This window comes from Asticcacaulis benevestitus DSM 16100 = ATCC BAA-896 (genome assembly GCF_000376105.1).
Classification (GTDB): Bacteria; Pseudomonadota; Alphaproteobacteria; order Caulobacterales; family Caulobacteraceae; genus Asticcacaulis; species Asticcacaulis benevestitus.
Genome location: NZ_AQWM01000003.1, coordinates 224134 through 316508 on the forward strand (window position 1 = coordinate 224134; position 92375 = coordinate 316508).

Here is a 92375-nt window from a genome sequence, read left to right on the forward strand (position 1 = left end):
TGGACTGCACATAGCCGACGCCGGCGATACGGATGGTCTGGTCGGCGTGACGCGCGCCTTCGGGGCGCATGATGAAGCAGCCGATCTTGGAGGCGCCGAGATCGAGCGACGCGATTAACCCTTGCGAGGCCTGCGGGCGGTTGGCCGCCTCGCCGCTCGTGGTCGGTTGCGAACGCGCTGGCTTCGCCGCCGGCGCCGGATTCTGGGCGTGATTCTGGGCCTGTTGCTTGGCGTTCTGGCGGTCTTCAAATCGTGACATGAGTTTCTACTTTTGTCAGACTCAGTGAGCAGTACTGGTGGCGGGGTGAACGGCAGGGGCGGGATGGGCTTCGAGCGGGACCACGACAAGCGCATCGGGATCGAGCAGGTCGATGGAGGCAAAGCCCTGATCCAGCACGCGTTGCTGGGCCATCAGGGCGTCGAGCTTGGCCAGCGCCTGTTCCTGATTGAGCGCCGGCAGCTTGATGACCGCCGTGTTCTTGAGCAGGATATTCCAGCGCCGGGTATCGACGCGCTGGAGGGCATAGGTGCGCTGCAAAAGCTCAGGGCGCTGACGCATCAGTTCAATGATTTCCGGCGCGGCTTCATTGGCGCCCTCGCCCACCACATAGGGCAGGCCGGTGAACTTGGTCGAGATCGCCTCAGGGATGATATTGCCCTGATCGTCGATGACCGTGTTCTTGCCATTGTATTGCCAGACAGCGAGACGGGGACGCTCGACCACCTCGATGATCAGCACGCCTGGAAACTGACGGCGCACGGTGGCCGACTTGACCCAGCCGACATTCTCAACGCTCTTCTGCACGGCGGCGAGATCCATCAGGGCGAACGGCTGGTTCATCTCGAAATCGAGTGCCTTGCGCACATCCGGCGAGGCATCGGGGCTGACGCCAACGAGGGAGATTTTTTTGAGCTTCAATCCCATGGCGGCCACGCGGCCATCGGCGAAGCTGACCATGGCGCCGCCGAGCGCCTGGGCGCGGTGGCCGGTCAGGAGAACGACGCTGAGCAGGCCGGCAATGACGAGCACGGCCAGCCAGGCCGTCAGTTCGCCCGGCATATGGACCGAGCCGATGACGCGCGGCTTACCCGTGGGCGCAGCCGCCTTACGTCCCGCCGCACGCGGCTTCGCCCCGCCCTGAGACCGCGGCGTTTTCGACGCACCACGGACTTCCGGCTTTGCAGCGGTCGGGCTGGCTTGTCGTCTGCCACCACGAACGACAGCGGGCATGGGCACTCTCCAATTGCATCATGACCGGAAAAAGAGCGTTCCGCCGCGCACTTGCCCTGCAAGTCCACTCCGTCAAACGCTCCCGCCCGGCTGGTTAAGCGCCCATAAAGCCTCAAACGTCCTTAATAGAGTGATAACGTCCGGCGTTTTCGTAAGGAATTTGTAACGATATCCACCCGATTCTTCGCGTGCGGATTAACCGGCTTCGTCTTGCAAATGGCACCTGACCACGGCCGCCGTCTTTCGCGCCTCAGCGATCTGGTTGATGTAATTGTTGCAGGTCAGCATGTCATTTTCGAAATTGCTGCGGTTGACCGCATGAACCGTTATCAGCACGTAAGGCTGCTTGTCTTCAATCTGCCCGAACAGGCGGCTGTCGATGCCCTCCCCCGTCATCGCCATAGCGCGGATGCCTGCGGGAAAGGGGCTCAACTCATAACCAAGCTGGATGCGGTTCAATTCATCCGCATTGGCCGCCTTGGGCACAACCGCACGCCCATAATAGAAGGCGTGCACATTGAGATGATAGTCCTTCTCCTTCATACGCGCCCCCGCCGCCGGCGTCATATCGAGACGAAGGGTGTAGGCAAAGAGGCCCGGCGGCGCCTTTGCCGGCTTCAAGGCGGACATGACCTTGTCGCACTGACACAGGCTCAGAAGCAGGCAGGCTGACACAACGGCTTTTGCATAGGTCAAGATCAGCCCCCCGTGGCTTAAACAAAAGGCTGAGCATATCAGCTTACCAGCAATCTGACAATCTAGAGCCCATTCCAATCTGATTGGATCAGATCGGAATGGGCTCTATATTTTTTGCTTTTACGCGCTTTTTGATCCGAAAAGTGCGTCACACTTTTCGAAAAGCGCTCACATCTAGCTCAGGTCTTCGCTCTCGGCCGACACCTCGAAACAACCCCAGCCGTCATTGCGGCCGCCAAACGGCATGGCGATGCCGCTCAGCTCTTTCTCGAACTGGGTGATAGCGGCGTGGTCAGGCACCATATGCCGCGTCACCGTCACGTCCCACTTGCCGGTATTGGCATCGTCATCCGACTGCGCCTCCCAGGGGCCAAGCTCGACCTCATAGCCTTCGGCGTCCATCATGGCCGAAAAGGTTTCCGCCGTACCTTCATCGGGGAACAGCAGCGAGAAATCGATATCGCGCGGCTGGCTCAGGTCATCCCCCGCCGCCTGCATCCGCCGCAGCACGTCGCCGTTTTCGTCATTGGGAAAGTCGATCGTCATAGCAGGCTCCAAAAAGAAAGGCGGATGAGAGAGGCCCTCACCCGCCGCTTTTAACATAATGTGTAGGGTCGCATAGCTTTAAGCCACCACCGGCACAAGGGTAGGTGCGCTTTCATTGGCAGCTTCGGCTTCGGTTTCAGGCACCGCCGAATTGGACGACAGCTCGATCGCTACGCCGGTTTCCTCGTCACGGATGATCTCTTCACCGTTGAGGATCTTGGCGATTTCGTCACCGGTTAAGGTTTCGAGATCGAGCAAGGTGCGGGCGAGGCTGTGCAAGGCGTCAAGGTTTTCGGTCAGGATGCGCTTGGCATCATCGTAACCACCCTTGACCAGACGCTTCACTTCACGGTCGATCAGTTCGGCCGTGGCTTGCGAGGTATCGCGGCCGAGCGCGCCGTATTCGTCTTCGCCCTGCTTGTAATCGACGAAGCCCAGTTCATCCGAATAGCCCCAGCGCGTCACCATCGCTTTTGCAAGGCGGGTGGCCTGCTGGATATCCGACGATGCGCCCGACGTGACCTGATCCTTGCCGAAGATGATTTCTTCAGCGACGCGACCGGCCATCAGGATGGCGAGACGCGAGGTCATCTGGACGTAGTTCTGCGAATAGCGGTCACCTTCGGGCAACTGCATCACCATGCCGAGCGCACGGCCACGCGGGATGATGGTGGCCTTGTGCACCGGATCCGCTTCGGGCGCCTTGAGCGCCACGATGGCGTGGCCGCCTTCGTGATAGGCAGTGTTCTTCTTTTCCTGCTCGCTCATCGCCATGGACTTGCGTTCGGCCCCCATCAGCACCTTGTCCTTGGCGTCTTCGAAATCGCGCATAGTGACCAGCTTGCGATCCTTGCGGGCGGCCATCAGGGCGGCTTCGTTGACCAGGTTGGCGAGATCGGCGCCGGAGAAGCCCGGCGTGCCGCGCGCGATCACCTTGACATCGACATCGACGCCCAGCGGCACCGGCTTCATGTGGACGCGCAGGATGGCTTCGCGGCCGGTCAGATCGGGATTAGGCACCGTGACCTGGCGGTCGAAACGGCCGGGACGCAGCAGTGCCGAATCGAGGACGTCGGGACGGTTGGTGGCGGCGATCATGATGATGCCTTCATTGGCTTCGAAACCGTCCATCTCGACCAGCAACTGGTTGAGGGTCTGTTCGCGTTCGTCGTTACCGCCGCCATGACCGGCGCCGCGATGGCGACCGACGGCGTCGATTTCGTCGATGAAGATGATGCACGGCGCATTCTTCTTGGCCTGTTCGAACATGTCACGGACGCGCGAGGCGCCGACACCGACGAACATTTCAACGAAGTCAGAACCGGAGATCGAGAAGAAGGGCACGCCGGCTTCACCGGCCACGGCGCGGGCCAGCAGGGTCTTACCCGTACCCGGAGGGCCAACGAGCAGTGCGCCCTTGGGGATCTTGCCGCCCAGTTTTTGGAAACGCGACGGGTCTTTGAGGAAATCGACGACTTCCTGCAAATCTTCCTTGGCTTCCTCGACACCAGCCACTTCCGCGAAGGTGACGCGGTTCTTGTGCTCGGTCAGCAGGCGCGCTTTAGACTTGCCGAAGCCCATGGCACCACCGCGTCCGCCGCCCTGCATCTGGCGCATGAAGAAGATCCAGATGCCGATGATGAGGATGATCGGCAGCAAGGTGGTCAATACGCTGATCAGGAGCGACTGCTTGCTCGACTGGATGGTCGTCTTAACGTTCTTGGCGGCCAGCGCGTCGCTCAGCTTTTCGTGGTTGAAGACGTCAATCGTCGTGCGGAACTTGTTGCCATCGGCGAGGGTGCCGGTGGCGTCATCCTGATGGATGTTGACCTCCTTGACCTGACCATTGTTCACGCTGGTGAGAAGGTCGGAATAGGCCATTTCAACAGGCTTCTTGCCCTCGGGCATCAGCGTCGTGTGATTGGTGCTCACGAAAAAGTAGATGCCCATCAGGAAGGCCAGAACAACCCCGATAATCGCCATGGAACGCATGTTCATGCCAATGTCTATCCTCAATATGGCCCGAATCCGGAGCCACCCCTCCACGGGGTCTTCACTACGTCATTCACCCATATAGGATGTGAAACCGGGTTTCGCTACACGCCATTGCAAACCACAGGCCATGAATCGCTGTCAATATGGCTTTCCCGCGTGATCTGCCCCATGGCGGCGTAAAACCGCGGCGTCACCAGACAGGTAACACGGGTTTTGTTATAGGTAGCGGGTGTTAAAGAGGTGTTGGCCGCGGCGCTATGCATCAACAGTTTCTTTTGATGGTCTTTTTCACTGACCGGCAGACTGCCGCGCAAGACCGCCGGCAGGGCGTGCAGCGCCTTGCGGTCCGCCGTGTCAAGATCGGCGCGAACGCCTTGCGATGGCAGGATGCGCATAGCCTGCGCGGCCACAAGGGCAAAGCGGCCATCCCAGACGGCTTCGACGCCGGGCTCCAGTTCCACAATGGGCGAGGTTTGCCGCCCGATATCGCCGGTTTCACGGCTGATCGAGATGCGATTTTCCTGTCGCTGCAGACGCGCGCCGCACAGGGTCAGGGCCTTGCCGTCGGACAGGCGCGCATACAAATGTTCCAGACGCGCGCGCTTCGGCAGCCTGTCGCCGCCACCGGCGCAGACCGCCGCCGCCGACAGGAGTTTCAGCGCCGGCTCCAGCGGCAAACTATAAAACACATCGGCCCTGAAGGCGATCACGCCAAGCGCGGCGAAGGTGTCCGCGTGCAGAAGACCAGCCATATCCGGCGGCATGATGTTTTCCCGCGCCTCGATCGGCACGTCCTGCTCGCGCAACAGCCTCCGCGTCCGTGCCCGCAGCGATGCCGGATTGTCGTTCGACGGATCATCGATCCAACTCGCATCGATCTCACGCAGATAGTCGCGCAGGGCTTCGCGGCGGATATCGAGCAACGGCCGGTACAGAAACACGCCCCGCCCTTCCGGCCAGACCGGCGACGGTGACCACACCTGCGGCGTGCCGACATTGGAGCCTTGCCCGCGCATAGCCGCAGCCTCGGCAATATCATCGGCGGTATGGGCCAGGCACAGCACGGATGCGCTCTTTTGCCTCGCCGCCTGCGCCAACAGCGCATGACGCGCCAGACGCGCCGCTGCCGATAAGCCCGAGGCCGGCTTCTCGCCCTGCCAATACAGCGCGGTAAAGCCGGCGCCGACCCGCGCCGCATGATCCGCCACCGATTGCGTCCACTGGGGGCTTAAAGGATTGAGGCCATGATCGACGCAGAAGACCTCAAGCGGTCGGCGCTTTACATTTTTTTGGTTCCATTCGGCCAGAGCATAGAGCAGGGCTACGGAATCGCCTCCGCCGGAGACAGCGATCCCCAGCGGACCGTCGCCGTCGAGGCGTTCGGCAAAATGCGTGAAGTCAGAGCGCAGACGGGCGCGCTCTAAACCGCCCCGCACCTGTTCTTGTCCTTGAGCGTCTTGGCCTGACTGCGCGTCTCGCTGGTTGCGGACTTGGCGTAGACCTTGTCAAACTGCGTCAGGGCCGAACAGGCATCGGTCGGGCGATTGCTGTCGCTTAAGGATTGCGCCAGTTTCACGGTCGCTTCCGGCGCCCATGACGTCTTGGGCCAGCCTTTGAGCGAGGTGGCGTACGCCGCCACGGCGCCCGACGAATCGGACTTCATGGCGCGGATCTGGCCCAGACGGAACCAGGCTTCCGGCAGTTGCGTGGCTTGTGGCCAGGCCGTGGTGAAGGCTTCAAAGGCGCGACCGGCGTCATCGGTCTGGCCGGAACTCATCAGGTTAAACGCCTGCTCAAAATCGCCCTCGGCATTGCCGGTCGAGGCCGGCGGCGGCGGCGGCGGTGCGAGTTGCGCGTCGATGTCCTTGATGTGGGCGTCGGCCAGATCGGCGCGCTTGACCAGGGTGTCCATGCGGGCGTTCTGGTTGGTAAGCTGCTGGATCAGTTGCTGGTTCTGGTGCTGCAGTTCCTCGATCTGGCCGATCAGGGTGGTGATCGTGCCGGTCTGCTCATCCTGCTTGCGCGACATGTTATCGACCGTGGCCTGCAATGCCACCACTTCGGGATCGGGCTCGATCAGGATCGGCGGTGCGCCCTTCTTGTTCTCGACGCGCGATACGGCGCGTTCGAGCTTGCGCACATTACGATCGAGCTTCTGCAGCTTCTTGGCATCCCACACCGTATTGTCGGTGGGCTGCTGGCCGGGGATTTCCTTGTCGTCTTCGTCGTCGAAAATCTGGGCATGAGCGTCTGCGGGCGTAAAGGCGGTCAGGCTTACGACGCTGAGGGGCAGCGACAGGGCCATAAGGGACAGACCGGCCACAGCCTTGCCGCGAGCAACAAAACCCAGCCGCGTGTTTTTGAAAGACTTACCCATGATCAAATCCTGCCCGCCACAATACTCTGAAGAATGTGCCATATCGAAGCACACTTGCATTATAGTTAGCAATATAGTCTGGCTGAAATAAGACACAAAGCGTGATCAGCGCCTGAACGGGTGCGTCGGATCGCGAAACACCCGTTTTTGACGAAGCGGCTTTATTGCGAGGCCGAGAGGTTGTCGTTCTTCACCCAGCCGACATTGTCGTTATCGTCAGCCACTTCCCAATACATGCCGTCCTTGGTGCCGGTGGGGTAGACCACGAGGCCGACAGGCAGCGCGCGCAGCACCTTGCCAGTGGGCGATGGCGCCGAGCGCAGGGTGGTGGCGGTCTGGACCGTGTAGCTGCGGCTCGGCGCCGCGGCCTTGCCGCCCACGTCGATGCCGCCGAGATTATTGACCATCTCGGTGTAGGCCACCATGAAGGCCTGGGTCACGATCTTGCCGATATCGGTGTCTTCGTAACCGCCGCCAACGGCGCCGCCGAAGCCGACATAGCCACCTGCGCCCCAGCTCAGATCGCTTTTGGCGGCATGGCCTTCAAACGTATTGGATTCCGAGGTGCGCACATCGGTCAGGGACAGAAACACGTCGGATTCGAGCTTTTTGGTGCGCAGGCCGCCCCTGGAAACACCAGCACAAAACGCATCATGCCCCCTGACCTTACGATCAGGAGGCATGATTTTCAAATCAAAAAAAAGACTGTGAGGTCTTATTGCGCGCCCGAGGTAAGGCTGGTGTGGGCGTTACGGTTCTTTTCCCACGACGCTTCACCCGAACCATCGTCGATCGGGCTTTCCTTGCCATAGGAGATGGTCGAGATACGGCCGGGAACAACGCCCTTGCCGGTCAGGAAGTCAGACACGGCCTGCGCGCGGCGGGCGCCCAGAGCGAAGTTGTATTCGCGGGTGCCGCGTTCGTCGGCATTGCCTTCGATGCGGATATTGACGGCGGGATAGCGCACGAGCCAGGCGGCCTGGGCTGCCAGGATGCCTTGCGCGTCAGCGCGGATGCTGGAGGAATCTGTGTCGAAATAGACGCGATCACCCACATTCACGACGAAATCCTGTTGCGAACCCGGAACGATGCCCGGCAGCGGCGCGGTAGCGACAGGCTGTTGGGCAGGCGGTGGGGTCGGGGTGCTGGTAACCGGCGGAGGGGTCGGTGCCGGCGTGTCTACCACGGGCTCCTTCTTGGTACAGGCCGCGACGGAGGCCAGAATAAGGGCTGCCAAAGCAATCTTGGCGGCGGATTTGGTCGTTACCGTCATAAGAAGTCCTCTCATTTTTCAATAATAATCGCGGAAGTATCCCACTGTTTTGTGACCGGATTATGCACAAAACTCACAAAAGATACGATGATATGCCTATTAACTTTTGTCAAACCCTCGTCTGGAAATTTCCATATAAATGGACCGTTTTGATCCAACCGGGGGTTTGCGCTCAATAACGAACCGGATTTACCTCAAATTTCATAAATTTTCAGTTCGTCCTTATGGTTAGCTTTTCCTGACCTACTTCAGGCGAGGCGACCAGGCGGGGTCGGAGGCGCCGCCGGCATAGGTCACCGCGCGTTCCACGCGGCCCGACACCTCGACCGTCCACAAGGACGGCACACCGCTCTGGGTCTCGCGGAAGAACATGATGTAGCGACCGTTGGGCGCCCAGGTCGGGCCCTCTTCCAGATAGGACGAGGTCAGAAGCTTGGCGTTACCACCACCGGCATCCATGACGCCGATCGAGAAACGGCCGCCCGATTGCTTGGTGAAGGCGATCATATCGCCCTTGGGCGAGAAAACAGGTGTCGAATAGGAGCCGCCGCCAAAGGTGATGCGGCGCACATTGCCGCCTGAGGCGTTCATCAGGTAGATCTGCGGCGAGCCGCCACGATCCGACGTAAAGGCGATGGTGCCGCCATCGGCCGAGAACGACGGCGAGGTGTTGATGGCCGCGCCGCTGGTCAGCTTGGTCATGGCGCGGGTGCGCAGGTCCATGACGTAGATGTGGGTGGCGCCGCCCTGGCTGACCGAGAAGGCCAGCTTGGAGCCATCGGGTGAGAAACGCGGCGCGAACGCCATGCCCTTGATCTGGCCGACGGCTTCCTGACGGCCGGTTTCCAGATTGTAGATATAGATGCGGGCGCTGTCGGCGGTCAGGGCCATATAGGCGATTTCCTGACTGTCGGCCGAGAAGCGCGGCGTCATCACCTTGGTGTTGTTGCCGGCAACCGGCAGATAGGACGGATTGGCGCCATCCTGATCCATGATGGCCAGATGCTTGACGCGCGCCGTCTTGTAACCGCTCTCGGCCACGAAGACGATGCGGGTATCGAAATAGCCTTCCTGACCGGTCAGTTTTTCATAGATGGCGTCGGCGATCTTGTGAGCGATGCGGCGCCAGTTTTCCGGCGTGGCGGTCATCGACTGGCCCAGCATCTGCTTTTGCGAGAACACGTCCCACAGGCGGAAATCGACCTGCAAGCGGCCATCGGCATCGACAAATGCGCGACCATTGGCGAGGTATTGCGCGTTGATCGTCTTCCATGAGGCGAATTCGGGCTGGACCGCGACATCCATATTGGTCTGGATAAAGGCGGCCGGATTGATCGGCGCGAAATAGCCGGAGCCTTCGAGATCGCTGTTGATCACCTTGGAAATCTTGTTGCCGAGATCCCCGCCGGAAGCATCGTTGCCGCCGATGGCGACGGCGATCGGCAGGGGCTGGATATTGCCCTGATCGACGGTGCCAGTCAGTTCATCCTGCGCGCTGGCGAAGGCCGGCACGCACAACAGCAGAAGCGCGCCGGACACCGCCGCCAAAATCTTGTTCATCAGTCGCATCATGTAGCTCCTTTGGTCGGTCGGTCGCTGAACTAGCGGCCCTGGCAGGCCTTTTGGGCATCGAAAATAATCTTGAGCGGACGGTTATACAAACCGGACGGCAGGTCGAGATAGGCGTTGGGCTGGCCCTTGTTGACGGCCGCCAGCGCCAGATTGGCCCCGGCCTGCCAGATCGGATCGTTACGCTTGTTCACCCAGACAGGGCCATCAATAACACGGCCATTGGGCGAAAGTGTGAAGCGGATCTCCGGCGCCACGGCCTGGCTGCCCGGTACGTCGCAATTGAGCAGCCATAGCTTGTTGAGGCGCTGGGTCAGAGCCTTCATCTCGGTTGTCAGACCGGCATCGGCCGGACCGGAACCGACCGCCGACTGGCCCGTCGTCTTTTGCGTCGAGGCCGAGGCCTGACGCTTGCTCGGCGCCTGGGACGGCGTGGCGGCCAGACGGCTGAGGAAATCGTCCTGCGGCTTGGCCTTGGCTGGCGCAGGCTTGGCGGCCTGAGCGGGCGCCGGCTTCTTCACCGGTGTCGGATCGACCTTTTTCAGGCCGTTCTTATCCGGCGGCGCGGGCGTCGGTTTGGCGACAGGCTTGGGTGGCGCCGGCACAGGCTTCGGCGGTGCAGGCACGGGCTTTGGCTGAACCGGGGTCGGCACCGGCTGCGGCGTCGGGGACGGCTGCGGCGGCACAGGTTCCGGCTGTGGTATCGGTTCCGGCGTCTTGACCGCCAGTTCATCAACCGGCGCCTCGGCCATCTGGCGGCTCGGCACGTCGGATATGACCGTGACCGGCACTGACGACACCTTGAGCGGCGGCGGAGTCATTTGCCAGGTGATAAAGGCAAGCAGAGCCAGGCCGACATGCAGCAGGATCGAGAGCAGAAAGGACGGTCCGAACTTCTTCATGCGTTTATTGCGTCACCGCGACGGGTTCGCTGGCCGTCGTCTGGCCGCTTTTTGACATGGTGTCGGTGACAAGGCTGATCTTCGAGAACCCCGACGACGACAGTTTGCCCATCACCTTGGCGACCGAATCCCAGGTCGCCTCACCGGCACCGCGCACATAGATCTGGGTTTCGGTATCGCCACGGGTAATGGCCAGCAGACGCGGGGCCACCTGTTCGTAGGTCGCCGGATCGTCATTGACGTAGAACTGGCCGGCCTTGTCGATCGACACGGTGATGGGCTCGCCCTCGTCCTTGAGCGCGGCGGCTTCGGTCTTGGGCAGATTGATCTTAATGCCCGAATTGAGCAGCGGCGCCGAGATCATGAAGATAATCAGGAGCACGAGCATGACGTCGACCATCGGCGTGACGTTGATCTCCGACAGCGCGGCGCGGCGTCTGGTGCGTCGGTTGGAACGGCGTCCGCCGCCCGCCGATCCGGAACCTCCCATGGCCATGGCTCTAGCCCCCCAGCTTGTCGCCGAGACGGCGGGTCAGCGAGACCATCAGTTCGTCGGCGAAACCTTCCATGCGCGACGAGAAGCGCGCCACCTTGGCATTGAACAGATTGAAGGCGATATAGGCGGGAATGGCGGCGAAAAGCCCCATGGCGGTGGCGAACAGGGCTTCCGAAATGGCCGGTGCCACCGTGGTCAGGTTGGTGTCGCCCTGCGAAGCGATGGCCGAGAAGGCGTTCATGATGCCCCAGACCGTGCCGAAGAGGCCGACGAACGGCGACGCCGTGGCGATAACCGCAAGGATGCTCAGGCCGTCTTCGAGAGTATCGGCTTCGGTGGCGATGACATGGTTCAGTTCACGATCAACCTGGCCGACGAGCAGTTCGCCCTGCGCGGGGCTGATCGACTTGCCCTTGTAATCTTTCCAGCCGGCGGTGACCGTCACCAGCAGCTTCTGGAAGGCTTCCTTCGGTTGGGTGCCGAGCGTGGCGGCGATATCATCAAGAGCGCGCCCGGCATTCAGCGCGCCTTCAAAGCCATCGGCCTCCTTGTTGACGCGACCGAGCGCCATCGTCTTCTGGATGATGATGGCCCATGACCACAAAGACGCCAGCGCCAGGCCCACCATGATGGCTTGCACCACCAGATCGGCATGCAGGAAAAGATTGACGAAATTCAAGGCGCTTGGAGCAGTACCAGAGGCTGAGCTGGCGGCGGAACTGACGCTCATATCGCATCCCCCATAAGAGTTAATCGGAATAGTGAATCTGTAATGGCGCCACATTGCACGACAATTGGCGACATTTCTATGGCAGATGAGGTGTAAAAGTGCCTTTTACGCCGTCTTTAGGCTGGGCGCGGCCCGGCCTGGGCGGCCTTGATGCCCCTGTGAACGTGCGGGGGCATACGTTTCGGGTGGCCGTTCATGTCGATGCAAACCACCTGAACCTGGCCTTCGACCAGGATGACGCCATCGCGTTCGATCCACTGATCCAGCAGGAAACTGGCGCCGCGCACCTCGACAACGCGGGTCTTGACGCTGATCAGATCATCGATGCGCGCCGGCGTGCGGTATTTGACATTGACCGAGATGACGGCGAAGGCGATGGGATCCTCAAGCGCCGCCAGTTCGTGATGATGAACCCCGGCCAGACGCATATAGTCGGACCGGCCGCGTTCAAAAAACTTGAGATAGTTGGCGTAATAGACGATGCCGGAAAAATCGGTGTCTTCATAATAGATGCGCACGAGCAGGTGGTGTTCACCGTCGATGATCTGGCCGGAAATATGCGTGTCGGGGGCGTTCATACCCCCTGTATTAAAGCGAAATAAGTTTATATTCACCCTCAAAGACGTGGAAAAAACTCACCTTATGGCGGAAAGCGCTCTAAGGACGGTCGAGCACGGCGCAGATATCCTGGCGCATAGCGCTTTCGACCTTGCTGCCCTTGCGGCTAAACTCGATATAGCGCCCCTTGCGGCCATAGACCGGCCAGTCATCCAGCCCCTTGCGGTTCGGATCACCGGTCGTGGCGAACTGCACCCAATAGTCCATCAGGCGCGGCCAGCGATCCGCCTTGACGCCTTTGGGACGATCGTTGAACACAAAGCTCAGTTCGGAGCCGTGCTGCACACGCGCTTTCGGGTCCGCGTCGATATCGAGTTGATAGAGATAGGCCGTGCCGCCGGAAGCTGTGATCTGGCGCGCCATCCAGTCGGCCGGACAGCGCAGCATGATGTCGGTCGAGAGCTGGAGCGGCACGTCGCCCAGAAGGTCATCGGACTTGGGGTTCTTCTTCACATCGAGCTTGTAGAAACGCAGCACCTTGCCGCGTTGCTCGCCAAAACGCGTAGCGATAGCGCCGTAGAGCGAGGCCCTGACGTCCGCCAGTTCGAGCTCGCGCGCCGACACGCCGATGATCAGCGGCACCTTGGCCCCCTCGCCGGCCTTGAAAATCTCCGCAGGTGATTTCGGCAGCACGCGGCCATCAACCGTCGCCTGATCCCAGATGAAACCGGCATCCTCCATGGGCGGGACAAGCGTGTCGCCGGCCTGCTGCAGCACCATGGCCGGGGCGCGGCGCAGATCGGCCAGCGCTTTCGCGCCATCGGCCGGCGCGTTGCTGAACTGTTCGGCCAGTTGGATGCCCAGCGTTTCGTTCTGCGCCAGCGTGCGCGGGGCGAAGCCGAACTGCGGCGTGCCGCTTTGCGCGATCGCCTTGTGGAACAGGCCGCGCGCCAGCGGCGAGGCCATCAGCAGCCCGACATCCTGTCCGCCGGCGCTATGGCCGAAGATCGTCACATTGTCCGGATCGCCGCCAAAGCGCGCGATGTTGTCACGCAGCCATTGCAGCGCCTTGATCTGGTCCATCAGGGCGTAGTTGCCGGAAGCTGCGATTCCAGTTTCTTTGGCTTGCTCGGCCGTCAGCGCCGGATGCGACAGGAAGCCGAAGACGCCCAGCCGGCATTGCAGGCTGACGACCACCACATCACGCCGGCCAAGGCTTGAAGAGATCGTGCCCGCCCCCGCACCGGCGCGGTTGGCGCCGCCGTGGATAAACACCATGACCGGCTTTTTCGCGCCATTGTTCAGCGAAGGTGTGCGGATTTCGAGATATAGGCAATCTTCCGAGCTTCGCTTAGAGATATCGTCCTGCCAGCCATAGGCCGCCTGTAGACAACCCGGCGCGCTCTCCTTGCTGAAGCGCACGCCCGACCAGGCAGAGGCGTCCTGCGGCGCGGTCCAGCGAAGATCACCGACCGGCGGACGGGCGAACGGCACCGCCTTGAAGGCGAAGGTGCCATCGGAGAGGGCTTCGCCGCCCAACTGGCCGCCGCTCACATTGACGATGACGTCGGCCGGCGGCCCCGGAGGTGCGGCGGGTGGATCGTAGGGTTTGAGCGCCAATACCGCCCGCGTCACCGCCGGTGCGGCTTCCGGCGCAGCGGGCGGGGTCGTCTTCGCCTTACCTGTGCCCGGAAGCACAAGATAATAACGTCCGTCAGGGCCGCGCAGGGCTTGCTGCGCCATAACGGGCATCGCTGAACACAGTAAAACGGCCATCAGACAGGAAGTTTGCGCCAGCCGTTTCATCATCTTCGTCCCCGAATGCTTCTGTATTTAGTGCCCTTGCGCCCACAGATAGGCGGCGCCGCGCACACCCGACGAATCGCCCCACTTGGCCGGAACCAGCTTGGCCTGCCAACCATCGCTGAACACATAGGGCAGGATCTTGCCGGGCAGACGGTCATAGATTTCAGGCACATTGCTGAGCCCGCCGCCGAAGACGAACACGTCCGGATCGAGCGAATTGACGATCAGCGCCATGCCGCGGCCAAGGCGGTCCATCAGGCGGTCAAAGGCCGCTTCGGCCTGCGCATCACCGGCGCGCATGGCGTTGATAATCTCTTCGCCCTTGTGCGGACGCCCCGTGACGGCGTTGAAATCGCGCGCGAAACCGGTGCCCGACACCCACATTTCCAGACAGCCCTTGTGGCCGCACCAGCATTCCGGCCCGGGGAACTCCCCTTCTTTCATCCATGGCAGGGGAATGTGTCCCCATTCGCCGGCCAGGCCATTGGCGCCTTCTACGAGGTGTCCATTGACGACCACACCGCCGCCGCAACCTGTGCCGACGATGATGGCGAACACGTTTGGCGCGCCCTTGGCGGCGCCGTCGATGGCTTCAGACAGCGCCAGGCAGTTGGCGTCATTGGCCAGACGCACCGGACGCTGGAGCGCGGATTCGAGGTCTTCGCGGAAGGTCTTGCCATTCAGCCAGGTCGAGTTGGCATTGCGCATCACGCCGGTGCGCGGGCTGACGGAACCGGGGGCGCCGACGCCGATGGTGGCGATGCGATTGGCCAGCGAAGGGTCTTTTTCTTTGGCCTCGGCTTCAACGCGGGCGATCAGGTCGCAGACCACTTTCAGCGCGTCGGCATAGTTGCCAGGATTGGGATCGCGCTGGCGGGCCAGAAATTCACCCGAGCCCGAAAGGGCTGCCGCCTCGATCTTCGTTCCGCCAAAATCAACACCGACGTAAAGCATGCTGTATCCGAATTCTATTTCGTTTTTATTTAATCGTATAAAAACAGAAAACCCCCGGAAACGCCAGATTATGACGCTTCCAGGGGCTATCCGTTCAGGGTTTAGTGGCCGCCGGAGACGCCTTCTTCGATGGCATGGATCGGCGCCTTGCGACAGGCGAACGAGAACCACAGCACGTAGACGTAGCAGATCAGCGGGGCGATGAAGCCCATCGACATGGAGCCGGTCATTTCCTGGATCTTGGCGAAGGCCAGCGGCAGAACCGCGCCACCGGCGATAGCCATGCAGAGCAGACCGGACGTTGCCGAGGTCGGCGCGGTCGAACGCTCAAGCGTCAGGGTGAAGATGGTCGGGAACATGATCGAGTTGAACAGGCCGATCAGCAAGGCCGCGAAGGCCGGGATGAGGCCGGAGGTGACAGGCACCGAGGTCAGGATGACGTTGATCATGCCGGTAGGCTCGGTCGGCACCATATCCTTGGTGAAGATAACGACGAGCGCCAGGGCGATGGCGCCCACAGCCACCAGGGTCAGCATGACGTAGTCACGGACGAACTTCAGCAGGGCCGAACCGGCGAAACGGCCGATCATGGCGAACAGCATGTAGAAGGTGGTCAGGTGGCCGGCCGATTGCGCTTCGAGGTTCAGGATCTTGGATTGTTCGAGGAACAACAGCAGGTTCAGCGAAATGGCGACTTCGGCGCCGACGTAGAGGAAGATGCCGATCGAACCAAGGTTCGCCCACTTGGAGGTCAGGGCGGTGAACGGCGATACCAGATGGCCGGTCTTGGGAGCGGCGTCGGTGATCTTCTGACGGACGAGGAAGATCAGGAAGATAAAGAGGACGAGGGCAACGCCGATGGCGAGATAGACATTGGTCACGAAGCCCAGAGCCTGCTGCTTCATCTCTTCGGTGATGACGACGTCCTTCTTGAAGATGTCACCGTTCAGCAGGAAGGAAGCGCCGAAGAACAGGCCACAGGCAGCGCCCAGCGAGTTAAACGACTGCGACAGGTTGAGGCGGAAGGCCGAGCCTTCGGGCTTGCCCATCGAGGCGATCAAAGGGTTGGCCGCGACCTGCAGCAGGGTCACACCCGACGCCATGGTGAACAGGGCGATCAGGAACACCGTATAGATGTGGAGGTTGGCCGCCGCGATGGCGATGAAACAACCCGCGGCGATACCGCCCAGGCCGACCATGACCGACTTGGCGTAACCGACGCGCGACAGGAAGGCCGCCGACGGCAGGGACATGATGAAATAAGCGATGAAGAAGGCGAAGCCGGTCAGCATCGACTGAACCGGCGTCAGGGTGAAGACCGTCTTCATGGTCTTGACGAGCGGATCGAGAAGATTGGTGACCACGGCCCAGATAAAGAAGAGCACGGTCACATAGACCACGGCAAGGCCTAGGCCTCCGCCGCCGGATTTGGAAGAAGCTGAAGAGTCGGACATGTTACCTGCCTGTTAAGCGTTTATGGGTGAAGGTGGCCGCAAGCTGCCTCCCCGGATTAAATAAATCAAATTGCAAAAAACGTGTTTTTGCTGACTTGGCAAATGAAAAACATTGCGCAGTGCAGCAATTCTGCATTTGCCTGACGGTGAATGGGTAACGCGAAATTAATTGTCTGACAAGACTTTGCGCGCGCTCCCCCTGATGCAAAAGTCGCAAACACTGACACCGTCTCGATTATCGCCGTACATCTTTTTGTATAACACGCCATCAAAGGCCTTCCGAAGAATAAGTATGACAATAATTTAACGCAGAAATGCCAACAGGACCAATCAAGACAGCGCTGTCACACCTTGCAGCGCAGCATAAATTTGCACTTGACCCAACGGGAGAATAGAGGCTTTGTCGCACGCGAAAAATACCCCCTGTAAGACAGTGCGTGTCACGCAGCCGCCATGCTCCCGGCCCATGCTGTCGATCGCTTCCAATCCGTGAGATTCCCCTTGAAAATTCTTCGTCGCCGCAAAACCAAGATCGTCGCCACCTTAGGGCCCGCAAGCTCGAACGCCGAGATGCTGGCGCAGCTCTTCCAGGCCGGCGCCGACGTCTTCCGGCTGAACTTCTCGCACGGCAGCCACGAAGATCACGGCCGCAACATCGAACTGATCCGCGAACTGGAAGCCAAGTCGAAGCACCCGATCGGCATCCTGGCCGACGTTCAGGGACCGAAGCTGCGCGTTGGCCGTTTCATGGGCGGCGCCGTGGTGCTGACCAATGGCCAGGCCTTCCGTCTCGACCTCAACCCGACGCCGGGCGATTCGACCCGCGCCAACCTGCCCCACCCCGAAATCATCGCCGCCGCGCAGATCGGTTCGCACCTCCTGCTCGATGACGGCAAGCTGAAGCTGCGCGTCGTCCACGTCCGCGAAGACCATCTGGAAACTATCGTCGTCAATGGCGGCCGCCTGTCCGATCGCAAAGGCGTCAATGTTCCCGACGTCGTGCTGCCGATCCCGGCCCTGACGAAAAAGGACCGCGAAGACATGGCGTTTGCCCTGGAACGCGGCGTCGAATATATCGGCCTGTCGTTCGTGCAGCGTCCGGAAGACGTGCTCGAAGCCAAGGAAATCATCAAGGGCCGCGCCTGGGTGCTGTCCAAGCTGGAAAAGCCGCAAGCGCTCGATAATCTCGAAGAAATCATCCGCCTGTCCGATGCCGTCATGGTCGCCCGCGGCGATCTCGGTGTCGAACTACCGCCGGAAGAAGTGCCGCTAGCGCAAAAGCGTATCGTGCAGGCGTCACGCGCCGCCGGCAAGCCGGTGATCGTGGCCACGCAGATGCTGGAATCGATGATCTCTGCCCCGACGCCCACCCGCGCCGAAGCCTCCGACGTCGCCACCGCCGTCTTCGATGGCGCCGACGCCGTGATGCTGTCGGCCGAAACCGCCGCCGGTCAGTTCCCGATCGAAGCCGTCACCATCATGGACCGGATCGTCGCCCGCGTTGAACAAGACGACGGCTGGCGCACCATGACCGACCGTCGCCGTCCGGAGCCGGAAAAGACGACCTCGGGCGCCATCGCCGCCGCCGCCCGTTCGGTGGCCCAGACGATCAACGCCGTGGCCATCGCCGCCATGACCAACTCGGCCAACACCGTGCTGCGCGTCGCCCGCGAACGCCCGACCGCACCGATCATGGGCCTGACGCCCAATATGGAAACCGCCCGCCGCCTCGCCCTGACCTGGGGCGTGCATCCGGTGCTGACTCCGATCACCCACTCGATGACCGAGACCGTCGCCGTCGCCACCAAGCTGGCGCGCTCCGAAGGCATCGCCGAACCCGGTCAGGACATCGTCATCGTCGCCGGCATGCCGTTCGGCAAGTCGGGCTCGACCAACGCCCTGCGCGTGGCGCGCGTTTCGCGCACCAATGCCGAGGAAGCCGAGTTCGAGGACTAAATAGTGCTGATGTCAGACTGGAATATGATCATGGCAGCCCATGCCGATAGGGCTGTTGATATTGCTCAGCACTATTTCAGTCTGCCATTGGATTATTCACCTGAAATTATCACAAACCTTCAGCAACTAGCCAACAGCGCCGCCAGCGGCATGAGAGATCATTCGTCTGTAGAGCTCTTCAAGCAGGACGACGAGGAAACAGAAATTGATGCCGCCTGCAAGGTATTAGGCGCTTACCTTGGTGAGGTCATTCGCAAGTTAAAAGGCGGCAATTGGGCTATGAATGAGCAGATCAAGCGCGTTGGGCTTGAAATTAAGCCACAGAACTTCTTTTTCCCAGCAAGCGCGTTTTACGGCTGCTTTAATTACGGCGAGAACGAAGGCATCCTTCTGTTTTATAAGAATGCGATTAACCCACCCGTTAGAGGACCTGGAGATTAAGTCTAGGGCTACAATCCAGAAACAGAAAAGGCGCCGTTCGCATACGGCGCCTTTTCTCATAACAACAGGTGTCCGGCGCCTACTCAATATATTCCGGCGCCGCGATGCGCTTACCGAGCAGCATCGCGTCGGCGACGATGCGCAGCGGCGAGAAGTCGGCATCCGACTTGCCGGCGCGGATCAGATCGTGGAAGTGCGCGTAAAGGCCGGCGTATTCCGCTTCCTTCTGCTTGATCAGGGTGCGGCCGTCGATCTCCAGCTCGGTGCCGCCCATGGAGAGGGTCAGCTTCTCGTAGGCCGTCGACTCGACGAAGATGCTCCAGGTCTGGACGCCGGTCTGCAGGAAATCATATTCGGCGCGGATAGGGAAACCGACCTCGGTCATCATGTCCATCTCGACCTGGATCGGCGCGTCGCAATTGACCGGGATATGCAGGTCGGCCTTTTTCACCATGACGGCGTCGGCGAGAATGCGCGTCAGGATCGACAAAGAATTGATGCCCGGATCGAACACGCCGATGCCGCCGGCTTCAAAAATCCATGCCTGGCCGGGGTGCCACTGACGGACATTTTCCTTCCAGTGGATGGTGATGCTCTTGATCTCGCGCTCCGAAATCCACTTGCGCGTGGCCTCCACGGCGGGGGCGAAACGCGAATGCCACGAGGCCAGCAACGACACGCCCTTGGCCGCAGCCAGCGCCTTGATGGCTTCAGCTTCGCCAAGCGTGGCGGCGGGCGGCTTTTCAAGGAAGACGTGGCGGCCGATGGCGATGACCTCCTTGGCGATCTTGTGACGGATCTGCGGCGGGGTGCAGATGGCGATCGCCTCGATCTCAGGGTGCGCCGTCATCATGGCGTCCATATCGGGATAGGCCTTGACGCCTTCCGGACGGGTATGCGGCGAACAGCCGGCCACCAGTTCGAGATGCTTGTTGCCACGAATCGACGGGATATGCTGATCAACGGCGATCTTGCCGAGGCCGATCAGGCCGATTTTCAAAGGCTTCTTACCAAATAGTCCCATCGTCGCGTTTCCTTAAGCACTCTTTGCGGTGTCTTACCGTGACCGCATCATCTTGTAAATTGTAGTATAATTAGTTCTGCTCAGCCAGCGAATAAATCCGCTCCATCGGCAGCCATTTCTGGCCGGGGGCAGCAAACGGCAGGGCCTGCTGGAAATCCCACATCAGTTTTTCCCATGCCTGCACATCGGGGCTTTCGGCATCGGAGGTGGCCTTGGCGGCGGCGTCATAGTTCGGGCCGGGAGTCAGAATCATCATCATGCGGTTGCCGACCAGATAGATTTCCAGCGCCTCGATACCGGCGGCGTGCATGGAAGCATTGATCGCGGCGGGCACCTGTCCGGGTGCGTGCCATTGCTTGTAGCGTTCGATCAGGGCCGGATCATCTTTCAGATCAAGGGCAAAGACCTGCTTTTCAGGTTGGGTCGACATCAGCGTTTCCAGTTGTTCCAAATCGCCCTGACGGGCGGCAAGTGCTTGCCGTAGTCGCAAAATCCGGCAAAGGCAATCGGCCTCTTGAGGGCCATATGTCTGAGTATATAGCGGCGAATGTTTCGGGATGCAAACCCCTGGCACAATTTCATATTTGACGCCGCCATTCATATGTGATGCAAGTAGCGGCAACAAAGCGGTCGGTCAGGCCGCGCACAGGGAAATACTATAATGCCACTCTCCGAACCCGACGCCAAGACCGCCGCACCCGCCCGCGGATTCGCCGCCCTCTGGCCGATCGTGCTGATCACCGCCCTGTTTTTCTTCTGGGGCATGGCCAACAATCTCAACGACATTCTGATTCCGCAATTCAAGAAAGCGTTTACGCTCACCGATTTTGAATCGAGCCTTGTGCAGCAGTCCTTCTATCTTGGCTATTTCCTGATGGCTGTGCCCGCCGGCCTTCTGATGCGGCGCTTTGGCTACAAGGCTGCCGTGATCACCGGCCTGATCATCTTCGCCATCGGCGCCTTCTCCTTCTATCCGGGGGCTGAAATCCGCCAGTATCCCTGGCTGCTGGGCGCGCTGTTCGTTATCGCCGCCGGCCTCGCCTTCCTGGAAACCTCGGCCAACCCGCTGATGACCATTCTCGGTGATGAAAAAAGCGCCGCCTTCCGCCTGAACCTGGCGCAGGCCTTCAATCCGCTCGGCTCGCTGGTCGGCATCTGGGTCGGCAAAACCTTTATCCTGTCGGGCATCGAGCAGATGAACGACACGGCCGATTTTGTCCGCGAGGCCAAGGCTGTGCAGACACCTTATCTGGTCATCGGCTGCGTTATCCTGCTGTGGGCACTGCTCGTCGCCTTCAGCAAATTTCCGCAGGCCGCCACCAAGTCCACGGATGACGCCGACGAAGCCAGGATGACCATCGGCCAGACGCTCAGCGGCCTGCTCAAGCACAAGCATTTCCTCATGGGCGTCGTGGCGCAGTTCTTCTATGTCGGCGCGCAGGTTGGGGTGTGGAGCTTCACGATCAAATACGCCCAGTCCGAAATCGGCATCAGCGACAAGCTGGCGGCGGACTATGTGTTCGCCTCGCTCGTCCTGTTCGCCATCGGCCGCTTCATCGGTACCGCCCTATTGCGCTTCGTCTCAGCCACCAAGCTGCTCGGCGCCTTCGCCGTCATCAACGTGGCCCTGATGGCCTATGCCGCCAGCGTCGGCGGGCTTTACGGCCTCTATGCCATGGTCGGCAGTTCGCTGTTCATGTCGATCATGTTCCCGACCATCTTCGCCACCTCGGTGCGGGGTTTAGGACCGCTCACCAAGACCGGCGCGTCCTTCCTGGTCATGAGCATCATCGGCGGCGCCGTCCTGACCGCCGCCATGGGCCATATCTCCGACATCAGCCACATCAAGACGGCCATCTTCGTGCCGCTGGTCTGTTTCGTAGTCATCGCGCTCTATGGCCTCGGCTCGAAATCTGCCACGGTCGATATGTCGAAGGGGCATTAATGATCATCGATGCCCATCAGCATCTGTGGCAGATTGGCCAGAACGGTCATGAATGGCCCACGCCGGATCTCAGCGTTATTCATCAGGACTTCCTCCCTGAAGACCTGATGACCGCGACGCAAGGCCTCGGCATAACGGGAACGATTCTGGTGCAGTCCCAGCCTTCGGCGCACGATACGGCCTGGATGCTGGAAGTCGCCGCCGCCACGCCGCTGATCAAGGCCGTGGTCGGCTGGACCGACGTGACCGCACCCGATGCCGCCGATCAGATCGCCGCCCTGGCTCGCAAGCCGAAACTCAAGGGCCTGCGCCCGATGCTGCAAGGCCTTGAGGACGACTGGATCCTGCGGGATGCGGCGCAGGCCGGTGTGCAGGCCATGGTGACACACGGCCTGACCTTCGATGCACTGGTGTTCACACGCCATCTGCCGGCCATTGACTCTTTGGCGAAACGCTACCCGGATCTGCGCATCATCATCGATCACGGCGCCAAGCCGGCGATCGCCAGCGGCGACACCGCGCTGTGGTTTGACCGCATCGCCGCCGTGGCGCAGAATGGCAATGTCACCTGCAAGCTGTCCGGTCTTCTGACCGAGGCCGCGCCCGGCCAATCGCCTGATGACCTGACACCTTACGCCGATCATCTGCTGACGGCTTTCGGGTCTGAGCGCCTGATGTGGGGCTCGGACTGGCCGGTGATCCGGCTCAATGGCGATTACCGCCTGTGGTTCGACTGGACGAAGGCCTGGCTTGCCGGCAAACCCGATTCCACACATAACGCCATTATGGGCGAAACCGCCCGCAACCTGTACAGCCTGAATTAGGTCGACCTGATGTCCGATAAAGCCGCCAGCAAATATCGCGCCCCCGCTCTGGAAAAAGGTCTCGATGTTCTGGAACTGCTCGCCACCGCCAAGTCGCCCATGACCCTGTCGCAGATATCGACCCGCCTGGAACGTTCGGTCAGCGAACTATTTCGCATGGTGCAGGTGCTCGAGTCGCGCGGCTATGTCGGTCTGTCGGCGAATGGTGATGGCTTCGACCTGACCAACAAACTGTTTTCGCTCGGCATTTCACGCGGACCGAGCCAGAACCTGCTGGCCACCGCCCTGCCGATGATGCAGGCCTTGAGCGAAGAAACCCGTCAGGCCTGCCATATCGCCATCGCCTCGGATGATCGCATGGTCGTTATCGCTCGTATCGAAGCGCCGGGTGATCTCGGCTTTTCGGTGCGGGTCGGCTATCAGCGTCCGCTGGCGCAAACCACATCCGGGCTTGTGCTTTATGCCTTCCAGAAGGCCAAAATTCGCGATCAGTGGCGCAAGCTGCTGCGCCCCGGCCTGACAGATGAAGCGTGGGAAACCTTTGAGGCCCATGCCGAACAGGCGGTGGACCAAGGCCATTACACCGCTGCTTCCGGCTATATCGACGGCATCACCGATATTTCCTGCCCGGTCATCAACGATGTCGGCGTCATCGCTGCCCTGACCATGCCGTGGATACATGTCGAGGACGGGATCAGCCTTGAAGAGGCTCTTAGCCGTTTGAAAGACAGTGCCCGTGCCATCAGCAAAACGCTTGGCGGATAGCGCGATTGCCCTTGATTCCCGCGTGACCGAACGCTATCTATTTTATCTATAAGAACAGTTTCAAACTTGAACAACAGAGCAGAGGACGCTCCTTACGTGACATCAGCGCATCCTTTTCCCCATCGTCTTCTTGGTTCGACCTCGGTCGCGGTGAGCCGCCTCGGTTTCGGCGCTGCGGCGCTTGGCAACCTCTACCGCGTCATTTCGGACGAGTCGGCGCAATCCTCCCTCAGTGCGGCCCTTGCTGCCGGTATCGCCTATGTCGATACCGCGCCCCATTACGGACAAGGCCTTTCGGAACGCCGTGTCGGGGCAGGTCTGTCGGATGGCATTACCCTTTCCACGAAAGTCGGCCGCGTCCTGACACCAGTAACACCGCCGCCCGCGCCGGGGACCGAGCGTCACGGTTTCATCGACGGCGATCCCTTCGAGCCGAACTTTGATTACACCTATGATGGCGTCATGCGCTCATTCGAGGCCAGTCAGGCGCGCCTGAAACGCGAGCGCATCGACATTCTGCTGGCCCATGATCTTGGCGAGGTCACGCATGGTGACGACGCCAAGGGACACATGAAGGCCTTTCTTGATGGCGGCTACAAGGCGATGCGCGCCCTGAAGGATCAGGGTCTGGTCGGCGCCATCGGTCTTGGCGTCAACGAATCCGAGGTCTGCGAAGAGGTGATGGCGCAGGTCGAGATCGACGCCATCCTGCTGGCCGGCCGCTACACCCTGCTGGAGCAGACGACGCTGGATCGCTTCCTGCCGGCCTGTCAGGCCAAAAACATCAGCATCATACTGGGCGGCCCGTTCAATTCGGGCATCCTCGTCGAAGGTATCAAGGGGGATACTGTGCCGCACTACAATTACGAAGCGGCGCCGCCCCATATCATCCATCGCGTCAGAGCGCTGCAGAGCGTCTGCGCTTCCCACAGCGTGCCTTTGGCCGCCGCGGCCCTGCAATTCCCGCTGGCGCATCCGGCCGTGGCCTGCGTCATCCCCGGCATGGCCGATGCCGCTCAGGTCAAGGCCAATGTCGCCCTGTTCGAGACCGAGATTCCCGCCGCTCTCTGGGACGATCTCAAATCCGAAGGGCTGCTGCATGACGCGGCCCCCATTCCCAAGGCAAGGATTTTGTCATGAGCGATAACGCCACCTTCGTGAGCCCCTTCATCCTGCTGCATCCGGATGACAATGTGCTGGTCTGCCGGCAACACGCCTTTCGCGGACAGACCATCACGCTCGACGGCGAGACCGTCATCCTGGCCGATGAGATCACCGTAGGCCACAAGATCGCCCGCCGTGCTTTGAGCGCCGGCGACAAGATCATCAAGTACGGCGCCCCGATCGGCTCCATGAAACAAGACGTGCCGCGCGGCGCGCACGTTCACATGCACAATATGCAAAGCGACTATATCAAAAGCCATACACGTGAGGTCACCGGCCATGGTCACTAAAACTGGGGACACCACAACCTTCCCGTCCTTTCAGGCCTGGCTGCGTCCCGATGGCCGCAAGGGCATCCGCAACGTCATCTGCGTCGTCTATCTGGTCGAGTGTGCCCACCACGTGGCGCGCAAGATCGTCAACACCTGCAATGACGACGAAGTTCACCTGATCGGCTTCCCCGGCTGCTATCCGAACGATTACGCCTACAAGATGATGGAGGCCCTGTGCACCCACCCGAACGTCGGCGGCGCGGTTCTGGTATCGCTCGGTTGCGAGAGCTTTAACCGCGAAGCCCTCAAGCGTCATATCGAAGCCTCCGGCCGTCCGGTCGAGACCTATGTCATTCAGAACGAAGGCGGCACCCTGGCCACCATCGAAAAGGGCGTCGCGGCGGTCCGTCGCATTCAGACCATCGCCAACCAGACGCCACGCGGTGATATGGACGTCTCCGAACTGATCGTCGGCACCATCTGCGGCGGCTCGGACGGCACCTCCGGCATCACCGCCAATCCGGCGGTCGGTCGCGCCTTCGATACGCTGGGCGCCGCCGGTGCCACCTGCATCTTCGAGGAAACCGGCGAACTGGTCGGCTGCGAAAAGATCATGGCCTCGCGCGCCGTCACGCCCGAACTGGGCGCCGAACTGGAAGCCTCTGTCGTCAAGGCCGAGCACTATTACACCATCATGGGCTTCGGCTCTTTCGCACCCGGCAACGCCGAGGGCGGCCTGACGACGCAGGAAGAAAAGTCGATGGGCGCCTATTCGAAATCAGGCTCCGCGCCGATCTGCGGCATCATCAAGCCCGGCGATGTACCGCCTACCGGCGGCCTCTATCTGCTTGATGTCGTGCCCGATGGCGAGCCGCGCTTTGGCTTCCCGAACATTTCCGACAATGCCGAAATCGTCGAAATGATCGCCTGCGGCGCTCACGTAACGCTTTTCACCACCGGACGCGGCAGCGTGGTCGGATCGGCCATCTCGCCGGTCATCAAGGTGTGCGCCAATCCGGAAACCTACCGCAAGCTTTCCGGCGACATGGATATCGACGCCGGCAGCATCATGGAAGGCCGCGCCACGCTCGATCAGGTCGGCGAGGACATCACCGATCTGGTGCTGCGCGTCGCCGTCGGTGAGCGTTCGCTCTCCGAGGCCATGGGGCACCAGGAATTTATCCTGACCTACAAGGCGTTCGATCCCATAGGCCCGGCTTGCTTACCCCTGCGCCGCGCGTAAGCCCATGCGCATACATCATTTTTGAAGACCCTAGGAGTAACTCATGGGACGTTTAACCGGCAAGACCGCCCTCATCACCGCCGCCGGTCAGGGCATCGGCCGCGCCACGGCAGAGCTGTTCGTCAAGGAAGGTGCGACCGTCATCGCCACCGACATCAATGCCGACACCCTGGCGGATTTCGCCGGCGCCACCACCCGCGTGCTTGACGTCACCAACGCGGAGGCGGTCAAGGCCATCGCTGCCGAATTTCCACAAGTCAACGTACTCTATAATTGCGCGGGCTACGTCCATGCCGGCACCATTCTCGAATGCGACGAGGACTCCTGGCAGTTCGCGCTGAACCTCAACGTCACCGCCATGTACCGCATGATCCGCGCCTTCCTGCCCTCGATGCTGGAGGCCGGCGGCGCTTCGATCATCAACATGTCGTCCATCGCCTCATCGGTGAAGGGCATCCCCAACCGCTTTTCCTACTGCGCCACCAAGGCCGGCGTGATCGGCCTCACCAAGTCGGTGGCCGCCGATTTTGTCACCAAAGGTATCCGCTGCAACGCCATCTGCCCCGGCACGGTCGAAACCCCCTCCCTGCTCCAGCGCCTGCGTGACACCGGCGATTTCGACAAGGCCTATGGCGAATTCACCGCCCGTCAGGCCATGGGCCGCTTCGGCCGCGCCGAGGAGCTGGCCAATCTGGCGCTTTATCTCGCTTCCGACGAATCCAGCTTTACGACCGGCCAGGCGCATATCATTGATGGTGGCTGGATCAACTAGCAAGGGGCACAGCCCCTTGACCCGTAACTTGACAGCGTTTGCTGCTTCCTTATCCTCCCCTGCAAAGCGGGGGAGGTGTCACGGCGAAGTCCGTGACGGAGGGGGCGACTACACAGGAACCACATTATGAAACTTCTCCGCTTCGGCCCTTCGGGCTCTGAAAAACCCGGCCTGCTCGATTCTGACGGCCAGATCCGCGACCTTTCCGGCATTGTCGATGATATCGCCGGCGATGTGCTCTCCGAAGCCTCGCTGGCAAAGCTCGCCGCCATCGACCCAACGACGCTGCCCCTCGCCCCCGCCGGTTCGCGTTACGGCCCGTGCGTCGGCCGCGTCGGCAAGTTCATTTGTATCGGCCTCAACTATGCCGACCACGCCGCCGAGAGCAACCTGCCCGTCCCGTCAGAGCCGGTCATCTTCACCAAGGCGACCTCGGCCATCATCGGGCCGAACGATAACGTGCTGAAGCCGCGCGATTCCACCAAGCTCGACTGGGAAGTCGAACTCGGCATCATCATCGGCAAGACCTGCCGCTATATCGACGCTGCCGATGCGCTCAGTCATGTCGCCGGCTACGTGCTTGTCAATGACGTGTCCGAGCGCGCCTTCCAGAAGGAACGCGGCACCCAATGGGTCAAGGGCAAGGGCTGCGATACCTTCGGTCCGATCGGTCCCTGGCTGGTGACGAAGGACGAGGCCGGCGACTTCAACAATCTGCATATGTGGCTTGAGGTCAACGGCAAGCGTTATCAGAACGGCTCGTCCTCGACCATGGTCTTCAAGGTGCCCCAGATCGTGGCCTACCTGTCGCGCTTCATGTCGCTGCAGCCAGGCGACGTCATCTCGACCGGCACCCCGCCGGGCGTCGGCATGGGCGTAAAGCCGAAGCCGGTGTGGCTCAATCCGGGCGATGTCATGGAACTCGGCATCGAGGGTCTTGGCACACAAAAACAGACGGTTGGCGCGGCTTAAATGAAAGGCCTCTGAGGAAACTCAGAGGCCTTTTTCTGACTTGGGCTCAGACTAAACGCGAGGAGTTTTTTTCATGTGAGCAGAAGGTTAGCGCCGCAGGTACACTGCCTACCTGCAAGCGACGCCGACGCACGCACAGGGAAAAGAACCGCGTTTAGAAAGCGATATCCATCCAGACGATGGACGTCTCGCCCGCTTTCAGGCACTTGAGGCCGGAATTCGGCTGGTTGAACGGATCGGGCATGTGGTTGACCGGCTCGATGCAGAAATAGTCTTCGCCCAGCGGCACGAACACATGCAGCCAGTGACAATCCGGCGAGGCGCGCAGGGTATGGGTCAGGTGATCGCCGTCATAGATTTCGGCGCGACCGTTGAAGCCGGTATAGGCGTTATCGATGGTGATATCGTGCGCCACCGTATCGGTATGGGTCCAGTCTTTTTTCAACGGCCCGCCATGCCAGTTGCGCGGCAGGATTTCGTCGTCGGAAATCCACACGCCATCGACCGCAGCCTTGAGGCGTGAGTTCGGCGTGCGGTTGAAATAGGGGTGAAAACCGAGCCCCGCCGGCATGGTGCTGCGTGACAGGTTCTTGACGCTGAGAAAGGCGCGCAGGCCCGCCGGGCGCAGTTCATAGATCAGCGTCGCTTCGTATTCCCACGGCCAGCTATCCGGCGCGTGGCGATAGCTCAGCACGGCACGGCTCGCAGTGGCCTCGACCACCTTCCAGCGGTTTTGCCAGCCATGGCCGTGCAAGGTGTGCGGGCTGCCCTCGTGGTTCGACGGCAGCTTGACCTTGTGGCCCTCCACCATGAACTCGCCGTTACGGATGCGATTGCAGAACGGCACGAGCGGAAAACAAGCGGTGAAAAGCACGCGCTGCTCGCCGTCCAAGGTCGGACGGAGGACATCTGCGCCCTTGTGGATCAGGCGCGAAACGCTGCCGCCCACATCGGGGTTGATATCAAGACTTGTGTCGGCGGAGCTTAAGCGCAGCATTTTATGGTCTCTTTTTTTTTGCGCTATCGCTATCGCTGCTTGAGCGCATTATCGCTTAAAGGCAGAAAGGCGGAACCCCTGTAAGATTCCGCCCCTTTTGATATCGTAAACTCTACGACTTCTTCCACAGGCCTTCAATGGCCTCCAGAGTCTTGCCCTTGGTTTCCGGCACGAACTTCCACACGAACAGCGCTGCCAGAACCGAGCAGGCGGCGTAAACGTAGTAGTTCAGGCCGTGATTGAAGACGGCATTGATCGCCGTATCGCCGTCGACCACCTTGAAGGAGGCGGTGACGATATAGTTGGAGATCCATTGCGCCGCGACCGCGACGGCCATGGCCGGTCCCTTGATCGAGTTCGGGAACATTTCCGACAGCAGCACCCATACGACCGGCCCCCAAGACAGGGCGAAACCGGCGATGTAGAAGATGGCGGCGAACAACAGCGCATTGCCTTCGGTGTGGTTCTGGAACATCCAGCCCAGAGCGGCCATCGAGGCCGCCATCATCAGCGCGCCGAGGATGAGCAGCGGCTTGCGGCCCCAGCGATCGACGGTGGCGGTGGCGACCAGGGTGAACAGCACATTGGCCGCGCCGACGATGACGGTTTGCAGCAAGGCTGTATCAGTGCCGGAGCCCATGTTCTTGAACATCAGCGGCGCGTAATAGAGCACGGCGTTGATGCCGACGAACTGCTGGAAGACCGAGAGCAGCACGCCGATGACGATAACGCCCACGCCGAACGAGAACAGCTTGCCGGAGTTGGCCTTCAGGCTGTCCTTGATTTCGACCATGGTGTTTTCGGCTTCTTCAGGGCCGTCAAGCTGGGTCAGCAGGGCGCGCGCCTTGTCTTCCTTGCCCTTCATCATATACCAGCGCGGGGTATCGGGCATGAAGAAGGCGGCCAGGAAGAACAGGCCGGCGGGGATGGCGCAGGAGGCCAGCATGTGGCGCCAGCCGGTGGACAGCACCCAGGCGTCATCACCCATTTCGCCGATCTTGAGATTGACGAAATAGACCAGCAACATACCGCCGACGATGGCGATCTGCTGGAACGTGACCAGCAGGCCGCGATGCTTGGCGGGCGCGATTTCCGCGATGTACATCGGCGAAATCAACGAGGCCATGCCGATGGCAACGCCACCGAGGAAGCGGTAAATCTGGAAGGGGGTAAGCGCATCGACGCCCATGCCACCGATCGGGGCCAAACCGAACTCAGGATAACCGGCGAGGATCGACGAGATGAAAAAGATAACGGCGGCAATCATCATGCCGGTGCGGCGACCGATCGACGTAGCCAGAGGGCCGGCGATCAGTGAGCCGAGGAAACAGCCCCACAGGGCGATGCCGACGGCGTTGCCGGTCATGGCGTTGCGTGCCATTTCCGACAGTTCGGTACGTGGCTGGACAAAATTGTGATCGATGGCTTCGACCGCGCCGGATATGACGGCGGTGTCGTAGCCGAACAGCAAACCGCCCAGCGCCGCGCCAATGGCGAGCCCCATGACCAGTCCCATGTTCACGGACTTCGTTGTTGAGGACATCCCTCTACTCCCTTGTAAACGGACACATGGTCCGTATTCCCTTGACCTTTAAGCGCGCTTTTCATGCGGATCTTATAAAGGCGTCCGTCTTCCCCACGCTTGGCGAAAAGCATTAGGCAAAGGATGGGCCATGCGCAAGCATATCCCACCAAAACAGCGAGATGTTTTAATTAGTTAGATGAAAATTCGCGTGATTTTATCGCAAGTTTGTTATCGCTAACAAGCGCACACGGATGGTGCATTGCACCATCTTTGCGCCGGTTTGGACGAGGTGCAGCATGGCCCAAAAGATAACCTTACGGAAAGATCAAACGGAGACTTACGTCATCCGTCTGATTTGTCTCGGGTCTTAGTGATTGTGGCGCGGCATCTTCTCGGCGAGGCGGGTATATTTCAAGGCCGGTTCCATCACCGCGCCGGTGTGCAGTTGCGATACCGTGGCGCGGTAGATCTCCTGCCACGGCGTCATGCTTTCCGGCACCGGTGGCAAACCGTCTCTTTTGCGTGTTTCGATAACATCAGGCTCCACCAGCATGTCGCAGGTGCCCTTATTGAGATCGATGCGGATCATATCGCCGGTGCGCAACCAGGCTAGACCACCGCCGACTGCCGATTCCGGCGAGGCGTTGAGAATGGACGGGCTGTCAGACGTGCCGGACTGGCGGCCATCGCCCAGCGTCGGCAGCGAGGTGATGCCACGCTTCAGCAGCGCGTCGGGCGGCTGCATATTGACCACCTCGGCCGAGCCCGGCCACCCCACCGGGCCGGAGCCGCGGATAACCAGAATGGTGCGCTCATCGATGCCCAGCGCCGGATCATTGAGGCGGTTGTGATAATCGGTCGAACCGTCGAAGACCACAGCCTTGCACTCGAAGACGTTCTCATTGCCGGGCTCGCTGAGATAGCGGTCGCGGAACTCCTTCGAGATCACCGAGGTCTTCATGATGGCGTAATCGAACAAATTACCCTTGAGCACCATGAAGCCAGCGCGTTCCATCATCGGCTCGGCGATGGTGCGGATCATCTCGCGGTCTTTACTGTTCTTGCCGGTGTTGTTCTCAGCAATCGTCTTGCCGGTGATGGTGGCGGCTGAGCCATCGATCAGGTCGGCGTCAAGCAGTTCGGCCAGGATGGCGGGCACGCCGCCGGCGCGGTGGAAGCGCTCGCCGAGATACTTGCCCGAAGGCTGCATGTTGAGGATCAGCGGAATATCGTGGGCGTGCATCCAGTCAGCGTCACTGATATCGACACCGGCGTGGCGCGCCATGGCGACGATGTGCGGCTGGGCGTTGGTAGAACCACCGATGGCCGCCACCGCCGCGATGGCGTTGGTGAAGCAGGCCTTGGTCAGGATCTTCGAGGGCTTGAGGTCTTCATAGGCCATCTCGACGATGCGCACGCCGGTCTCATAGGCCATCTGACCGCGCTCACGGTAAGGCGCCGGAATGGCCGAACAGCCGGGCAGCGAAAGGCCCATGACTTCGGCGACCGCGTTCATGGTCGAGGCCGTGCCCATGGTGTTGCAGTGACCGGCCGAGGGTGCCGAGGCGCAGGCCATGTCGATGAACTCTTCTTCGGTGATCTCACCGGCGCCGAGCTTGCGGCGGGCGCGCCAGATGACCGTGCCGGAACCGACCAGATCGCCTTCGTGGTAACCGTCGAGCATAGGGCCGCCCGACAAGACGATGGCGGGAATATCGACCATGGTCGCCGCCATGATGCCAGCCGGCGTGGTCTTGTCGCAGCCGGTGGTCAGGACCACGGCGTCGATCGGGTAGCCGTGCAGGATCTCGACCAGGGTCATCATCGACAGGTTGCGGTCGATGGCGGCGGTCGGACGGCGGCAGTTCTCGAAGATCGGATGAACCGGGAACTCGATGCAGATGCCGCCGGCGTCGCGGATTCCATCGCGCGTGCGCTTGGCCAGTTCCATATGGATGCGGTTGCAGGGGCTCAGGTCCGAGCCCGACTGCGCGATGCCGATGATCGGACGGCCCGAGCGCAGTTCCTGCGGCGTGATGCCGTAGTTCATGAAGCGCTCCAGATAGAGCGCCGCCATGTCGATATGGCCGGGGGCCTCGAACCATTCCTGCGAGCGGAAACGGCCATTGGGTGTGGCTGGAATTCTTTTAGACATGAGTGATCTCATTCTGGGCTTGGCCGGGGATATCGACCTCGAAACGGAACAGACCGCCGGCGAGCGGCTGCTGTTTTATGTCGTCGGCGCTCAGGCCCTTGGCGGCCGTGGTGGCGTAGACGGTTTTCAGATCATGACCGCCAAAGGCGATCTTGGTGACATTGGAGACGGGCAGTCTGACCGTGCGGATCAGCCTGCCATCCGGGGCATAACAGTTGACGCCCCAGCCGAAGAACAGCGCGTTCCACACATTGCCGGCGCTATCGACCACCGGGCCATCCATATAGCCTTCGCCATGCGGCGGCGTGTGGCCTTGCGCATCGAGTTGTGCGAACAGGCGCTTGTTGGACAGGTGGCCATCGGCGTCGAGATCGAAGGCGTAGATGTGCTTCTTCAGCGTGTCGTTATGATAGAGCGTCTTGCCGTCCGGGCTGACGGCCGGGCCGTTGGTGATGACGTAATCGTCGTCCATCACCTTCAGGCCGCGCGCATCATAGCGATAGAGCTTGCCGGTGGGGCTGTTCTCGTCGTCATCCATCGAGCCGAACCACAGGCGGCCCTGATGATCAACATAGCCGTCGTTGAGGCGGTTGTTCGGTAAACCGGGCTCGACATGGGTAAGGAAGGTGAAGTCGCCTGTTTTGGGGTCGAAATCATACAGGCCGGTCTTGCAGCCGACGATGAAACCGCCACGCTTTTTCGGCGCGATAAAGCCGCAGGGGCTGGGCGCGTGCCAGGTCTGTTTCGAGCCGATATTCACATCGTAGCGGTGGATATGCTGCTTCTTGATATCGACGAACCACAGGGCGTGGTCCTTCGCCGACCAGATCGGCCCTTCGCCCAAGGTGGCCTTGAGGTCCCAGACGCAGGTGGGTTGGAAAAGAGTAGTCATGCGCGCCTCTGTGAAAGCAAGAAAACCCACCACCACATCTCACCGCTTCGCGGCTCGTGCGGTCCCCCTCCCCATCACAGATGGGGAGGTATAAGAAACTACCGCCAGCCGGCGTCGATCCAGTAGCCGTGGCCGGTGCAGAGTTCGGCATCGTCCGAGGCCAGGAACATGGCCAGCGACGCAACGTGATCCGGCACGATACGGCCCGGCAGGCACTGCGACCGCACGATCTCGGCCTCGCCTTCCGGCGTATACCACTTCTCCTGGCGCTTGGTTTTCACATTGCCGGGAATGATGGTGGTGACGCGAATATTGTCGGGGCCCAGTTCGCGGGCCAGGGCGCGCGTGAAGCCTTCGATGGCCGCCTTGGCGGTTTCGTAGAGCACCAGATCAGGCAGGCCGAGGTGCCACGAGATCGAACCGAAATTGATGATGGCGCCGCCGCCGGCCGCCTTCATGCCCGGCGCGATGGCGCGGGTGCACATGGCCATGTGCTTGAGGTTGACGGCGATGTTCTTGTCGAAAAATTCCGACGTCACTTCCGCCAGCGAATGACGATCGTCGCGCGCGGCGTTGTTGAGCAGGATTTGCACCGGACCGTCGGCCAGGATGGTGGCGAGGGTCTTTTCCAGCAGGGGCGTATCCGTAAGATCGCACTTGTGGAAGACGGGCGGCACGCCAAGCACGCCGGTATCGAGCGTGGCCGACACGTCATCGACCAGATCGATGAAATGCACCTTCGCGCCCTGGCGGACGAAGCCGGTGACGAGGCCAGCGCCTATGCCGGAGCCGCCGCCGGTGATCAACACCTTGCGGCCCTTAAGACTGGGATAGATGGCAGACGACATAAACGTAACTCACTCTCTGTAGATCTTACGGCTCTTTACGAAGCCAGTTTTTTGCCCTGAGCCGTATTGCGCGGCTTCAGGAGGCCGCGATCGGCCAGGTTTTGCATCAGATCGGCGATGCCGAAGTTCCAGTGGCGGGCGTCTTTGGAATAGGTGACGCGGTTTTCCAGGCAGCCGAGCTTGGGCGAGGACACCTTCACGACGTCGCCGACCTTGTGGGTAAAGCCGCGGCCCGGCGTGTCACGGTCCTGCGTCGGGGCGAACAGCGTGCCGAGCATCAGCACGAAACCGTCGGGATAATGATGCTCGCTCATCGCCTGCTCGATCAGGTCGAGCGGATCGCGGCTGATATCGGCCATGGTCGAACGGCCAACCAGTTCATAGCCTTCGGGGCCATCGATCTTGAGATCGAGCACGGCGGAGCGCACGTCATCAAGGGTGAAGCTTTCGCCGTCGAACATGCGGATGAATGGACCAAGCGCGCAGGAAGCGTTGTTGTCCTTCGCCTTGCCGAGCAGCAGGGCCGAACGGCCTTCAAAGCAGCGCAGGTTGACGTCGTTGCCGAGCGTGGCGCCGACCGCACGGCCTTCCGGCGTGACGACCATAACGACTTCGGGCTCCGGGTTATTCCAGGTCGAATCCGAACGGACGCCAACCTCATCGCCCCAGCCGACCGACGACAGGACCGGCGACTTGGTGAAGACCTCGGCATCGGGGCCGATGGCGACTTCGAGATATTGCGACCACAGGCCATCGGCGATCAGGGCGGCTTTCAGCTTGGCGGAGGCTTCCGAACCCGGCTTCACCGAACGGATATCGCCACCGACGCGCTCGGCCAGATCGTTGCGGATAGACTGCGCCTTGTCGGCATCGCCGCGCGCGCGTTCTTCGATAACACGCTCAACGGCCGAAACGGCGAAGGTGACACCGGCTGCCTTGACGCATTGCAGATCGATCGGCGACAGAAGCTGGTTGCCGGTGCGGTGCGCAGCCGTGCCATCCTTCGCCCACAGCTTGGAAAATTCGAAATCCTCAAAACCGCCGAACGGCAGACCGCCTTCGGGCACACCCTGCTCAGGCCAGACCTTCAGCAGTTGCGACACGGTGGGGGCGATCGGGCTCATATCGAACACTTCGCCGTTTTTGATCATGATGGGCGTGGGGCCCTCGGCGGTTTCGATACGGCCGATCAGGGTGGCGCTGCGCCAGTCGCCCGGCAGCATGGCCGTAGGCAGGGAATCAGACATTTTCAATCTCGTCCTTAAGTGCATTGGGCAGGTGACCTCACCCGCATCTTCTCTACCCGTTTATAGTCCTGTTTCGCCATAAGGGCTGCCCCTTGCCGGCTACGGACACCTTATAGCTTGTTAGCGCTACCAATCTTGCAGACGCCAGCCTATGTCAAGGAAAATAAATTGTGGCGTGTATCGAAAGCGCTCCCAATTTCAGGAATCGCTGGCGCGCTTTGCCGGCGCATAGTCAGGTCCTGCCACATTGGCCGATGACTGGCGTTCGATCAGCGAGAAATCACGCACCTCACGCACCGCCTCAAACGACCGCCCGGAACGATGGGCCTTGATCTGATCGAGCAGCAAGCGCACCGACAGGCCGGCCATATCCGAGATCGGCTGGCGTACGGTGGTCAGTTCCGGCCAGACGCTCGACGCCATGGCCGTGTCGTCGAACCCTACCACCGTCACCTGATCGGGCACTTCCAGGCCCAGGCGATGCGCGGCCGCCACGGCGCCGGCGGCCATATCGTCGTTGGAGGCGAAAATGGCGGTCGGGCGCGTCTTGTGGCTGAGCAGACGCTCGGCGGCGTCGAAGCCGGAGCGATAGGTGAAATAGCCCTGACCGACAAAGCTCTGATCGATCTCCAGCCCGGCCTTTTTCATCGCCGCCTCGAAGCCTTCATAGCGGATCTGGCTGGCATAGGCGTTGGGGTGGCCCTTGATGAAACCGATGCGGGTATGACCCAGTTCGATCAGGCGGCGGGTCATGGCCGAGGCGGCCTTAAGGTCATCGATGGTGACGCACGAAACGGTCGGATCGGGGCGCGCCATGGCGACACCGACGAACGGCAGGTTCATCTCTTTCAAAATCTTGGCGACGCGCGACGAATCGGACAGGGGTGGCGACAGGATGACGCCATCGCAGCCGGCGGCCTTCATCTTTTCCAACGCCACGGTGGCGCCTTCGGGGCCTTCGCAGCTTTCGATCAGCAGTTGGGCGCCGCTTTGCGAACTTTCCGACAGGATGCCGAGCAGGAACTCGCTGAGGAAAGCGACGGAGGGGTTGGAATAGAGCAGGCCGATCCGCGCCGAATCCTGCGTGGCAAGAGATCTGGCCGCCAGGTTGGGCGAATAGCGCAGTTCCTCTACCGAGGCCATGACCTTGGCACGCGTTTCCTCGCGGACGTTCTTTTCGCCATTGATAACGCGAGACACAGTCATTGGGGATACGCCGACATGTCGCGCCACATCATGGATGGTGACGATATTTCCCCCGCGTCGGCCGATCTTGCGCGCCATCAAATCCCCTGTAACTCAGTCCCGTTTGGGCCATTCTATAGGCTGCAATCGCTTACTTGGCAAATTGATCAGGATGCAAACGCGTTTCAGGGGTGAAAAGGCTTTAGCGAACGAAAAATTTCGCCAAAAAAAGCTTGAACACGCGCGGCTTTTTTGACGCTATGCAGCGGCGTGGCGGCTATTTCCGGCCTCGCGCCCATAAGAAAACATAGCAAGGGAGACCGCCATGAGGTCGTATATCCGCCGAATCAGCCTGCTGGCGAGCGTCAGCTTTTTGTGCGCCATGCCCTTGGCGGCCAGCGCCCAGACGGCGCCCCATTTCGCCCGTATCTTCGGCGATCACGCCGTGCTCCAGCGCGAACAGCCAGTCCAAATCTGGGGCGAGGCGCAAGCCAACAGCGCCCTGACGATCAGCGTGGCCGGCCAGTCGGTGACGGCCGCCGCGGGCGCCGACGGACGGTGGCAGGCCAGCCTGCCCGCCCTGCCCGCTGGCGGCCCTTACGTGCTCACGGTCACCGATGGTCAGGCGACGACCACGCTCAACGACATCCTGATCGGCGATGTCTATCTCTGCTCGGGCCAGTCCAATATGGAGTTCCCGGCCCGTCTGGCGACGGGCGCCTGGGGCGATATCGCCGCCTCGGCCAATCGGGACCTGCGTTTCGTGACGATCGAAAAGGACAGCGCCGCCGCACCGCGTACCGATCTGAAAACCACGCCTGCCTGGAAGGTAGCAGGCCCCGGCACGACCGGCGAGGCCTCCGCCGTCTGTTACGCGATGAGCAAGGCCCTGCAAAAGGAACACAAGGTCCCGGTCGGCTTCATCGCCTCAGACTGGGGCGGCACGACGATCGAAAGCTGGATCAGCCCGGCGTCTTTGCGCACCTTGCCGGCCTTTAGCGCCGGGGTGGATGATGTGGCGCACTATGCCGCCGATCCGGCCAGGGCGCAGGCTGACCACGCCCGGCGGCAGGAGGCGTGGTGGGATGCCCACGACGCATCCGCCAAGGCCCAGCGCGCCTGGATATCGCCAGCCTTCAACGATTCCAAGTGGCCACGCCTCAAAGCGACCAGCGGCTGGAAGGACAGCGGCGTGGCCGAGTTGAAGGCGTTCGACGGCGTGGTCTGGCTGCGCACCCGCGTGACACTCACCCCCGAACAGGCCGCCAAGGCCAACGAACTGACGCTGGGGCCGGTCGCCACCTACGATACCACCTGGATTAACGGCCAGTGGGTCGGCAGCGGCAGCATCGAATGGGTGTGGCGCGATTACAAGGTACCGGCGGGCGTCTTCAAGGCCGGAGAAAATGTCATCGTGCTGCGCGTCCTTGGCAGCGGCGGCCTGACCGGCAAGCCCGATATGCGCTTTATCAAAACCAGCGACGGCCAAGCCATCCCGCTCACCGCCGACTGGAGTTACAAGACCGGGATGGCGGTCAAGGGCCTGAGCATCCCCGGCGCGCCATGGCCCATAGCACCTTGGGAGGTGCCGACCAGCCTTAACACCCTCTACAACGGCATGATCGCCCCGATCGCGCCCTATACGGTCAGGGCCGCCGCCTGGTATCAGGGCGAATCGAACACCGAACGCGCCACGGAATATCGCACCCTGCTGCCCATGCTGATGGCCGACTGGCGCAAGAGCTTCACCGCCCCCGACCTGCCCATGCTGATTGTGCAGCTCTCCAGCTACGGTTCGGTCTCGACCCAGCCCGGCGCCTCGAACTGGGCGGACCTGCGCGAGGCCCAGCGCCTGAGCGTGGCCGCCGATGCGCACGCTGCCCTGATCGTCAGCACCGATGTCGGCGACCGCAGCGACATCCACCCGACGCAGAAGACGATCATCGGCAACCGGCTGGCGCGCGGCGTCGATAAGCTGGTCTTTGGCCAGAGTATAGCCCCCACCGGCCCGGAAGCGACCTCGGTGACGCGCGCCGGCGCTGATCTGGTGATCGGTTTCCGCTACGCCGAAAGCGGCCTGAAAACCTACAGCTCCAATACCGCCATAGGCTTCGAGGCCTGCGACGCCAAGGACGCCTGCCGCTATGTCAGCGCCGTGGCGGAGGGGCAGCGTATCGTCCTCAAAGGCGCCAACACGCCGGAAACCGTCCGGGTGCGCTACGCCTGGTCCGATGCCCCCTACACCAACCTCTACAGCGGTGATGACCTGCCCGCCGTACCGTTCCAGATGGATATCGAGCAATGACCTTTTTCACGCCGGTTTTGAAGATGACGGGATCGGGTCTGGTTTAGGGCAGTTTCCCCACCACCGCCTCCCACTAAATTCGGGAGGTATATTCTTATACCTCCCCACCTCTGGTGGGGAGGGGGGCCGCGAGCGAAGCGAAGCCAAGGGGGGGTGGGGTTTCTTACTTGTTTAAGGTGCGATAGACTTCGCAAAACAGGAAACGCACCATGCTTTATCGCGCTACCGTCTTACTGGCCCTGATGACCCTCAGCCAATGCTCGCCCAAACCGGCGGAAAATCCAGCGCCGGCGTCTGCGACCGCCTCAGATTTCAGCTACGATCTGGCGCTTTCCTTCACGCCCGAAGCCGCCGAACACCTCAAAAAAAGTGGCGAAAAGCTGACGATATCCGCCCGTTATTACGGCCTGCCGACACCGGAGGCGGCGCATCTCGTCACACCCGACGGCGTTATCGGCTTTAACACTGACACGGTCATCGTTGAGCCGCTAAACCAGAACGTCCATATGACCGGCGCCGGTATCCAAAAAGAGCGGCTGGTCGCCATTGTCGGGCCCAAGCCGCTGGTTCAGATCACCGCCTTCGCCCTGCATGACGGCGTGAAGGACGAACGCCTGAGCTGCCGCGTTTTCCAGGATTATGTGGCAACAGCGCAGGAAAAACCCCTGCCCTTTTCGTGCAGCCTGGTGCCCTGAGGTAAAGAGCATGACACTTTTACGACTGGCGCGCGCACGCCGGATCGATTAGAAGCGCCGGTCACATAAGGGGGGGCACCATGTCCATTCGCAACGCTCAGATCGCCGTCGCCATCGCCGCTATTGTGGTCATCATCGCCATGCTCAGCATGTGCGCTCGCAAGCCTGCCGAAAACAAGCGCGCAGAACTGGGCAACACCGCCTATGAAGTCGCCGTCACCTTCACACCGGCCGCCACCGCCGCGATGAAAACGCTCGGTCAGGGCGCGACGGTCGAGGGCTTTTTCTACGGCGCGCCGGTCGAAGCCGCCAGGGACAAGGTCGATGACGACGGTCATATCCCGGCCGGCATGGATCAGGTCGATATCGCGGCCAACACCCAGACGGTGAAGATGCCCGGCAGCGGCATCGATCCGGACGTCATGGCACATATCGCCGGTGGCAAGCCTTCGCTGATGGTTCGCGTCTATTCTTCCACCACCGCCGGCACGCCAAACCAGCTTGATTGCACCACCTTTAACGGCACCTTGGCTGCCGCCCAGACGGCCCCCGTGGCCATCGCCTGCGATATCCGCTAGTTCATCCGCACCGTCCACTTACGGACAATGATGTTGTTGGCCTTCGCCGCCGCCTGAACATCGGCGCGGCCTTTCAGCGCTTCGAGCGCCGTTACAAAAACCTCGTCACGATTGCCGAGCGCGATCGGCGGCAGGTCGTTTTGCAGATCGAAGATGACATCATCACGCAAGGCCGGATTGCTGATCGCGCTGATCAGGGCCATGGCCGCCGCGTCGCTGTTACCGGCGCACAGATAGGGCTTGACCTGCAACAGGTCGCGCCCCTTAAGCAGGCCGATAAAGCGCGCAAAGGTCGCCGTATCACCGGCATAGCCCATGGCGCAGGCCTCGGTGGCCAGCACCGTACCCGCCTGACCGCCATCAAGCGCGGTGATATCGATACGGCCCTCCAGCGCGAGAGCTTCCTTCTCGCGGCCATTATCGACAAGGAACTTCATATAGGCGACGAGTACCTCATTGGCCTTGCCGGCGCCGAGTTTGGTGGCGCCCTCCTCGAAGGCCTTGCCGGCATCGTTAAAGCGGCCGACATTGGCATAGAGCGCGCCGCGCTCGGCCAGCAGGTCAGGATAGACCTGCTGCCCCCCGAACTTGTCGATCCCATACTGATCGACCAGGGCCAGGATACCGTTGAGCTGCGTCAGGGCCAGGGCGTCCTGACCGTTCATCTTCTCCAGCCCCATCAGGTAGCTCAGCGCCGTCAGATCAGCCGGGTTGGCGGTGATGACCGCCTTGACATCCTCGATCTCACGCAGCAGCACCGGCCCGATCGGATCGGAGGCCAGCGCCACGTCGCTGATCGTGCCGTCGCCCTGACTGACGATGTAGAACAGGCTGTCGGTCTTGAGATCGGCGCGGTACAGCTCCGCATGGACCGTATCACCGGCCTTCACGGCGACGCGCAAGGCCTGGAGGCGCAGATACCCCATCAGCGGGCGACCGGTGACATTATGGATCTGCCAGCGCGTCTCTTCGAGATGGTTGAGCAGGCTTTGTGTCATCGCTGGCTGACTATCGTGAATTTGTATCAGTACGCCGACGACGGTGGTGTCGGTCAGCTTTGGGGCCTGATCCGGAAAACGCGTCAGGGCCGCCTCCAGCGTCGCCGCCGCGGCCATGGGCTGCTTCGATGCCAGTTGCAGGAAGGTGTGGAGGTCGTAGGCGCTGATATCTTTGGCGCGCGCCATGTTCTCGACCGAGAGCGCCAGCGCCGCCGGCAGGCCCTGCGTATCGGCGGTGCAGGCGACCAACTGAAAGCGGAATTGCGCCGCCAGTTCGGGATCGTTCTGCTCAAGATAAGGGTCGTGCCAGAGCTGGTTGAGCGGCTTGAGCGCACTGGCGCAATCGCCGGATTGCAGGGCGGACGTGGCCTGCATGATGGCGATGGCGGTGCCGGCGCTGCTGGCGGGCGCTTCAGCAAAGGCCGGCGCCGACAGGCCCAGAGCCAAGGCAAAACCCAGCGCAGTCAGGGTTTTGAGACGTGGTTTTCGTGTGTGATGCAAGCCCATAATATCCCCCCAACAGCCCGCGACAGGGCCGTTAACCCTAATCTAGCGGCAATTTGACACCTCACAAGCAAAATCGGGCATCACGGGAAAAGCGGCCGAAAGCGTGTCGGCCAGCGCACACCTCGGCTGCCTTAAGCCGTCACCAGCTTGAAGCCGACCAGGGTCAGGACGGTGGCCAGCAGGCCGCGCAGCACCTTTTCCGGCACTTTCGAGGCGAACAGCGACCCGATGATAATGCCGGGGATCGAGCCGATCAGCAGGGAGGCCAGCATGCTGAGATCGACATTGCCGATGAAAAAATAGCCCATACCGGCCAGGAAGGTCAGCGGCACAGCGTGGGCGATGTCAGAGCCGACGATCTTGACGATGGGCAGTTGCGGATAGAGCATGATCAGGGCCGTGACGCCGAGCGCGCCGGCCCCGACCGACGACAGTGAAACGAGAAAGCCCAGCACCAGGCCGGTCAGGATGGTCAGGATGGCGCGGCGGCCGGTATGGAGCGGACGATGCTCGACCTCGGCCTTTTCAAAGCGCTTTTCCGCCAGCTTCTGGATGACGCCGCGCAGCAAAAGCATGGCCGCCGTCACGAACAGGGCATAGCCGAGCACGTGGGTGATCAGCGACGACATGGCGTCCGACTTGCCGAAATGGTGGATGGCGTAGAGCGTGGCGATCGTGGCCGGAATCGAGCCAAGTGCCAAAAGGCCGACGATCATCCAGTTGATCGTGCTCTTGAAACCGTGGATCACGGTGCCGGCGCCCTTGGTGATGGCAGCGTAGAGCAGATCTGTGCCCACCGCGGTGGCCGGATGGACATGGAACAGCAAGACGAGCAACGGCGTCATCAGTGAGCCACCGCCAACGCCCGTCAGCCCGACCAGAATGCCGACGGCCAGTCCGGATAAGGAATAGAGCGGATTGATATGCAGGTTAGCGGCAAGGCCAGCCACATATTGGGGCAGATCGAACTGAGTCATATTAAGGCTGGCTGTCCCGTGTAGGCTGAGCTTGAAAGCGCACCATAAAGCCCCGGCCTGTCATCACAAGCGAATTAAACTAGCCCTTCATATTAGCGAGACTTATGGCTTCACTCGGCGGCATGGGCCTTTATAGCCAGCCTTGGCGGGGTGCGCAGGGACATGAACAGGTCGCCATCATAGGGCGTAGGCGACCAGTCCTCTATCGCCGGCGCATCGGCGGTCATATGCACATGGGCGTGCGGCCAGCCGCCTTCATGACGCGCCTTATCGGTATAAGATCCCAGTTGCTTCAGCAGATACGGCGACACCATAGACAGGCGCACCTTGGCCGCACCACGCTGACGCGCCATCTGCAATAGGGCTTTCATCAGGCCGGGGATGGCGTCCGTCGCATCTTCCAGCGCCACCAGATCGATGATCTCCAGCACCAACGGTTCGATGGGGTTTTCTTTAGCGAACATGGCGCAGGCATAGCCGAGCATCCGACCATCGCGGCTAAAGCTCAGCATGAGCGGACGCAGGTTCTGATCCGGATCGGACACGCGCCAGCGCTGGATCTCAGGGCTGCGATCGGCAATCAGCCGCCCCTCGCCCTTAAGGGCTTGCCAGAAGCGATCATAAGCCACATCGAAATGATCAAGCGGCGCGATACCGGCTATGTTGACCGCCGGTTTTTCATCCCACATTCGTGCCGGCATCAGACGCTCACCGACGCTGCGCGCCAGTTTCGGATGCGGATCAAGCGCATGACGCAGGGCGCTGGCGGCCAGGCAGGTGAGTGGATCGATCACCCAGGACAGCTTGATACTGGCCGTCCCGGTCGGGTACGGCGCGAAGCCGAAACGCCCGTAAATCTTATGCGATAAGACATTCGCATTAAGTGTATAGCAGGCGAAAAACCCCGGCTGGGCCAGGATGCGTTTGATCATGTGCCGACTGGCGCCACGCATATCGGGTGAGACCACCAAAGAGTGACCGGTCAGGCCATAGAGCGCTTCATCGCCGCGCCAGAAGCGCTGGGCTATGGTGCCAAGCACCACCCTGATGCCGCCGTCCTCACCTTCATAGACCCAGCCTTGTGGCATGGGTCGGTCTTTCAGCACCGGATTACCCTCCAGCCAGGCCCAGCCCGCGGCCGATCGCGTCGGCCACCACACCGATTCCCACAAAGCATTGACCCCATCAAGATCGGCAGGTCTTATGCTTCTCACAGGCATGGTGTACGCACTCCAGATGGACAGGAACACAGAATAACCACCTTAGTTTTTTATTCTGTTAAAGAACACCAAAAGAGATATTCGGCATGACGATCACACCCCTGAAAGCCCCCCTCGATCCAGGCCTGATTGATCGCCTTCATGCGCTCAACGAAGCCCATGCCACGGAACTGTCCTCGATGACACGCGCCGACTTCGAGGCCCTGATCGCCAGCGCCTTCTTCGCAGCGGCGGTCGATGATGGCGACGGCCTGCTGATCGTCTGTGACCAGACCACGCCTTACAGCAGCCCCAACTTCCTGTGGTTCAAGGCGCGCTATCCGGCCTTCGCCTATGTCGACCGCGTGGCCGTAAGACCCTCACGGCGCGGCGAAGGTCTGGCGCGCCGGCTCTATGAGGCGGTCTTCGCGGCGGCGCGCCAGGCCGGCCATAGCCAGGTGGTGTGCGAGGTCAATTTCGATCCGCCCAATCCGGCGTCCGATGCCTTTCACGCCAGTCTGGGCTTTGAAGAGGTCGGCCGCGCCCATCTGGCCGATCGCGGCAAGGGTGTGCGCTATCTGAGACTAGGCCTCTGACGTACCGGCGGCGTTTTCGATCTTGCGCCGCAGTTCTTCGGGCCGGAACGGCTTGGCGACATAGTCATCCATGCCCACCGACAGGCAGCGTTCGCGGTCGCCGGCCAGGGCGTGCGCCGTCATGCCGATGATGCGGACGCGCGGCCTGTCTTCCGCCGCTTCCCATTCCCGGATCAGCTTCGTGGCATCCAGACCGTTCATGCCATGCATCTGCACGTCCATCAGCACCGCCACGTAGCGTGTGCGCTGGACCGCCTCGAAAGCCTCAAGCCCGTTGTGCGCGATATCGACATTGTAGCCAAAATCCTCAAGGAAGGTGGTGGCGACAAGGATATTGGGCTCATAGTCCTCGACCAGCAGAACCGGCGGGCGCAGGTGCTTCTCGACGCGACCTTCCTGAACGGCGGCCAGAGAATATTCGCTGCGCGCCACCTGATCACTGGTGGCAACCTGCAAGGGCAGCAGCACCTCGAAGGTCGAGCCCTCGCCCGGCGCACTGCTGACCCTGATGCTGCCCCCCATGATTTCAACGAGCGTGCGGGTAATGGCAAGGCCTAAGCCCGTGCCGCCATATTTGCGGTTGATGCTGGTGTCGGCCTGGACAAACTTATGGAAGATGCTGTCGATCTTGTCGGGCGCGATACCGATGCCGCTGTCGCTTACCGTCAGGCAGATGATCTCCTGATCGGGCGCCTCGGCGGGCAGGCAGGTGATCGCCACCCTGACCTCGCCCAGTTCGGTGAACTTGATGGCGTTGCTGCACAGATTGACGATGATCTGGCGCATCCGCGTCGGGTCACCGACAAACACCCGCTCTTCAACACATTCGCCATCGCTGATAAAGGTCAGGCCCTTCTCACGCACCGACACCGCCATCATGCTGGTGACCTCCTGCATCAGGCGCGTCAGGCTGAACGGGATGTTTTCCAGCTCGACCGTGCGCGCTTCGATCTTGGCGATATCGAGCAGGTCGTTGATCAGGGCCAGCAGACTGTCGGCGCTGTTGGAGAGGGTGCGGATATAGTCCGTCTGGCGCGGCGTCAACGGCTGGCTTTTCGACAGGATGGTGCTGAGGCCGATGATGGCGTTCATCGGCGTGCGGATTTCATGGCTCATATTGGCCAGGAATTCGGTCTTGGCGATATTGGCGGCCTCGGCGGCATTGCGCGCTTCGAGCAGGGCTTCCTGCGCCTGCTGCTGGGCCGTCATGTCACGGCAGATCTTGATGAAGCCCTTGACGCGCCCCTCGTCGTCATACATCGCCGCCATGGTGCCACTGGCGTAAAAGCGCTCCCCGTTCTGGCGCATGTGCCAGCGCTCATCCGAAGCGCGGGTATTGGTCGCCGCGAGGGCCAGTTCGGTGCGCGGGGCGCCATGCGCACAGTCTTCGGGCGTGAAGATGACCTCGATATGCTGTTCGAGCACGTCCTTGGGTTTGTAGCCGAAAATCTTCTGGGCGCCGGCATTCCACAGCACGATGCGACCGGCCTCATCGAGCGAAATGATGGCGTAATCCTGCACGCTTTCCAGCATCAAATTGAGATAGGCCTGGCTCTCGCGCAGACGCAGGGCCGCGGTCTTGCGCTCGGTGACATCCTGCACCATGCCGACCATGTGCAGCGGCTTGCCATCATCGTCACGGATAAATTCGGCGCGGCGGTAGATCCAGCGCACCTCACCGGTGTCCGGCCGCTGGATGCGATACTCGGTCTCGGACGGCGTGGTGCCAGAGGCGCGGTCTTCGTCGGTCGATTGCGCCGCGCGATCTTCATCCAGCACCAGCCGCGCCACCTCGGACAGAGAGAGCTTAGGTGCAACAGCCAGGCCAAAAATGGTGCAAAACTCTTCCGAAACGGTCAGTTCGTCGGCATCCGCCTGCATGGCGAAAACCCCGATGCCGCCGACCTTCTGCGCCATGCGCAATTGATCGTGGGTTTGCTGAAAGGCGCCTTCAAAGCGTTTGCGCTCATCGATATCGATCAGAACACCGGGAAAGCGCACAGGCGCGCCAGCGGCGTTGCGCGTAACCGTGCCGCTGGCCTCGACCCAGCGCCAGACGTCGCCATCACGCAGACGGTATTCGGCACGAAAAGACGACGCACCTTCAAGCGCCTGAGTCACGGCTTTGCGCAGACCCTCTACGTCTTCCGGATGAATCGCCCGCACCGTGGTTTCAAACGGCAAACCCTTCAGGGCCAGGGCTTCAGGGACCGAAAAGCTGCGCGCGAAACGCTCATCGCCATAGACAAGATCGTGGGGAATATCCCAAACCCAGGTGCCGAGCACCACCCCGGAATCGAGCGCCAGATTGATGCGCTCGGAGGCGGAATCAGCCATCTTCTGAACGACGCTTAGCTTCTCATCGGCGGCGACGCGATCAGAAATGTCAACGAAGGTGCAGATGGCGCCCATGAGCACGCCGTCCTTGCGGATCGGCTGGGCGCGGTATTCGACCGGAAAGGCGCTGCCATCACGACGGTGGAAAATACCATGCGGGATGTGGCGACCAACACCTGTACGCGCCGCCTCCGTGATGGGGGTGTCTTCGGCCGCAAAGGGCGCGCCGTCAGGGCGGGTGATAGAGATGACCTCATGCAGCTTAAGACCCAGGACGTCGTCGGTGGCATCAAATCCGAGCAGGGTGAGACAGGCGGCGTTGCACGAGGTCGTGCGGCCTTCACAGTCAACCGTATACACGCCCTCGACGGTCGAATCGAGAACGAGACGGAAGAAATCCGCCTGTTCACTGGGCGAAAGTTTACTTAATGGCATAGAGGCCCGACCCCAAAAATACACGCACCCTCGGTCGCCAAGCGCTGGTCTCGGCTGATTGACGACAGTTCGGCATAAAGGATCAATAAGAAACTGCTTCCTGTTGGCAAAAGGACAGGCTTTACGGCGTCGACGCGACGGGAGTAGGGTTGAAGCTTATCAAGGAAACCGCCATGCCCAGCACCCGAAGCTATCCCCCCGCCTATGTCACGGAAGCGCGTGCGAAGATCGACCTGCAACTCTCGACCTATCATGATTTTCGCATCGCGGCGGAGATGGGCGAGGACAAGGCAGCGCTGGGCGCGGCGATCGATGCCTTTGAGCCGCCCTTTTTCCGCAACCTGATCCTGGCCATGGACCGCTATTTCGCCGACCGCGATCCGGCGCTGGAAGGCGATGCGCTGAAGGAGGTACGGACGCTCGTCTCTTCGATCCTGCACAATCACCATAAGGTGTCGGAGGAAGTGGTGAGTCCCATTCTCAGCCTCAAGGCCGGCGACGATATCCGCCTCAAGGCTCAGCAGTTCGCCAAACTGTCAGAGGCGTTTTTCAGAGAGCTTGAGCTTAACTATGGCAAGGCCTGACGTAAGGTCACGGAGGCGATAGCCAATCGCCCTGGCGCCTAAACGCCGGTCAGGCGCGCCTCCACCAGATCTGCCTCGCGCACCAGCTTGCGCATGGTCTCATCGGAAAGTGCGCGTGACCGGCTGAGGTGGTAGAAGGTGTCGCGTTCCGCCCGGATACCGGTCAGGCGCAGCTTGCGTTCGATCTCCTCGATCTTGCGCAGATGGGCCGTGTTCTCGCCGTGCAGGGCCTGGTTTTCGACGCGCCGGCGATAGAAATCCAGCACCCGTGCGCCGGCATCGGCATAGAGATCGGTGTCGCGCGGCCCTAAACCCAGGGCCTTGTGAAACTGTTCGATGGCTATGATCGCCGCCTTGGCCGCCTCCAGTCGCGCCTCGTCCTCCTCGGCCTGCGCCTTGGGTTCGGGCGGCAGCTTCAGGTCTTTGAGCAGGAAGGGCAGCCCCACGCTGGCGAGCAAAAGCGACACCACAATAACCGCCGCCGCCAGAAAGATCACCAGGGTGCGCGCCGGAAAGGCGGTGCCATCCGACAGCACGAACGGAATGGTCAGAACACCCGCCAGCGTAATGGCGCCGCGCACACCGGCCAGCGACGTGGCCGCGATCAGCCGCAGGCTCGGCTTCTGCACCGGCTCCCCCTTGCGGGCGGCGCGGAACAGAGTGAAGCGCAGGGCGACCCACACCCAGGCAAAGCGCAAGGCGATCAGCGCCACATTGATCGTCACCACATAGGCTATCAGCCACAGGGGATCGTCATGGCCGGTGAGATGCACCACCTGGGCTGCGCGCGCGGCGATGCTGGGCAATTGTTCGCCCAGCAGCACGAAGATGACGCCGTTGGCGGTGAACTGAATCGTATCCCACACGGCGTTGCGGCGCACGCGCGTTTCGGGCAGGGCCTGGCCGCTCTGCTCGGCATAGCTCATGGTCAGACCGGCGGCCACGGCGGCCAGAATGCCTGAACAGTGAAAATGTTCGGCCAGAAGATAGGCGCCAAAAGGAATGAGCAGGCTGATCAGCACCTGCGAGCCGGTATCTTCGCCGATGCGACGGGCGATGAAGTTTTTCGCACGCGTGATCACCCAGGTCACGCCAATACCGATGGCGATGCCGCCCACGGCCAGCCAGGCGAAGGTTCCCACGGCATCGACCAGCGAGAAGCTGCCGGTCAACACGGCGGCGACGGCGAAACGCATGCACACCAGACCGGAGGCATCGTTGAGCAGGGCCTCGCCTTCGAGAATGTGCATCAGGCGCTTGGGGATCGGCACGCGTGTGGCGATGGCCGAAACGGCGATCGGGTCGGTGGGGGAAATAATGGCGGCCAGCGCGAAGGCCACGCCCAAAGGCATCTCCGGAATAAGCCAGTGGATCAGCAGACCGACGCCCAGTACCGTGAAGACGACCAGCCCCAGCGCCAGTTGCAGGATCGTGCCCTTGTCGCGGAACAGGCCTTCCTTGGGAATTTTCCAGCCGTCATAAAAGAGCAGCGGCGGCAAAAAGAGCAGGAAGAAGACATCGGGCTTGAGATCGACCGCGGCGCCGGTGGTCAGCGCGATGATGGCGCCCAGCGCGATCTGGACCAGCGGCACCGGCACCGAAACGGGCGACAGACGCGACAGCCATCCACTGACCACGACGGCCAGCAAAAGAAACAGCGATAGGGTGATGCTTTCCAAGCGCTCAGGCTCCTGAGACATAATAGATGATCGTGGATGCGCCAATTAGACCCTATCCGGCAAGGCAGGGTCAACCATCACAGGCAGGTTATACACGCTGCGAACCGCACATCTGATAACATCTGCTAACAAACCTGCCGCATTCGTGATGCGTTAAGGTCAATTAACACTTGATCCTGCGCGCCTGTGCCCCTATGTGTCCCGCCGTTTGCGTGCAAGGTCGCCGCAGTAGGACTCAAAGGAGATGATACACCATGACAACTGAGCTTTTGGAAGGTTGCACGGGTGTATTGGTGCTGGCGGACGGCACGGTCTATCAGGGCCTCGGTTGCGGCGCCACGGGCGAAGCGCTCGGCGAAGTCTGCTTCAACACCGCCATGACCGGCTATCAGGAAATTCTCACCGATCCCTCCTATATGGAGCAGATCGTCGCCTTCACCTTCCCCCACATCGGCAATGTCGGCGTCAATTCGGAAGATATCGAGCAACTCGGTAATGACCCCAAGCGCGCCGCCAAGGGCGCCATCTTCCGCGACGCCCCTACCGCGCCGGCCAACTGGCGCTCGGATATGAGCTTCAATGACTGGCTGACATCGCGCGGCGTGGTCGGCATTTCCGGCATCGATACGCGCTCGCTGACGAAGAAGATCCGCGAAAACGGCATGCCGCACGGCATCATCGCCCACGCGCCCTCCGGCGTCTTCGATCTCGAAGCCCTCAAGGCCCAGGCACGCGAATGGGCCGGCCTCGGCGGTCTCGACCTCGCGCCCGCCGCCACCTCGGCGCAATCCGCGACCTACACCACTGACCTGTGGCAATGGCCGGAAGGCTACAAGGACGGCACCAAGCACGAATTCAAGGTCGTGGTCATCGACTACGGCGTCAAGCAGAACATCCTGCGCGCCCTGATCGATACCGGCGCCGATGTCACCATCGTGCCGGCCACTACCTCGGCGGAAGACATTCTGGCCCGCAAGCCCGATGGCGTCCTGCTGTCGAACGGCCCCGGCGATCCCGCCGCCACTGGCGAATATGCCGTGCCGGTGATCCAGAAGCTGGTCGCCTCGGGCGTGCCGGTGTTCGGCATCTGCCTCGGTCACCAGATGCTGGCGCTGGCTCTTGGCGCCAGGACCATCAAGATGAGCCAGGGCCACCACGGCGCCAACCATCCGGTCAAGGACGACACCACCGGCAAGGTCGAGATCGTGTCGATGAACCATGGCTTCGCGGTTGACCCCGCCTCGCTGCCGGAAGGCGTGGTCGAGACGCACGTATCGCTGTTCGACGGCTCCAACTGCGGTATCGCCATGACCGGAAAGCCGGTCTTCTCGGTGCAGCACCACCCGGAAGCCTCGCCCGGCCCGGTCGATTCGCTCTATCTGTTCGAGCGCTTTGCCCAGTATATGCGCGACGCCAAGGTGACCGCGTAAACGTAATCCTGAGGCCGTGTGATCCGGTTGAGGATCGCGCGGCCCCTGTTTTTCCAACAGTCCGCGACGCCCAGCGTCTTGATCCGCAAGGACAGGACGCGTGCACCTCCGTGTAATCTTGGGGCGATTGTGTTTCCCGTTATTTCAGGACTTCACACCTAGCGGATCGATCCGAGATTCTTAACATCAAGACTTGCAACGACCGCCCTTAGCCTCTAAAGCACCCGCTTAGCCATAAAACATACAGCGCCTGTCAGGCGCGTTTTCATCGGACTGTGAGATTCACAGCCCGCTCTAATTTTGCGCAACCGTCATGACGGCTTGCGCCTTGTGTACGAAAGACAACGATGCCCAAACGCACAGACATTAAATCCATTCTCATTATCGGCGCAGGCCCTATTGTGATCGGTCAGGCCTGTGAGTTCGATTATTCCGGCGTTCAGGCCTGTAAGGCGCTGCGCGAGGAAGGCTACCGCATCGTGCTGGTCAATTCCAATCCGGCGACGATCATGACCGATCCCGATATCGCCGACGCCACCTATATCGAGCCCATCACCCCCGAATTCGTTGAGAAGATCATCGCCCGGGAGCGCCCGGATGCGCTGCTCCCGACCATGGGTGGCCAGACCGCGCTCAACACCGCCCTGGCGCTCGATGCCTCCGGCGTGCTCAAGAAATACAATGTCGAGATGATCGGCGCCAAGGCCGAGGTCATCGACAAGGCCGAAGACCGCCAGAAATTCCGTAACGCCATGGATAAGCTGGGCCTCGAATCGGCCAAGTCGGCCGTGGCGCACACCTGGGAAGAAGCTGTCGCGGGTCTGGAAGCCATCGGCGGTCTGCCGGCGGTCATCCGCCCCTCCTTCACCCTGGCCGGCACCGGCGGTGGCATTGCTTACAATCAGGAAGAGTTCAAGGAGATCGTCACCAACGGCCTCGACCTCAGCCCCACCACCGAAGTGCTGATCGAAGAATCGATTGTCGGCTGGAAGGAATACGAGATGGAGGTGGTGCGTGACACCGCCGACAACTGCATCATCGTCTGCTCGATCGAAAACGTCGATCCGATGGGCGTCCACACCGGCGACTCGATCACCGTGGCGCCTGCCCTGACCCTGACCGACAAAGAATATCAGGTCATGCGCTCGGCCTCGCTGGCGGTGCTGCGCGAGATCGGCGTCGAAACGGGCGGCTCGAACGTACAGTTCGCGCTCAACCCCAAAGACGGTCGCATGATCGTGATTGAAATGAACCCGCGCGTGTCGCGCTCTTCGGCGCTGGCCTCCAAGGCTACGGGTTTTCCTATCGCCAAGATCGCCGCCAAGCTCGCCGTCGGCTACACGCTGGACGAACTGCAGAACGACATCACCAAGACGACGCCGGCCTCCTTTGAACCGTCGATCGATTACGTCGTCACCAAGATCCCGCGCTTCGCCTTTGAGAAGTACCCCGGCTCTGAGCCTCTGCTCGGCACCTCGATGAAGTCGGTCGGTGAAGTCATGGCCATCGGCCGCACCTTCGCCGAATCGATGCAGAAGGCCCTGCGCGGTCTGGAAACCGGCCTGTCCGGCTTCGATGAGGTCGAGATCAAGGGCGTGAAGACCGCCGAGAACCCCGACGCCATCCGCGAAGCCGTGATCCGCGAACTGGGCCGCCCGACGCCGGACCGCATCCGCGTCATCGCCCAGGCCTTCCGCCACGGCCTGTCGGTCGAGGACATCAACGCCGCCTGCGAATATGAGCCGTGGTTCCTGCGCCAGATCGAGACCATTGTCTCCGAAGAAGCCAAGATCGGCGCGCTCGGCCTGCCGACCTCGGCCAAAGCCTTCCGCACCCTTAAAGCCATGGGGTTCTCCGATGTCCGCCTCGCCAAGCTGACGGGCAAGACCGAAAAAGAAGTCCGCGCCATCCGTCAGGAACTCAATGTGCGTCCGGTGTTCAAGCGCATCGATACCTGCGCCGCCGAATTCGCCTCCTCGACTGCCTATATGTATTCGACCTACGAGTCGGGCGCACTCGGTCAGGTGCCGGAATGCGAAGCCGAGCCGACCAATCGCGCCAAAGCCATCATTCTTGGTGGTGGCCCCAACCGTATCGGCCAGGGCATCGAGTTCGACTATTGCTGCTGTCACGCCGCCTTTGCCTTCAAGGACATGGGCCTTGAGGCCATCATGGTCAACTGTAACCCCGAAACTGTCTCGACCGACTACGACACCTCCGACCGCCTCTATTTCGAGCCGCTGACGGCCGAAGACGTGCTCGAACTGATCCATGTCGAGATGTCGAAGGGCGATCTGCGCGGCGTCGTCGTGCAGTTTGGCGGCCAGACCCCGCTCAAGCTGGCGCAGGCGCTCGAAGACGAGGGTATCCCCATCCTCGGCACCTCGCCGGACGCCATCGACCTAGCCGAAGACCGCGAGCGCTTCCAGCACCTGCTGCGCGATATCGACCTGAAACAGCCGATCAACGCGATCGCCCGCACGCCGGAAGAAGCCTTCAAGGGCGCCCATGAGGTCGGCTATCCGATCGTGATCCGCCCCTCCTATGTGCTGGGTGGCCGCGCCATGGAAATCGTCCGCGACGACGAGCAACTGACGCGTTACGTCCGCGAGGCCGTGCAGGTGTCGGGCGACTCCCCGGTGCTGATCGACCAGTATCTGTCGGCCGCCATCGAGGTCGATGCCGACGCCCTGGCCGATGGTTCCGGCAATGTCTTCGTGGCCGGCATCATGGAACACATCGAAGAAGCCGGTGTCCACTCCGGCGACTCTGCCTGTTCGCTGCCGCCGTTCTCGCTGAAGCCGGAAACGGTAGTCGAGCTGGAGCGCCAGACGGTCGAACTGGCCCGCGCGCTCAAGGTCCGCGGCCTGATGAACGTCCAGTTCGCGATCCTTCACCCCTATTCCGATTCGCCGGAAATCTTCGTGCTCGAAGTCAACCCGCGCGCCTCGCGCACCGTGCCGTTCGTCGCCAAGACACTGGGCAAGCCGCTGGCTGGCATCGCTGCCAAGATTATGGCGGGCGAAACCCTGGCCTCGTTCAACCTGAAACCACGCGACTATCGCCACGTCGCCGTGAAAGAGGCGGTCTTCCCGTTCGCCCGCTTCCCGAACGTCGATACGGTGCTTGGGCCTGAAATGCGCTCGACCGGCGAGGTCATGGGCCTTGACTGGATTCGTGACGGCGAAGAGATGATCGACGCCTTCTCGCGCGCCTTCGCCAAGAGCCAGCTTGGCTCCGGCGTGCGCCTGCCGGCATCGGGCAAGGTCTTCGTCTCGGTGAAGGACATGGACAAGCCGGTGGTGCTGGACTCGATCCGCACCCTGCTCGATCTCGGCTTCAAGGTCGTCGCCACCGGCGGCACCGCCGATTACCTCAAGGCCGAGGGGCTCGATGTCGAGCCTATCAAGAAGGTGCTGGAAGGCCGCCCGAACATCCTCGACGCCATCAAGAACGGCGAGATCGATCTGGTGTTCAACACCACCGAGGGCAAGCAGTCGCTGGCGGATTCGTTCTCGCTGCGCCGCGCCACCCTGATGATGAAGATCCCGTACTACACGACCGCTTCGGGCGCGGTGGCCGCCACACGCGCCATCAAGTCCGGCGCCACCGAACTGCTCGACGTGCGTCCGATCCAGGAATATGCATAGGTTTCACAACCTGAGCCAAGCATGATAGACTGCCCTCCAATTACAAAATTGGGGGGCAGTTTTGCGTTATTTGGGACTTATCAGTCTGTTATTTTGCTTGGGCGCCGGTCCGGCAGGGGCGCAGGACATTTCAACAATTGCCGACACTACGGCACCATCGCTCGTTAAGAATGACGTACAACCAGCAAAGAATGTTGAGCGGCCAAACGGCGACTTATCATTCGTGCAAATCCAATTGGAAAGCCATGGAAGACGATCGGGAGACGGTCCTTTTACCATGACGATTACGGGCGAGGGGACCGTGATCTATGTTCCGTCACACTTTGACTATGGCTGGATATTAGGACCGCAGACCTATCATATTGCGCCTCAGCAAATCGCTGCCATGCTGGATCTGGCTGAAAAAGCAGACTTCTGGTCCTTGTCTGACGTTTATCGTCCGGCCCCAATGCCAGAGGATGCACGATTTCCGGGGATGGATGAGGCGCTTAACGATGTTTATCGTGACGTTGAAATTAGTACCGAAAATAGAGTTAAGAACCTGCGTATTTACGACTCAGGCAGCCTGAACGGTGTACCGGCTGCGGCTGACGCACTCATCTATAAGCTTGCAGAATTGGCAAGGCGTGATTTGTGGTTAAGCTTCACACGCGAAACGACCGAGCAATTGGTAAAAAATGGCTTCGATTTTCGATCGAAAAGAGGTGGTGAACTGCTGATCCGCATGACTGTGTCATCAACTAATTCGGACGCAGACATCGAAGCTCTGCTCACTTTGGGAGCGCCGGCGGATTATATAGTTACCAACCACTTCCTTATGGACACAGCCCTGCTGGATGCCGCCATAAAAAGCGATCGGACCGTTTTCGTAGACAAACTGATCACGGGTGGCGCACTGCTTACGGACGGCAAAACCGATCCCGTCAAAAGCGCGCGTGCTCTTGCTCATGCCGCCGCCAATATCTCCCCGACTATGGTAGCCAAGCTACTGTCGGATCATCCGCCCCTCGTCTTTAGTTCTAAAAATATGGCTGATGGCCGCTCTAAAACGAACGATATACCAGTCATTACTGTGGTAGGGCAGGAGAGTTCTCTTTCCTTTTGGGATACCGACAGTTCGGCAAATATTGATGATTTGGTCAAGGTAACGGAGCAACTTCTGGACGCGGGCGCTGGGATTAACGACCGCAACAGTGCGGGCTGGAGTCTGCTCGACAATATCGCGCATCAGGGAAATGTCCCTTTTGCCGCCTGGCTGATCGCGCATCATGCCGAGGTTACGGAAACGACATTTACACCGATGTTAAGTGATGAAATGACCGTCATGCTCCTCAACAGCCAGCCGAAACTCGATCAGGCAGACTGGAAACAAATCAAAGCCAATGCTGCACCCAAGACAGAGGCATGGCTGAAAGCGCATGACAAATGGTAAAAGCAATAGGTTCGTGAAGCCTCTTTGAACGTTTCAGGTCTTAACAAGACCTTAAGCGTGATCGCCTAAGCTAAGGGCGCGGAACGAGACCTCCGCGCCCTTTTTCTGTGAGGTCGGCTATGAAGATAACCGCCATCCCGTCCGTCAATGCGTTGCTGCCAGCCCAGCCGATTGAGCCCGTAGCCAATGCCCCTGATAAAATCGTGCCCGAAGCCTGGGAATCGATGCACGCGCGCAACCGCGCCCGCTTTCGCCGCCTGACCAACGTGCTTAGCGACGATCAGGGCACATACACCCTCGAAGAACGTCTGGCCGCCATGCAGGCGCTGAACGGCATGGCGGCCAGTGGCGAGTTGCGCGGCCTGGATGCGCGCAGCGCCCGTCTTCACCGCGAGCTGACCGCCAACAGCGAACTGGCGCAGCGCGAAGCCGCCATTTCAAAGGATGAGGTCAAGGCCGTGGTGCGCGCCATCGAAGACCACAGCTCGCCACACGACGCACAGGCCGCGTTTTTCGACACCCTGTCGGAAGAGGACAAGGCCGTGCATTTCAGCCTCAATGCCAACGCCATCGATCCCCACGGTCATCAGCCCTATGTGACCCTGGAACAGTATCGTCAGAAGCTGAAAACGCCTGACGCGACAGAGGACACTCTGGCGCCGGGCTCGCTGATTTCCTCAACCATTTGAGCGTAACAAAAAGTAACCGGCTCACGTTGTTGTGAACCGCAATCGCTTCAGCTATGATTGCGCTGCAAAAAACTGCCACCTGAAGCCAGTTCCCTGCCGCAAAAAAGTCATGTGGAGGGGGCATTGGGCACGACGATTGCACGCATAAGACCTCCGTATCCGAGTTAAGACACCATGACCCTGCCGAACTGGCTTCGTCCCGGCCAGCTATTTGCGAACCTGAACGCCCGCTTTCATGCCCTGCCGCCCGCCGTCCGCAAAGGACTGGTGACCGGCACGCACTGGGGGCTCTGCATCATCGCGCCGCTGCTGCTGTTCGCCGCCTTCTTCGACATCAATGTGGTAAACCCGACGCGGATCGGCTGGCTTCTGGACGAGGACTGGGGGCAGCACGTCCTCGGCTGGAACGCCTGGCGCCACATGCCGTGGTCGACCTTCAACCACGAAACCCTGCTGGGCGCTCCGGTCGGCAACACCCTGTTCTCGACGGATTCAAACCCGCTGTTCGCCTTCCTGTTCAAGCCGTTCCGCGACTTCCTGCCAGCCAATTTCCAGTATAACGGCCTGTGGTTCCTGTTCTGCGTGGTGATGCATTTCACCTTCGCCTACAAGCTGATCCGCCCGCATGCACCGGGCAAATGGAGCGCCATAGGCGGCGCCATCGCGCTCTCGGCCCTGCCGATGCTCTATTACCGCATGCGTCACGATACCTTAGTGGCGCAATGGCTGATCCTTTGGGGCCTGCACCTCTTTATCAACGTCCGGGACGACACCCTGCCCGAAGGTAGCGGTCTGCGCTTCGTGCTGAGCTGGTTCGGCAATGGCCGGAAGATGCTCGGCTGGTGCGCGCTTTTGTTCGTCACCGGCATGATCCACCCCTATCTGCTGTTCATGATCGCCGCCATCTGGGGCGGTGACTGCATCAAGCGCTTCTTCGGCGCCATGCGTATCGACATGAGTGAACGCCGGCTGGTGGCCGACTGGAAGGTGATGCTCGATGCCGTCATCCGCGCCATGCCGCCACTCGCCCTGGCCATTGTGGCCCTCTATATCGGCGGCAGCTTTACCAAGGGCATGAGCCCCGGCGCCGGCGGTTACGGCTATTATTCCTTCCCGATGGACGGCTGGTTCAATCCGGTCAAGCCGGAATTTTCCGCCATCCTCAAGGCGTGGCCGCTTGATGGCGGGCAGTCCTTCGAGGGCTATCAGTATCTCGGTTTCGGTCTTATCCTGCTGGTGATCGCCGCGGTCGTGCTCTACATCACCACGCCGGAAGCCAAGACCGCCCGCAGCTTCATCGCGCGTCTGCGCCCCCTGGCCATCCCCTTCTTCATCCTGTTCCTGATCGCGGTGTCGAACCACGCCCAGTTCTACGGCTATGATGTGTGGAGGTTCCAGCTTCCGGAATCCCTGCGCCAGTCGGCCGCCGTACTGCGTGCGTCGGGCCGTCTGACTTGGCCGATCACCTATCTTTTGATCGTCACCGCGCTGGTGGTCCTGTTCCGCAGCCGCCCGAAGACGATCGCCGTCCTGCTGCCGCTGGTGCTGGTGGTGCAGGCCTATGACATCGCCGGCCTGTCACGCGCCATGCGCAAGGCCACATCGCTCGCCTCCAGCGACCAGATGTATTACCAGACGCCAAGCCCGGAATGGGACCAGCTCGTCACCCTGTCCAAGGGCGTCGATTTCTACCCGGCCAACGTCCATATGAACGACAAGCTGTTCTATGAGCTGACCTGGCGCGCCACTTCGCAGGCCAAGCCGGTCAACACCATGTACGCGGCGCGCGAAAACCTCATCCAGGTCGCCAATCAGGAAGCCGGCATGGACGCCTTCAAGCGGGGCGAGATCAAGTCGGATCACCTGTTCGTCTTCCTCAAGCAGTGCGATGCGCCGTCCGAGCTATGGCCGCGCCTGCGGATGCTCGATGGCGTCTGGATCATTCCGCCGAAGGGTAGCACGATCGAGCTGCAAAAGCCGGAATGGTCACCGCTGCGCTCCGAAGTGCGCTTCGGCTGGCTCGATCAAGGCACCTGCCTGCTCGATGAAAACTGGTCGCGCCCGGAATATGACGGCGTGTGGAGTGAAGGCCCGAAGGCCGATCTCCGCATCCCGATCCGCCACGTCGAGTTCGAGACGCCAAGCCCGAAGAAGCTGGAAATGACCCTTAAGGCCAAGAGCCGCCAGCCGGTTCTGGTCGTCGTGATGGTCAATGGCGTCAAGGTCGGTGAAATGAACCTGACCCCGCGCGCCACGCTCAACACCCTGCCCCTGCCGGCTTCGGCCCTGCGCGGCGAAACCCTCAAGATCCGCTTCCTGGTCGAGGAACAGATCTATGAGGACGCCGCCGAGATACCTGTCACGCCGGTCACACCCGTCAAGTTCAGTGGCCGTGGCGCGGCGGAGCGTGAAGCCGCAGCAAAGGTGGTTGTGCCGGTCGATGCGCGCGCGCTCGGCATCAAGCTGATCAATATCAAACTGGCGCCGCCCGAAGCGCCGCCTCCGAAAACCGTGCTTAAGGGCTAAAAGGCTTTATTTGCACAGCTTAAATGTAGGGCGTAACGACCTCCGGGCGAGGTTAACTCAAAATCGCTTTTAAAAATCGCGAAATCAAACTATAAGGTCGGTCCGGCTCGTCTTGTGCACTGCACTTTACGCAGGGACCGACAAGTCCATCACCGTCTTTTTTATCCTGACCGGTTGTAGCCCCCCTCAACCGACGTCAGGCTTTTTGTCATTCCTCAGGGTGGAAAGATATCAATCGCACATGGAAAAAGTGCCGATGACCGCCGCGGGCTACCAAGTCCTCGACGATGAACTCAAGCGTTTGAAGTCGATCGAGCGTCCCAGCGTAATCGCCGCCATCAGTGAGGCGCGCGAACACGGAGACCTGTCTGAAAACGCAGAATATCACGCCGCCAAGGAGCGTCAGGGCTGGGTCGAGGGGCAGATTGCCGACATCGAGGACAAGATCAGCCGCGCCCAGGTGATCGACGTCTCCAAGCTCTCAGGCCAGCAGGTCAAGTTTGGCGCCACCGTCACCGTGGTCGATGAAGATACAGAAGAGGAAGGCCGCTACCAGGTTGTGGGCGACCATGAGGCCGACGTGAAATCGGGCAAGATTTCGCTGTCTTCGCCGCTGTCGCGCGCCATGATCGGCAAGGAAGTCGGCGATGTCGTCGAAGTGCCGACACCCGGTGGCGTCAAGGCGTACGAAATCCTCAAGGTCGAGTGGATCTGATACGCGTAACTGGCATTGCTGCTACGCAGCATAGCTTTTCCGTGCTTCGATGACATACGGAGACTCGTCCGGCGCGGGCCGCGGCGTGTCTCCCCTTGTTATCTATGCCTTTGGCTTAGCTCTGGATCTTGGGAGTAGTCGATGCCTCAACCTCTTACCATCTGGGCCGTTTCAGACGGACGTGTTGGTATTGAGAATCAGGCTCTCGGGCTGGCCGAAGCCGTACAGGAACTGACGGCTTCGACCATTGTCGTCAAACGCATCCGCTATTCCAGCCTTTATGATCGCTTGCCGACGGCGCTGAAGCTGTGGCCTGACGCCATGCTCAGCGAAAGAAGCGACTCGCTCGATGCGCCCTACCCGGATATCTGGATCGCCGCTGGCCGTGCCACGGTTCCTTTCAGCAGCCGGATGCGCAAACGCTCCGGCCAGCGTACCATGGTGGTTCAGCTCCAGAACCCGCGCCACAATCTCAAGGCCTTCGATCTGGTGATTGCGCCGGAGCACGACCATGTGCGCGGCAAGAACGTCCTGTCGCTGATCGGCTCGACCAACCGTGTTGCCCCTCACCGCCTTGAAATCGCCTATGAAAATTGGCGAGACCACATCGACAACCTGCCGCATCCGCGCGTCTGTGTCATGGTCGGCGGCCGCTCCAAGGCCTACGATATCGATGAAAAGCGCGCCCATGCCCTGGCGATCGAAATTCGCAGCGCCATCCAGCAAAGCGGCGGTTCGCTGCTGCTGACCGTTTCACGCCGCACGCCGGATAATGCTCGCCGCGTTTTCGAAGATGTGCTGCACGATCTGCCGGGCATCATCTATGACGGCAAGGGCGAGAACCCTTATTTCGCCTTCCTCTATGCCGCCGATCATTTCCTGGTGACCGAGGATTCGGTCAATATGGCCACCGAAGTGGCCGGCACCGGCAAGCCGCTGCAAATCCTGCCGCTGGAGCGCCGCACGCTCGGTTCGGGTGAGAAATTCGAGGATTTCCACGAAACCCTGCGCGCCAAGGGCATAGCCCACCCCTTCAATGGCATCTTGGCCGACGGGCACTACAACAGCGCTCATACGGCCTATCCGCCGCTCAACGAAACCAAACGCGCCGCTGAGCATCTCTTGACGATGTATCTCGCCAGACGGCCTTAACACATAAAAAAAAGCGGCGAAGACAGGTGCCTTCGCCGCTTTGTGCTATTTAAGCGTTGAGCCTTAAACGCGACGGCCCTTGATCATACGACCGAGCGCGATCAGGATACAGGCGCCGACGATACCGGCGATCAGATAACCGATCACACCACCGAAACCGATACCGATGATCGAGAACAGGGCATTGGCGATGATCGAGCCAACGATACCCAGAATAATGTTCATCAGAAGGCCCTGATTGGACTTCATGATTTGCTCGGCAGCCCAACCGGCCACGGCACCGACGATGATAGCGAGCAGCCAACCGACTTGTTGTTCTGGCATGATATTCTCCTGAAATGTACAGCCCGCCCGATGCGGATCGAGGTTCAGACTAATGCGCGCCGAAAATTTTGGAGATGTGGTTCGCAAGGAGAGGAAATAAGATTTCAGAAAAGGCAGCTTTGCGCAAAAACCCTGGGAAAACCGCCCACACCCCGCAATTCCTGATGACAATTGCGGCGCCGATACCTATCTAAGGACCGTTAACTTTTCCGATTCCAGATAGATTGTCACGCCATGCCCGAATCCACACCGCGTCCTCTTCGCTGCGCCATTATCGGCACCGGTCCGGCCGGCTGGACCGCCGCCATCTATGCGGCGCGCGGCCTGCTGTCACCTGTGATCTTCACCGGCCCACAGGATGGCGGACAACTGACCATCACCACCGACGTCGAGAACTATCCCGGCTTCGCCGAGGTGGTGCAGGGCCCGTGGCTGATGGACCAGATGCGCGATCAGGCCGTCCATATGGGCACCGAGATCATCGGTGAAATCGTGACGAAGGCCGATCTGTCCAGCCGTCCGTTCCTGCTGGAAACCGAATCCGGTGCGCAGTTCCTGGCCGAAACCGTCATTATCGCCACCGGTGCACAGGCCAAGTGGCTGGGCATCGAGTCCGAGAAAACCTATCAAGGCTTCGGCGTTTCGGCCTGCGCCACCTGTGATGGCTTCTTCTATCGCAACAAGGAAGTGGCTGTGGTTGGCGGCGGCAATACGGCGGTCGAGGAAGCGCTGTTCCTGACCAAGTTCGCCTCCAGGGTTTACCTGATCCACCGCCGCGAAAACCTGCGCGCCGAGAAGATCCTCGTCGAGCGCCTGCTCAACGATCCCAAGATCGAACCTATCTGGAACGTCGCCATCGATGAAATCCTGGGGGAGACCAATGAATTCGGCGGCATGGGCGTCACCGGCGTACGCCTCAAACACGTCGACACCGGCAATATGCGCGTGGTCGATCTCGATGGCGTGTTCATCGCCATCGGCCATGCCCCGGCCTCGCAGCTCTTTGAAGGCCAGTTGGAAACCAAGCAGGGCGGCTATCTCGTGGTCGAACCCGGCACGCCCAAGACCTCGATCAAGGGCGTTTTCGCTGCCGGCGATGTGACCGACGACGTCTACCGTCAGGCCGTAACCGCCGCCGGCATGGGCTGCCAGGCAGCGCTCGAAGCCATTCGCCTGCTGGCGGAAGAGGACCATCACCATAGCCTGCTGACGGCGAAAGACATCGAGGAAGATTTTTCGCATCTGACCCTTGAACAGAAAAAAGTCGCTACCAAATCATAAAGCGAAGGCGCCAACACCTGGGCCTTCTTGAATGACACATCGCCCATAAGGGGATGCAGATGTCGTTCAATATCAAACCTTTACGGGTTAGGCTCCACTGTGTCTGGACACCCCGTAAGGTCTCGCTTTTTGAAGGAGATCCCTATGCGTACTGCCATCGATTTTTCCCCCCTGTACCGTTCCGCCGTGGGTTTTGACCGTCTGGTCAACCTGCTCGACAGCGCAGCCCGCACCGAGACCGCACCGGGCTGGCCGCCTTACAACATCGAGCGTATCGCCGCCGGCGAAGGCGAAGATCAGGGCGATTCCTACCGCATCGAAGTGGCGGTTGCCGGCTTCAAGCCAGAGCAACTCAACATCGAAGTGAAGGAAAACGTCCTGACCGTCACCGGTAAGAAGGATGACGACGCCGCCACCCGCACCTTCCTGCATCGCGGTCTGGCCGAACGCTCGTTCGAGCGCCGCTTCCAGCTCGCCGATCACGTCAAGGTGACCGAGGCCGACCTCGCCAATGGCCTGCTTTCGATTACCCTCCAGCTTGAAGTGCCCGAAGCCAAGAAGGCGAAGACCATCGCCATCAAGACGGCTTCCAATGACTCGGCCGCTGTCCTTACGGCCGCTGAGTAACCTCTAAGCTCCGCCGGCCTGAACCTGCCGGTATGGCATCCGGCGGAGCCCCTGCTTCCTGTTTCTCCCATTCCCCTGGACTCCCGGCCCCTCTGATCCCACCCTGTGTCCCCTTCGGGTGTGGTTGATCAGACGACAAGCCGGGAGTCTTTCTTTATTTGACCTGTACAGTACGGTACAGGTCTTGTATGTGTAGCCCTGCTATCAAAGGACCTACCCATGCGTAAACTCTGCCTCACCCTCGCCGTTCTTCTGCCGCTTATAGCTGGCGCGGCTCATGCTCAGACCCAGCCTTTCAAGGCGGTGGGTGAGCAGAACGACTGGACTATCGATATCGGCGGCGGCGCGGTCTATGGCTTCAGCGCCAATGGCGGCGATCCGGACAAGGTCAACGCCATTCCCTGGGTCGGTTTCAACTACAAGAACCGCTTCTACGGTGATGCTCTGAATGGTGTGGGCTACAATGCCATCGTACACGATCGCCTGCGCGCCGGCGTTCAGGCGCGTCCGCATTTCGGCGGCAATGCTGATGGTGAGGAAGGTCTTAAGGTGCCAGGCCTCGGTGCCGATCTGGGGGCTTATGCCTTCTATCGCGTCGGTGACAATTTCAGCCTTGGCGGCCGCGTCATGCACGATATCAGCCATGTATCGGGCGGCTCATCCCTGTTCCTCTCGGCTGCCCATCAGGACATAACCAAGGTAGGCCTGCTGCAAACCATGGTCTACACGCGCTTCGGCGACCGCAAGACCAACCAGGCCTATTTTGGAGTCAAAGCCGATGAAGCGACCGCCACCGGGCTTGATGCCTATTCCGTCGGCGCTGGCGTACAAAATGTCGGCCTGGCCTTCCTTATGATGACACCGATCAAAAAACACTACGCCATCGCCACCTTCCTCAACGCCGAACGCGCGCTTGGCGATGTGGCCGACAGTCCTCTGATCCAGCTCAAGAAAAATCAGGAGATGAGCTACCGCTTCGGTCTTCTGGTGGTGCGACGCTTTAGCCGCTGACCGTCATCGCTTCGCCGATCGTGGCGAAATCGCCAGCGCTCAGTTCGAGCACGCCAAAGCGCAGACTATAGCCCCAGTTTTTGTCGGTAGTCAGGTCGAGCTGCGTCAGCAAGGGGCGGATGGACCGCTCATGCGCCGGCACCCATTCGACATCACGCCGGAAAGGCTGAAACCCTTCGGACATGAAGCCCTGATAGGGTTCACCTTCCCTGATCCTGCCGATCGCTGTGAAACTCTGAAAACCGTCTTTCGCGCCCATCTTTTCAGAAGGCGAATAATAGACGATGCCATCGCCCGGCTTCATACGCTTGAGGGGGCCGAGCTTGCCGTGATTGACCTGCATGAAGCCCTCGCTCCGTCCGCGTCGCACATGCTCGGCACAGGTTCTTGCCGTCGAGCACCTGCACAGGCAATCCGGAGATATCATAGTCATCAAACAGACGCGCATTGACTGACAGTTGCGGATTGGCCAAATCCGGTTTCATGTCCACCCACGATGGCGAACGGTTATAGGTGATACAGCCGCAGGTCGGGCAGAAGTTATGCTCCACCATCATGCTTTGCCAACGATAGGTGGCATTGGATGTTTGCGGTTCAATACGAACATCCTCGGGCTTGTAATAGGCCCATAATGCGCCGCCCTTTGAACAGATTGAACAGGTGCATTGCGTCAGGCTTGCCGGTTCGACGTCGATCGAAAACCGGGTGGCGCCGCAGTGGCAGCTTCCCTTGATGGTCATCATGTTTCTCCCTTGGACAGGGAAAGACTAATACTGCCTGCTGCCAGATTTCGTCAGCATATTGTGAAGTTGCTCGAAGTGACAATACAGTTCAGTTTAACAGACTGCACGCTCGGGAGACATGGGGATTGTGTGATGTGGAATGAAGTGGGATTCAGCGGAACCAAAATCGCTTTGATGTGTGAGACCGCCCTCGTTGCTTATCTGCGCGATGAAAAGGAAGGCATCCCCTTTCCCGGTCTTTGGGATCTGCCGGGCGGCGGACGCGAGGCAGATGAAAATCCGGTAGACTGTGTCATACGCGAGGTCGAAGAGGAATTTGGTCTGCGACTATCCGCAGAAAGAATAAGTGGCCTGACACGATACGTCAGCCAGACACCGGGCGGATTGGACACCTACTTTTGCCGTGCCGATGTGAGTGCTGAGGAGATTCAACAGATTCGCTTCGGTAGTGAAGGACAGCGCTGGTCGCTTATGCCCATCGAGATGTTTATTTCGCACAAACGCGCTATTCCACATCTCCAACATCGTCTCAAAGCGTTATTGGCAGTATCCTAGCTGGCTATCCGACCGCGCAGGGCCACGCAGGTGACGTTCTCCAGCGCTTCGAGATTGAGCGCCGCGCCTTCCATGTTGGAACGCGAGATATCGGCGCCATCGAGACGCACCAGGTTCATGTCGGCAGCGCTGAAATTGACATTGCGCATACGGGTTTCGCGCAGATCGGCCGGCAGGAAACGCGTGGCGTCGATCTTGAGCGCACCGAGATTGGCGCCTTCCAGATTGGCGCCGTCGAGCTTCGCCTTGAGCATACGCACGCCGCGCAGGTCGGCACCTTGAAGATTACAATTACGCAGATCGGCGTCTTCGAGATGCGCGCCCTGAAGCTGAACGCCGCGCATATCGAGGCCATAAAACACCGCGCCCTTGGCGGAAAGTGCGGCCAGATTAAGCCCCCTGATCGAGCCCATGCCGCGCAGATCCGCATGATCGAATTTCGATGGAGAACCTTCCTTGCCGAGGGTATCGACCCACAAGGCATGATCCTTGAGCATCTGGCCATAAGGCAGCGCCTTGATATCGGTACCCATGGCCTTATCAGTCAGGACGCCGGTCATATCGGTCTGCGAGGTACGCCACATGTCGGTCTTGGCGCCAATCAGCACGGCATCGCGCAAGGACGCACCGGAGAGGTCAGCGCCCGATAGATCCGCACCGGCGAGGTCGACATTGTCCATGATGCACTGTTTGAGATTGGCGCGGATCAGCTTGCACGACTTCATGGTGGCGTCAGTGAAATCTGCCTTCATGGCCTGGATGCCGGAGAGCTTGGAACGCTCCAGATTGGCCCCGCGCAGATTGGCGTAGGCGGCTTCCGATGACCGCATCGAGATTTCGACATAGGACAGGCCCGCCTGTTTGTCAGGCAGGGCCAGCGCGCCTTCGCGCAAATCGGCTTCGTAAAGATCGCTATCAGACAGGTTGGCGCCACGTAAGGATGCCCCGCGCAGATCGGCGCGACGCATCGAAGCCCCTTGCAGATTGGCCAGTTGCAGATCGGCGCAATAAAGATTGCAGGTATCGAGCACGGCGCCGCTCAGATCGCAGTCCATCAGGATGGCGGCAGTGAAATCGGCATCATTGAGCACACGGCCCTTGAAGCTCAGTCCCGACACATCGCACCAGGCAAACATCGCCCGCGCGCCGCCCGGCTTCATGGCGCGCAGACGTTCGTGCTTGACGCAGATGGCGTCGACCTGGGCCTGCGTCATCTTGGTGTAGCGTGTGTCGCCGGCAGTGGCGGTCATCGGGGCAGACTTTCAGTCAAAAGCATTGACAAAAGTCTGTCATAAAAACCTTAAAAATTAGGTTACCCGGCCATTAACCCCAATGCACGCAAGGCGTGCGCCAACTCGCTTTTTTCGGGAACGGACAGATGACGATAGCCACGTAACGCCCATGCCTTGAGTTCGGCGATAAGGTCGTCGCTTTCGGACATGAAGGCGGCGTCAAAGCCTTGACCGTCGCCGTCCGTTTCGACGAGCGGCAGCCCCGTCTGATGATAATGGGCGGTAGGGGCGATAAGCCTGGCAGCCTCTTGCGCCATCAGGCCTTTTTCGACCTTAAGGCCCGCTGCGGTCATGCGCTCGACGCCGATATGCGAGGCATAGGGCGACGGGTCATCGCAGGCATAGACCACGCGCGCCACACCGGCCTCAACGAGCCTCTGCGAGCATGAACAACCGCCATTGGACCGCTGCCCGCAGGGTTCCAGCGTGACATAGGCGGTGGCGCCCCTGGCCGCCTCGCCGGCGATATCGAGCGCGACCTCCTCGGCATGAGGACGCCCGCCGTCGCCGGTGGCGCCCTCGGCAATGACCACGCCGTCCTTGACGATGACGCAACCCACCGCCGGATTGGGCCAGGTCCGTCCCATCTGGGAGAGACCCAGCCTCAAGGCGTGCTGCATGAAGGCGGCGTCGGCCATCCTAGCCGATCGTCGGCAGCGGGTTGGCGCGGGCCGTATCGAGATACTTGGCCGAGACCGGCTTCAGGTTGTCATCCAGCTTAACCACCAGCGGATTGCCGGTCGGCACCTCGACCTCAAGGATGGCTTCTTCCGACAGATCGAACAGCGATTTCAGGACGGCGCGGATCGAATTACCGTGCGCTGCCACCAGAACCGTATCGCCCGCCTTGAGTGCCGGCACGATGTCTCCGGTCCAGAACGGCATAACGCGATCGAGCGTCGTCTTCAGGCTTTCGGTGTCGGGCAGGTCGGCGCCGGCATAGCGACGGTCGCCCTTGAAATCGTAGGCGCTGCCGGATTCCAGCGGCGGCGGCGGCACGTCATACGAACGGCGCCAGATCTTGACCTGATCCTCGCCGTGCTTGGCGGCGGTTTCGGCCTTGTCGAGGCCCGTCAGACCGCCGTAGTGACGCTCATTGAGGCGCCAGTCCTTGACCACCGGCACAAAGCTCTGCCCTGCGGCTTCAAGCGCCAGATTACAGGTGCGGATGGCGCGGGTGAGCACCGAGGTAAAGGCCTTGTCGATCTCGATGCCTTCGGCCTTGATCAACTCGCCGCCGCGCGTCGCCTGGGCTTCACCTTCGCTGGTCAGGTTGACATCAACCCAACCGGTGAAGCGGTTTTCCAGGTTCCACTGGCTTTGGCCATGGCGCAGAAGGACGAGTGTAGGCATGAAGGCATCTCCGGACTGTGAAATATGCGATGGCTATAAGTGGCTTAGGATCAGATATCAATACACATGCAGCGTGTCGCCGGGACGGAGCGTGCCCCCCTTAAGGATGCGCGCGTAGATACCGCAATCGCGGTGACCATAATGCTCCCACAGCGCGGTGCAGAGATCGACATCGCGTTCGGCCGTGTCGGGGTTCATATGGGTGGCAACGCAGCGCACGATCGGCTTGAGCACCTCGAAGTGCGGCCCCTCCTCGCCAATGCGGATATGCCGGCCCACCCAATCATGATCCTCGAAGGCGACCAGATCCTCGACCCATATATTGGCGCGCAGACGCAAAGGGTCGAGTTCGCGGCCGATACGTTGACCGAGATCACGCAAGGAGTTGAGGTTGAGAAACGACACGAAGCCCTTGCCGGAATCGGTAAAGCGGAAATGACTATGCACCTCATCCCAATTCGGTGCGCGTAAGAGGTTTAAGGGAAAGGCGACCGGATCATAGTCTTCGTGACGCGCCAGGATCGTCTCGACATGGCGCGCCAGCGCATGACAGCCAGCCTCCGACGCCATATCGAAGCGCCACGACTTGCCATCCTCGTCGGTGACCTCGAAGACATCTTCGATCTCATCATAACGGGTGCGCAGTCGCGCCACGGCGGGAAAACGCGCCAGCACAGCGAACTTCATCTTGGAAATGGTTTTGGGCGCCAGAGCGTCAAAGCCGGAATGGCCGACTTCCAGCGCATAGAGCCGGTCGAACGGAAAGAAAGCGTCCGGGCACAGCAGGGCTTCGCTCACAGGTTCCGGCGTAAAGCCCTTGATCGGGTGCCGCCAGAGTTGGGTGATCGCGCCCGTCGTCGACATGTCAGCGTTTGCTCCGGTATTGCAGCCAGCTCACCACAAATAGAACGAGACTGAACGCGAACAGCAGGGGCGGCATCGTCAGGGCAGTTTCGACAAAGCCGAAACCGGCCTTCATATTCTGATACATGACCGCCGCCGCCAGCAGAAACTGACCGATCAGTAACATGCCCCACAGTATAAGGACCTTGCCCATAAGAGGTTTTGGTATCATCCCAGTTCCTCGGCAAGCATGGCCAGACGTTCGGCCTGGTCCTCGTTGATCAGGGCATTGATCATCTGGTCCATATCACCTTCCATGAATTGCGGCAGGTTATAGAGGGTCAGGTTGATGCGGTGATCGGAAACGCGCCCCTGCGGGTAGTTGTAGGTACGGATGCGCTCGGAGCGATCACCCGAGCCAACCTGGCTCTTACGGGCATCAGAGCGCGCCGTATCGAGCGCCGTGCGCTGCTGATCATACAGACGTGCTTTAAGGTTGCGCATGGCGATAGCACGGTTCATATGCTGCGATTTTTCCGAACTGGTCACCACGATGCCCGATGGCATGTGCGTAATGCGCACGGCGGAATCGGTCTTGTTGACGTGCTGGCCGCCCGAACCCGAAGCGCGATAGGTATCGATACGGATATCCTTGTCGAGAATCTCGATCTCGACGTCCTCGGCTTCCGGCAGCACCGCCACGGTGGCCGCCGAGGTATGGATACGACCGCCGGCTTCGGTGGCGGGAACGCGCTGCACGCGGTGAACGCCCGATTCAAACTTGAGCTTGCCGAAAACGCCATCGCCGGTCACCGAGGCGATGATTTCCTTGTAGCCGCCCATTTCGCCTTCGCTGACCGAGTCGATCTCGACCTTCCAGCCCTGCGATGACGCGAAGCGCGAATACATACGGAACAGATCGCCGGCGAAGATGGCGGCTTCGTCACCGCCTGTGCCGGCGCGCACTTCCAGAATGGCCGAGGCGTTGACGTCCTTGTCCTGCGGTGCCAGCAACAGCGCCACGCCGTGCTCAAGTTCCGGCAGGGTGGTTTTCAGCGCGTCCAGTTCTTCGGTCGCCAGCGGCGACAGATCCGGATCATTGAGCGCCGCCATCTCTTCCAGTTCGGGCACCGACTGGCGCGCCTTCTGCAGACGGCTGACCGCGTCGAAAACCGGCTTCAGTTCCGAGTGCTCCTTGGACAGCTTGACGATCTCGGCGCCATCGGTCACCGACTCCATGCGCGCTTCGATCATATGGAAGCGGTCCATAACTTGGGCAAGCTTGGCATCGGGAAGGTGTATCAAGGCGTTATACTCATGAAAGGCCAGATGATGGCGGCCAGAAAGGTGACAGAATGTGCGGCCTGACTAGACCTATTTAGGGAAGGTTTCAATAAAGCTCTGCCTGCGCTCCAAAACTTCCTGCAAGGCGGCGATGCGCGGTGCAAGCGACCGCCAGTCGAGAAGACCGAGGCGGAAGTCACAGAAGGTGGCGGCAACGCCGAGACTCAAACTGCCCATATCGAAAACATCCGTCTGCGGACATAGCGCATCGGCCACCCCAAAGGCGCGCCTGAGATTGTCTTGCCAGCGTTCCAGCCAATAGGGCGAGCGCTCGTTTTCCGGGCGACGGTTTTCGTAGACGATCTTCGCCATCATTTCGTTCAGGGCCGAGGCGGCCGTTTCCGCTCGCCGCACCTGCCAGTAGGCGTCACTCCCCGCCCCCGGCAACAGGCAAGGACCGCTGCCTTGCGTATCCAGCCAGGCGCTGATCAGACCGCTGTCGGTCCAGGCCACACCGCTGTCATCGATCAGGGCCGGTATCTGCGACAGCGGGTTGGCCGCGACCAGATCAGGCGCTGCCTCGACCGGAATGCGCGTGATTTCCTCGACACGATCCGCCAATCCCTTTTCGCGCACCACAATGCGCACCTTGCGGGCAAAGACAGAGGTCGGACTTATAAACAGTTTCATCTGAGCCATGTCCGTTAAGATTCACCTTTGTTTTACCTGACGCGCAAAACCTTGTGCGTCAAGGACAAAGCACCATCGCTATCCACAATGCGCGACACAGAAGTCTTAACAATCTTTTAAATAAAAAAGGCATTTGTTTGCCTTAATTTAAGATGTTCCCGGTATCATACGAAACATAAAGTAACTTTATCTCAGAACGAGAACCTGGTGAAACGTACTTCGAGTGAACTAAAACTGCTCGCGCCCATGGCCTTGATTGTCGTGGTGGCCGTCTGTGCTTTGGTGGGCAGTTTGTGGGTCTGGGCCGAACAGGCCGACAAGATGTCGCGGATTCGCGAAGAGAAACTCGTCATGCTGGGGCTTGACCAGATGGCGGATGATCATGCCCAGCTCATGACACCGATCACCATCTGGGGCGATGCTGTCAAAAAAACATCTGTCAAATACGATGAAGAATGGGTCTTCAACAATATCGGCAAGTATTTTGAGAATTTCCTCAATTTCGAATCCAATCTTTTGCTGAACAGCAATGATGAGCCCGTCTTTGCTTACCGGAAAGGCCACAAGGCCGATCCGGCCGAATTCGCGGATATGGCCGCTCAAACAAGCAGCCTGGTCAAGACCCTGCGCGCCGATTTCAATGAGCGCCGCCTGCATAACACGCCTTACAACACCGACAGCAATCACCTCGGCAAGCTGATGGCGATCAATGGTCGTATCTATATTGTCGGCGCCAGCCTGCTGCTGCCCGACGACCAGACCTCGCCTCTGTTGAAATATACCCCCTTCGCCGCCGTCGGCACGCATGAGCTTTCCAGTGAAGAACTGATCGTTCTCTCGCAACGCTACATGGTGTCAAACATCACCTTGCTGCGCCCCGGCCAGATCAAGGCGCCCGGTTCGGCGGCGGTCGCATTCCGTGATGACAACGGCAAGGTGCTGGCCGAACTGACCTGGATGCCGGACACGCCCGGCCGCACCCTGTTTATCCGTACCCTCGGCCCCGTGCTGATGATTTCGCTTGGCCTCGGCCTCATCGCCATTGTGCTGCTGCACCAGAGCCAGCGCGCCGCGCAAGGCCTGATCGCTTCGGAAGCCAAGGCCAAACACATGGCCCTGCACGATAGTCTGACGGGTTTGCCTAACCGCACCCTGTTCGCTGACCGCCTCAAACAGGCCAATGAACGCCTCAAACGACAGGGCGGCAATGTCGCCGTGATGTGCATCGGGCTGGATCGCTTCAAGGACGTCAACGATACGCTCGGTCATCTGGCCGGCGACGAACTGATCCGCAAAAACGCGCAAAAGATCAGCGGCATGATCCGTTCCGGCGACACCCTGGCGCGTCTCGGCGGCGATGAGTTCGTCATCATCCAGACCGATACCGATGGCAGCAGCGCGGCGTCGCTGGCCAAGCGCGTGCTCGAAGGCCTCACCGGCACGGTCAGCCTCGAATCCGGCCAGGTGTTCTCATCCTGCTCGATCGGCGTCACCCTGTTGCACGACGGTGACATCGAACCCGCCGAAGCCCTGCGTCAGGCCGATCTCGCTCTTTATCGCGCCAAGGATTCCGGCCGCGGCCAGTATGCCTTCTTTGAAATCGAGATGGACGCCACCATCAAGCTGCGCAAAACACTGGAAACCGGTCTGCGCGAAGCCGTGCACGTCGAAGACATCGAGGTCGTCTACCAGCCGCAGGTCGATCACTTCGGCCATATCGTCGGCGTCGAGGCCCTGTGCCGCTGGACGCACCCGACACGTGGCCCCGTCTCGCCGGCCTATTTCATTCCTCTGGCCGAAGAGTGCGGTCTGATGAACGAACTGGGCACCCTGGTAATGCGCCGCGCCATGCAGGACAGCCATCGCTGGCCGGGCCTTAAAGTGGCGGTCAATGTGTCAGCCACGCAGATGCGCTGCAACACCTTCGTCAGTCATATCAAAGACTTGCTGCAGGAAACCGGCACCTCGGCGCAGCAGATCGAGATCGAGATCACCGAAGGCGTGCTGCTTAACGATGACAACTCGACCCAGATGATCCTGCGCGACCTGCGCCATATGGGCTTCACCATCGCGCTCGACGATTTCGGCACCGGCTATTCGTCGCTTGGTTACCTGAGCCGTTACCCGGTCGACAAGATCAAGATCGACCGTTCTTTCGTGTCGAATCTGGGCGTCGACCCGGAAGCCGAGGCGGTTATCCGCGCCATCGTCAAGCTGTCGAAGGCGCTGAACCTGAACATCATCGCCGAAGGCGTTGAAACCCGCGCTCAAAAGAACATTCTGCGCCAGACGGGCTGCAACATCATCCAGGGCTATCTGTTCTCGAAGCCGGTCGCCCCGGCCGCCATCGACGAGATGATGAAAAAAGAGCGCAAGCTGGTTATGGATGACGAAGCGGTCTACGTGGCTCCGAAAATCGTCAAGATGACGCCGAGAATGTGATCTTTTAAGCTCAAACGCGGCATGGCCGCCTCGCATTGGCTCGGGCGCCCGGTCGGACCTGCCAAATCTCACGAAGAGATTTGGAGATAATATTCAGTGTATGTTGCTTACAGCGTATCGGCGTGGGCCTCAACCAGCCCCACAATATGCTCGATCATGTCGGCATTGCTCAGCTTGTGATCCGGCTTGCCGCCAACATAGACCATGCCGGCCCCTGCCCCACCGCCGGTAAAGCCGACATCGGTATAGAGCGCCTCGCCCGGACCATTGACGACGCAGCCGATGATCGACAGCGACATTGGCTTGGCGATATGGGCCAGCCGCTCTTCCAGCTTGGCTACCGTCTCGATGACGTTAAAACCCTGACGCGCGCAGGATGGACAGGCGATGATATTGACGCCGCGATGGCGCAGACCGAGCGATTTCAGCAGATCGAACCCGACCTTGATTTCCTCGACCGGATCGGCGGCCAGCGACACCCGCAGCGTATCGCCAATACCGGCCCAAAGCAGGTTACCCAGGCCAATGGCCGAACGGATCGTACCGCTGCGCAAAGGCCCCGCCTCGGTGACGCCGATGTGCAGCGGGCAATCGATAGCGTCGGCAAGCTGGTTATAGGCCGCCACGGTCAGGAAAACGTCTGATGCCTTGACCGAAATCTTGAATTCATGGAAATCGTGGTCGCGCAGGATATTGGCGTGGTATAGCGCGCTCTCGACCATGGCTTCGGGGCACGGCTCGCCGTACTTTTCCATCAGGTCCTTTTCCAGCGAGCCGGCATTGACACCGATCCGCATCGAGCAGCCGTAATCCTTGGCGGCCTGGATGACCTCCTTCACGCGATCGGCCGAACCGATATTGCCCGGATTGATGCGCAGGCAGGCGGCGCCGGCCTTGGCGGCCTCGATGGCGCGCTTGTAGTGGAAGTGGATATCCGCCACGATCGGCACATTGGCGTTCTCGACGATCGTCTTGAGCGCATGGGTCGAATCGACGTCCGGGCACGACACGCGCACGATATCGGCGCCAGCCTCTTCCATGGCCGCGATCTGGCGCAGGGTAGCCTGCGGATCGGAGGTCAGGGTGTTGGTCATGGATTGCACCGTGATCGGCGCATTACCGCCGACGGCCACCTTGCCCACCATGATCTGACGGCTTTTGCGGCGCTCAATCGCGCGCCATGGCCTCACATGGGTATGGTTACGGTCGTCAGGATGATGGGAATCCATAGGTAAACTCTTTGATCTCGCGATGTTCATCGCGCGCTCTAGCGCCGCGAGGCTCCTCGCAACGGCTCGGGCGCACAGTCGTGCTTGCCGGCTTGCAGCCGGAACTTCTTATATCAGCACGCGGCCGTCACGTCACAACCGTATTTTCAAATAATATTACGGCTGGCTGCCGGATGCCGGCGCCGCAGCAGACGATTCCGCAGGCGCAGGCACCACCGCCGGGCGCTGGCTCGGCAAATAGGGAATAGGCCCGCTCGGCTTGTTAGCGGTCAGCGGCGCGATTGTGGTTTGCTGAGTTGCCACGGGCGCGCCCACCACCTGCCCGGCCTGGGCCTGACGCTGATCGAGCACGCTCGAAAGCTGGGCGGCACGGGCATTGAGCTTGCCGACCGGCGTCACCACGGCCTCCATAGCGCCGGCATATTCGCCGTTATAATAGATCTCAAAGGCGTTGATATCCGAGACATCGATGAGCAGGTTCTGCTGATCGGCGGCGGGCAGGCGATAGGCCTCACCGGCACCAATCGAATGCGCGAAATAGACCGTACCCTCCGGGCTGCGCACCACCAGATTGACCGTCCTGGCGGCCTGCAGGGTGACCGACGAATTTTCCGGCGGCGCACCATAGATCGCCCCGCGCGGATTAAACGCCTTGCGCATCTGCAGCACATCCGACACCGGCACCGGCGCGGCCGAACTGGAATTCCTCGCCGCTTCGATCGAGGCAAAACCTTCCTCTAAGCCTGGCGTCACATAGGGTGCCGGCACATCCTGATCTCGCGGCGCCGGCTGGGGCTGCGACACGAAGATGCTCCCGTTGAGCATGTTGGGCACGCCCTGCGCCCATGACGCATTGCCGAACGCCGCCTCGTGCTCACGATGGCCAAAGTTCAGATTGGGCTGGCGCTGCACCACATTCCAGATCACCACCGCCGCCACCAGGCTAAGCGCCGCCCCGATATAGAGCCGGTAGTTGGGCTTCACGTCTTCGAGCGAGGCACCAGACGGCGCATGGAGACGCACGCTGGCGTCGGTGACCTCGCGCTTGTACATATCGGCCAGGGTCTCTTCATCAAGCCCCAGCGCCTTGGCATAGGCCTTGACGTAGCCGATGGCGAAGGCGCGCGGCGGCAGCACATCATAGGCCGCCTGCTCGAAGGCTTCGAGATAGGCGCGGCGCACGCGGGTAATGTCTGACACCTTGTCGAGCGAAAACCCCATGGATTCGCGCGTCGTCCTGAGGATCTCCGCCAGGTCGAAACGGTCAGGCAAGCGACCGTCGATCGAGGTCAGGGCCGGTGACGCGCCGCGATAGAGCCCCTGATAGGGCTCATCCTCAATGATGTTCAGCGGATCGGGCGTACTCATGGTTTTCCTGCACGGGAGCGTGACGAACCAAACCATAGGCCCGGTGATTAATCAACAGCGACATGGCGTTAAGCGTCACACATATAACGCAATTTTTGGTGTTTGATATCATGCCCAAGTCGGTTTATGACAAGGCCTCCTTAGATTGAATCTGGATTATCCCGACATGCCCGCAGCCTTCGACGATTTGTACATCGGCCAGAGCGTTTCCATCGGCGCAGGCGTCATATCCGAAGAGGAACTGGCGGCCTTCTGCAAATCCTACGCGCCAAGCTGGGACCCGGCCGACGGCGTGCCCGACGCGCTGCTGTTCGCCCTGTGGTCGAAGCTGGAAACCGAAGCCGCGTCGAACTGGCCGCAAACCAAGCGCCTGGCGGTCGATGCCTTGCGCTGGTCGCGCAATCCGCCGCCGGGCGAACTCTTGCGCGGTCGCTTGACCGTCATGGGCAAGGATGCCGTGGGCGACACCAAGGGCGTGGTCATCGCGCAGAACGACGTGCTCGATGAAGCCGGCCGGCTGGTGTTTTCATGCCTGACGCGGTCGGTGTTTCAAAGGCTGCCGCAAGCGCCTGTGGAATAGTCCTTAAGACTTAGCCACCCGCTTGAAACCATAAAAAAAGCTCCGGACTTTCATCCGGAGCTTTTTCATTATCCAAAGCTATAAAGCTTAGTTGGCGACCGGCGCCGCGGCGTTGCGCTCAATCGTCATGGCGATCAGCTTGTCCCAGGCCAGAAGCGAGTTCAGGTGGGCGTAGATGTGGGTCAGGGCGCCGTTGTCGCGCAGTTCGACCAGCTTGTCGGCGGACAGTTCGCCCAGCTTCTTCTCGTCGACCGCGAAGTATTCGGCGATCTTTTGCGGCTCACCCGGCGTACCGTCCGGATTTTGCGGGCGGTAAAGGGTTTCGCGTGCAGCCAGCAGGTCCAGTTCGCGCAGGAGACCCACGAAGGACTCGGTGCGGCGGCGCTCATTTTCAAAATCCGAGCAGAACTGCATGGCGTTCTCGACGTAAGGCGTGGCCTTGCCGTTTTCAAAGAAGGGCACGTCCGGGTTGGAGGCGGCCACCATGGCAGCGCCGGTATCGACGCACAGGATCATGCGCTCCTGGCCTTCGTCGTTGGCGAAGACGAACGGATAGCGGCGGGCGAAGGCCGGCAGGTAGGCGTCGGGCTTGAAGCTGCCTTCAGCCGACACGAACACGTTCTGGCCGGCGGAAAGCCCCATGGCCGCGACCGGCATGTAGTTCTCACCGATGAAGACGATCGGGAAGCTTAAGGAAGCCGCCGGGAATTCGGCCACGGTCAGCGGCACGACATTGGTTTCAGCCACGAAGCCATGCGGCGACGAGATCGCTTTGATGCCCATGGCGGCGTGAGCTTCAGGGCTCAGCGGCTCAGGGGATTTGTAGAAGAGGACGTTTCCGGTGAGCGTCGCATCGTTGGTTTGTTCTTGTGCCATGGTCGCTTTACTAGAGGGCTGGAGTAAAAAGGAACTTCGCTTCTAGCCCAACGGATTGTTTCCGGCAAGCGCCGTGACTGGATAGGCGAGCCAGCCGGTATTTTTTCTGTTTTCGGCGTGTGTCTGTAACGTTTTGGGGCGGAGGAAGGCCTGTGCTTCCCCCGCTCCTCTTCGATCAGAAATTATAGACCAGACCGACGCGCAGGTTGCGACCCGGCTCGACCACCGCATCCTTGGTCGACGAGGTGGCTTCGCGCATCTCGACATCGCCCAGATTACGCACCTCGGCGAACAGCGACACGTTCGGGGTTTCCGGCAGCTTGTAGGATGTGAAGACATTGACCGTGGTATAGCCCTCGGTCGGCGTCTCGAAGGTGCCCAGGCGCGATTTACGCGCATCGACCGTGCGGACCTCGGCGTAGGAATCCCACGTGCCGCCCTTGCTTTCCAGCTTGAGCGTCAGGGCCTGCGGCGGGATACGGACCACCGGTCCGATATCGGTGTCGCCATGGGTATAGTCATAGGCGAGGTTCAGGTTGAAGGCCTGTCCCCAGCGCTCGCCCAGGCGCGCATTGCCCTCCAGTTCGAGGCCGTAGATATCGGCATTGGTCTGGACGTACTGGAAGACCGGCATACTGTCCTCGGTCGTGCCGGTGTCGCGCAGGTCGATGAAGTTGTCGAAGTGGCTGGTGTAGACATGGGCATCCAGGCTGAAACGCTGATTTTCCGACGACATCAGGTGACCCGTCAGTTCCAGGCTGTAGCCGACCTCGGTCTTGAAGTCAGGATTACCAATGATGAACTGGCCGGTGGCGGCATGCGGGCCATTGGCCAGCAGTTCGACATCAGCAGGGGCGCGTTCGGACCGCGTCAGGCTCAAGCCAACAAAAGTGTGCGCCGACGGGCGATAGAAGCTGCCGAGCGAGGCCGACACGGTGTCAAAATCGCGATTAAAGCCGGTTTCGTTCGAGGTGATGGTGGTCTGATCGACCCGCGCGCCGCCTTCGACGCCCCACTGACCGGAATCGTAGCGATATTGGCTGAACAGACCGTTCTGCTTGGTGGTGGTCGAGGGCACGAAGGCCTCTTCGCCAATGGCCTCGAAATCACGCTTCAGCGCACTGACGCCGACCGTGCCGCTGACCTTGCCCTGGCCGTCACGCACCAGAGCGGCGCGGAACTCCTCGCCTTTCGACAGGAACTGCGTACCGATATCAGCACCTTCATATTCGGCATGGTTATAGTCGGAATAGCCGGCCGACGCATCCAGGCGGTTGAAGCCGAGCCAGTTGAGATTGATACCGGCACGAGCGTCCCAGCGCTCCTGGTGCAGCCTGATGTTGACGTCCTGCTCGATGGCCGTGCCGTAGGTGTAGTCGGTGTCCTTGTAGCTGACGCCGGCAAAGCCGAAGTCACCGACATAGGAGACGCCGGCGCCGATATTGCGCATGTCCTGCGCCGAATTGGTCTGCTTGCTGCGCGTGTCAGGCGCCTCACCGGCGGCCTCACTGTAGCTCAGAAGCTGCGGCGGCACCGGGGTGTTGTAGTCCTGGGTCTTGTGATCGAAGGCATCGAAGGTGAAGATCCACGGCCCCTTGCCGGCCTTGATATTGAAGGCGCCCTGCAGTCCTTCGTCGACCGTCGAGCCCTGTAGCGCGACGGTGCCCTCATAGCCCTTGGCCGGCGCCTGGGTTGGGATGCGATCATCGATGACATTGACCACGCCACCGATAGCGTTGCCGCCATAAGCGAGCGCCGACGGTCCGCGCAGCACTTCGATGCGGCGGGCTTCGGTCGGGTCGCTCGGCACGGCGTGATCCTGCGACAGGGCCGACACATCGACCATGCCCATACCATTGTTCAGCACCAGGACGCGGAAGCCTTCGAGGCCGCGGATGATCGGACGGCTGGCGCCCGGCGAAAAGCTCGACGAGCGGATGCCCGGCAGGTAGGCCAGCATGTCGCCCAGCCCTTGCGCCGGCTTCTGATCGATCTGGTCGCGCGTCAGGATATCGACGTGCGACATCAGCGCGTCCTTGTTGATCTTGTAGCCCGAGCCGGTGATGACCACCTCTGTCGGCTTATCGTTAGCGGGGGCGGCATCCTCTGCGTGAGCGACGCTGGTCAGAGCCAGAAGGGAAAAGCTGCCTAGAAGAAGGGTTTTGTAAGCGGACATGCGGAGACCTCAGATCATGACCAGAATGGTGCACTGCCGCATTTGTTATGTAATAATATAACCAACGTCAAGCTCAATGTTACACTATTACGTAACATCATGCCGTTTTTTTAGGGCGGCTTGCGAAACGGCGCGAGTCCTCTTAGCTTAGGGGGCATGAGCCATAGTTGCGAACACACCCACGATCACGACCATCACCTGAAACCGGACGCGCGTGCGGTCAGGCTCGAGGCAGCGCAAGCCCTTTGCCTGGAGGCCGGCGAGCGCATGACGTCATCGCGCCTGCGCACCTATGAGCTGATCCTTGAGGCCAATGCGCCGATCAAGGCCTATGATGTCATTGATCGCTTTCATCCCGATGGCGCGGCCAAGCCCCCCACCGTCTACCGCGCGCTCAGCTTTCTGGAGCAGATGGGCCTGATCCACCGCATCGAAAGCCTCAACGCCTTCGTGGCGTGCGATACCCATGATCACAAGCATACAGCAGGCTTTCTGCTGTGCGAATGTTGCGGCCAGAGTGAGGAAATCGCCATTCCTAATGTGCCGGAGATCGAGGCCAGCGCCGCCAAAACAGGCTTCAAGGTCAATCACATCACGCTGGAAGCGCGTGGCCTGTGCAACGCCTGCCAGGCCAGCCACTAGGCTGAGGGCGGCCCTCCGCCCGACCGTTCATCGCAACACGCTCTAAATCCAGCGCTTGTTTTTGAAGAGACCGAGCAAGGCGACCGTGATCAACACCATGATGACGCACACCGTCTCAAAGGCGTATTTCTGGTGCAGGAACGGCATGACGTCGAAATTCATGCCGTAGATGCTGGCGATCAGGGTCAGCGGCATGAAGATGACCGACACGATCGAGATCACCTTGACGATCAGGTTCTGCTCGACGTTGATCAGGCCCAGGGCCGCATCGAGCAGGAAGGCGATATTGCCCGACACATAGGTGGCGTGATCACTCAGCGAGGCGACGTCCTGGCTCATCGTAAGCAGGCGGTCGTGAAAATCACGCAGGCCGGCGCTGTTTTTCACACCCACCACCGGACGTTCAAGCCCCGCCGCGAAAACCGTCAGCCGGGTCAGCGAGACCAGTGAATCACGGATCTTGACGATATCATTCTGCGCACCGCCGAGACGAATCAGCACATCTTCAAGCTTGGTCTTGCGTTTCGTGGTAAAGATAGATTTCGACAACTCATCGATGCCGTGGCCGGTCTTCTCGATCAGGTCGGCGGTGCGGTCGATGATAATATCAAGCAGGTTGAGAAAGGTGGTCGGTCCGTCGACGCACATCGCTGGCTGCTTCTCGATATGATCGCTGAAAATCTTGAAGGATGCCGGCTCGATATAGCGGATGGTGACCAAACGCCCCCCCACCAGAACGAAGGTGACCGGCCCGGACTGAAGCTGTGCCGCACCGCCGAAAAAGGCGACCTGCGCGGTCATGAAGGCGGCGCCATCTTCCAGATAGAGCCGGCTCGACGCCTCGATTTCGGCCATGTCCTCGCGCGTCGGTAAAAAGACGCCGAGGTGACCTTCGAGGCGAAGTTCTTCATCGCGGGTTGGATTGTAAAGATCGAGCCAAGTGACCGCAGGGCTGAAATTTTCAGGTCCGGCGGTGACGTGATGTCCTTGTGTGTGCAGTGTCAGCACGGGTGCCCCTCGAACGACGTATGATCCGTTCTTTAGCCGGAAAGCCCGACGGGCGTAAAGTGGAGTTTAAGACGAAGCTTACGAACGCTGCTTAGCGCGGACGTGCGACTTTTCCGAGCCCTTGGCCTTGTGCTTACTCTTGGCGGAGGCCTTTTTGGCGATGGCTTTCTTGCCGGTGGCCTTCTCGGTCACCTTTTTCACCGGCTTAACGGCTTCGGGCTTGTCGGCATCAATCTGAGCGACCAGATCGGCGGCGGGCTTGCCCGAAACGTGCGCGGCGACAGTGACCGGCTTGACGCCCTGGAAGCCCTTGCTGTTGCCCGGCGAGAGCGCGGCCTTGAGATCGGCCGGGAGTTCGGCCGGTGTATTGGAATTCATGGCAATCTGCTGCGCCGGATGGGCAGCGGCGGGGGCCATAGTTTCAGGCTGGGCGATGGTGGTGACCTTGTCACCCATGCGAACCTGTTCGGCGTCCTGATAGATGAAGCCATAGGTCGGATAGACCGTGGTGCCGAGATCGTTCGATGGACCGTACCACACCTTGACCTTGGACCAGTCACCCGATTCCGACACGTCCATTACGTTGACATTATCCTCAACCTGACCACGACGGCCATTGATCGGCGACCAGTTGGCGTGGGTGACCTGGATATAGCGGTCGGTGATGATCTGCGAGACGACGGCGACGTGGCCGCGGCTCATCTTGCCCTGAGCCTTGAACACCAACACGGCGCCGGGCTTGGGGCGCGAGCCTTCTTCATAACGGTTGGTCGCCTTGCCCCACCACGTCCAGGCGTCGCCGAAAATCTGCATGCCGGTGAACTGGCGGGCAAAGGTGACGCATTGAAGATAGGCGGAGTCGGCGGCGGACTTGTGTGCGACCTTGACAGCAGGGGCCTTGCCGGCTTTATGTGCTTTTTCCTTGGCTTCAACCGAGCCGACGGCGCACAGGGTAAGTAGGGCAAAAGCGAAAGCCGACACGGTTTTTTTCACGCAACACACTCATTAACTGTTAGTCCCGTGTCTTTGCTACAACAGAAAAATTAATTTTCAAATACCTTTTCGCCCCCTCGGGGTAAAAAATTAACCTTGTTTAACCCACGAATACGTGATCATTCCGTGAAGTCGTTCGCCATAGTGCCGCACAATCTTGCGGAACGGACGCTCCACCAGATGGTGCGCCAGCATCGAAAGCGGCACCAAAGCCAGCAATCCGGCAAACCACCAGACAAACGGCAGGGCCGCGTGATCGGTGCCAAGCAGCGCGTTGGCTCCCTTGAGATACAGCCATTTCCACGGCACATAGATCATGTAGGTGGCGAAGGAGATCTCCCCGAGATAGACGAGGACTTTACCTGACATCAGGCCCTTGCCATTTTGGCCCAAGCCGGAAATCGACAATACCAAGAGCCCCAGCGCGATCACGATCAGGATATCCGACTGCGCGAAGCTCGCGGCCAGGATCACGGTCAAAAGCGCCATCGCCGTGCCGGCCAGAGCCACCCATGGTTTCGATACCGCGCCGGAGCGCCAGGCCAGATAGAGCGCACTGCCATAGAGGAAGCTCGGCACGATTCGCAGGGCGCCCCACTGAAAGGTGGCACGGGTCAGGTTGAAGCCGGCCAGGGCCGAAAAAGCGAGATTGAGCGCGATCAGGAAGGCGATGGCCAGCGAAACCGCCAGAACCGGGCGTTCGCGCAGGCGCCACGCCACAAAGGCCACCGCCGGAAAGGCGAGATAGGCGAACCATTCGGCAGAAATCGACCACGAAGGATGATTGAACGAAGCGGAGGGCGCCAGTCCCCAGGCCTGGGTCAGGGTCAGGTGCGCCGGCAGGGCGGCCCAGTTGGCGGCGTTGTCATCGAGCGTCACGCCCTTGATCGCGGCAGCCGTGATCAGCAGAAGCGTAAACAGCAGGGTTGCGATATGCAGGGGATAGACGCGCGCCAGCCTGTGAATCGTGAACTGGCCGTATTTGAAACGTCCCTCGCCGTAGCTGTCGAGATAGACATAGGAGAGGATGAAACCGGACAGCACGAAGAACAGATCGACGCCGAGATAGCCCTTATCGAGCACGCCCAGGCTGACATTGCCGCTCAGTTCGTGAATATAGGTATAGAGCACCACCCAGAGGGCTGCGAAAAAGCGCAGCGATGTCAGAGGCTTCAGGTGATCATTCATAACTCCGGCCTTCCCGCCGCCTCTTCCCCGAAAGAAGCGGAATTGTCTTGAAATTGGCGCCTCAAAGGCGAACGGAACGGTCCATGCAGGAAGTGTGCCGGAATTTGTTACATAAACTGTAAATGGGCATAGAGAAGCCCTCCGGGCACAGTGACCGGAGGGCTATTTCATGTCAAAATCAAGGTGACGCTTACTTTTTCACCCAGGCACCGTTGGCATCCTGATAATATTCACCGGCCTTCAACTTCGGCACGATGACATTGGCGTAGGCCGAAATGCCGGCGGCTTCGGACGAGACGCCGTTCTTGGCTGCGGCCTGACCATAGACGCTGCGGCGACCGGCATTGATTTCATCAACCGCGGCCTTGGTGGCGGCGTCGCCACCGCCTGATACGAAGGCGAGGTAGCCGGTATTGCCTTCACCGACAACGCCCTTGCTCTTGGCGGCATCGACCAGCGCCTTGGACGCGGCGACATCGGCATAGGCGGGCGCGATCACGACGGCGCTGACCGCGACGACCGAGCCAGCCAGGGCGGCGGCGGTCAGTACGGCTTTCAGCAGAGATGTCTTTTTCATAGCGTTTCTCACTTTCCCAGCGTTTAGAACAGGTTCGGATTCTCTTGGACGAGCGCTTTCACGTCCTGATCCAATTGAACCTTCACATTGACGTCGAGCTTGGCGTAGATTGGCGCCAGGTTGACGTTGACATTGACCGAGGGCGTGCAGGCCATCAGCGCGGACGCGCTAAAAACCAGAGCTGCCGCCGCAATCGCTTTTCTCATAAATGGCTCCCTCATCATCGAGCTGTAACTTCCAGACTATAATAATGGCAGATATAGGCTGAACCGTGGCTGAACGGAAATGAGAATTTTTGTCGCGTGACTTTTCCGGCAGGCCTTGGGATGATGCCGGCATGTTGTCCTCAGATACCCTGCCCGACACGCCAATCACTGCCCGCCGCAAGGGCAGGCTCAACATATGGCAATCCCTGTGGCTGCGCGCCGTGCTGGTGCTCGTGCTGCTCGGCATTGCGCTCGCCGGTCACTGGTTCGATCGCGGCGGCCTGAGAGATAATGTTGATGGCGATGTCTCCTTCTCCGATGTGGTCTATTTTACCGCCATCACCGTCACCACGGTCGGTTATGGCGATATCACGCCAGTCACCGACCGGGCGCGCATGTTCGATACCTTCGTCGTCACGCCGGTACGGCTTTTTATCTGGATAATCTTTTTCGGCACGGCCTATACTCTGGCCCTGAAAAGCACCTGGGAACAGATCAGGACACGCATGATCCGCAAAGGCCTCAAGGACCACATCATCATCTACGGCTATGGCGCCACCGGCGAAGCCGCCGTGGGCGAACTGCTGCGTCAGGGCGTCAAGCCCACCGGCGTCGTCGTGGTCGATCAAAGTGCGGCGCGCATCACTGCCGCCGTGGAGCGCGGCGTGACCGGCATCGAGGGGGACGCCACCTATAACGCCACTCAGGCGGCGGCGTGCGTCAAGACCGCGCGTTCGGTGATGGTCTGCACCCACCGCGACGATTCCACCGTGCTGATTGTGCTGAGCGCCCGCCAGATGAACGCGCAGGTGCCGATCAGCGCCACGGTCCGCGCGACGGAAAACGAGGACCTGATCCGTCAGGCCGGCGCGACCAACATCATCAATCCGGTCAGCATGGCCGGCCATCTGCTGGCGCGCACCTCCGAAGGCCCGCACGTGGTCGATTGCATCGCCGATCTGGCCTCGGCCGACGGCAGCGTAGTCCTGCGCGAACGCGAGGTGACCAGCGCCGAGATCGGCCATCCGTTGAGCGGCCTGACCACCGGCAAGGGCCTGCGCATTTCACGCCACGGCAAGATCTACGGCTATTGGGAAAAGCCAGCGCAAACCCTGCAAGCCGGCGATGTCATCGTCGAGATCGCCCGCACGGAGACTTCGTCAGGGCGCTAACCCTACCCGAAGGATTTTGCCTATAGCACTGAAAGGTCTGTCATGAGCAAGTTTGTGCTGGAAATGAATGTCTCGCTTGATGGCTATGTCGACGATCTGGGCAGCAACCTTGTTATGGGGGCGCCAAGTCAAAAGCACTTCCATTACTGGATCGAGACCATACAGAGCTATACCGGCAGTATCTACGGTCGGCGCATGTACGAGGTCATGCGCTACTGGGACGAGGATCATCCGGAATGGGATGAGCCGCTGCGTACATTTGCTGTCGCCTGGCGAAAACTGCCGAAATGGGTTGTCTCCCGCACGCTCTCTGACACCGGCCCGAACACCACGCTCATTTCCGGTGATATCGAGGCGCAAGTCCGTGACCTAAAGGCGCGCACGGAGGGGACGATTAGCGTCTCCGGTCCGGAACTCGCCTGCCTGATGACCCAGCTTGGGCTGATCGACGAATACCGCCTCCACTTGCGTCCCTTTGTCCTGGGCCAGGGCAAGCCGTTTTTCCACGAGAGCCGCCCGCGCCTTCATCTGGTGTCAAACGCGCTGATTGATGACGAAACCCTTTACCTGGTCTACGTGCCGGCCTAACCGAATCTGCCCTTGGATATGAGCACCGTGTCGCTTTGCACCGCCATCAGGGTTATTGCGGCTTTTGTGCCATTCTTAAATTAAAATTCGTCAGATCATTGAGCATCTCATCAAGATTAATAGGCATTTCCAGATAAAGCTCGACCGGTGTCCTGGAGGGCAATGTGATCGGCTTCTGCAACCACTTGCCACTGATATAGTCGAACAGGCTGATATTCGCCTTTTGTTGATGCGGCGGGTCGAAATAGCCTTTGATGTGAAAATTGATGTTCAGGATGAGGTCGTCCCGGGAATTGAGACGTGCATCGAGCTGATCGTATGTAACATATTCCATCGCCTGATAGGCCAGATCCTGGAAGGGATTGAAGGCCGGATCGGCGGCGGCTTGTGCATTCTTCGCAGCCAGTGCGGCAGCCGCGCTCGGTGCATCGCTGGTGACCGTACCGGTTGCCGTATTCACGCCCGTCACCGCCGTGCGGTAAATTGATATTTGTCCAGGCGCATCCGATTGCATCGTGCCGTCAACGAATTTGAGGTGCCCCTGATCATAGACAAAGGGCAGGCGCCCCGTCATATGACCCTTAAAGCTCATGCTCTTGTTCAGACTTGTCGCCGCGATAACCTCGCCGAAATCTAGACCATCAAAAGCCAGCACGCCCTTGATGGGCATCTTGGCGTCAAAATAGATATCCGTCGGCTCCAGCCTGACCTGACCGCCAGGGCTTTCCACCTTGGCGCTTTCAAGTGTGAGGTGGTCGCCAAGTATTTGCAGGCTCAAATCAAGGTCGGTGAGCGGGATGCCTAATTCCGTCCGCGCCAGATGTACCTTCTGGCCAGGCTGCGTGTGCAAAGGCGCCAGCGAATCAAACCGTATCTGACCGGTCAGGCCTTGCGAAGCCCCGGTGGAGCCGAGAAAACTCATGCCTACACCATAGGGGGCACGTTCGGTCGCCGCGACAAAATCACTCACGCCCATTGTCAGCACGCCATCGCTGGAACTGCTCGCCTTTGTCCAGTTGAAAGCCCCTTCGAAACTCATCGGCCCGGTGACCTTACGGCCGAAGATCGCAGCTACAAGTGGTGACAGGTGGATCGGTTGCAGGCCATCAGGCACGAAATTCAGGTCGCGCGTCTTGAACGTGAGAGCGCCGGCACCACTGGCGACATCATTGTCGAGATGGATTGCCACGATCCGCAATGGCTTGCCATCCGCGCCCTGGATGCTGGGCGTGGCCGCGAAGAAACGACCGGTCAGGGCCTTGCGGTCCTGGCCAATGGTGCCGGACATCAGCAGCGGACTGAAGCGCGTTTCGTCTTCGGGCACACCGTCGCTTACGGTCGAGGTGGTCAGATCGGCCTTGAAGCCAACACCCTCCGCCAGCGAATAGGCCTCAAACGCTCCCAGCCCGCCTTTTAAGCCCACCACTTCGTTCGGCGCGATCAGGGCCAGATCGCTAAACGCACCGCTGGCCCGCCAGGCATTGGGCGTGAACACGAGGAAGGTCTTGTCGTTCTGACGCAGGGTGGCCGACAGGTTCTCGATATGATCGCCCAGTTCGGCGGATTGGGCGATGACGTGCGCCTCATTATCCAGCGTGGCACTTATGCCGCCGCCGTTCAGCAAGATGAAGCGACCGTGGCCATCGAACTTGATGCCGCTCACCGGATCAAAATTGATCTGCGCCGCCAGACTATAGCTACCGGCCGCCACATTCCCCGATGCCGGTCCAAGATTATCGACCGCCAGCGCGATCTGCGGCAGGTCAGGGCCGCTTAGCGCCAGTCCGAAAGCGCCGCTATTTGTGTTGGAATAGACCGGCTTTGTGGCGTGCGGAGCCAGCGTCACCTTGCCGCTCCCCTTCAGGCCCGCCTCGGCGCCCTGCATACGCACAGCCACTTGCGGGGTTGCATCCGGGCTGTCGCCGCTGATCGCCACGTTCAGGCCTTTAACGCGCAAGGAGAAACGATCGAGGGCGCGATCAAGCGCGATGATGGCGTCAGGCCCCGGATCAAGCGGCACACCCGGCTTGGGCGGGACTTTTGCGGCTTCGATGCGCGCCTGCGCCCGATCACGCGCCATGGCATTCAGACCACGGTAAAGGGCATTATTACTGGCGATATTGCTCTTGAGCGTGACATTCCAAGGGCCGGCATCGCCGCCCGCCTGTGCGCCGCCTTCCAGCGAGGCCGTGGTCTGATCCAGCGACACATCGCCGGTGGCCAGATGGCCAAGCGTCATGTCGCCGCTAAAGGTCGCCCTGGCACCATCGGAATCGGACGCCATGGCCAGTTCGCCAAGGTCGATATGCGCCGCTTTCAGCAGCAGGTCACCCTGTTGCAGCAGACCGACATCGCCCCTGACCGGGCCGGTCAGATTGAAGGCCAGGCCGGTTTCGCTGGAAAAGCCGGTATTGAGCTGGAGATCGCGGCCTTCGATACTGGCCGTATCGATCTGCATATCGCCGGCATTGAAGCTATCAGCGCTGGAGGTGACATCCGCGCCGCCGGAATAGGCGCTGCCCTTTTCGTTGGTTTTGAGCTGGCCATCGAGTTGCAGGTGGGCCTTGAAAGCGCTGGCGTGCAGGCCAGGATTACGTACTTCGTCAGCGCGCAGATCGAAAACCGCCGCCGTCGGGCCGCTAAAAGCCTCGTACATCGATTTGGCATGGCGATAGGGCAGATAGGCGTCGAGTTCCAAGACGATGTTCTGGCCGTAGAAGCGTTCTTCCTCCGCGCCGATCGTCTCGACCAGGTTGCCGCCAGCCCTCACCGTCCAGTTGTCACCGGTCATGTGGGCCTGAACGTGAAGCTGATCGCCGTTCTTGCCGGTGTTGACTGAACGGGCGGTGATACGGCCTTCGTGCAGATCACCGACACCGAGCTTGCCCGTCAGGTGCGTCGTTGGCAGGCGCAGATCGAGCATGGCGAGTTGGCCATTATGCAGACTGATACCACCGTGTCCGGTCAGTATGCCATAATCGCTGTCCACCGTCACGGTGGCGTCCTCAATGAGGATATCGCGTGGTGGCGGGGCATTGGAGGCGGGCGCCGACAGGGCGTCCTGCACGATCTTGTCGAGCGTGCCGAAATTCAGCTTGCCGTCCTTGATCGAAAACGCCAGCACCGGCTTGACGAGGTGAATGCGCTCGACGCGCGCCAGAGGCAGCCCCCCGCCGGCAAAGAGATTGAGGCCATAATCGACGTCGAAACGGCCGATGCTCATGTTCGGCTTTTTGCCGTCAAGTATCAGCACCGCGCCGGACACATGGTTCAGCGAAAAAGCGTCAAGCTTGATATCGGCCGACACGCCCTGCCCCTTGAGCCAGGATTCGGCGACGGACTCGGCGATCTCCTTGCGCGCCACCACGACGGCGATACCGAGCGCTGCGGCCCCGCACAGGGTAAACCATACCCAGCCCGGCAGCCCCGCACCAGACTTTTTGGCCGGCGGCTTGCCACCCGGCCCGGCAGGGCGGCGCCCCGGTAAGCCGATAGCATCGTGATCTTCTGGACCATCATCGCCGGCGCCATCGATCCCTGTCGGACGCGAAAAGCTGTCACCGCCGCTCATATGCACCGGGAACCACAGAGCTTCATCGTCTGCCGCAGAAAGAGAAGGATGGGAAAAGGCAGTCATTCAGGAAATCTTGGACGCTTCTGCAAAGGCTTTGGCCGGGCATTTTGCCCGTTCGCGTACAGTATCATGCAAATCTCTTAAAAAATGTGGAACCGATGACATTTTGTTTTATCCCTTTTGGCACAGTCTAGGGCAGGTTTTAGCCCAAAATCCGGCGAACGCGTGATGCGCGCCCCCTTTTTGCCCCTTGGATGGATTTGTGACGGTTTTCCACAGTTTATGAAGACCTTATGAACACAACACCGAGACGCGAATTTGTCCCTCCGCGACATTAATTTTTCATTAACCTGTTTGTAAGCAGGATTTTAAGGATAATAGACTAAAACCACGGGTCACAAGGATCCGCGTCGGTGCAAAAACGTGCCTCATTTTCGCCTTATTTAGGCGTAAGCAGAGCCTTCCACATTGTTAAGACTCAGCCCATGGTGCCATTCATCACGAGTCTTGCCTGAAACCGTAGCCTTAGGCTTGCGAAAAACTGAGTATCCGGCCCTCATAGCTTCGAGGGCCATATCGACAGGGGGCATACCTTTACGCCCTTCGCTTAACAGGACGAATACGCGTACATGGCTCAACTTGATCCCCGCCGGCAGCCCGTCAGACTTACGCCCATGGTTTTTGCCCTGGCGACGGCGCTGACGGTCGGCACGCTTCTGTGGAAGATGGTGCAGCCGATGCAGGGTATGGGCGCGCCCATGGACCCCGCCGCCGCCATGGCGCTGGAAACGCAAGCCTATGCCGAAGCCGCCGCACGTCCCGGTTACAGCCAGCCCATAGACATGCCGATCTCGCTGCGCGCCGGCGAAACACTCGATCAGGCCATCACCCGTATGGGCGTGAAGCCCGATGAAGCCAAGGCAGCCATCAAGCTTCTGTCCCACTCCTTCAATATCACCAATATCAAGGCCGGCCTCAGTTTGGAGGCCGCCATAGCCAAGCCGATCAGCGGCGAGGGTGACGCCCAGCTTCTGGGCCTGACCGTGCGCACCGGCCCTGCCAAGCAACTGACCCTGACCAAGGACCGCGACGGCGTCATGCGCCTGCGCGCGCTGGAAGAATCGGTACGCGATGAGCGCCGCGTCGCGATCGGCACCATTGATGGCTCCCTGTTCACCTCGGCTGCGGCGCTCGGCGCCACCCCGACCCTGACCGCGCAGGTCGTCAAGCTGTTCGCCCACAAGCTCGATTTCGAGCGCGATATCCAGTCGGGCGACACTTTCAAGATGGTGTTCGACCGCAAGGTCACCGAAAGCGGCCGTACGGTCGAGGCGGGCAATCTGCTCTATGCCGAGATCGAGGCCAAGGGCGGCGTCGACCGCTTCTATTCCTTTACGCCCAACGGCGGCCGCTCCATCGAATATTATGATGAAACCGGCAAGAACATCAAAGGCTTCCTGCTGGCAACGCCGATCTACGGCGCCCGCACATCGTCCGGCTTCGGCATGCGCTTCCACCCGATCGTCGGCTTCATGAAAATGCACACCGGCATCGATTTCGCTGCCCCCACCGGCACCCCAATCCAGGCTGCCGGCGATGGTGTGGTGATGGACGCAAAGTGGTGGGGCGGTTACGGCCGCTGGGTCCGTATCGCTCACAATAAAGAGTGGGAAACCGGCTACGGTCACATGTCGTCCATCGCGGTCCGCCCCGGTCAGCGCGTGACGCAAGGCCAGATTATCGGCTATGTCGGGACCACCGGCCGCTCAACCGGCCCGCACCTGCATTTCGAGGTCTGGAAAGACCACCACCCGATAGACCCCAAGGGCGCCAAGGTGCCGCAATCCAGCATGCTGGCCGGCAACGACCTGAACGCCTTCCGCGCCCGCAAGCGTGAAATCGACTCGATGATCGCCCTGGCTGAGGTCAGCCCGAATGGCACGATCCAGAAAAACGACGCCCTGGCTTATCGCGTCGACAACGAGAACCAGACTGCGCGTCCGCAGGCCCTGGCCCAGACCGAGGTCAGCCCGGTGCGCAGCAACAGCGCCCGCCCCCTGCGCTCCGCCCTCACCACCACACGCGGCACGCGCTAGACAGCTACTTAAAAAACGCCTGACTTGAAAAACCTTCAGGCTTGACTGGGCGGGCGGTGCCGTCGCGTGCTAGCAGGCAAGCACCTCAGGTATACTGCGTACGGGGACGCCTAGTACTACAGTTGCGCATAATGGAAAATCATGATTCCCTTTCGTTGGTTAGGATGAGCGGAGATTGTCATGAGTGTGTCAGATTGGGTGGGTACAGGGACTAACTGGCGCGAAGCGTTGACGGAGATGAAGGCGGCGATTGCTCCAGCGCTTAAGCGCTCAGAGCAACGCGCATCTGCCGGTGCCTTCATTGAAGGCCTTATGTCGCGGGCTGAGCGCAAGACAGGGTGGATGCTAGCGGAAGAAGC

83 protein-coding genes (1 of these 83 running past the window's edge) are annotated in these 92375 nt (G+C 60.4%); 32 read left to right on the forward strand and 51 right to left on the reverse strand.

The genetic code is table 11. The features are described from left to right. The 17 genes from ftsA to B060_RS0106850 all read right to left on the reverse strand — a co-directional run. Positions 1-259 carry the beginning of a cell division protein FtsA gene (gene ftsA, locus B060_RS0106770; protein ID WP_018081013.1) on the reverse strand. The gene continues 1148 nt to the left of window position 1, outside the view, so 259 of the gene's 1407 nt are visible here — the first part of the coding sequence; it begins with the start codon at positions 257-259; its stop codon lies off the left edge, out of view. Positions 260-280: 21 nt separating this feature from the next. After that, positions 281-1231: a cell division protein FtsQ/DivIB gene (locus tag B060_RS0106775; protein WP_018081014.1), complete on the reverse strand. Its 951-nt coding sequence runs from the start codon at positions 1229-1231 to the stop codon at positions 281-283. 195 nt (positions 1232-1426) lie between these two features. Beyond that, a complete protein-coding gene (locus B060_RS0106780) occupies positions 1427-1927 on the reverse strand; it encodes a hypothetical protein (protein ID WP_018081015.1) in 501 nt (166 codons plus the stop codon). 174 nt (positions 1928-2101) lie between these two features. Continuing rightward, on the reverse strand, positions 2102-2473 hold the full coding sequence (locus tag B060_RS0106785) for a ribonuclease E inhibitor RraB (protein ID WP_018081016.1): 372 nt from the start codon (positions 2471-2473) through the stop codon (positions 2102-2104). A gap of 78 nt (positions 2474-2551) precedes the next feature. After that, positions 2552-4471, reverse strand: a complete 1920-nt coding sequence (gene ftsH / locus B060_RS0106790; RefSeq protein WP_018081017.1) for an ATP-dependent zinc metalloprotease FtsH — start codon at positions 4469-4471, stop codon at positions 2552-2554. A 98-nt stretch (positions 4472-4569) separates the two neighbouring features. Beyond that, complete coding sequence (gene tilS, locus B060_RS23980; protein ID WP_018081018.1) at positions 4570-5904, reverse strand: tRNA lysidine(34) synthetase TilS; 1335 nt, start codon at positions 5902-5904, stop codon at positions 4570-4572. Then, positions 5889-6845 carry a tol-pal system YbgF family protein gene (locus B060_RS0106800; RefSeq protein WP_018081019.1) on the reverse strand — a complete coding sequence of 319 codons (957 nt, stop codon included), beginning with the start codon at positions 6843-6845 and terminating at the stop codon, positions 5889-5891. The genes tilS and B060_RS0106800 overlap by 16 nt, the downstream gene beginning before the upstream one ends. 161 nt (positions 6846-7006) lie before the next feature. Continuing rightward, positions 7007-7528 (reverse strand): SH3 domain-containing protein, encoded by a 522-nt coding sequence (locus B060_RS23985; protein ID WP_018081020.1) that lies wholly within the window; start codon positions 7526-7528, stop codon positions 7007-7009. A gap of 32 nt (positions 7529-7560) precedes the next feature. Next, entirely contained in the window at positions 7561-8118 is a 558-nt protein-coding gene (pal, locus tag B060_RS0106810; protein WP_018081021.1) for a peptidoglycan-associated lipoprotein Pal, read from the reverse strand. A gap of 243 nt (positions 8119-8361) precedes the next feature. Next, positions 8362-9687: a Tol-Pal system beta propeller repeat protein TolB gene (gene tolB, locus B060_RS0106815; protein WP_026172661.1), complete on the reverse strand. Its 1326-nt coding sequence runs from the start codon at positions 9685-9687 to the stop codon at positions 8362-8364. 32 nt (positions 9688-9719) lie between these two features. Beyond that, the gene (locus B060_RS0106820; RefSeq protein ID WP_018081023.1) at positions 9720-10589 is read right to left on the reverse strand and encodes a hypothetical protein; all 870 of its coding nucleotides are present in this window, start codon (positions 10587-10589) and stop codon (positions 9720-9722) included. A 4-nt stretch (positions 10590-10593) separates the two neighbouring features. Beyond that, positions 10594-11085 (reverse strand): ExbD/TolR family protein, encoded by a 492-nt coding sequence (locus tag B060_RS0106825; protein ID WP_018081024.1) that lies wholly within the window; start codon positions 11083-11085, stop codon positions 10594-10596. Positions 11086-11089: 4 nt separating this feature from the next. Then, positions 11090-11815, reverse strand: coding sequence for a protein TolQ (tolQ, locus tag B060_RS0106830; protein WP_035423290.1), 726 nt, complete (start codon positions 11813-11815; stop codon positions 11090-11092). 116 nt (positions 11816-11931) lie between these two features. Beyond that, on the reverse strand, positions 11932-12393 hold the full coding sequence (gene ybgC, locus B060_RS0106835) for a tol-pal system-associated acyl-CoA thioesterase (RefSeq protein WP_018081026.1): 462 nt from the start codon (positions 12391-12393) through the stop codon (positions 11932-11934). 79 nt (positions 12394-12472) lie between these two features. Then, positions 12473-14182, reverse strand: a complete 1710-nt coding sequence (locus B060_RS0106840; protein ID WP_155847729.1) for a carboxylesterase/lipase family protein — start codon at positions 14180-14182, stop codon at positions 12473-12475. 24 nt (positions 14183-14206) lie between these two features. Beyond that, positions 14207-15133 carry an ROK family protein gene (locus B060_RS0106845; protein WP_018081028.1) on the reverse strand — a complete coding sequence of 309 codons (927 nt, stop codon included), beginning with the start codon at positions 15131-15133 and terminating at the stop codon, positions 14207-14209. Between the two features lie 101 nt (positions 15134-15234). Then, the gene (locus B060_RS0106850) at positions 15235-16587 is read right to left on the reverse strand and encodes a sugar MFS transporter (protein ID WP_018081029.1); all 1353 of its coding nucleotides are present in this window, start codon (positions 16585-16587) and stop codon (positions 15235-15237) included. A 453-nt stretch (positions 16588-17040) separates the two neighbouring features. Between B060_RS0106850 and pyk the strand changes: the two genes are divergently transcribed. Then, positions 17041-18543, forward strand: a complete 1503-nt coding sequence (pyk, locus tag B060_RS0106855; RefSeq protein ID WP_018081030.1) for a pyruvate kinase — start codon at positions 17041-17043, stop codon at positions 18541-18543. A gap of 30 nt (positions 18544-18573) precedes the next feature. Further along, positions 18574-18984 carry a hypothetical protein gene (locus tag B060_RS0106860; protein WP_155847728.1) on the forward strand — a complete coding sequence of 137 codons (411 nt, stop codon included), beginning with the start codon at positions 18574-18576 and terminating at the stop codon, positions 18982-18984. 79 nt (positions 18985-19063) lie between these two features. Here the strand turns inward: B060_RS0106860 and B060_RS0106865 are convergent, their stop codons facing one another. Next, entirely contained in the window at positions 19064-20008 is a 945-nt protein-coding gene (locus B060_RS0106865) for a Gfo/Idh/MocA family protein (protein ID WP_018081032.1), read from the reverse strand. A gap of 70 nt (positions 20009-20078) precedes the next feature. Beyond that, complete coding sequence (locus tag B060_RS0106870; protein WP_031220680.1) at positions 20079-20438, reverse strand: L-rhamnose mutarotase; 360 nt, start codon at positions 20436-20438, stop codon at positions 20079-20081. A 231-nt stretch (positions 20439-20669) separates the two neighbouring features. On the opposite strand from B060_RS0106870, the gene fucP reads away from it, so the two are divergent. The 8 genes from fucP to B060_RS0106910 all read left to right on the forward strand — a co-directional run bounded on the left by fucP (position 20670) and on the right by B060_RS0106910 (position 27965). Beyond that, positions 20670-21953 carry an L-fucose:H+ symporter permease gene (gene fucP / locus B060_RS0106875; protein ID WP_018081034.1) on the forward strand — a complete coding sequence of 428 codons (1284 nt, stop codon included), beginning with the start codon at positions 20670-20672 and terminating at the stop codon, positions 21951-21953. Beyond that, positions 21953-22777, forward strand: coding sequence for an amidohydrolase family protein (locus tag B060_RS0106880; RefSeq protein ID WP_018081035.1), 825 nt, complete (start codon positions 21953-21955; stop codon positions 22775-22777). The genes fucP and B060_RS0106880 overlap by 1 nt, the downstream gene beginning before the upstream one ends. Positions 22778-22786: 9 nt before the next feature. Then, positions 22787-23542: an IclR family transcriptional regulator gene (locus tag B060_RS0106885; protein ID WP_018081036.1), complete on the forward strand. Its 756-nt coding sequence runs from the start codon at positions 22787-22789 to the stop codon at positions 23540-23542. 96 nt (positions 23543-23638) lie between these two features. Beyond that, on the forward strand, positions 23639-24682 hold the full coding sequence (locus tag B060_RS0106890) for an aldo/keto reductase (protein WP_018081037.1): 1044 nt from the start codon (positions 23639-23641) through the stop codon (positions 24680-24682). Further along, entirely contained in the window at positions 24679-24996 is a 318-nt protein-coding gene (locus B060_RS0106895; protein WP_018081038.1) for a UxaA family hydrolase, read from the forward strand. The genes B060_RS0106890 and B060_RS0106895 overlap by 4 nt, the downstream gene beginning before the upstream one ends. Further along, entirely contained in the window at positions 24986-26221 is a 1236-nt protein-coding gene (locus tag B060_RS0106900) for a UxaA family hydrolase (RefSeq protein WP_018081039.1), read from the forward strand. The genes B060_RS0106895 and B060_RS0106900 overlap by 11 nt, the downstream gene beginning before the upstream one ends. Before the next feature lie 43 nt (positions 26222-26264). After that, positions 26265-26993 (forward strand): SDR family oxidoreductase, encoded by a 729-nt coding sequence (locus B060_RS0106905; RefSeq protein ID WP_018081040.1) that lies wholly within the window; start codon positions 26265-26267, stop codon positions 26991-26993. A 126-nt stretch (positions 26994-27119) separates the two neighbouring features. Then, complete coding sequence (locus tag B060_RS0106910; RefSeq protein ID WP_018081041.1) at positions 27120-27965, forward strand: fumarylacetoacetate hydrolase family protein; 846 nt, start codon at positions 27120-27122, stop codon at positions 27963-27965. Positions 27966-28119: 154 nt separating this feature from the next. On the opposite strand, the gene B060_RS0106915 is transcribed toward B060_RS0106910, so the two are convergent. From B060_RS0106915 to B060_RS0106950, 7 genes are all read right to left on the reverse strand, one after another. After that, on the reverse strand, positions 28120-28962 hold the full coding sequence (locus B060_RS0106915) for an aldose 1-epimerase (protein WP_018081042.1): 843 nt from the start codon (positions 28960-28962) through the stop codon (positions 28120-28122). A 112-nt stretch (positions 28963-29074) separates the two neighbouring features. Beyond that, positions 29075-30505 carry a sugar porter family MFS transporter gene (locus tag B060_RS0106920; protein WP_081606804.1) on the reverse strand — a complete coding sequence of 477 codons (1431 nt, stop codon included), beginning with the start codon at positions 30503-30505 and terminating at the stop codon, positions 29075-29077. A gap of 349 nt (positions 30506-30854) precedes the next feature. Continuing rightward, complete coding sequence (locus B060_RS0106930; RefSeq protein WP_018081044.1) at positions 30855-32642, reverse strand: IlvD/Edd family dehydratase; 1788 nt, start codon at positions 32640-32642, stop codon at positions 30855-30857. Continuing rightward, on the reverse strand, positions 32635-33534 hold the full coding sequence (locus B060_RS0106935) for an SMP-30/gluconolactonase/LRE family protein (RefSeq protein ID WP_018081045.1): 900 nt from the start codon (positions 33532-33534) through the stop codon (positions 32635-32637). Before B060_RS0106935 ends, B060_RS0106930 begins: the two co-directional genes overlap by 8 nt. Positions 33535-33632: 98 nt before the next feature. Then, complete coding sequence (gene xylB, locus B060_RS0106940; protein ID WP_018081046.1) at positions 33633-34382, reverse strand: D-xylose 1-dehydrogenase; 750 nt, start codon at positions 34380-34382, stop codon at positions 33633-33635. Positions 34383-34417: 35 nt separating this feature from the next. Then, entirely contained in the window at positions 34418-35629 is a 1212-nt protein-coding gene (locus B060_RS0106945) for a fumarylacetoacetate hydrolase family protein (protein ID WP_018081047.1), read from the reverse strand. A 198-nt stretch (positions 35630-35827) separates the two neighbouring features. After that, positions 35828-36913, reverse strand: a complete 1086-nt coding sequence (locus tag B060_RS0106950; protein ID WP_018081048.1) for a LacI family DNA-binding transcriptional regulator — start codon at positions 36911-36913, stop codon at positions 35828-35830. Positions 36914-37139: 226 nt separating this feature from the next. Between B060_RS0106950 and B060_RS0106955 the strand changes: the two genes are divergently transcribed. The 3 genes from B060_RS0106955 (at position 37140) to B060_RS0106965 (ending at position 40392) form a co-directional block, all read left to right on the forward strand. Further along, positions 37140-39119: a sialate O-acetylesterase gene (locus B060_RS0106955; protein ID WP_018081049.1), complete on the forward strand. Its 1980-nt coding sequence runs from the start codon at positions 37140-37142 to the stop codon at positions 39117-39119. 209 nt (positions 39120-39328) lie between these two features. Then, positions 39329-39814, forward strand: a complete 486-nt coding sequence (locus tag B060_RS0106960) for a hypothetical protein (protein WP_018081050.1) — start codon at positions 39329-39331, stop codon at positions 39812-39814. Between the two features lie 80 nt (positions 39815-39894). Then, positions 39895-40392, forward strand: coding sequence for a hypothetical protein (locus B060_RS0106965; RefSeq protein WP_018081051.1), 498 nt, complete (start codon positions 39895-39897; stop codon positions 40390-40392). Here B060_RS0106965 and B060_RS0106970 read toward each other — a convergent pair. The 3 genes from B060_RS0106970 to B060_RS23990 all read right to left on the reverse strand — a co-directional run bounded on the left by B060_RS0106970 (position 40389) and on the right by B060_RS23990 (position 44094). Beyond that, positions 40389-41897: a hypothetical protein gene (locus B060_RS0106970; RefSeq protein ID WP_018081052.1), complete on the reverse strand. Its 1509-nt coding sequence runs from the start codon at positions 41895-41897 to the stop codon at positions 40389-40391. The genes B060_RS0106965 and B060_RS0106970 overlap by 4 nt on opposite strands. Positions 41898-42028: 131 nt before the next feature. Next, positions 42029-42874: a sulfite exporter TauE/SafE family protein gene (locus tag B060_RS0106975; RefSeq protein ID WP_018081053.1), complete on the reverse strand. Its 846-nt coding sequence runs from the start codon at positions 42872-42874 to the stop codon at positions 42029-42031. 110 nt (positions 42875-42984) lie between these two features. Next, positions 42985-44094, reverse strand: coding sequence for an N-acetyltransferase (locus B060_RS23990; RefSeq protein ID WP_155847727.1), 1110 nt, complete (start codon positions 44092-44094; stop codon positions 42985-42987). 86 nt (positions 44095-44180) lie between these two features. On the opposite strand from B060_RS23990, the gene B060_RS0106985 reads away from it, so the two are divergent. After that, a complete protein-coding gene (locus B060_RS0106985) occupies positions 44181-44669 on the forward strand; it encodes a GNAT family N-acetyltransferase (RefSeq protein ID WP_018081055.1) in 489 nt (162 codons plus the stop codon). Here the strand turns inward: B060_RS0106985 and B060_RS26025 are convergent. Then, positions 44658-47441: a PAS domain-containing hybrid sensor histidine kinase/response regulator gene (locus tag B060_RS26025; protein ID WP_018081056.1), complete on the reverse strand. Its 2784-nt coding sequence runs from the start codon at positions 47439-47441 to the stop codon at positions 44658-44660. The genes B060_RS0106985 and B060_RS26025 overlap by 12 nt on opposite strands. 173 nt (positions 47442-47614) lie before the next feature. On the opposite strand from B060_RS26025, the gene B060_RS0106995 reads away from it, so the two are divergent. Then, positions 47615-48025, forward strand: a complete 411-nt coding sequence (locus B060_RS0106995) for a hypothetical protein (protein ID WP_155847726.1) — start codon at positions 47615-47617, stop codon at positions 48023-48025. Positions 48026-48063: 38 nt separating this feature from the next. Here B060_RS0106995 and B060_RS0107000 read toward each other — a convergent pair whose 3' ends face one another. Beyond that, positions 48064-49704: a Na+/H+ antiporter gene (locus B060_RS0107000; protein ID WP_018081058.1), complete on the reverse strand. Its 1641-nt coding sequence runs from the start codon at positions 49702-49704 to the stop codon at positions 48064-48066. Positions 49705-49958: 254 nt separating this feature from the next. Between B060_RS0107000 and carA the strand changes: the two genes are divergently transcribed. From carA to B060_RS0107035, 7 genes are all read left to right on the forward strand, one after another. Beyond that, on the forward strand, positions 49959-51134 hold the full coding sequence (gene carA, locus B060_RS0107005; protein WP_026172666.1) for a glutamine-hydrolyzing carbamoyl-phosphate synthase small subunit: 1176 nt from the start codon (positions 49959-49961) through the stop codon (positions 51132-51134). A gap of 347 nt (positions 51135-51481) precedes the next feature. Further along, positions 51482-54784 carry a carbamoyl-phosphate synthase large subunit gene (carB, locus tag B060_RS0107010; protein ID WP_018081060.1) on the forward strand — a complete coding sequence of 1101 codons (3303 nt, stop codon included), beginning with the start codon at positions 51482-51484 and terminating at the stop codon, positions 54782-54784. Positions 54785-54845: 61 nt separating this feature from the next. After that, positions 54846-56216 carry a hypothetical protein gene (locus B060_RS0107015; protein ID WP_155847725.1) on the forward strand — a complete coding sequence of 457 codons (1371 nt, stop codon included), beginning with the start codon at positions 54846-54848 and terminating at the stop codon, positions 56214-56216. A 119-nt stretch (positions 56217-56335) separates the two neighbouring features. Continuing rightward, the gene (locus B060_RS0107020; RefSeq protein WP_018081062.1) at positions 56336-56905 is read left to right on the forward strand and encodes a hypothetical protein; all 570 of its coding nucleotides are present in this window, start codon (positions 56336-56338) and stop codon (positions 56903-56905) included. A 174-nt stretch (positions 56906-57079) separates the two neighbouring features. After that, on the forward strand, positions 57080-59431 hold the full coding sequence (locus B060_RS0107025; protein WP_018081063.1) for a DUF6311 domain-containing protein: 2352 nt from the start codon (positions 57080-57082) through the stop codon (positions 59429-59431). Positions 59432-59672: 241 nt separating this feature from the next. Continuing rightward, positions 59673-60146 carry a transcription elongation factor GreA gene (gene greA / locus B060_RS0107030; protein WP_018081064.1) on the forward strand — a complete coding sequence of 158 codons (474 nt, stop codon included), beginning with the start codon at positions 59673-59675 and terminating at the stop codon, positions 60144-60146. Between the two features lie 141 nt (positions 60147-60287). After that, entirely contained in the window at positions 60288-61298 is a 1011-nt protein-coding gene (locus B060_RS0107035; RefSeq protein ID WP_018081065.1) for a mitochondrial fission ELM1 family protein, read from the forward strand. A 63-nt stretch (positions 61299-61361) separates the two neighbouring features. Here B060_RS0107035 and B060_RS0107040 read toward each other — a convergent pair whose 3' ends face one another. Then, positions 61362-61622, reverse strand: coding sequence for a GlsB/YeaQ/YmgE family stress response membrane protein (locus B060_RS0107040; protein ID WP_018081066.1), 261 nt, complete (start codon positions 61620-61622; stop codon positions 61362-61364). A gap of 234 nt (positions 61623-61856) precedes the next feature. Here B060_RS0107040 and trxB point away from each other — a divergent pair, with 234 nt between their 5' ends. The 3 genes from trxB to B060_RS0107055 all read left to right on the forward strand — a co-directional run bounded on the left by trxB (position 61857) and on the right by B060_RS0107055 (position 64541). Next, positions 61857-62903 (forward strand): thioredoxin-disulfide reductase, encoded by a 1047-nt coding sequence (gene trxB, locus B060_RS0107045; RefSeq protein WP_018081067.1) that lies wholly within the window; start codon positions 61857-61859, stop codon positions 62901-62903. A gap of 144 nt (positions 62904-63047) precedes the next feature. Then, positions 63048-63530, forward strand: coding sequence for an Hsp20 family protein (locus tag B060_RS0107050; RefSeq protein ID WP_018081068.1), 483 nt, complete (start codon positions 63048-63050; stop codon positions 63528-63530). 219 nt (positions 63531-63749) lie between these two features. Further along, positions 63750-64541 carry a MipA/OmpV family protein gene (locus tag B060_RS0107055; RefSeq protein WP_018081069.1) on the forward strand — a complete coding sequence of 264 codons (792 nt, stop codon included), beginning with the start codon at positions 63750-63752 and terminating at the stop codon, positions 64539-64541. On the opposite strand, the gene B060_RS0107060 is transcribed toward B060_RS0107055, so the two are convergent. Next, the gene (locus B060_RS0107060) at positions 64531-64884 is read right to left on the reverse strand and encodes an EVE domain-containing protein (protein WP_018081070.1); all 354 of its coding nucleotides are present in this window, start codon (positions 64882-64884) and stop codon (positions 64531-64533) included. The two genes, B060_RS0107055 and B060_RS0107060, sit on opposite strands and share 11 nt — an antisense overlap. After that, positions 64805-65284, reverse strand: a complete 480-nt coding sequence (locus B060_RS27960) for a GFA family protein (protein ID WP_236621604.1) — start codon at positions 65282-65284, stop codon at positions 64805-64807. The genes B060_RS0107060 and B060_RS27960 overlap by 80 nt, the downstream gene beginning before the upstream one ends. 132 nt (positions 65285-65416) lie before the next feature. Between B060_RS27960 and B060_RS0107065 the strand changes: the two genes are divergently transcribed. Further along, a complete protein-coding gene (locus tag B060_RS0107065; protein WP_018081071.1) occupies positions 65417-65839 on the forward strand; it encodes an NUDIX hydrolase in 423 nt (140 codons plus the stop codon). On the opposite strand, the gene B060_RS0107070 is transcribed toward B060_RS0107065, so the two are convergent. The 7 genes from B060_RS0107070 to B060_RS0107100 all read right to left on the reverse strand — a co-directional run bounded on the left by B060_RS0107070 (position 65836) and on the right by B060_RS0107100 (position 71301). After that, positions 65836-67089, reverse strand: a complete 1254-nt coding sequence (locus tag B060_RS0107070; RefSeq protein ID WP_018081072.1) for a pentapeptide repeat-containing protein — start codon at positions 67087-67089, stop codon at positions 65836-65838. The genes B060_RS0107065 and B060_RS0107070 overlap by 4 nt on opposite strands. A gap of 62 nt (positions 67090-67151) precedes the next feature. After that, positions 67152-67769: a bifunctional diaminohydroxyphosphoribosylaminopyrimidine deaminase/5-amino-6-(5-phosphoribosylamino)uracil reductase RibD gene (locus B060_RS0107075; protein WP_018081073.1), complete on the reverse strand. Its 618-nt coding sequence runs from the start codon at positions 67767-67769 to the stop codon at positions 67152-67154. Position 67770: 1 nt separating this feature from the next. Beyond that, on the reverse strand, positions 67771-68484 hold the full coding sequence (gene gpmA, locus B060_RS0107080) for a 2,3-diphosphoglycerate-dependent phosphoglycerate mutase (protein WP_018081074.1): 714 nt from the start codon (positions 68482-68484) through the stop codon (positions 67771-67773). Between the two features lie 57 nt (positions 68485-68541). Then, positions 68542-69348, reverse strand: coding sequence for an MOSC domain-containing protein (locus B060_RS0107085; RefSeq protein WP_018081075.1), 807 nt, complete (start codon positions 69346-69348; stop codon positions 68542-68544). 1 nt (position 69349) lies between these two features. After that, a complete protein-coding gene (locus B060_RS0107090) occupies positions 69350-69559 on the reverse strand; it encodes a hypothetical protein (protein ID WP_155847724.1) in 210 nt (69 codons plus the stop codon). Further along, the gene (prfA, locus tag B060_RS0107095; RefSeq protein ID WP_081606808.1) at positions 69556-70629 is read right to left on the reverse strand and encodes a peptide chain release factor 1; all 1074 of its coding nucleotides are present in this window, start codon (positions 70627-70629) and stop codon (positions 69556-69558) included. Before prfA ends, B060_RS0107090 begins: the two co-directional genes overlap by 4 nt. Before the next feature lie 72 nt (positions 70630-70701). Continuing rightward, positions 70702-71301, reverse strand: a complete 600-nt coding sequence (locus B060_RS0107100) for a glutathione S-transferase family protein (protein ID WP_026172669.1) — start codon at positions 71299-71301, stop codon at positions 70702-70704. Between the two features lie 207 nt (positions 71302-71508). Here B060_RS0107100 and B060_RS24000 point away from each other — a divergent pair, with 207 nt between their 5' ends. Beyond that, positions 71509-73743 carry a putative bifunctional diguanylate cyclase/phosphodiesterase gene (locus B060_RS24000; RefSeq protein WP_236621603.1) on the forward strand — a complete coding sequence of 745 codons (2235 nt, stop codon included), beginning with the start codon at positions 71509-71511 and terminating at the stop codon, positions 73741-73743. Between the two features lie 107 nt (positions 73744-73850). Here the strand turns inward: B060_RS24000 and ispG are convergent, their stop codons facing one another. Beyond that, positions 73851-74972, reverse strand: a complete 1122-nt coding sequence (gene ispG / locus B060_RS0107110; protein WP_018081081.1) for a flavodoxin-dependent (E)-4-hydroxy-3-methylbut-2-enyl-diphosphate synthase — start codon at positions 74970-74972, stop codon at positions 73851-73853. Positions 74973-75128: 156 nt separating this feature from the next. Beyond that, the gene (locus B060_RS0107115; RefSeq protein ID WP_018081082.1) at positions 75129-76340 is read right to left on the reverse strand and encodes a helix-turn-helix domain-containing protein; all 1212 of its coding nucleotides are present in this window, start codon (positions 76338-76340) and stop codon (positions 75129-75131) included. Between the two features lie 166 nt (positions 76341-76506). Here B060_RS0107115 and B060_RS0107125 point away from each other — a divergent pair, with 166 nt between their 5' ends. Continuing rightward, a complete protein-coding gene (locus B060_RS0107125) occupies positions 76507-76920 on the forward strand; it encodes a hotdog family protein (RefSeq protein WP_026172670.1) in 414 nt (137 codons plus the stop codon). Between the two features lie 87 nt (positions 76921-77007). Here the strand turns inward: B060_RS0107125 and B060_RS0107130 are convergent, their stop codons facing one another. After that, a complete protein-coding gene (locus B060_RS0107130; protein WP_018081084.1) occupies positions 77008-77796 on the reverse strand; it encodes a SapC family protein in 789 nt (262 codons plus the stop codon). Positions 77797-77971: 175 nt separating this feature from the next. Then, on the reverse strand, positions 77972-79972 hold the full coding sequence (locus tag B060_RS0107135; RefSeq protein ID WP_018081085.1) for a TonB-dependent receptor: 2001 nt from the start codon (positions 79970-79972) through the stop codon (positions 77972-77974). Positions 79973-80128: 156 nt separating this feature from the next. Between B060_RS0107135 and B060_RS0107140 the strand changes: the two genes are divergently transcribed. Next, positions 80129-80614, forward strand: a complete 486-nt coding sequence (locus B060_RS0107140; RefSeq protein ID WP_018081086.1) for a Fur family transcriptional regulator — start codon at positions 80129-80131, stop codon at positions 80612-80614. Between the two features lie 42 nt (positions 80615-80656). Here B060_RS0107140 and B060_RS0107145 read toward each other — a convergent pair whose 3' ends face one another. The 5 genes from B060_RS0107145 to B060_RS0107165 form a co-directional block, all read right to left on the reverse strand. Next, entirely contained in the window at positions 80657-81622 is a 966-nt protein-coding gene (locus B060_RS0107145; protein WP_018081087.1) for a magnesium transporter CorA family protein, read from the reverse strand. Between the two features lie 78 nt (positions 81623-81700). Beyond that, entirely contained in the window at positions 81701-82615 is a 915-nt protein-coding gene (locus tag B060_RS28310; protein WP_023447331.1) for a CHAP domain-containing protein, read from the reverse strand. Positions 82616-82705: 90 nt separating this feature from the next. After that, complete coding sequence (locus B060_RS0107155; protein ID WP_018081089.1) at positions 82706-83803, reverse strand: acyltransferase family protein; 1098 nt, start codon at positions 83801-83803, stop codon at positions 82706-82708. Between the two features lie 190 nt (positions 83804-83993). Beyond that, a complete protein-coding gene (locus B060_RS0107160; RefSeq protein WP_018081090.1) occupies positions 83994-84380 on the reverse strand; it encodes a YdbL family probable chaperone protein in 387 nt (128 codons plus the stop codon). Positions 84381-84403: 23 nt separating this feature from the next. After that, entirely contained in the window at positions 84404-84586 is a 183-nt protein-coding gene (locus B060_RS0107165; RefSeq protein ID WP_018081091.1) for a YnbE family lipoprotein, read from the reverse strand. Between the two features lie 131 nt (positions 84587-84717). Between B060_RS0107165 and B060_RS0107170 the strand changes: the two genes are divergently transcribed. Continuing rightward, on the forward strand, positions 84718-85758 hold the full coding sequence (locus tag B060_RS0107170; protein WP_051081024.1) for a potassium channel family protein: 1041 nt from the start codon (positions 84718-84720) through the stop codon (positions 85756-85758). A gap of 42 nt (positions 85759-85800) precedes the next feature. After that, positions 85801-86346, forward strand: a complete 546-nt coding sequence (locus tag B060_RS0107175) for a dihydrofolate reductase family protein (RefSeq protein ID WP_018081093.1) — start codon at positions 85801-85803, stop codon at positions 86344-86346. 52 nt (positions 86347-86398) lie between these two features. Here B060_RS0107175 and B060_RS0107180 read toward each other — a convergent pair whose 3' ends face one another. Continuing rightward, positions 86399-89983, reverse strand: a complete 3585-nt coding sequence (locus tag B060_RS0107180; RefSeq protein ID WP_081606806.1) for an intermembrane phospholipid transport protein YdbH family protein — start codon at positions 89981-89983, stop codon at positions 86399-86401. A 566-nt stretch (positions 89984-90549) separates the two neighbouring features. On the opposite strand from B060_RS0107180, the gene B060_RS0107185 reads away from it, so the two are divergent. Next, a complete protein-coding gene (locus tag B060_RS0107185; protein WP_026172673.1) occupies positions 90550-92016 on the forward strand; it encodes a M23 family metallopeptidase in 1467 nt (488 codons plus the stop codon). The last annotated feature ends 359 nt before the right edge of the window (positions 92017-92375 follow it).

Excerpts from the sequence above, each read along its gene's own strand:
- B060_RS0106775 (WP_018081014.1), bottom strand. The coding sequence starts at position 1,231 with ATGCCCGCTGTCGTTCGTGGTGGCAGACGACAAGCCAGCCCGACCGCT.
- B060_RS0106785 (WP_018081016.1), bottom strand. The coding sequence starts at position 2,473 with ATGACGATCGACTTTCCCAATGACGAAAACGGCGACGTGCTGCGGCGG.
- ftsH (WP_018081017.1), bottom strand. The coding sequence starts at position 4,471 with ATGAACATGCGTTCCATGGCGATTATCGGGGTTGTTCTGGCCTTCCTG.
- B060_RS0106800 (WP_018081019.1), bottom strand. The coding sequence starts at position 6,845 with ATGGGTAAGTCTTTCAAAAACACGCGGCTGGGTTTTGTTGCTCGCGGC.
- B060_RS23985 (WP_018081020.1), bottom strand. The coding sequence starts at position 7,528 with ATGCCTCCTGATCGTAAGGTCAGGGGGCATGATGCGTTTTGTGCTGGT.
- pal (WP_018081021.1), bottom strand. The coding sequence starts at position 8,118 with ATGACGGTAACGACCAAATCCGCCGCCAAGATTGCTTTGGCAGCCCTT.
- tolB (WP_026172661.1), bottom strand. The coding sequence starts at position 9,687 with ATGCGACTGATGAACAAGATTTTGGCGGCGGTGTCCGGCGCGCTTCTG.
- B060_RS0106820 (WP_018081023.1), bottom strand. The coding sequence starts at position 10,589 with ATGAAGAAGTTCGGACCGTCCTTTCTGCTCTCGATCCTGCTGCATGTC.
- B060_RS0106825 (WP_018081024.1), bottom strand. The coding sequence starts at position 11,085 with ATGGCCATGGGAGGTTCCGGATCGGCGGGCGGCGGACGCCGTTCCAAC.
- tolQ (WP_035423290.1), bottom strand. The coding sequence starts at position 11,815 with ATGAGCGTCAGTTCCGCCGCCAGCTCAGCCTCTGGTACTGCTCCAAGC.
- ybgC (WP_018081026.1), bottom strand. The coding sequence starts at position 12,393 with ATGAACGCCCCCGACACGCATATTTCCGGCCAGATCATCGACGGTGAA.
- B060_RS0106840 (WP_155847729.1), bottom strand. The coding sequence starts at position 14,182 with ATGATGAAACGGCTGGCGCAAACTTCCTGTCTGATGGCCGTTTTACTG.
- B060_RS0106845 (WP_018081028.1), bottom strand. The coding sequence starts at position 15,133 with ATGCTTTACGTCGGTGTTGATTTTGGCGGAACGAAGATCGAGGCGGCA.
- B060_RS0106850 (WP_018081029.1), bottom strand. The coding sequence starts at position 16,587 with ATGTCCGACTCTTCAGCTTCTTCCAAATCCGGCGGCGGAGGCCTAGGC.
- pyk (WP_018081030.1), top strand. The coding sequence starts at position 17,041 with ATGCTCCCGGCCCATGCTGTCGATCGCTTCCAATCCGTGAGATTCCCC.
- B060_RS0106860 (WP_155847728.1), top strand. The coding sequence starts at position 18,574 with ATGGCAGCCCATGCCGATAGGGCTGTTGATATTGCTCAGCACTATTTC.
- B060_RS0106865 (WP_018081032.1), bottom strand. The coding sequence starts at position 20,008 with ATGGGACTATTTGGTAAGAAGCCTTTGAAAATCGGCCTGATCGGCCTC.
- B060_RS0106870 (WP_031220680.1), bottom strand. The coding sequence starts at position 20,438 with ATGTCGACCCAACCTGAAAAGCAGGTCTTTGCCCTTGATCTGAAAGAT.
- fucP (WP_018081034.1), top strand. The coding sequence starts at position 20,670 with ATGCCACTCTCCGAACCCGACGCCAAGACCGCCGCACCCGCCCGCGGA.
- B060_RS0106880 (WP_018081035.1), top strand. The coding sequence starts at position 21,953 with ATGATCATCGATGCCCATCAGCATCTGTGGCAGATTGGCCAGAACGGT.
- B060_RS0106885 (WP_018081036.1), top strand. The coding sequence starts at position 22,787 with ATGTCCGATAAAGCCGCCAGCAAATATCGCGCCCCCGCTCTGGAAAAA.
- B060_RS0106895 (WP_018081038.1), top strand. The coding sequence starts at position 24,679 with ATGAGCGATAACGCCACCTTCGTGAGCCCCTTCATCCTGCTGCATCCG.
- B060_RS0106900 (WP_018081039.1), top strand. The coding sequence starts at position 24,986 with ATGGTCACTAAAACTGGGGACACCACAACCTTCCCGTCCTTTCAGGCC.
- B060_RS0106905 (WP_018081040.1), top strand. The coding sequence starts at position 26,265 with ATGGGACGTTTAACCGGCAAGACCGCCCTCATCACCGCCGCCGGTCAG.
- B060_RS0106910 (WP_018081041.1), top strand. The coding sequence starts at position 27,120 with ATGAAACTTCTCCGCTTCGGCCCTTCGGGCTCTGAAAAACCCGGCCTG.
- B060_RS0106915 (WP_018081042.1), bottom strand. The coding sequence starts at position 28,962 with ATGCTGCGCTTAAGCTCCGCCGACACAAGTCTTGATATCAACCCCGAT.
- B060_RS0106920 (WP_081606804.1), bottom strand. The coding sequence starts at position 30,505 with ATGTCCTCAACAACGAAGTCCGTGAACATGGGACTGGTCATGGGGCTC.
- B060_RS0106930 (WP_018081044.1), bottom strand. The coding sequence starts at position 32,642 with ATGTCTAAAAGAATTCCAGCCACACCCAATGGCCGTTTCCGCTCGCAG.
- B060_RS0106935 (WP_018081045.1), bottom strand. The coding sequence starts at position 33,534 with ATGACTACTCTTTTCCAACCCACCTGCGTCTGGGACCTCAAGGCCACC.
- xylB (WP_018081046.1), bottom strand. The coding sequence starts at position 34,382 with ATGTCGTCTGCCATCTATCCCAGTCTTAAGGGCCGCAAGGTGTTGATC.
- B060_RS0106945 (WP_018081047.1), bottom strand. The coding sequence starts at position 35,629 with ATGTCTGATTCCCTGCCTACGGCCATGCTGCCGGGCGACTGGCGCAGC.
- B060_RS0106950 (WP_018081048.1), bottom strand. The coding sequence starts at position 36,913 with ATGGCGCGCAAGATCGGCCGACGCGGGGGAAATATCGTCACCATCCAT.
- B060_RS0106955 (WP_018081049.1), top strand. The coding sequence starts at position 37,140 with ATGAGGTCGTATATCCGCCGAATCAGCCTGCTGGCGAGCGTCAGCTTT.
- B060_RS0106960 (WP_018081050.1), top strand. The coding sequence starts at position 39,329 with ATGCTTTATCGCGCTACCGTCTTACTGGCCCTGATGACCCTCAGCCAA.
- B060_RS0106965 (WP_018081051.1), top strand. The coding sequence starts at position 39,895 with ATGTCCATTCGCAACGCTCAGATCGCCGTCGCCATCGCCGCTATTGTG.
- B060_RS0106970 (WP_018081052.1), bottom strand. The coding sequence starts at position 41,897 with ATGGGCTTGCATCACACACGAAAACCACGTCTCAAAACCCTGACTGCG.
- B060_RS0106975 (WP_018081053.1), bottom strand. The coding sequence starts at position 42,874 with ATGACTCAGTTCGATCTGCCCCAATATGTGGCTGGCCTTGCCGCTAAC.
- B060_RS23990 (WP_155847727.1), bottom strand. The coding sequence starts at position 44,094 with ATGCCTGTGAGAAGCATAAGACCTGCCGATCTTGATGGGGTCAATGCT.
- B060_RS0106985 (WP_018081055.1), top strand. The coding sequence starts at position 44,181 with ATGACGATCACACCCCTGAAAGCCCCCCTCGATCCAGGCCTGATTGAT.
- B060_RS26025 (WP_018081056.1), bottom strand. The coding sequence starts at position 47,441 with ATGCCATTAAGTAAACTTTCGCCCAGTGAACAGGCGGATTTCTTCCGT.
- B060_RS0106995 (WP_155847726.1), top strand. The coding sequence starts at position 47,615 with ATGCCCAGCACCCGAAGCTATCCCCCCGCCTATGTCACGGAAGCGCGT.
- carA (WP_026172666.1), top strand. The coding sequence starts at position 49,959 with ATGACAACTGAGCTTTTGGAAGGTTGCACGGGTGTATTGGTGCTGGCG.
- carB (WP_018081060.1), top strand. The coding sequence starts at position 51,482 with ATGCCCAAACGCACAGACATTAAATCCATTCTCATTATCGGCGCAGGC.
- B060_RS0107020 (WP_018081062.1), top strand. The coding sequence starts at position 56,336 with ATGAAGATAACCGCCATCCCGTCCGTCAATGCGTTGCTGCCAGCCCAG.
- B060_RS0107025 (WP_018081063.1), top strand. The coding sequence starts at position 57,080 with ATGACCCTGCCGAACTGGCTTCGTCCCGGCCAGCTATTTGCGAACCTG.
- greA (WP_018081064.1), top strand. The coding sequence starts at position 59,673 with ATGGAAAAAGTGCCGATGACCGCCGCGGGCTACCAAGTCCTCGACGAT.
- B060_RS0107035 (WP_018081065.1), top strand. The coding sequence starts at position 60,288 with ATGCCTCAACCTCTTACCATCTGGGCCGTTTCAGACGGACGTGTTGGT.
- B060_RS0107040 (WP_018081066.1), bottom strand. The coding sequence starts at position 61,622 with ATGCCAGAACAACAAGTCGGTTGGCTGCTCGCTATCATCGTCGGTGCC.
- trxB (WP_018081067.1), top strand. The coding sequence starts at position 61,857 with ATGCCCGAATCCACACCGCGTCCTCTTCGCTGCGCCATTATCGGCACC.
- B060_RS0107050 (WP_018081068.1), top strand. The coding sequence starts at position 63,048 with ATGCGTACTGCCATCGATTTTTCCCCCCTGTACCGTTCCGCCGTGGGT.
- B060_RS0107055 (WP_018081069.1), top strand. The coding sequence starts at position 63,750 with ATGCGTAAACTCTGCCTCACCCTCGCCGTTCTTCTGCCGCTTATAGCT.
- B060_RS0107060 (WP_018081070.1), bottom strand. The coding sequence starts at position 64,884 with ATGCAGGTCAATCACGGCAAGCTCGGCCCCCTCAAGCGTATGAAGCCG.
- B060_RS27960 (WP_236621604.1), bottom strand. The coding sequence starts at position 65,284 with ATGATGACCATCAAGGGAAGCTGCCACTGCGGCGCCACCCGGTTTTCG.
- B060_RS0107065 (WP_018081071.1), top strand. The coding sequence starts at position 65,417 with ATGTGGAATGAAGTGGGATTCAGCGGAACCAAAATCGCTTTGATGTGT.
- B060_RS0107070 (WP_018081072.1), bottom strand. The coding sequence starts at position 67,089 with ATGACCGCCACTGCCGGCGACACACGCTACACCAAGATGACGCAGGCC.
- B060_RS0107075 (WP_018081073.1), bottom strand. The coding sequence starts at position 67,769 with ATGGCCGACGCCGCCTTCATGCAGCACGCCTTGAGGCTGGGTCTCTCC.
- gpmA (WP_018081074.1), bottom strand. The coding sequence starts at position 68,484 with ATGCCTACACTCGTCCTTCTGCGCCATGGCCAAAGCCAGTGGAACCTG.
- B060_RS0107085 (WP_018081075.1), bottom strand. The coding sequence starts at position 69,348 with ATGTCGACGACGGGCGCGATCACCCAACTCTGGCGGCACCCGATCAAG.
- B060_RS0107090 (WP_155847724.1), bottom strand. The coding sequence starts at position 69,559 with ATGATACCAAAACCTCTTATGGGCAAGGTCCTTATACTGTGGGGCATG.
- B060_RS0107100 (WP_026172669.1), bottom strand. The coding sequence starts at position 71,301 with ATGAAACTGTTTATAAGTCCGACCTCTGTCTTTGCCCGCAAGGTGCGC.
- ispG (WP_018081081.1), bottom strand. The coding sequence starts at position 74,972 with ATGGATTCCCATCATCCTGACGACCGTAACCATACCCATGTGAGGCCA.
- B060_RS0107115 (WP_018081082.1), bottom strand. The coding sequence starts at position 76,340 with ATGAGTACGCCCGATCCGCTGAACATCATTGAGGATGAGCCCTATCAG.
- B060_RS0107125 (WP_026172670.1), top strand. The coding sequence starts at position 76,507 with ATGCCCGCAGCCTTCGACGATTTGTACATCGGCCAGAGCGTTTCCATC.
- B060_RS0107130 (WP_018081084.1), bottom strand. The coding sequence starts at position 77,796 with ATGGCACAAGAACAAACCAACGATGCGACGCTCACCGGAAACGTCCTC.
- B060_RS0107135 (WP_018081085.1), bottom strand. The coding sequence starts at position 79,972 with ATGTCCGCTTACAAAACCCTTCTTCTAGGCAGCTTTTCCCTTCTGGCT.
- B060_RS0107140 (WP_018081086.1), top strand. The coding sequence starts at position 80,129 with ATGAGCCATAGTTGCGAACACACCCACGATCACGACCATCACCTGAAA.
- B060_RS0107155 (WP_018081089.1), bottom strand. The coding sequence starts at position 83,803 with ATGAATGATCACCTGAAGCCTCTGACATCGCTGCGCTTTTTCGCAGCC.
- B060_RS0107160 (WP_018081090.1), bottom strand. The coding sequence starts at position 84,380 with ATGAAAAAGACATCTCTGCTGAAAGCCGTACTGACCGCCGCCGCCCTG.
- B060_RS0107165 (WP_018081091.1), bottom strand. The coding sequence starts at position 84,586 with ATGAGAAAAGCGATTGCGGCGGCAGCTCTGGTTTTTAGCGCGTCCGCG.
- B060_RS0107170 (WP_051081024.1), top strand. The coding sequence starts at position 84,718 with ATGTTGTCCTCAGATACCCTGCCCGACACGCCAATCACTGCCCGCCGC.
- B060_RS0107175 (WP_018081093.1), top strand. The coding sequence starts at position 85,801 with ATGAGCAAGTTTGTGCTGGAAATGAATGTCTCGCTTGATGGCTATGTC.
- B060_RS0107180 (WP_081606806.1), bottom strand. The coding sequence starts at position 89,983 with ATGACTGCCTTTTCCCATCCTTCTCTTTCTGCGGCAGACGATGAAGCT.
- B060_RS0107185 (WP_026172673.1), top strand. The coding sequence starts at position 90,550 with ATGGCTCAACTTGATCCCCGCCGGCAGCCCGTCAGACTTACGCCCATG.